General features: G+C 38.4%; 82 protein-coding genes, 1 tRNA gene and 3 rRNA genes. 8 read left to right on the top strand and 78 right to left on the bottom strand.

The features are described from left to right. From M3189_RS23465 to metG, 44 genes are all read right to left on the bottom strand, one after another. Positions 1–88: ribosomal RNA gene (locus M3189_RS23465) — 16S ribosomal RNA — on the bottom strand; the annotation flags it as partial. Positions 89–436: 348 nt separating this feature from the next. Beyond that, complete coding sequence (gene lysS / locus M3189_RS23460) at positions 437–1921, bottom strand: lysine--tRNA ligase (RefSeq protein WP_251638621.1); 1485 nt, start codon at positions 1919–1921, stop codon at positions 437–439. 206 nt (positions 1922–2127) lie between these two features. Beyond that, a complete protein-coding gene (dusB, locus tag M3189_RS23455) occupies positions 2128–3126 on the bottom strand; it encodes a tRNA dihydrouridine synthase DusB (RefSeq protein ID WP_251638619.1) in 999 nt (332 codons plus the stop codon). Positions 3127–3144: 18 nt separating this feature from the next. Continuing rightward, positions 3145–3351 (bottom strand): helix-turn-helix domain-containing protein, encoded by a 207-nt coding sequence (locus tag M3189_RS23450; RefSeq protein ID WP_251638617.1) that lies wholly within the window; start codon positions 3349–3351, stop codon positions 3145–3147. After that, positions 3303–3830, bottom strand: coding sequence for a 2-amino-4-hydroxy-6-hydroxymethyldihydropteridine diphosphokinase (gene folK / locus M3189_RS23445; protein ID WP_251638615.1), 528 nt, complete (start codon positions 3828–3830; stop codon positions 3303–3305). Before folK ends, M3189_RS23450 begins: the two co-directional genes overlap by 49 nt. A gap of 2 nt (positions 3831–3832) precedes the next feature. Beyond that, a complete protein-coding gene (gene folB / locus M3189_RS23440; RefSeq protein ID WP_251638613.1) occupies positions 3833–4192 on the bottom strand; it encodes a dihydroneopterin aldolase in 360 nt (119 codons plus the stop codon). Then, on the bottom strand, positions 4185–5033 hold the full coding sequence (folP, locus tag M3189_RS23435) for a dihydropteroate synthase (protein WP_251638611.1): 849 nt from the start codon (positions 5031–5033) through the stop codon (positions 4185–4187). Before folP ends, folB begins: the two co-directional genes overlap by 8 nt. 107 nt (positions 5034–5140) lie before the next feature. Next, positions 5141–6067, bottom strand: coding sequence for a cysteine synthase A (cysK, locus tag M3189_RS23430; protein ID WP_251638609.1), 927 nt, complete (start codon positions 6065–6067; stop codon positions 5141–5143). Positions 6068–6220: 153 nt separating this feature from the next. Then, positions 6221–7096 carry a peptidyl-prolyl cis-trans isomerase gene (locus M3189_RS23425; RefSeq protein WP_251638607.1) on the bottom strand — a complete coding sequence of 292 codons (876 nt, stop codon included), beginning with the start codon at positions 7094–7096 and terminating at the stop codon, positions 6221–6223. A gap of 21 nt (positions 7097–7117) precedes the next feature. Further along, positions 7118–7996 carry an Hsp33 family molecular chaperone HslO gene (gene hslO, locus M3189_RS23420; protein ID WP_251638604.1) on the bottom strand — a complete coding sequence of 293 codons (879 nt, stop codon included), beginning with the start codon at positions 7994–7996 and terminating at the stop codon, positions 7118–7120. A gap of 14 nt (positions 7997–8010) precedes the next feature. Further along, a complete protein-coding gene (locus M3189_RS23415) occupies positions 8011–8796 on the bottom strand; it encodes a type III pantothenate kinase (protein ID WP_251638602.1) in 786 nt (261 codons plus the stop codon). Positions 8797–8909: 113 nt separating this feature from the next. Further along, the gene (gene ftsH, locus M3189_RS23410; RefSeq protein WP_251638601.1) at positions 8910–10856 is read right to left on the bottom strand and encodes an ATP-dependent zinc metalloprotease FtsH; all 1947 of its coding nucleotides are present in this window, start codon (positions 10854–10856) and stop codon (positions 8910–8912) included. Between the two features lie 88 nt (positions 10857–10944). Beyond that, entirely contained in the window at positions 10945–11493 is a 549-nt protein-coding gene (gene hpt / locus M3189_RS23405) for a hypoxanthine phosphoribosyltransferase (protein ID WP_133372053.1), read from the bottom strand. Between the two features lie 23 nt (positions 11494–11516). Next, positions 11517–12908, bottom strand: coding sequence for a tRNA lysidine(34) synthetase TilS (tilS, locus tag M3189_RS23400; protein ID WP_251638598.1), 1392 nt, complete (start codon positions 12906–12908; stop codon positions 11517–11519). 155 nt (positions 12909–13063) lie between these two features. After that, entirely contained in the window at positions 13064–14074 is a 1011-nt protein-coding gene (locus M3189_RS23395; protein WP_251638629.1) for a protein kinase domain-containing protein, read from the bottom strand. Next, complete coding sequence (locus M3189_RS23390; RefSeq protein ID WP_251638628.1) at positions 14043–14780, bottom strand: vWA domain-containing protein; 738 nt, start codon at positions 14778–14780, stop codon at positions 14043–14045. The genes M3189_RS23395 and M3189_RS23390 overlap by 32 nt, the downstream gene beginning before the upstream one ends. 95 nt (positions 14781–14875) lie before the next feature. Then, complete coding sequence (gene spoIIE, locus M3189_RS23385) at positions 14876–17356, bottom strand: stage II sporulation protein E (protein ID WP_251638591.1); 2481 nt, start codon at positions 17354–17356, stop codon at positions 14876–14878. A 252-nt stretch (positions 17357–17608) separates the two neighbouring features. Beyond that, positions 17609–17682 (bottom strand) — tRNA-Met (locus M3189_RS23380). Positions 17683–17808: 126 nt separating this feature from the next. Further along, complete coding sequence (locus M3189_RS23375; RefSeq protein ID WP_251638589.1) at positions 17809–18252, bottom strand: S1 domain-containing RNA-binding protein; 444 nt, start codon at positions 18250–18252, stop codon at positions 17809–17811. Between the two features lie 88 nt (positions 18253–18340). Continuing rightward, entirely contained in the window at positions 18341–18733 is a 393-nt protein-coding gene (locus tag M3189_RS23370) for an FtsB family cell division protein (RefSeq protein ID WP_251638587.1), read from the bottom strand. A 13-nt stretch (positions 18734–18746) separates the two neighbouring features. Continuing rightward, positions 18747–19379, bottom strand: coding sequence for a spore cortex biosynthesis protein YabQ (gene yabQ / locus M3189_RS23365; protein WP_251638585.1), 633 nt, complete (start codon positions 19377–19379; stop codon positions 18747–18749). After that, positions 19376–19678: a sporulation protein YabP gene (gene yabP, locus M3189_RS23360; RefSeq protein ID WP_095250671.1), complete on the bottom strand. Its 303-nt coding sequence runs from the start codon at positions 19676–19678 to the stop codon at positions 19376–19378. Before yabP ends, yabQ begins: the two co-directional genes overlap by 4 nt. A gap of 90 nt (positions 19679–19768) precedes the next feature. Next, positions 19769–20038: an RNA-binding S4 domain-containing protein gene (locus M3189_RS23355; RefSeq protein WP_090767940.1), complete on the bottom strand. Its 270-nt coding sequence runs from the start codon at positions 20036–20038 to the stop codon at positions 19769–19771. 17 nt (positions 20039–20055) lie between these two features. Beyond that, positions 20056–21516 carry a nucleoside triphosphate pyrophosphohydrolase gene (gene mazG, locus M3189_RS23350; RefSeq protein WP_251638582.1) on the bottom strand — a complete coding sequence of 487 codons (1461 nt, stop codon included), beginning with the start codon at positions 21514–21516 and terminating at the stop codon, positions 20056–20058. 6 nt (positions 21517–21522) lie between these two features. Beyond that, entirely contained in the window at positions 21523–23145 is a 1623-nt protein-coding gene (locus M3189_RS23345) for a putative polysaccharide biosynthesis protein (RefSeq protein ID WP_251638580.1), read from the bottom strand. 102 nt (positions 23146–23247) lie between these two features. Continuing rightward, the gene (gene spoVT, locus M3189_RS23340) at positions 23248–23784 is read right to left on the bottom strand and encodes a stage V sporulation protein T (protein WP_095250673.1); all 537 of its coding nucleotides are present in this window, start codon (positions 23782–23784) and stop codon (positions 23248–23250) included. Between the two features lie 173 nt (positions 23785–23957). Next, positions 23958–27491 carry a transcription-repair coupling factor gene (gene mfd, locus M3189_RS23335; protein WP_251638576.1) on the bottom strand — a complete coding sequence of 1178 codons (3534 nt, stop codon included), beginning with the start codon at positions 27489–27491 and terminating at the stop codon, positions 23958–23960. Positions 27492–27602: 111 nt separating this feature from the next. Continuing rightward, the gene (locus tag M3189_RS23330) at positions 27603–27833 is read right to left on the bottom strand and encodes an anti-sigma-F factor Fin family protein (protein WP_095250675.1); all 231 of its coding nucleotides are present in this window, start codon (positions 27831–27833) and stop codon (positions 27603–27605) included. A gap of 130 nt (positions 27834–27963) precedes the next feature. Then, a complete protein-coding gene (gene pth, locus M3189_RS23325; RefSeq protein ID WP_251638626.1) occupies positions 27964–28524 on the bottom strand; it encodes an aminoacyl-tRNA hydrolase in 561 nt (186 codons plus the stop codon). Positions 28525–28660: 136 nt separating this feature from the next. After that, positions 28661–29296, bottom strand: coding sequence for a 50S ribosomal protein L25/general stress protein Ctc (locus tag M3189_RS23320; protein WP_251638574.1), 636 nt, complete (start codon positions 29294–29296; stop codon positions 28661–28663). A 99-nt stretch (positions 29297–29395) separates the two neighbouring features. Next, positions 29396–30352: a ribose-phosphate diphosphokinase gene (locus tag M3189_RS23315; protein ID WP_251638572.1), complete on the bottom strand. Its 957-nt coding sequence runs from the start codon at positions 30350–30352 to the stop codon at positions 29396–29398. 20 nt (positions 30353–30372) lie between these two features. After that, positions 30373–31746 carry a bifunctional UDP-N-acetylglucosamine diphosphorylase/glucosamine-1-phosphate N-acetyltransferase GlmU gene (gene glmU / locus M3189_RS23310; RefSeq protein WP_251638570.1) on the bottom strand — a complete coding sequence of 458 codons (1374 nt, stop codon included), beginning with the start codon at positions 31744–31746 and terminating at the stop codon, positions 30373–30375. 191 nt (positions 31747–31937) lie between these two features. Then, the gene (gene spoVG / locus M3189_RS23305) at positions 31938–32228 is read right to left on the bottom strand and encodes a septation regulator SpoVG (RefSeq protein ID WP_003347151.1); all 291 of its coding nucleotides are present in this window, start codon (positions 32226–32228) and stop codon (positions 31938–31940) included. 178 nt (positions 32229–32406) lie between these two features. Further along, complete coding sequence (gene ridA / locus M3189_RS23300) at positions 32407–32781, bottom strand: 2-iminobutanoate/2-iminopropanoate deaminase (protein ID WP_251638568.1); 375 nt, start codon at positions 32779–32781, stop codon at positions 32407–32409. Between the two features lies 1 nt (position 32782). Next, entirely contained in the window at positions 32783–33613 is an 831-nt protein-coding gene (purR, locus tag M3189_RS23295; protein ID WP_251638565.1) for a pur operon repressor, read from the bottom strand. Positions 33614–33668: 55 nt separating this feature from the next. Beyond that, the gene (gene ispE, locus M3189_RS23290) at positions 33669–34538 is read right to left on the bottom strand and encodes a 4-(cytidine 5'-diphospho)-2-C-methyl-D-erythritol kinase (protein ID WP_251638563.1); all 870 of its coding nucleotides are present in this window, start codon (positions 34536–34538) and stop codon (positions 33669–33671) included. A 196-nt stretch (positions 34539–34734) separates the two neighbouring features. After that, on the bottom strand, positions 34735–34920 hold the full coding sequence (locus M3189_RS23285; protein WP_251638553.1) for a small, acid-soluble spore protein, alpha/beta type: 186 nt from the start codon (positions 34918–34920) through the stop codon (positions 34735–34737). A 132-nt stretch (positions 34921–35052) separates the two neighbouring features. Continuing rightward, positions 35053–35316: a biofilm formation stimulator Veg gene (veg, locus tag M3189_RS23280; RefSeq protein ID WP_045515579.1), complete on the bottom strand. Its 264-nt coding sequence runs from the start codon at positions 35314–35316 to the stop codon at positions 35053–35055. A 282-nt stretch (positions 35317–35598) separates the two neighbouring features. Further along, positions 35599–36483 (bottom strand): sporulation peptidase YabG, encoded by an 885-nt coding sequence (yabG, locus tag M3189_RS23275; protein ID WP_251638625.1) that lies wholly within the window; start codon positions 36481–36483, stop codon positions 35599–35601. Positions 36484–36824: 341 nt separating this feature from the next. Beyond that, positions 36825–37703, bottom strand: a complete 879-nt coding sequence (gene rsmA / locus M3189_RS23270) for a 16S rRNA (adenine(1518)-N(6)/adenine(1519)-N(6))-dimethyltransferase RsmA (protein WP_251638551.1) — start codon at positions 37701–37703, stop codon at positions 36825–36827. After that, the gene (rnmV, locus tag M3189_RS23265; protein ID WP_251638549.1) at positions 37696–38256 is read right to left on the bottom strand and encodes a ribonuclease M5; all 561 of its coding nucleotides are present in this window, start codon (positions 38254–38256) and stop codon (positions 37696–37698) included. Before rnmV ends, rsmA begins: the two co-directional genes overlap by 8 nt. 196 nt (positions 38257–38452) lie before the next feature. Further along, complete coding sequence (locus tag M3189_RS23260) at positions 38453–39631, bottom strand: G5 and 3D domain-containing protein (RefSeq protein WP_251638546.1); 1179 nt, start codon at positions 39629–39631, stop codon at positions 38453–38455. A 237-nt stretch (positions 39632–39868) separates the two neighbouring features. Beyond that, entirely contained in the window at positions 39869–40636 is a 768-nt protein-coding gene (locus M3189_RS23255; protein WP_251638544.1) for a TatD family hydrolase, read from the bottom strand. A 265-nt stretch (positions 40637–40901) separates the two neighbouring features. Next, a complete protein-coding gene (metG, locus tag M3189_RS23250) occupies positions 40902–42869 on the bottom strand; it encodes a methionine--tRNA ligase (protein ID WP_251638542.1) in 1968 nt (655 codons plus the stop codon). Positions 42870–43341: 472 nt separating this feature from the next. Between metG and M3189_RS23245 the strand changes: the two genes are divergently transcribed. Next, positions 43342–43626 carry an AbrB/MazE/SpoVT family DNA-binding domain-containing protein gene (locus tag M3189_RS23245; protein WP_045515586.1) on the top strand — a complete coding sequence of 95 codons (285 nt, stop codon included), beginning with the start codon at positions 43342–43344 and terminating at the stop codon, positions 43624–43626. A gap of 46 nt (positions 43627–43672) precedes the next feature. On the opposite strand, the gene rsmI is transcribed toward M3189_RS23245, so the two are convergent. The 6 genes from rsmI to M3189_RS23215 all read right to left on the bottom strand — a co-directional run bounded on the left by rsmI (position 43673) and on the right by M3189_RS23215 (position 47943). Beyond that, entirely contained in the window at positions 43673–44551 is an 879-nt protein-coding gene (gene rsmI, locus M3189_RS23240; protein WP_251638541.1) for a 16S rRNA (cytidine(1402)-2'-O)-methyltransferase, read from the bottom strand. An 18-nt stretch (positions 44552–44569) separates the two neighbouring features. Beyond that, the gene (locus M3189_RS23235; protein WP_251638540.1) at positions 44570–45310 is read right to left on the bottom strand and encodes a tRNA1(Val) (adenine(37)-N6)-methyltransferase; all 741 of its coding nucleotides are present in this window, start codon (positions 45308–45310) and stop codon (positions 44570–44572) included. 61 nt (positions 45311–45371) lie between these two features. Beyond that, complete coding sequence (gene yabA / locus M3189_RS23230; RefSeq protein ID WP_251638539.1) at positions 45372–45743, bottom strand: DNA replication initiation control protein YabA; 372 nt, start codon at positions 45741–45743, stop codon at positions 45372–45374. A gap of 12 nt (positions 45744–45755) precedes the next feature. Next, positions 45756–46583, bottom strand: a complete 828-nt coding sequence (locus M3189_RS23225) for a PSP1 domain-containing protein (RefSeq protein WP_251638537.1) — start codon at positions 46581–46583, stop codon at positions 45756–45758. Next, entirely contained in the window at positions 46576–47583 is a 1008-nt protein-coding gene (gene holB, locus M3189_RS23220) for a DNA polymerase III subunit delta' (protein WP_251638535.1), read from the bottom strand. The genes M3189_RS23225 and holB overlap by 8 nt, the downstream gene beginning before the upstream one ends. 30 nt (positions 47584–47613) lie before the next feature. Next, on the bottom strand, positions 47614–47943 hold the full coding sequence (locus M3189_RS23215; RefSeq protein WP_090767872.1) for a cyclic-di-AMP receptor: 330 nt from the start codon (positions 47941–47943) through the stop codon (positions 47614–47616). A 207-nt stretch (positions 47944–48150) separates the two neighbouring features. On the opposite strand from M3189_RS23215, the gene M3189_RS23210 reads away from it, so the two are divergent. The 5 genes from M3189_RS23210 to M3189_RS23190 all read left to right on the top strand — a co-directional run bounded on the left by M3189_RS23210 (position 48151) and on the right by M3189_RS23190 (position 53956). Then, positions 48151–49893 carry a sensor histidine kinase gene (locus tag M3189_RS23210; RefSeq protein WP_251638533.1) on the top strand — a complete coding sequence of 581 codons (1743 nt, stop codon included), beginning with the start codon at positions 48151–48153 and terminating at the stop codon, positions 49891–49893. Position 49894: 1 nt separating this feature from the next. Then, positions 49895–50680, top strand: a complete 786-nt coding sequence (locus tag M3189_RS23205; protein WP_251638531.1) for a response regulator transcription factor — start codon at positions 49895–49897, stop codon at positions 50678–50680. Between the two features lie 111 nt (positions 50681–50791). Further along, positions 50792–52096, top strand: coding sequence for an extracellular solute-binding protein (locus tag M3189_RS23200; protein ID WP_251638529.1), 1305 nt, complete (start codon positions 50792–50794; stop codon positions 52094–52096). 71 nt (positions 52097–52167) lie between these two features. After that, a complete protein-coding gene (locus tag M3189_RS23195) occupies positions 52168–53046 on the top strand; it encodes a carbohydrate ABC transporter permease (protein ID WP_251638527.1) in 879 nt (292 codons plus the stop codon). Positions 53047–53062: 16 nt separating this feature from the next. Beyond that, the gene (locus M3189_RS23190; protein ID WP_251638525.1) at positions 53063–53956 is read left to right on the top strand and encodes a carbohydrate ABC transporter permease; all 894 of its coding nucleotides are present in this window, start codon (positions 53063–53065) and stop codon (positions 53954–53956) included. Positions 53957–54060: 104 nt separating this feature from the next. On the opposite strand, the gene M3189_RS23185 is transcribed toward M3189_RS23190, so the two are convergent. From M3189_RS23185 to M3189_RS23075, 23 genes are all read right to left on the bottom strand, one after another. After that, positions 54061–54687: a YesL family protein gene (locus tag M3189_RS23185; RefSeq protein ID WP_251638523.1), complete on the bottom strand. Its 627-nt coding sequence runs from the start codon at positions 54685–54687 to the stop codon at positions 54061–54063. A gap of 103 nt (positions 54688–54790) precedes the next feature. After that, on the bottom strand, positions 54791–55387 hold the full coding sequence (locus tag M3189_RS23180; RefSeq protein WP_251638521.1) for a polysaccharide deacetylase family protein: 597 nt from the start codon (positions 55385–55387) through the stop codon (positions 54791–54793). 14 nt (positions 55388–55401) lie between these two features. Next, positions 55402–56385: an aldo/keto reductase gene (locus tag M3189_RS23175; protein ID WP_251638519.1), complete on the bottom strand. Its 984-nt coding sequence runs from the start codon at positions 56383–56385 to the stop codon at positions 55402–55404. A gap of 36 nt (positions 56386–56421) precedes the next feature. Continuing rightward, a complete protein-coding gene (locus tag M3189_RS23170; RefSeq protein WP_251638517.1) occupies positions 56422–57474 on the bottom strand; it encodes an aldose epimerase family protein in 1053 nt (350 codons plus the stop codon). A gap of 30 nt (positions 57475–57504) precedes the next feature. Then, a complete protein-coding gene (locus tag M3189_RS23165; RefSeq protein WP_251638515.1) occupies positions 57505–60921 on the bottom strand; it encodes a glycoside hydrolase family 2 TIM barrel-domain containing protein in 3417 nt (1138 codons plus the stop codon). Positions 60922–60936: 15 nt separating this feature from the next. Further along, positions 60937–61602: an SGNH/GDSL hydrolase family protein gene (locus M3189_RS23160; protein WP_251638513.1), complete on the bottom strand. Its 666-nt coding sequence runs from the start codon at positions 61600–61602 to the stop codon at positions 60937–60939. A 97-nt stretch (positions 61603–61699) separates the two neighbouring features. Beyond that, positions 61700–62767 carry an NAD(P)-dependent alcohol dehydrogenase gene (locus M3189_RS23155; RefSeq protein ID WP_251638511.1) on the bottom strand — a complete coding sequence of 356 codons (1068 nt, stop codon included), beginning with the start codon at positions 62765–62767 and terminating at the stop codon, positions 61700–61702. A gap of 19 nt (positions 62768–62786) precedes the next feature. Further along, positions 62787–64391 carry a glycoside hydrolase family 43 protein gene (locus M3189_RS23150; protein ID WP_285889791.1) on the bottom strand — a complete coding sequence of 535 codons (1605 nt, stop codon included), beginning with the start codon at positions 64389–64391 and terminating at the stop codon, positions 62787–62789. 38 nt (positions 64392–64429) lie between these two features. Then, complete coding sequence (locus M3189_RS23145) at positions 64430–65800, bottom strand: MATE family efflux transporter (RefSeq protein ID WP_251638509.1); 1371 nt, start codon at positions 65798–65800, stop codon at positions 64430–64432. Between the two features lie 51 nt (positions 65801–65851). Continuing rightward, positions 65852–67951 carry an alpha-glucuronidase family glycosyl hydrolase gene (locus M3189_RS23140; protein WP_251638507.1) on the bottom strand — a complete coding sequence of 700 codons (2100 nt, stop codon included), beginning with the start codon at positions 67949–67951 and terminating at the stop codon, positions 65852–65854. Positions 67952–67997: 46 nt separating this feature from the next. Then, the gene (gene uxuA / locus M3189_RS23135; RefSeq protein ID WP_251638505.1) at positions 67998–69053 is read right to left on the bottom strand and encodes a mannonate dehydratase; all 1056 of its coding nucleotides are present in this window, start codon (positions 69051–69053) and stop codon (positions 67998–68000) included. A gap of 109 nt (positions 69054–69162) precedes the next feature. Next, entirely contained in the window at positions 69163–69861 is a 699-nt protein-coding gene (locus M3189_RS23130; RefSeq protein WP_251638473.1) for a YesL family protein, read from the bottom strand. A 226-nt stretch (positions 69862–70087) separates the two neighbouring features. Then, positions 70088–71716, bottom strand: coding sequence for an ABC transporter substrate-binding protein (locus M3189_RS23125; protein ID WP_251638471.1), 1629 nt, complete (start codon positions 71714–71716; stop codon positions 70088–70090). A 70-nt stretch (positions 71717–71786) separates the two neighbouring features. Next, a complete protein-coding gene (locus tag M3189_RS23120; protein WP_251638469.1) occupies positions 71787–72659 on the bottom strand; it encodes a carbohydrate ABC transporter permease in 873 nt (290 codons plus the stop codon). Positions 72660–72672: 13 nt separating this feature from the next. After that, positions 72673–73644, bottom strand: coding sequence for an ABC transporter permease (locus M3189_RS23115; protein WP_251638467.1), 972 nt, complete (start codon positions 73642–73644; stop codon positions 72673–72675). A gap of 147 nt (positions 73645–73791) precedes the next feature. Further along, positions 73792–74586, bottom strand: a complete 795-nt coding sequence (locus M3189_RS23110) for a Nif3-like dinuclear metal center hexameric protein (protein ID WP_251638465.1) — start codon at positions 74584–74586, stop codon at positions 73792–73794. Between the two features lie 51 nt (positions 74587–74637). Then, positions 74638–75282, bottom strand: a complete 645-nt coding sequence (locus M3189_RS23105; RefSeq protein WP_251638463.1) for a bifunctional 4-hydroxy-2-oxoglutarate aldolase/2-dehydro-3-deoxy-phosphogluconate aldolase — start codon at positions 75280–75282, stop codon at positions 74638–74640. Positions 75283–75296: 14 nt separating this feature from the next. Then, positions 75297–76250 carry a sugar kinase gene (locus M3189_RS23100; RefSeq protein ID WP_251638461.1) on the bottom strand — a complete coding sequence of 318 codons (954 nt, stop codon included), beginning with the start codon at positions 76248–76250 and terminating at the stop codon, positions 75297–75299. 40 nt (positions 76251–76290) lie between these two features. Beyond that, positions 76291–77136: an SDR family oxidoreductase gene (locus tag M3189_RS23095; RefSeq protein ID WP_251638459.1), complete on the bottom strand. Its 846-nt coding sequence runs from the start codon at positions 77134–77136 to the stop codon at positions 76291–76293. Positions 77137–77223: 87 nt separating this feature from the next. Further along, the gene (locus M3189_RS23090; RefSeq protein WP_251638458.1) at positions 77224–78231 is read right to left on the bottom strand and encodes an endo-1,4-beta-xylanase; all 1008 of its coding nucleotides are present in this window, start codon (positions 78229–78231) and stop codon (positions 77224–77226) included. Positions 78232–78373: 142 nt separating this feature from the next. Beyond that, positions 78374–79873 (bottom strand): xylulokinase, encoded by a 1500-nt coding sequence (xylB, locus tag M3189_RS23085; RefSeq protein WP_251638456.1) that lies wholly within the window; start codon positions 79871–79873, stop codon positions 78374–78376. 82 nt (positions 79874–79955) lie between these two features. After that, the gene (gene xylA / locus M3189_RS23080) at positions 79956–81272 is read right to left on the bottom strand and encodes a xylose isomerase (protein WP_251638454.1); all 1317 of its coding nucleotides are present in this window, start codon (positions 81270–81272) and stop codon (positions 79956–79958) included. Positions 81273–81430: 158 nt separating this feature from the next. Next, on the bottom strand, positions 81431–82420 hold the full coding sequence (locus tag M3189_RS23075) for a Gfo/Idh/MocA family protein (RefSeq protein WP_251638452.1): 990 nt from the start codon (positions 82418–82420) through the stop codon (positions 81431–81433). 147 nt (positions 82421–82567) lie between these two features. On the opposite strand from M3189_RS23075, the gene M3189_RS23070 reads away from it, so the two are divergent. After that, positions 82568–83722: an ROK family transcriptional regulator gene (locus tag M3189_RS23070; protein WP_251638450.1), complete on the top strand. Its 1155-nt coding sequence runs from the start codon at positions 82568–82570 to the stop codon at positions 83720–83722. A gap of 147 nt (positions 83723–83869) precedes the next feature. Then, positions 83870–84856, top strand: a complete 987-nt coding sequence (locus M3189_RS23065; RefSeq protein ID WP_251638448.1) for a glycoside hydrolase family 43 protein — start codon at positions 83870–83872, stop codon at positions 84854–84856. Between the two features lie 55 nt (positions 84857–84911). On the opposite strand, the gene tmk is transcribed toward M3189_RS23065, so the two are convergent. The 5 genes from tmk to M3189_RS23040 all read right to left on the bottom strand — a co-directional run. Next, the gene (gene tmk / locus M3189_RS23060) at positions 84912–85535 is read right to left on the bottom strand and encodes a dTMP kinase (protein ID WP_251638446.1); all 624 of its coding nucleotides are present in this window, start codon (positions 85533–85535) and stop codon (positions 84912–84914) included. Positions 85536–85562: 27 nt separating this feature from the next. Then, entirely contained in the window at positions 85563–87005 is a 1443-nt protein-coding gene (locus M3189_RS23055) for an aminotransferase class I/II-fold pyridoxal phosphate-dependent enzyme (protein ID WP_251638444.1), read from the bottom strand. 92 nt (positions 87006–87097) lie between these two features. Continuing rightward, positions 87098–87313, bottom strand: coding sequence for a sigma factor G inhibitor Gin (locus tag M3189_RS23050; RefSeq protein ID WP_251638442.1), 216 nt, complete (start codon positions 87311–87313; stop codon positions 87098–87100). A gap of 355 nt (positions 87314–87668) precedes the next feature. Beyond that, positions 87669–87784, bottom strand: a 5S ribosomal RNA gene (rrf, locus tag M3189_RS23045). A gap of 79 nt (positions 87785–87863) precedes the next feature. After that, positions 87864–87964 (bottom strand): 23S ribosomal RNA (locus M3189_RS23040); the annotation flags it as partial.

Here is an 87964-nt window from a genome sequence, read left to right as displayed (position 1 = left end):
GGTGCAAGCACCTCTTGGTTCGCTCGACTTGCATGTATTAGGCACGCCGCCAGCGTTCGTCCTGAGCCAGGATCAAACTCTCCAAGAAAGTTGATATAGCTCATTTGTTACGTTGGCTTAGCTTTTATAAAAAGCTAAAAAATTGTTTGTTGACGTTCTTGTTTGTTTAGTTTTCAAAGAGCAATTATTTGTTTCGCCAAAAGCGACTTTATCATCTTACCAAGTTATCAACTAGATGTCAATAACTTTTTTCAACTTCTTTATAAGAAGTTTGTTTGTTTCGCAACAACAGATATTAATATACCATCATTGTTGAACCTGTGCAATAGCTTTTCCACGATATTTATCTTATATATTAAAATAATAATTTTCAAACTTCTTATCCTTATAAAACAACAAAGCACCAGTCCCCTGGTGCTTTGTGAGCTAATTCATTTTAGCGGTGTCGCATTAACGGGAATAATAATACATCACGAATAGATGGAGAATTTGTTAATAACATAACAATACGGTCAATTCCGATTCCTAAACCGCCAGTAGGTGGCATTCCGTATTCTAAAGCCTCTACAAAGTCCTCGTCCATTTCATGCGCTTCATCATTACCCTGCTCACGCTCTTTTAATTGCGCTTCAAAACGTTCTCTTTGATCAATTGGGTCATTTAACTCAGTAAATGCATTTGCATGCTCACGAGCAACGATAAATAACTCGAACCGATCAGTAAATCTTGAATCTTCTTCGTTCTTTTTAGCAAGTGGTGAGATTTCAACTGGATGACCATAAATGAAAGTAGGCTGGATTAACTTCTCTTCAACCCTTTGCTCAAAGAATTCGTTAACAATATGACCATATAGCATATGTTCTGTAATTTCTACTCCATGTTCCTTAGCAAGTTCTCGAGCTTCTTCTACACTCATTTGTTTCCAGAAGTCTACACCTGTAAATTCTTTTATCGCATCAACCATGTGTAATCTTTTCCACTCTGGTTCAAGGTTCACTTCATACTCCCCGTATTGGACAGTAGTTGTTCCCAATACTTCTTTAGCAATATGGGCAATTAGATTTTCAGTCAAACTCATAATGTCCTGGTAATCGGCATATGCCTCATATAGCTCAATCATCGTAAATTCTGGATTGTGACGAGTAGAAACACCTTCGTTACGGAAGACACGGCCAATTTCGTATACTTTTTCAAGTCCTCCAACGATCAGACGCTTGAGGTGTAGTTCAATGGCAATCCGCATATAAAGTTCCATATCAAGTGCATTATGGTGAGTAATAAACGGCCTTGCTGACGCACCACCTGCAATAGAGTGCATCATTGGTGTTTCCACCTCTAAGTAACCATGGCTATCTAGATAACGACGCATCGATTGAATAATCTTGCTTCGTGTAATAAACGTAGATCTACTATCCTGGCTCATAATGAGGTCAAGGTAACGTTGACGGTAACGCTGTTCTACATCCTTAAGCCCGTGGAATTTATCCGGAAGGGGACGAAGAGCCTTTGTCAAAAACTCAAACTCTTGAACCTTTACAGATAGTTCACCGACCTTTGTTTTAAATAAAGTACCCTTTACACCAATGATATCTCCCAAATCAGAGGAATCAAATACTTCATAAGCTTCCGCACCAATCGCATCAACTCGAACATATACTTGAATCTGTCCTGTGAGATCTTGAATATTAGCAAATCCAGCTTTCCCCTTACCACGTTTCGTCATGATCCTGCCTGCAAGAGTAACAGAAACATCCTTCGCTTCAAGGTCTTCTTTTTCTAATTCTGCATATTGCTCTACTAATTCTTTAATAGTATGAGAACGGTCATAACGCTTCCCAAAAGGATCTAGCCCTCTTTCACGCATAGCGTTCATTTTATCACGTCTGACCTGCAGCTGGTCATTTAATTCTTCTTGACTCATACCCAATCAACTCCAATTACTTTCTTTTTATGTAAACCTCTGGTACATGCTATACACATTCACTTTTCTACATACTTTATTATTTTACACAAACTTGCTAATTCAGACATCAAAAAAACCATTATAAATAAAAACTGCCAGTACTTCACTGGCAGTCATGCGTTTAAACAAGGTTATTATAGAAAAAGAGTAGTATTATGTCAACTTTAGCCAACTATTACTCGGCTTTCCTTTTCTTCTATCTCAGCGACCATATCATATAACAAGGTAACCACCTGATTACGGGTATTACATTCATTTATCGCATTTCTTACTTTTGCATTGCCTTTTACACCTTTTAAATACCAAGCTGCATGTTTACGCATTTCTCTTACCGCTATATGCTCATTTTTCAAAGCAATTAGACGGTCTAAGTGTAAAATACATACATCCATTTTTTCACGAACGGAAGGCTCCCCCATTAGTTTACCTGTTTCTAGGAATTGAACCGTACGATAAATCATCCATGGATTTCCTAAAGCTGCTCTCCCAATCATAACCCCATCACAACCAGTTTCATCAAGCATTCTTTTTGCATCCTGCGGGGATTGGACATCACCATTCCCAATGAGCGGGATATTGATGGATTGCTTTACCTCTTTGATGATATCCCAGTTCGCTTGACCTTCATACATCTGAACGCGCGTACGCCCATGAAGAGCAACCGCCTGACCGCCCGCTCTTTCTACAGCCTGTGCATTCTTGACAGCAAAAATATGGTCCTCATCCCAGCCCATACGCATTTTAACCGTTACTGGTTTTTCAACAACTTCAACGACAGCTGAAACCATTTCATAAATTTTATCCGGGTCTAACAGCCACTTTGCCCCTGCATCACACTTTGTAATTTTCGGAACAGGACAGCCCATATTGATATCAATAATATCTGCATTTGTATTTTTATCTACAAATTGTGCGGCTTCCACAAGTGTTTTCCGTTCACCGCCGAAGATTTGCAAGCTTAGTGGTTTTTCTCGTTCATCAATGTAAAGCATATTCATCGTTTTTTCATTCTTCAAAACGATTCCCTTATCACTAACCATTTCCGCACAAACTAAACCAGCACCAAACTCTTTTACCGTTAGACGGAAGGCAGAATTACAGACACCAGCCATCGGTGCTAAAACGACTTGATTTTTTAATTCAATATTCCCGATTTTTAACAAGCACTATTACCTCCCATTCTATTCATTAGGTGATAATTCCTCTATTGTAATATTTAAGGTTTGACCAATTTTCTTTAGTAACTCACCTGTAGGCAGGCGGTTGCCTCTTTCGATTTCTCCAATAATTGATACTGATATACTAAGTTCCTTCGCGAAGCTTTCCTGTGTGTAACCCTTTAGCTTCCGATAGGCTCGAATACGTCTTCCCCATTTTTCCGCTTCCATACTCGGACTCCTTCTTTGTTAGGTAATTCTTTGATCAATGCTTCAAGTGGTTTCTCTGTATTTGGAATAATGATGCTAGGTTTAATCTCCGATAAAGGAATCATGACAAAATTCCGCTCTAGCATCCGTGGATGTGGAATTATTAGTTTCTCTGTTTCAATATTTTCTTGGTTATAGAGAAGAATGTCAAGGTCAATTGTTCTTGGCCCCCATACAACTTCCCTTTTCCTTCCAAGTTCTAATTCAAGTTTCAAGCATACATCTAGTAACTCATGGGCACGGAGTGAGGTCGTTACCTCCATCACCATATTTAAAAATAAATCTTGATCTTCGTAACCTACAGGATCCGTCTCATAGATTGAGGAGATATTTACCATATTAATTTCAGGATGAACTGTGAGTTGCTCAATTGCTTTCGTCAAATAATCATACCTGTTTCCGATGTTAGATCCAAGGGCAATAAATGCTGTATTTCCCATTTTTATCTTCTCCTTGTAATTTCAACTGCAACAGAACGATAATGTCCAGGTATCGGCGGATCAGGTTTAATAACCTTTACAGTTGCTTCAGAAACAAGAGGGAATTGCTTCAAAAGTGTTTGTGCAATTCTTTCCGCTACGGCTTCAACAAGCTTATACGGTTTCCCCTCCACTATTTCTTTACACACCTGAAATAATTCGCCATAGTTCACCGAATACTCTAGCTCATCACTTTCACCAGCTTTTTTCAAATCTACTAACACCATTAAATCTACAATAAAGCGCTGGCCAAGTTTTGTTTCCTCAGGAAAGACACCATGATACCCGTAGAATTCCATTTGGTTTACAAATATTTTATCCAAAGCTGACACCCTTCCCCATTAGAACGTCCATCATTTTTGCCATTCTGCTCATTTCCTTAACATCATGTATACGGATAATCTGACATCCCTTTTGAATTCCATAACAAACTGTTGCCCCAGTCCCTTCCATCCTTTCCTTTACGGGAAGATCAAGCGCTTGTCCAATCATTGATTTTTTTGATGTTCCTAAAAGGACAGGGTAGCCGAGGGCTGTAAGTGTATCTAGGTTTTGCATCATTAAAATGTTCTCATTAAAGTCTTTAGCAAACCCGATGCCTGGGTCTAGTATAATCTGATCATCTCGTACCCCTGCTTTTTTTACGATGGTAATACTCTCGTACAGATCATTTAACACGTCTCTTATGAATAAGGAATAGTCTCGATCATTTCGATTATGCATAAGGATAATGGGGACATTGTATTTTGCAGCGACTGCCGGCATTCCTTCATCTGCCTTTGCACCCCAAATATCATTAATAATATGGGCCCCTGCTTCAATTGCACTTTGAGCAACTTTTGCTTTATATGTATCAATCGAGATAGGCACACCCACATGTTTAGTTATGGCTTCTATGACTGGAACTACACGCTCAATTTCTTCCTCCTCAGAAATAACAGTATATCCTGGGCGGGTAGATTCACCGCCGATATCAATGATATCCGCTCCATTTTCAACCATTTCTTTGGCACGCTCAACCGCTTGTTCTATATTATTGTATTTTCCCCCATCCGAGAATGAATCAGGAGTTGCATTTAGAATCCCCATAATATAGGTTTTTTTACCGAAGTCTAACTGATATGGCCCGCATTTAATACTGTAATCCCCAGATGTATGCACCATCAATACCTCCACTAGTTTTTTTACTTCTTACATCATACAAGAAAAATGTTTTTTAAAGCAAAAAAAAGAGGTTTAGCTCTTCGCTAAAACCTCTCTTATGTTATGAATTAGTCCTCATATTGGTAAAGAGGTGTACTTAAATAACGTTCTCCATTATCAGGTATAATCGCTAGTACTTTTTTACCTTTTCCTAATTCTTTTGCTACTTTTAATGCTGCAGAGATAGCTGCACCCGAAGAAATCCCTCCAAGAATTCCTTCCTCTCTAGCTGCACGGCGTGATGCTTCAAATGCTTCATCTGCAGTAATTTGAATAACTTCATCATAGATATCTGTATTTAGAGTAGCTGGAATAAAACCTGCTCCAAGCCCTTGAAGCTTATGTGGACCCGGTTTTCCTCCTGACAATACAGGTGAATCTGTTGGTTCAACCGCATAAATTTTAACATTTGGAATTTGTTCTTTTAAAACACTTCCAGCTCCTGAAATAGTACCGCCAGTACCGATACCTGAAACAAAAGCGTCTAGGTCTGGCATTTGCTCAACAATTTCCTTACCGGTTGTTCTTCTATGAACTTCAGGATTTGCTTCATTTTCAAATTGCTGAGGCACAAAGTATCCATGCTCAGCAGCAAGTGCGTTCGCTTTTGCAATTGCACCTTTCATTCCTTCAGGTCCAGGCGTAAGAACTAACTCTGCACCATAAGCACGAAGCAGGTTTCTTCTTTCTAAACTCATCGTTTCAGGCATAACAAAAACTGCCTTGTATCCTTTTGCTGCTGCAATCATAGCCAGACCGATACCTGTGTTTCCACTTGTAGGTTCAATAATTGTATCGACCCCAGGCTTAATTAAGCCCTTTTCCTCAGCAGCTTCAATCATCGCTAAACCAATCCGATCTTTTACACTGCTTCCAGGGTTGAAATACTCAAGCTTTAAAAAAACCTCTGCACTGTTTTCATCTACTAATCTGTTTAACTTAACAATAGGAGTTTGACCAACTAAATCTGCAATTGAATTTGCTACACGTACCATTAGAGCACCTCTTTCTTTAATCCGAGTATTTTTATTGGTATTATAGTAAATTTATCAGTTTCCTACTAGTTTTGTCAATACTTTTGCTGTGTAAAAACCCCAAAGATATAAATGAAAACACAGAAAAATATTTCTGTGCTTTTCTTAGTTTGCTCATCTTTTCCCGTAAAACCATTCCACCTTTGTTTCTTCCCAAAAGGTTGTGGTTGAGGCTGAAGTTTTCATTTGTTCAAGCGCAATTTCTCTGCGTATTTGCTGCTTAACATCCTTATAAGAATACTGCCTACCCTTCATTTCCCCTTCAAGCTTTACAATGGCATAGCCTTGTTCCACTTTAATCGGCTCACTCCAGGCACCTTTTTTCAACTTTTTCGCTGCATGAAGGTATTCAGAAGGATACCTTTCCTCGCCATCCATAATATAGCCGATGTCTCCGCCTTCATTAGCAGAGAATTCTTCAATGGACCTTTCCATTGCTAGCGCAGAAAAACTCGATCCTTGAGACAGTTCCTTGATAGCCTTCTCAGCTTCATCACTTGACTTCACAATAATATGTGATAAATGATAGGCGTTCGGAATGGTAAAAAGCTCCTTATTTTGTTCAAAATAATCCTTCATTTCCTTTTCAGAAACCTTTACATCTCTCGTTAGGATTTCTTCCTGAAGAAGACTATTACGAATTTGCTCTTTCCACTTTTTCTCCGTGGTCTTTTTGTTTTCACTTGGCGAACTGTATGTAGTTTGAAGGATTCTATATTCGCGTTCTACATCATCCTCTGAGACCTTAATTTTATACTTGGCTGCCATTTCATTAATTACTTTTTGATCAATCATGTCTCTAAGTACATCTTTTCCATATCGAGACTCTAATTCATTAAGCCACTCTTGCCTTGTAATTTCACCTTTCCCCACGGTTGCAACGACCTCGTCATTAATTGTTTCTTTCCCTTTTGTGAGGAAAAAGACAATCGTTAGACAATTCAATAAAATAAGCGCCGCAATAACGGTCCATAGCTTCTTTCGTCTCAAAACCTCCTCCCCCTGCGCTCTTTATTTTGCCTCACTCTTTAGTTCTTCAAGTTCTTCTTTCGTGAAGAGATATTTTTCATTACAAAAGTGGCAATGAGCCTCTGCCTGTCCATCTTCAACTATCATATCCTCAATTTCACCTTTACCTAGTCCGACAATCGCATCTGCAAATCGATTCTTTGAACAAACGCACTGAAATTGAACAGGCATTGTTTCAAGTACATTTACCTGATCTTTTCCAAACAACTCCTCCAAAATTTCTTCTGGAGTAAGTCCTTGTTTTACTAATGTTGAAATCGGAGGAATCGTTTTTAAGCGCTCTTCAACCATTGTAATGGTTTCATCCTTTATTCCCGGCATTAATTGAAAGATAAATCCGCCTGCTGCTAGGATGGTATCATCCGGATTTACCAAGACACCTACTCCAACTGAGGAAGGCACCTGTTCCGAAGTAGCAAAGTAATAGGTAAAGTCCTCTCCTAATTCTCCTGAAACGATGGGCACTAAACCGGAGAAGAAATCACGAAGCCCCGTATCCTTTACAACTGAAAGTGTACCCTCAGTGCCAACCGCACGGCGAACATCTAACTTCCCATGCTCATTCGCTTCAAAGTCCACTTGGGGATTTGAAACATAGCCGCGGACATCCCCTTTTGCATTACTATCGACTAAGATGACACCAATTGGCCCGCCTCCGTCAATTTTGATGGTTAATTTGTCTTCACCCTTCAACATTGCACCCATCATAACTCCGGCTGTTAGGGAGCGCCCTAGGGCAGCTGAGGCTGTCCTCCATGTTTGATGCCGGCGCTGTGCTTCAGAAACCACTTCCGTTGTACGTACCGCATATGCTCTAATTTGACCGTTATAAGCCAAAGCTTTAACTAAGTAATCTGTCATTATGTAACTCCTTTCTAGTTGCTTCCTTTTATGTTATCCATATTTCTCTTGTAGATTAGCTGTAATCCTTTTAAAGTTAAAAATGGATCAACAATATCAATAATCTTGGATTCTTGGGCAATTAACGCGGATAATCCTCCCGTTGCGATGACTGTCGGCTTTTGTTCACTTTGATCCGTCATTCTTCTAACGATTCCCTCAACTTGGCCTACATAACCATAAACAATTCCTGCCTGCATGGCCGCTACTGTATTTTTTCCAATTACACCTTCAGGACGGGAAATATCAATTCTAGGGAGTTTTGCCGCCTTTGAATATAGCGCTTCCGTTGAAATGCCAATCCCTGGTGCAATGGCACCGCCCATATATTGACGCTGTTCATTGATGTAGCAATAGGTTGTTGCCGTTCCAAAGTCAACAATAATCAACGGGCTGCCATATTCATGAATAGCAGCAACGGCATTAACGATGCGGTCAGCCCCTACCTCTCTGGGATTTTCATATTTAATATTAAGTCCCGTTTTGATTCCTGGTCCGACCACTAACGGACTGAGTTGGAAGTATTTTTTACACATTCTTTCCAGAGCAAACATAATTGGCGGGACAACGGAAGAAATGATAATTCCATCTATTTGTGAAAACGAAAGACCAGAAGCATCAAAAAGGGATTTAATAATCATCCCAAATTCATCCTCTGTTCGGTTTCGGTTTGTTTCAACACGCCAATGATACTTAAGTTCTTCCCCGTTATATACACCTAAAACAGTATTGGTATTACCTACATCAAATACGAAAATCAAAAGAATCACTCACTTTTCTGATTTTTCTTATGTCATTCTGCAAACATCATATCATAATTACTTTTATCATGAAAAAAAAGAGTGCTTATTTGTAAGCACTCTTTTTAAAAACATTACTTATCCTCTGTTTCAGATGGCTGGCTGGTTGGATTTTCATCCTTTTTTGTATTGATATTTACCTTTACGTCATCTGATTTTTTCATATCAACTTGAACACTTTCTAGTTCAGCTGCAGATTCTGGCATACGGCCATTTTTAATTAAATATTCGATTTGTTCTGCATTGAGTGTTTCGACTTCAAGAAGAGTCTTAGCAATCAGGTCAAGTTTATCACGATTCTCTGTAAGAATCGTTTTCGCTCTTTCATAACATTCTTTAAGAATGCGTTGAATTTCAAGGTCAATTTCAAAGGCGATGGCATCGGAATAGTTTTGCTCATTATGAATGTCACGACCTAAGAATACCTGACCGCCGGAGGCCTGACCGAATTGTCCTACTCCAAGCTTATCACTCATACCAAATTCAGTAACCATTTTACGAGCAATTCCTGTCGCACGTTGGAAGTCATTATGAGCTCCAGTACTTACCTCACCAAAGACAATCTCTTCTGCCACACGTCCACCCAATAAACCAACAATTTTATCAAGTAATTCTGGCTTTGTCATAAAGTAACGGTCTTCCCTTGGAAGCATAACAGCGTATCCGCCTGCTTGACCGCGAGGAACGATTGTAACCTTATGAACCATATCTGCCTCATTAAGGATTAAACCAATTACTGTATGCCCGCCTTCATGGAAAGCAACAATATTGCGTTCTTTCTTAGAGATAACACGAGTCTTCTTAGCAGGACCCGCAATGACCCTGTCCGTTGCTTCATCAATATCTTCCATGTCGACCTTTTTCTTATTCTGACGAGCGGCAACTAAGGCTGCTTCATTTAATAAGTTTTCTAAGTCTGCACCCGAAAAACCTGGTGTACGCATAGCGATATTTTTTAAGTTAACTGATTCATCTAATGGTTTGTTCTTTGCATGTACTTTAAGGACTGCTTCACGGCCATTTACATCTGGGCGATCAACAGTAATCTGACGGTCAAAACGTCCTGGACGCAATAACGCAGGGTCAAGGATATCTGGACGGTTTGTAGCAGCAATAATGATAATTCCTTCATTTGCCCCGAATCCATCCATTTCAACTAGTAATTGGTTTAAGGTTTGCTCACGCTCATCGTGACCCCCACCTAAACCAGCACCACGTTGACGGCCGACTGCGTCAATTTCATCGATAAAAATAATACATGGAGCATTTTTCTTTGCATTTTCAAATAAATCACGTACACGGGATGCACCGACCCCAACAAACATTTCAACGAAGTCAGAACCACTAATAGAGAAGAATGGAACACCAGCTTCACCTGCTACTGCACGTGCAAGTAACGTTTTACCTGTACCCGGAGGACCCACAAGGAGTACTCCTTTTGGAATACGGGCACCAAGTTCCGCAAACTTCCTAGGATCCTTAAGGAATTCAACCACTTCGACTAATTCTTGTTTTTCTTCATCTGCTCCAGCGACATCCTTAAATCGAGCCTTCTTCTTGTCATCGTTGTAAAGCTTGGCTTTACTCTTACCAAAGTTCATAACGCGGCTTCCGCCACCTTGAGCTTGATTTAATAAGAAGAAGAATAAGATAAAGATAATCACAAATGGAATAATGGAGGTAAAGAATGTCACCCAGCCGCTTGTTTCCTTTGCAGGCATTACTTCTACCTTAGAACCGGCTGCATCAATACGCTCTAGAATTTTCTCACTGTTTGGTACATACGTTAAGAAGTTCTTACCGCTTTTTATTTCTTTTTCAAACTTCCCCCGAACTTCAAATACCCCACGTTCAGGCTGCATAGAAAATTCGTCTACTTCATTCTTTTCTAAATGTGCTACGAACTCATTGTAAGAAATGTTATCCGTAGGTTCATTGCTTCCATTGAAGAAGCTTACCACGCCAATTATGACTAAAAATATCAATAAATAAAAGATGGTATTACGGAAAATCCGATTCATCTCTTACCTCCTCCCGCGATAAAAACTTTTTTAGATAGTATCATAGAAAATCATTCCAATTCTGAAATTACTCTGTTTTTAGTTTCACTTAAAGATTATCGCTATATACTTCCGGTTTTAAAACTCCAATATATGGAAGATTTCGGTATTTTTCGAGATAATCTAGACCGTATCCAACCACAAATTCATCTGGGACAATAAAACCTACATAATCTGCTTTTATTGCACTCTTCCTTCCTGTTGGTTTGTCAAGTAAGGTAACAATTTTAATTGATTTTGCCTTGCGGTATCGGAATAAATCATAGAGATAGCTTAATGTTAAGCCACTATCGATGATATCCTCAATAATTAAAATGTCTCTTCCTTCTACTGAAGTATCTAAATCCTTTAGGATTTTCACTTCTCCTGAAGAAACAAAACCAGAACCATAGCTTGAAACATCCATAAAATCCATTTCTAGATAACAATCCATTCGTTTTAGTAAATCAGCCATAAATGGCATTGCACCCTTTAAAACACAGATAGCAAGAGGAACAGTATCTTTATATTCCTCTGTTAATTCAGCAGCTAATACTTTAATTTTTTCCTGAATTTCTTCTTCAGAAACTAACACCTTTTCAATATCCTGATTCATCATAAATTGTGCCTCCTAGAAGATCATTACTTATTATATGTGAGTAGTATATACTGACTTGTTGAATGATTATTAATGCCTTCGATAGCAGATTTTTTTATTCCAGGAAGCCATAGAATCCATCCACTTTTGTCAGTAATTACTGGCCATGAATCTCGATCCTGAATAGGAACTTTACTATCGATAAAAATATCTTTTAGCTTTTTAGTTCCCGTCATTCCCTTCGGGTTCATGCGGTCCCCTATTTTTCTTGTCCGAATCTCGATGGGCAGCTTAATCTTGTCAGCAGGAAATAGTGCAAAATATCCTTTTGTTTCAATAGTATCTTTATCATCAATTACATCCATTCTAATACTTGCCCCATTAGGTAAATTAATCACACCAGGTTCACGTAATTCAAAGGAATAAGGTGTACTCGCTTTCAGTTCAAATTGGAAAGAAAGCTGTGAATAAGAACGAATCACTTTTAGTCCATTGGGAAGATCAAGTGTTCCAGAAGGATGATGATGTCGAATTAAAGATAGAATATCATCAATATGTAAAGCAGAAAGTGACACTGGTATTACTTTGTAAAGATAGTTTAATATTAGTTGAATACCTCTTCTTTGTAAAGGAATTGGCACTTCTAGAAAAGGGATTATGTCAATGGTAATTTTATTTCCATTGCCCATTTTCATTACTTTATTCATTCTTTGGACAGTTAATTCCTGTAGAAGTATTTCATCATTCCGAATATCTTCACTAAAACGTTGAAAATGTTCATGGACATGTTGATTTTCTGCCTTTAAAAAGGGAAGAATTTCATTTCGAAATCGATTTCTGCTATAAATATTTTTTTTATTGCTTGGGTCTATTCTAGGTACTAAATTTTGCTTCTGACAATATTCTGCAATCTCTGCCTTCGTTAAAGAAAGAAAAGGGCGAAAAATAAATCCATTCCCAAAAGGTCTCGTAAATGGAATCCCTGCTCTTGCAGCACCAGCGCTCCCCCTTGTCAATCGCATTAAAATAGTCTCAACTTGGTCGTCACCATGATGACCAAGAGCTAAAAAGTCATAATTGTACTTTTTCATTACCTCTTCAAAAAACTCATATCTTGCTTGTCTTGATGCCACTTGCGAGTTTTTCTTTGTCTTCTTAATGATCTCAGGAACATTTATTCGTTCCATTTCAAAAGGAATTTCCCTTTGTTCACAATATGCCTTCACGAATAAAGCATCTTCAAGTGATTCTTGGCCACGGAACATATGATCTACGTGGGCTGCTACAATGGAAAGGTTTTTCTTTTCCCTTTGCATCCACAAGAAGTGAAGCAATGCCAGTGAATCTGGTCCGCCCGAAACTCCAACCACCATTTTTTTATTTTCTATCTGAAAGGAGAGGCGATTGAGTAGTGCAGCTACCTTTGCTTCTAACATTTTGCATTCTTCCTTATAAAGATTCTGTAAAAATTATTTTGAATAACACTAGCTTACCACTTTTATGACAAAAGTATCAAAAACAAAGACCTAATTGATTAGGTCTTTTTTTCCTTCCCTTTTATACGAAATGTTGAACCATTAGTTTCAAAAAATCATAAAAGTTTTTGAAAAATATACAATACGTATAAAAGTGCAATGAAGATTGTAATACTGATTGTTTCAAACCAGCGGCTTTTTTTCTTCCTTCTACGGTAAGTCTGCCTGCTCCTAGGCTGTTTTACTGGCTGGTTTACCTTTTGTGTTTGATGGGAACCTTTAGTCCTGGTTACGGGTGGTTTATTTTCAGGATGTATATTTTTATTATCCATTACCAGCGATAATAATTCTGTTCTCATTTGGAGTGCATTTGAGTATTGTCCATGTAGTGCTTTCACAATGACCTTTTCTAGTGGAAGTAGATCCTTTTGTTTTCGAATGGCTTCTCTAAGCTGGAGGATTCCACCCGTTGTTTTATTAAAACGTTTTGGGTAGGCCGTATTAATCATAATCATTGCAACTGCAAATAAATCATAAGCGCGATCGGCTTTTCTTGATCCTAATCCCCAGTACCCTCTATCATAAAACTCAGTAAACTCCTTAATAGCTCTTCCTTGAAGAGTTGTTCCACCGACATCAATGCATCTAATCTTAGGGGTTGGTCCAGTAACAATCAGGTTTTCTGGCTTTAAATCCCCAAATACCCAGCCATTTTCATGCAATTTATTTAAGTCATTTAACAATTGTAAAAAAAGAACCGTGGACCACGACTTTCCTTTTCTTTGAATAAAGGTTAGCAAATCAGGTCCTTGTATATATTCCATGGCATAGAATGAAATTTGCCCCTGTTTACTATTCCAATCATCTACATCAAGCAAAGAAGGTCCGAGGGTTGACCCTTGGACCTTCGCAAACGATCTTAATACATTTACCTCTGAGGTAATCGACATCCCGTTATCGCTCATCTTTAACGCCACTTGCGTATTTTTAAACTTAGCAAGGTAGACAATGCCGTTTGCTCCAAATCCGAGTTCCTTTAAAACTGTATATTTGTTTGAATGCCATTTTCCAGTAATTATACTGCCAGGTGATACCTTACATCGACTCTTCAAGGAATGATTCATCATCACCGGTCAAAAGACTCCTTAATGAACGTTTTGAATTAAATGAAGTTAGAGCTGTACGAATTGCAGGGCCCGTTGGAGTAATTCCTCCTGTTGTAAGCTGGGAGAAGATGCTTGTCAAAGATTGTAGCTTTGGTGTCCAATCTAGAATTTTTTCGACATCATTCTTTTTCCCGGGAAATACAAAAACGGCAAACTGATTATCACCTGTACGTGCGTTCAAGCTTAGTGAAAGGTCAAGCAGTGCCTCTTTTACGGTAGGAAGCTTGTGTTTCATACTTGCACTGGTGTCGACAAGAATCAACACCTCTAATTCGACAGTTTCCCCAAGTTCATCCACGACTTCCATTACTTCTCCTCTTTTCTCAGGAGGAAGATCTTCAATGGTCTGTGAGCGACCAAGAATTTGCTGTAATTCCCGGTTTACTACACCTTGGATTGTCTGGGTCATTGCTTTCCTGGTAACCATTTGGACCGTTTGTGAGAGTTGCTGAGCATAAACAATTTGACTGACTCCGCCACCTGACATGGCTATTCCTTCAATTTCTGTCATTCCCTTTTCATCAATTACATCCTGCTCCATAACACCGATAACATTTACAGAAATACCTTGTTCTTTTGCCAGTGCCGCCATCGCAATAGGATCTTCCCCTTGATTTGAACAGCCGTCGGTTATTAATAGAATCTGACGAATTTTCCCTGTATACATACTCATTCTCCCTCCACTTTTCGAGTTACTTCCATTTTCGACACGGTGGAGGGGATTTATACATAATCAAAGGATAAACAGCATAAAATAGTTGATTACGCCTGTTTCTTCATTTTCGTAACAGGAATACTAGCCCATTTCGGCGTATTGTGTTTTATTTTTGCCACAGCAATGGTCATATCATCTCCAATTGAGTTATCCCGAGCACGAATTACTTCTTCTAATATTAAGTCAGAGATTTCCTGTGGATCATCTGTTTGTAATTCTTGTATTTTACGTTTCATCCATAAGTCGTAGTTTTCAACATGTTTAGGGCCCTCAAATATTCCATCACTCATCATGATGAGTAAGTCTCCTGCCTTTAATTGCTCACTAACCACATCTACTTCAAATTCTTCTAGCATCCCGATTGGCAGATTACTAGCCTGGATTTTTATTACCTTATTTCCCCTTTTAATAAAACTAGGAGTGGAACCAATTTTTAAGAACCTGGCTGAAGCGTTTTGCAGGTCAATCATGGCTAAGTCTAAGGTTGAAAAAATTTCATCTGTTGTTCGAAGGGAAAGGATTGAATTCACTGACTTAATGGCAACTCTTTCTTCTATTCCAGATTGCAGTATTTTTTGTAAAAGCTTTAGTGTCTCTTTGCTTTCATAATGAGCTCTTTCCCCATTCCCCATACCATCACTTATTGCAATTGCAAACTTCCCAAGCCCCAATTCCATAGTGGAATAGCTGTCACCTGATACAAATCCACCATCCATGGCAGCGTGAGCCATTCCTGTTTCAACGGTATAGGCTTTTGATGACCGGAAAATTACATGGCAGAAACCATTCGGGTATGCAGCGCATTCTTCAGAGCTAACGATAATTTGCTCCCCGAGTATATCTGAAAGCATCGGTGCAATTAACTTCTCACACTCCCCATGTCCATTACAGAAAGGAACAGACATTTCGATATCCACATTTCCCGACTCTAGACTATAAATCTCGACATGTTCAACATGAACACCAAATGCCTGAATCGCCTCCATAATTTGTTCCTCTTGTTTGTGATGGTTTTCTCTTTCGCGCTGAATTTCCTTTGCGAAGTTATCCATTACTTCGGATACACCAAGTAATTGATCCGCAACAAGCTTCCTACTTTCCTGTACCTGTTTCTTTAGCTTTTGGTTTGCCTGATAAAAGGTCAACTCCTGCCCGACTGCTTCATATACTCTTTTTGAACGGGTACAGTGCTTTTCCCACTCACGAGATAATTTAGGTGAAACGACGCCATCATTTTGATCCATTTCATGAATAATTTCTTCCAAGTATCCATAGGTAGTATTAAAATTCTTCGCCCAACACTGCTCCTTCTTAAAGCAGGTGTTGCAGGTTTTTTCCGTTACATGACTCATAAAGAAATCCATTTCACGCGCATCTTCGTCCTCACTCGGCTTTACTTCCATTTGTGAAAAACTCTTTGAAAGTGCATGGAAAACATTAGAGAACTGTGCAACCCGCTGTGCCGTCACATCACGCATTTTCCTCATATATTTTTGTTGTTCGGTTGTGTACTCTGGTGTACCTGGTATATATTTAGCAAGCTTTGAAGTAAATATCTGGGGTGTTAAAAGGAATAGTAAAATAGCTGCACCGGACTCCATTAGTGTAATGGATAAGGAAACAGTACCGCCCTCCTGACCATACATTCCAATTAACAGTGTTGCAATAAACAAGCCAATGGCAACCCCTATTTTTTTCCCCTCTTTTAATAAGCCGCCCAATACCCCTGAAAAAGCAAGTAAACTCATATGATAGAAACTTGTAACACTTGCAAGGCTAAAGATTAAACCGGTAACGACCCCGACCGTCGAACCAACCGTCGCTCCAGCAATAAAGGAAAATACTAAAACTAGGTAGCGTGACATAATATGCTCAAGTGATAAATCGTAAATCTTCCAGCCTATCGTTCCCGTCATAATAGAAGCTAGCATAATAATTAAGCAGACAATCTCCTCTGTTTTTAATAACTGCCTGCGTTTGTTTAAAATTAATAAGGGAATGCTCTGTAAAAAGATAAGCGTTAAGATAAAGGCAAGACTTGCTTGAACTCCAACCATCATAGCGTCATATAATGCTAGCTGCTTAGAGATAATAAAAGCTTCGGCTAATTTTCCTGTCCCTAGAATAATGGCCACAATAAATGGGACTATTCTCATCTCATTTTTAATCCATCTTTCACTAATTCGGTAAATGACTAGAAAAAGGATGGACACTAAAAAGGTAAAAGCAGCATTTTTTAAGGAGACTGTTGCGGCACCTGCAACCAACCCTACTAAGGCAAGCGGAGACCGATCTCTTTTTATCAGAAAGACTGCAGCGAAAAACGGCAGACTAAAGGGAGCAAGCGTGGACAATATCAAAGCTCTTCCTAGTAAAAAACCTACTATAAGTAAAAGGTAACCCTTTACAAGGAAGAAGGATTCAACTTTTAACTGGAATTTTTTCAAGACGCTGTCCCAAGACCATTTAGAGGATTTAAAGTTAACCTCTCCGACCGGTTCTAGTAAACTCCGTTCTAGCTTTTCCATAACTCACACTCCTCTATTAATTCTCGTTAAAAACTATTATAAGATTAATAGATTCAGAATTTTGTCAAATCAGTGAACGTATGCAAAGTTTCGTTCGACGGTTTCCACTATATTTATTCAATTAATGTTGACAAGTTGAAAGGATGTCGGAATAAGGAGTATTTTTACAAAAAAAAGAAGCACCGATTTCAGAATCAGTACTTCTTTTCATTATGTCTAGCTGCAGCGCCTAGGCGCTTTCGCTTTTTGTTATAGCGGCGGAGGGGATCGAACCCCCGACCTTACGGGTATGAACCGTACGCTCTAGCCAGCTGAGCTACACCGCCAAGTATTTAAGGCACAAACTATATAATACATAGTGAGAAATTAGATGTCAATAAAAATTTACAAAACAAAAAAGACAAGCCGCTAGACCTGTCTTTCTAAATTAATATTTTAATATAAGCAACAAGTTAACCTCTTTTAGCTCCTCTTCCGCCACGCTTAGATTCTGTATGACGTTTTAAAGAAGTTAAACGGTCCTCACTATCTTTTAAAAACTTCGCCATTTTTGACTCAAATGTCTCTACTTTAGGAGCATTTCGATCATTTGACTTATTTTGACGAGGGCGTTGTGAATGTGAGCTCGAGTGTGAACGGGATCTTTGGGGTGCCTCTGGCTTATCTATTGCTTTTTTTATAGAAAGTCCAATTTTCCCATCTTTTTCAACATTCATGACTTTAACTTCTACTTGGTCACCAACTTTAAGATGGTCATTGATATCTTTCACATAACTGTCTGCAACCTCACTGATGTGTACGAGTCCAGTTGAGCCATCAGGCAGCTCCACAAAAGCTCCGAATTTTGTAATCCCTGTGACCTTCCCTTGTAACTTGCTGCCTACTTCGATTGACATAAAAAGAATTTTCCTCCTTAAGAAAATAAAAAAATCATACTTACTTTATATTATACAAAATGGGAAAAATAAGTGTCAATAAGACTAGTTATTGGTTGTTTTTACCTTTACTTTCCTCCGGAATATTAAAGATAATTTCGCCGTTTTCGGAGAAGAAATATTCTTTTCTAGCAAGCTTAGCAAGATAATCATCATCATTTAGCTTAACGATATCTTCTTTCAGGATTTCCTGTTGTTTTTTTAATTGAATCATCTGTTGCTCCAGCTGTTTCTTTTGTGCCACTTTTTTATCTAATGTGGAGGACTGGGAAATAAAGCTCGTAATCATTAAATAGGACATCAAGGCGGCAAAAACTAAGAACAAGGATAGTCTTCTGAAAAGGAGCTTTCTTTTCCTGGCTGAAGCAATTTCTGCGATTTCTTGTTGGTGGACATAAGTAGTTTGTATTTTTGCTATATTCTTATCTCCTATTGAGCTCATTTCCCTTCCCCCCTTATTTTTTTGGTTTTTTCCACTTTTTTATTAGCTTTAGTAAATAGTTCTTGATTTCCATAAAAATTCCTGCCGTTTTATTATATAACTTCTCGACGGATTTTTTAATAGTTTTCGGCAAAAGTTTCCAAAGAAGCAACACTATTTTTTCAATTGGCACCCATATTACCTTAAGAACAACCCATAAAATCTTTAAAACAAATTTGACAAGGGAATAGAGCCCCCTGCCAAGTAAGATGATAATGGAAATAACCAACTGGATGAGACCAAGTACAGGTTTATAGATAAGTAGTTGAAACGTTCTTCTCAAAAAATTGTAAATGGCAATTACCGTTTTAATTATGAATTCAAGCAGTCTCAGATAAATACCTTTAAATAAACTTTGATAGGCAGCAAAACCACAAAGGAGGGCAACAAAAATGTAGAAACGCAATTCTCCATTGTTCACAAGGAATAAGATATAGAAGATAATCAGTGCTTGTATGACCCAGAATAACAAGTCATTAAAAAAAACAATCCATGACTTTCGATTAGGGCGGTCTAAGAAACGCTGGTAGGTATCAAACATTACACCAAACAGCGACCCCATCATAATCATCGAAAGCATGGTGAGAAATTGAGTGGAGAGGGTCATCGGAATAACTTACTAAAGAACCCTTTAGCTTTCTCCCCATGCTGTTCGTCTAAGTAAACTAAATCAAATATCTTTCCCTTAATGGAGACAATTCCTTTTTCTACGTCCAAGTTCTTCATTTGAAGATTTTGCCCTTTGATTGCTAAAAAACCCATAGAGGTTTCTAATAAGAACTCCTCATTATCAAAGCTCTCTACTTGTTTAACACCTGTTATATCGAGAAGTTTCCTACCTCTCATGATGACGTCGTGCTCTGGAACTGTGCTTTTGACAGGGTTTGTTTCATAATATTGGCTCATTATTCATCCCTCACAATCATTTGTACAACCTTTATTACATTTTTATGTAAAGGGCAAATGAATTAGAACAAGCCATTATAGTTGTTACAATTAGAACTGTGATTCTCCGATTCTTTCGTCTTTAATAATCGTGTACATCTCAGCTGCAGCTTCTTTTCGAGTGGTATCTTGAATCTGGTCGATTCTTGCTGTAACCAGTCTTTGTCCAAGACGGATTGTCAGCTCATCACCAACCTTAACTGTTGAACTGGCTTTTGCTTCTTTCCCATTTATGAGAATTCTTCCTTGATCGGATACTTCTTTTGCCAAAGTTCTTCTTTTGATTAATCTTGACACCTTTAAATACTTATCTAGTCTCATTTACGAATCCCCCAATTCTATAATCCCTTTGATTTTGCTTCATCCCAAAACCGATCGAGTTCCTCTAAAGAATGTTCCTCTATCGGCTTTTCGTTATTCTTTACTTTTTCTTCAATATATCGAAACCTTCTCATAAACTTTTCATTGGTTTCAAATAATGCTTCTTCAGGATGGATTTTTAAAAATCTTGCTACATTAACAAAGGCAAACAAGATATCGCCAAATTCTTTTTTTGCATCTATAAGACTCTCTGTCTTTATCTCATTCTCAAATTCCGCTAGCTCTTCTTTCACTTTCTCCAAAGCCGGCGTTATTTCCTGCCAATCAAAGCCAACTTTTGCGGCTTTCTTCTGAATTTCGTAGGCTCTTACTAAATTAGGCATGGACATGGATATCCCATCAAGTAGTGAGACTTCTGTTTCACCTTTTTCCTGCTTCTTAATTTCCTGCCAGTTTTGAAGGACTTCTTCTGAGTTCTCAACTACTCTATTTCCAAAGACATGTGGGTGTCTGCGAATCATTTTTGAAGAAAGCACCTCAATTACATCTTCGATAGCAAAATAACCTTCATCCTCCCCAATCTGGGCGTGAAGCATCACTTGGAGCAAGACATCCCCAAGCTCTTCGACTAAATGATCAATATCTCCGCTATCGATTGCCTCAATTACTTCATACGTTTCTTCTATCAGGTATTTCTTCAAGGATTCATGTGTTTGTTCCTTATCCCAAGGACAGCCATTTGGACCTCTTAATACAGCAATAATCTCTCTAAGCTTGGAGAAATTCTTCATCATAATCTGTTCGTCCTGTACAGGAGGAACATAGACAGAGGTTAGGTTATCAAGAGTTACTCTCCTATCCAGCTCATACAAAGGTACCTTCTCCATACGTTCATTATTACTTCCTGCTGCAGAAACAATGACCACTTCATAATCATCAGGAAGTCTTTCCATAAGAGTCAGCTTAATATTAGATGCTACAAATGGGTCATAAACCTGACTGATAAACATATGCTGGTCGATTTGCAGATGGTTGGAATGAAGAGCGGTTCCATCAAGAAGTTGAAAACCGTCCACTGGATCTATTTTTAACGATTGAAAGAGGGCATCAACAAAGCTTTGACCTCCGCCTATTAGGATATCGATATCGTCTTTAGGTCCGTACTCCAAGAGTAACTGTACCGTACGCTCTGCAACAAGAGGATGGCCAGGAACTGCATAGATCACATTTTCCTTGTTTGCCTTTTGTAGTAAGGTTTGGACAATCTCCTGATATACCTCCTCAAATTGGTCATGCTTTTCATAGATGGAATCAAAGGATGTATAGTTTAGTCCTTCTTGAACTAATTCATCTACTACAGGGTGTTCTTTCGTCCTTAAAAAAACATGATTGGTACTCTTTAATTTTTTGTAAACACCAAAGGGGAGCTGATCAAGGTCGCCTGCCCCCAAACCGAGAATTTCAATTGATTTGCCCATAATCTATTAACTCCTATTCTTCTTAGATAATAAAAGGCTTAATTTGCTGCCGAAAGGAAATAGTGATAGTTCCTTTTCTAAAAATACGCCTCCTCTAATAATGATAAATAGAAACAGGAAGCCTCCCGACATAGCACAACCTAAAGCCTGTATAGATGCCATTAATCTTTCGGTACCAGCCGGTATTGTAATCATATTAGTTAACGCCAGGCAGCCTTTTAATAGTAACACCATCATTAACGCTGCTGTCAAAACTGTTCCTAGGAAGTGCACAGACAGCACCGTACTGGTCTGCATCTTTTTAAATTTTACATATAATAGAAAACAAACCGTCGCCAATGTGATTAAGGTAGCGATTGCTGCCCCCATTGTTCCAAATACAGGAACGAATAAAGCATTAAGAATATATTTTAAAGGAAAGGTTGCTAGAACAGCTGCTGCTGGATAAAGTAATGACCCCAGCCCCTGCATAATAGCAATAATCGTTGTAATGATAGAGCTAAGGAGAATCACAAAACTTAATACTCCTAATACAGACGAACCTGTTTTATCTTCAAATAACATGATATTAGCTGGTTCAATTATTGCCCAAAGACCTACAGATGCTCCCACCCCAATGACGATACTAATCCGAATGGCAAGCTGAATTTTTTCTTCTAGGAAAGAAGTATCCTTTTTTATTCTTGCACTTGTGATAAGTGGCACTAGAGATAACGACATCGAAGCAGCAATAATGGTTCCTAATTGAATTAATGGCTGCCCGCGGTCAAATACCCCTTTTACTGCCTTTGCCATATCCTTTTCAATTCCGTTTTCTGTAAGTAATGAGTATAGGTTCAAGGCATCTGCCATTTGGATAAAGATCATTAGCATTCCACTAATACAGATTGTTAAGCCTTGGAAGGTAAGGGCATTAATGATTTTTTTAACCTCTTCATAATCACTTAGCAGCAACCCTTTTCTCGGAGTTATTATCCTCCATTCTTTACGTATCCAAAGGAATGTAAACAAGATAATCGCCGAGACCATAATTCCTGTAATCGACCCAAACATGGCACCGCCGCCGATAAGGTACAGTGAATATCCTAACTTCGTAAGACTATAGGCCAAAAGGAGAATCGTAAAGGCTCTTATTAATTGTTCACCTACCTGTGAAAGTGCAGTGGGCAGCATATCTCCTTTGCCTTGATAATAGCCTCTCAAGATAGAAACAATCGGAAATAATAAAAAGACAATGGAAACAACTCTTAATAAGATGGCTAACTTCTCATCATTCATCCAGTTTGCAATAGAACCAGCACCAAAATAAAGGATAAGAAAACATAAAATTCCAAAAAACTGCAGGATGATAAATGAGACGAATAGAAGTCTTCTTGTTATATCAGGATTTCCTTTATCCCTTTGCTCAGCATACAGCTTAGAGATGACAACCGGAAAACCTGTTGTTGCAAGCACAACGGCTAGCCCATAAAACGGGTAAACCTGCTGATATATGTAAAAGCCAACATCCCCGACAATATTTTGAAAGGGTATTCGATAAACAGCACTTAGGATTTTTGTTATCAGTGCTGCAAGTGCCAAAATAAAAGCCCCTCTAAAAAGAGCTTTCGATTGATTTACGGGCTTCATTTCCTATCTCCTAACTGCCTAAACTAGAGAGTATTATATCATAGGAAACAAATAAAAAAGACAGCTTCTGCTGTCTCTTTTATTTGTGGAATATGATTAGTTCTAGGATTCCATTTGTCTTGCTAAAAATCCAGCAGCGGTTTCAACAGCTTTTTTCTCGACTTCACCAAGTGTACCTTCTTTAGCATAAATAATAACGGCTCCAATTGGGTCACCATTTGCAATGATTGGACCAATTGTATAAGATGAGATGGTTTCATCATTCCCATCCGCTAATGCAATATCACCTTGCTGTGTAACTAAAACTGAATTACGGTCTTCCATTGTTTTTTCCACTAAATCGCTTATATTTTTATTTAAATAATCTTTTTTTGAACTTCCTGCTAGAGCAATATAACTGTCTCTATCACAAATTAAAACCGGGTTTCCGAGGCTGTCAAAAAGGGCTTCTGCATATTCTTTGGCAAAATCGCTTAACTCGCTGATTGGTGAATACTTCTTTAAAATAACTTCTCCATCTCGATCTACAAAGATCTCTAACGGATCCCCTTCACGGATACGCAGCGTTCTGCGTATTTCTTTGGGAATGACAACACGACCCAAATCATCGATTCGACGAACTATTCCAGTTGCTTTCATCCAATGTTGCCTCACTTTCATCTGATGATTTAACTAACTTGGTAATGACAATTTTTCCTTTTGTAGGAATCATCACCAACTTTGAACTTAGTATCTTTCATCTGGAAAGTTCTATACACATTCGTAAGATTTTTTCGTTAATGGGAAAATTGTCCTATTTCAGTAAATAAATATTAAACTGGGTTTTTTTGACCCTTTTTCGCCGCTTGGAGACCTTTAATCATTTCAAATGCTATATTCATCCAATATGCCGGCTCTTGCCCTTTAATCTGGAGGGTCATTTTAAGCCTCTGACCTTCCATTCCTAACCCAATCATTCTTGGATATTTACTACTGATAGCAAATACCTTCTGTCCGTCAATCGTACTGCTAGCTCGTTCATTTACGAGAATGGTTACTTCTTGTTTTGCTTGCTTTATCATGTCAACACCCGCAAGCAGTGCATAAATTTTCATTTCTGCCACTTGGAATAAATAATCAACTTCTTCAGGATATTCTCCAAAGCGATCGAGCATTTCTGCTTGAAGTTCCTCAATATCCTCTAATGTTTGTACTCCTCTAAAACGCTTATACATTTCAATCTTTTGATGGCCATCTTTAATGTAGGTATCAGGAATATAGGCGTCAATTTCTAAATCAATTTCCACAGTAGCCTTTTGCTCTGCTTTCAAATCACCTTTTCTTTCTTCAATCGCTTCTTTTAGCATTTGCGAATAAAGGTCAAATCCTACAGAGTCAATAAATCCATGCTGCTGCGCACCTAGCAAATTACCAGCACCCCTAATAGATAAGTCACGCATGGCAATTTTAAAGCCAGAGCCGAGCTCAGTAAATTCTTTAATAGCCTGCAGACGCTTTTCTGCCACTTCTGTTAATACTTTATCCTTTCGGTGGGTGAAATAAGCATACGCAACACGATTTGACCGTCCAACACGTCCACGCAGCTGATAAAGCTGAGAAAGTCCCATTCTATCTGCATCATAGACAATCAGCGTGTTAACATTCGGTATGTCTACCCCTGTTTCAATGATTGTCGTGCTGACCAAAACATCAAACTCTCCGGATAGGAAGCTGAGCATGACTGATTCTAATTCATTCTCTGACATCTGCCCATGTGCGAAAGTCACTCGTGCATCCGGAACAAGCATGGATATTTCTTCTGCCTTCCGTTCAATATCCTCTACTCTGTTATATAAAAAGTAAACTTGTCCCGCGCGTGCCAACTCCCTTTCAATCGACTCTCTGACAAGCGATCCATTGTATTCCATTACATATGTTTGTACAGGGAAACGGTTCTCTGGCGGAGTCTCAATAACCGATAAATCGCGAACGCCCAGCATGGACATATGCAGCGTTCTCGGGATTGGTGTTGCTGTCAATGTTAAAACATCAATATTTGTTTTTAATCTTTTAATTTTTTCTTTATGGGTAACCCCAAATCTTTGCTCTTCATCGATAATCAATAAACCTAAATCACGATAAACAATATCTTTTGAAAGAATACGGTGCGTACCAATCACTACATCGACCGTACCTGCTTTTAATCCCTTAATGGTTTCAGTTTGTTGCTTTTTTGAACGGAAGCGACTTAATAGACCAATATTGATTGGGTAATCTTGAAATCTTTCTCTCATCGTTTCATAATGCTGCTGTGCTAATATCGTTGTTGGCACAAGAAGTGCGACTTGCTTGCCATCTGCAATCGCTTTAAATGCAGCTCGAATGGCTACCTCCGTTTTTCCATAACCTACATCACCACAAAGCAAGCGATCCATTGGTCTGGCTTTCTCCATATCCTGCTTAATTTCATGGATAGAGCGAAGCTGGTCTTCCGTTTCTTGGTAAGCAAAGGCGGTTTCAAACTCCCTTTGCATGTCCCCATCCGGTGAAAAGGCATAACCGACAGCTGCTTCACGTTCTGCATATAGCTTGATTAGATCATCTGCAATGTCTTGAACCGAGGATTGAACTTTCTTTTTTACCTTTTTCCAATCACTGCCGCCAAGTTTATAAATTTTCGGCTCTTTTCCTTCGGAGGCCACATACTTCTGAACAAGATCTATTTGTTCAACTGGAACATAAAGCTTATCTGTTCCATGATAGCGGAGGTGAAGATAATCCTTATGAACACCGTTAATAACGAGTGTTTCAATTCCTAAATATTTTCCTATTCCGTGATTAACATGAACAACATAGTCGCCAACTTTAAGTTCCGAATAACTCTTAATCCTTTCGGCATTTGAGAGCTTTTGTCTGTTGGCAGACTTTTTGACACGTTTAGTAAACAGTTCTTCCTCGGTTATGACAGCTATCTTCTGAATGGAAAGCTCAAATCCAGTTTGCAGGTTCCCCTTCATAATCTGTACTTTTCCAGGTAAAAGCTGATGATTGCTGCGTGTAATAGAGGCTTCGATTTCATAATCCTCTAAAACTCGTTCTAGCTTTTTTACTCGCTCATCATCTGGGGCTAAAAAGAGGATGGAGTAATTCCCCTTTTTCCACCGATCAACTTCTGATTTCAATAAATGCATTTGGCCATGGAAATTCTGCATTTGTTTACAAGAAACATTAATAATATTTTGCGGACTCGTATTTGCTACATGGCGTAAAAACAAACTCATATAAAGAATTGGAAACTCATTTTTATGAAGTAAATTCGGCAGGTCATGGGAAATAGTCAAATCATGAATAATTTGACCCTCACCTAGCAGTGCAGTATACCATTCCGCCTCTTCCTTAATTAATGAGTCATTCATTTCTTGAACCCGGCTTATTTCATCAATAAATACCATTCCATCGCGCGGTAGATAGTCTAGTAAACTACTATCGCCCTCATATGCTAGTGAAAGATATTTAAATACATGGTCTGGTTTGTGGCCATTTTTTAGCTGTTCGAGCTCAAAACTTATATTCTGAGAGAGCTGTATCTTTGCTTTATCGTCTTTTAATTTTCTAAGACTTTTTGCCAGCCCATCCTCTAGCTTTCCAATTAGCCTGCTATAATCCTCTGCTCCCAAAAGGACTTCCGTTGCAGGACCAATCAAAACCTCAGTGGTTTTCTCGATAGAACGTTGGTCTTCTAGGGAAAAGTAGCGGATGGAATCAATCTCAGTATCAAATAATTCAATTCTTATTGGATTCGTGACTGTGAGCGGATAAATATCAATAATCCCGCCCCTTATACTAAACTCTCCTGGTGTAGACACCATTTCCGACCGAACATAACCCGTCTTAACAAAAGTATTAAGTACCTTTGTAATATCTAAATCATCGCCTACTTTAAACGACAGCTGATACTGTTTCCACAGAGATTTTGGCGGAATGACTTTTCTTAGCCCAGCAGCAGGAACGATAATAATTCCTTTATCCCTTTTACTTAAATGATTTAAGGCCTCAATTCTTTGTGCCTTTAACTCTGGACTGGCAATACTCATCTCAGCCGCAATTAATTCATTGGCTGGAAATAGAAAGACTTCATCCTCACTTAATAGATTTACAATATCATCATAGAGTTTTTGTGCTTGCAATAGATTATGGGTGATAAAGAGAATGGGTCTTTTCATCTGCTCATAAATTGCAGCCGTTAGTACCGTTCTTGATGAACCCGATAACCCAGCAATTAGCTGTTCCTTCAAGCCTCCCTGAACTCCAGATATAATGGAGTGGACATCTTCCTGATCTAGAAATAATGATTTTAAACCTTTCATAAGCTCGTTCCTCCTCTCTTTGAATCTTTTTTTCGTATACCGACTATATTAACTATATTTTTAGTGTTTATAAAAAATAGAAAAATGCTTTGGAGTGCTTTCCAAAGCTGGTTAATGAATGAGGAAATCATATTGGTGATAATCTGGATTTCTTTCTAACGCTTCCTGACAATCCTCACAAATGGCCGTAATATGAATATTTCCAGTCACGTCATATGCAACCATCTCTTGTCTTTCCTGCTCCGTTAATTTATGAAGGCCGAGTGCTTCACTGTGTATCGAAGACTGTTCAATGGAACCTAAATTTGTACCGCAATGCCGGCAATGGTAATGAATGGCCACCTAGGTACCCTCCCTATTTTACTATTGTTACTAGTATTTACGTTGGAAGGGCAAGTTATTCATTGGAATTCACTGTGTAAAAAAGAGAATTGCTTTATTTTATGAAAGGAAAGGTTATCCCATGAACCTTTTACTGATTAAATTCGTTCATCACCTGTAAAAAGGGCTTTTCTAACCATTTTATACAGGCGTCAGCGCTCTTTTGTACAGACTCTTTTGTTAATTCCCATTCATCTTCATGGAAGCGTCCCAACACATAATCGGGAACCTTCATCCCATTCTTTGGCCGATCAATTCCGATTCTGATCCTGTTAAATTCTTGCGTTCCTAGATGTGCTACTGTGGACTTTATTCCATTATGGCCGCCGGCACTTCCTTTTTGACGGAGCCTGATTTTCCCTACAGGCAAATCTAGATCATCATAGATGATGACCAAATCCTCTAAATCAATTTCATAATAGTCCATTATCGCTCTGATTGATTCTCCAGACAGATTCATGTATGTCAGTGGTTTTAGTAAAATTACCTTTTTACCATTATGGAATCCCATCCCAAACTGCCCTTTAAATTTTGATTGATTTAATGGAATGGATAATTTATCTGCAAGCTCATCAATGACTTCAAATCCAATATTATGTCTCGTTTTTTCATATTGTTTTCCAGGGTTTCCCAAACCAACGATTAATTTCATTTTTTCCCTCTCTTTCGGCTTAGTCCACCTGTTAAATAATTCCCTAAGCATCCTATTCTCTCCCACTTAATAATACGTCTTTTTTATGACAAATGCGACAAAAGACGTAACCTGAGTATAGGTTACGTCTGTACTATTATTCTCCCACCGGGTCCGTTTCTCTGCCTTCTTCATTAACAGGATGGCCGCCTTCTTGCTGCTCTCCTGAATTAATTTCCTCTTCTTGTCGAGGAGGAAGGATACTTGCGATTACTTCATCTTCCTCATGATTGATGGTAAACGATCCCTGATAGAGGATATCGGAAACCTTCATGGTTTCACCAACCTGGAGGTTCGTTACATCCACTTCAATTTGCTGTGGTATCTCATCAGGAGTGGAAGTAATCGATAATTCATGGACAGGCTGCTGCAGGACCCCGCCATCCTTAACTCCAGCTGCTTCACCCGTTAGGACGAGTCTGACCGTTACGTTAATTTTAGAGGATTTATCAACGGCAAGAAAATCAACATGAATGATTTCCTTTTTAATAAAATCCTCTTGGTAATCAGATAAAACAACATCTTGCCTGCTGCCGTCAACATCAAGAGATATAACGCCATTCCTGCCGACTAATCGGATGGTTTTTGTTAAATCCGCTGAGCTGACAGAAACCGGTTTGCTTTCAATCTTTCTGCCATAAATGACAGCAGGAATATTTCCCGTTTCTCTAATTTTCCTTAATTCCGAACTGCGAAGTTCCTTACGTTCCTTTGCCTGTAAAACCGTGCTCATGAGTTTAGTCACCTTCCTAGTTTTGTTCTTAACAGTCTCTATAAAAATTCCCCAAAACAGGAAGGTCTAAACATATTTTTGTAAAAGGATTCTAGTTGATCAATCGAATAAAGTACTTACAGATTGTTCTTCGTGGACACGGATAATGGCTTCACCAAGTAAAGGTGCTACAGAAAGTTGAATAATCTTATCCGTCTTTTTCTCTTCTGGCATAGAAATAGAATTTGTGATAACTAATTCCTTAATTTTTGAATTTTGAATTCTATCCATCGCCGGTCCAGATAAAACAGGGTGTGTACAGCAAGCGTAGACTTCTGAAGCGCCATTTTCGACTAAAGCGTTGGCAGCTAGCGTGATAGTTCCTGCTGTATCGATAATATCATCAATTAGGATGGCAATTTTACCTTCAATGTTACCAACAATATTCATTACCTCAGCAACATTAGGTCTTGGACGACGTTTGTCAATAATCGCAATCGGGGCTTTTAAACGCTCTGCTAATTTTCTAGCCCGCGTTACTCCACCATGGTCAGGAGAAACAATGACAATATCCCCTTCAAAATTTCTCTTTTGGAAATAATCGGCTAAAATAGGTACACCCATTAAGTGATCTGTCGGAATTTCAAAGAAACCTTGAATCTGTGGTGCGTGCAAGTCTAAACAGATAACACGGGTTGCCCCTGCTGTTTCAAGGAGGTTTGCCACTAATTTAGCTGTAATCGGCTCACGTGCACGTGCTTTACGGTCCTGGCGGGCGTAGCCATAGTATGGCATAACAATATTAATTGTTTTAGCAGAGGCCCTTTTTAGAGCATCAATCATGATTAGTACTTCCATAATATTTTCATTAACTGGAGAACTAGTCGATTGAATAACATACACATCACAGCCGCGGATACTTTCTTCGATATTGATTTGGATTTCTCCATCACTAAATCTTGTTACCGAGGTTTTTCCTAGTTCCACACCAATCACTTTGGCAATCTCTCTTGCTAACGGGAGATTTGAATTTAGACTGAATACCTTTAAGTTTGGATCCAAGTATTGATTCGACATAATGCCCTCCAATATTCTACCTATTTTTTCACATTAAGCTTATCGACATAATTTTCTTTGTTTACCTGCTGTGAACGTGCAATGGATAATGCATTTCCAGGTACGTTTTTTGTTATTGTTGAACCGGCAGCTACATAAGCTCCTTTTCCAACAGTAACAGGAGCAACTAAGTTAGAATTACAGCCTATAAAGACTCCATCTTCAATCTTTGTTAAGAATTTATTTTTACCATCATAGTTAACCGTTATAGAGCCGCAGCCTATATTTACATCACTTCCAACCTCAGCATCACCAATATAGCTTAGATGCGAAGCTTTGCTTCCCTTGCCGAAAACAGCCTTCTTGATTTCAACAAAGTTTCCAATTTTCACTTCATCACTTATCGCTGAATCTGGTCTAATATGGGCAAAGGGACCAATATTAACGAGAGAGCCAATACTACTGTTGTAAGCCGCTGATTGACGGATTACCGTTTCATTTCCAACCTCACAAGTATTAATTTCTGAGTTTGGACCAATTTGGCATTCTGCTCCAATCACTGTCCTGCCTTTTATTATCGTTCCTGGAAGGATTATCGTATCCTGCCCAATTACAACATCTGCTTCGATGTATGTATTTGCAGGGTCAATAATGGTAACTCCATTTCGCATATGACTTTCATTTATGCGGCTGCGCATAATTCTTTCTGCTTCAGCCAAAGCAACTCTGTCGTTTACACCAAGAGTCTCTTCTAAATCATTTGTTTGGAAAGCCGTAACCACTTCTCCCTGATTTTTCAGGATTTCTACGACATCCGGCAGATAATATTCACCTTGAACATTATCATTTGAAACCTTATTTAATGCTTCAAACAATGCAGCATTATCAAAGCAATAGGTTCCTGTATTGATTTCATTTATTTCTCGCTCTGCCTCTGTTGCGTCTTTATGTTCAACGATTTTTTCAACGAGTCCCTTTTCATTTCGAATAATTCGACCATATCCTGTCGGGTCATCAATTCTTGCTGTAAGAATTGTTGCTTTCGCCGAATGTTCTTTATGATGTTTAAATAATGACTCCATCGTTTCTGCCTTAATTAGAGGAGTGTCACCACAGACTACAATGGTAATCCCATCTTTGCCTTCGAGCATCTCTTGTGCCTGCATTACGGCATGTGCAGTCCCTAGCTGTTCTTCTTGAAGCGCATAATGGCTTTCTTCCCCTAATTGTCCTTTTACCTTTTCAGCTCCATGGCCAATTACGGTAACCATTTCTTGAATGTTTAGCTTCTTCACTTGGTCCACTACATGTTGAACCATCGGCTTGCCGCATACTGGGTGCAACACTTTATAAAGCTTTGATTTCATCCGGGTACCTTGTCCTGCGGCCAAAATCACAGCATAACGATTATGCATGTTCAAGTCCTCCAATTTAACCTTTTTATCCACTAAAAATATTAACGTAATTAGTCAGTCATTTCAAGGAATGTAAGAAAAGTGTTCGAATTTGTTATTTTGAAAAAATTAGGGAGGAATGAAAGAGGAGATAGGGAGGAATAAAAAAAGAGCACTACTTATGTAGTAGGCTCTAGGCTGTTTAATTCTTTCTAGGAAGCTCCGGCTTCTTCAAATTCCACTTCTAATTCACCTAAACGATGATATTCAGCCAAAACAGCTTCTTGAATTTTACCGCGCGTTCCAGAATTGATAGGATGCGCAATGTCACGAAATTCTCCATCTGGAGTACGCTTACTTGGCATTGCGACAAATAAACCATTGTTTCCATCAATAACGCGAATGTCATGAACAACGAATTCGTTATCTAATGTAATTGATGCAATCGCTCTCATTCTACCATCCGTGTTAACACGGCGTAATCTTACGTCTGTTACTTCCATGTGCTCACACCCTTTTCTTATGTTAAAAAGCTAGTGTTATTAATTCAACATGGACTCTAGTAAATCCTTCTTTTATATTTATTTTTTTAAAAATATTTTAGGCAAAATAGTGAACATTTTTAAAAGTCAGATATATTAATATTATTCATAGTGCTAATATACAAAAAAACGCTCATGATTACTTCACGAGCGCAATTACTTCGATTTCAACTAATGCATCTTTAGGTAACCGCGCTACCTCAACACAGGAACGCGCCGGTTTATTCGTTGAAAAATATTCACCATATACTTCGTTAATTGAGGCAAAGTCATCCATACTTTTAATAAAGACTGTCGCCTTAACAACGGTATCAAAAGACGCCCCTGCAGCTGAAAGTACTGCTCCCAAATTTTTAAAAACTTGGTGAGTCTGTTCTTTTATTCCGCCGAGAGTCATTTCTCCCTCAGCTGTTAATGGGATTTGCCCTGAGCTATAAAATAGATTGTTAACAATGATTCCTTGCGAATAAGGTCCAATCGCTGCAGGTGCTTGGTTGGTTTGAACAACTTTCATATTATTCCTCCGTTCTGCGCTTAAAATAGTTTCCTTCTGTAACCTGAATCCTTTTTTCCTTTACATCAACGTCAGTCAATTTAACAAGCGATTTGTATTCATCGACGAGACGTTCTTCAATTTTTTCAGCTTCTACCAAAACAGCAATTCCAGCTACTTGAGCATTAAATTCCTCTAGCAAGCTGATCATTCCCATTACAGTTCCACCAGCCTTCATAAAGTCATCGACAACTAAGACCTTTGAGCCTTGTGCCAAGCTCCTCTTTGAGAGCAACATGGTTTGGATTCTCTTTGCCGATCCAGAAACATAGTTGATACTAACTGTTGGACCTTCTGTGACTTTACTATCTCTCCTCACAATAACAACAGGAGTATTTAACTGACTCGCGACAGCATACGCAAGCGGAATTCCCTTTGTTGCAACCGTCATGACTACATCAATCTTTGTATTCACATAGGCAGATGCAATAATCCGACCGGCCTTTTGAACAATGTTTGGATCACCTAAAATATCAGTTAAATATAAATATCCTCCAGGCAAAAGGCGATCTGGGTGTGCAATCAACGAACATAATTCATTTACAAATGGTCTTGCTTCATCATCGCTGACATTTACAAAAAATTTAACTCCACCCGCTGCACCTGGCACTGTTTGTAAAGTCCCAATACCTCTTTGTTCGAAGGTCTCTTTCACGATTGCTAAGTCTTCACTGATAGAAGATTTCGCAGAAGAGTAACGTTCAGCAAAAAAGGTGAGCGGTACAAGCTGGCGGGGATGGTCAAGTAAATAGCTCGTCATATCAATCAATCGTTCACTGCGGCGAAACTTCATAACAATCCTCCAAAAGACGAATATTCTATTAATAGAATATCACTATTGTCCGTTTTTAATCAAGGGTGTGTCGTTCTCCAAGCATTCGGACAGCAAAAACTTGGTCACAAAAGCCTCTTAGTCCATTATATATCCGATGCATTCTAGAATCGTGCTGAACAATTCCAAAAACAGTTGGACCGCTTCCGCTCATTAAAACAGCATCTGCACCAAAACGCTTCATTTGCTCCTTGATTTGTGCTACCTCAGGGTGAAGCTTTAACGTTACATCCTCCAAGACATTTCCGACATTATCACATACGCTTTGATAATCATTGTTTTCAATAGCTTTAACCATTTCGCTAATATTTGGATGCTCCATTCCGTTTATATCTAATCGTCGATAAACCTCTGCGGTAGAAACACCAATAAATGGTTTCGCTAGAATGACCCAGCATGTTGGCGGAGCAGGGAGGTCTGTAATCCTTTCTCCTCTGCCTCTGGCTAAAGCAGTCCCGCCATACACACAAAATGATACATCTGAACCTATTTCAGAACCTAGATCGGCTAACTCGTCCAACGTTAAACCGAGATTCCAAAGTTTATTAAGTCCCCTTAAGGTTGCAGCAGCATCACTGCTTCCTCCAGCCAGCCCAGCCGCAACAGGGATGGTTTTTTCAATGGTTATTTTAACACCCTTTTTTACTTGATATCGGTCTTTCAACAATTGAGCTGCTTGAAAGGCCAGGTTCCGTTGATCGTCAGGAACATAGCGATTATGGGAAAGAATATGTATTTTGTCCTGTTCTAACAATGTCAACTCAACTCGGTCCGCCAAATCAATCGTCGTCATGATCATTTCAACCTCATGAAAACCATCAGGACGCTTATACAAAACATCCAAGGATAAATTAATTTTGGCTGGTGCTTTTACCAAAAGCTTCACTACGCCCACCTACACTTCTATATCGATCATATATTTTTTCCTATTTTACCACAAAACTTCAAATAGGAAAAAAGTCAAGCGATAATAATTAAAGGCCAGGGGCTTTTTTCCCCTGGCCTTACCGTGGTGTCTGATTTGTTTAAACATTGAGAAGCAAGTGTGGCATAACAAATTGTAATACTGTGAACTACATCTTTTACGTATCCCTGTTGTTTTTCATTAGCTGCTCAGAAGCAAGTTCGACTGCTCTTTTCACCATATTTCCTGCATCCTTTGCTCGAATGCCGCCCCAACCCTCTTTTTGGACGACATCATAGAATCCAAGTTCTTTCGCAAGTTCTTCTTTAAATTGTGTAGACATAACACCTCTTCTTCTTGCCATCTAAACAACCCCTTTTATCCACTCACGGCATTATTAGTATGGTATTTAGAAAGTATTTCATTAATTTATATTCGATAAAAAGCAAAAGGCAGAAAATCGGATGATTTTCTGCCTAAAAAATTGCCCTATATTCTAACTTAAAGCTATGTTTCCTGCTGCGTCTTCATAGAAGGTGATTTGAACTGTTTCGGTAAGTACATCAGCGTAGCTGTAAGAAACTCGTTCAAATGCATTTTCTTCTTGATCTAACTCGATTACAAAAACCGAAGGGTACGTTTCGGCCAATACGCCGGATCGTTCGATTGTCTTTCTACGTCCTCCGTTTGCCTTCAGCAACAATCTTTTCCCTAAATTCGAATCAAGAGCCTTTTTAATATCGGCTAAGGTTTTTGGCATTCGGTCCACCTCACTGTGTAAAGTATATCACACTGACATAGTCCTTGTCAAATAAAAACATAAAATTATATCAGTCCGACAAAAAGATTGTCAATATTTTTTCTTCTACTTTTTCTCCCAAATTTCAACAATCATTATGTTTACCTTAATAAGGGAGGATTATGTGTATAAAAAAAATAAGTCCAGAAAAGTTTGAGCTGGTTGTCTCTAGAAAAACTGGCCAGCTCCAGGCGCCATTGGCTAAGGACCATAGATAGGCGCCTACCACTTTTCCAAAAGGACTTATGATTCTTCTTCCTGGACAGGATTGTAGGGCATTCCTGTTCGTAAGACCCCTTTTGTTTCAATTCCTCCGAGTCCCTTTTCTCCGGTTAGGGTATTCCGTAAAACATCCCAAACATTGATACTCTCCATAAACGGCGTAAAACTGATTTTTGCAACTATATATACAGGGTCTAATGCATGTATATTAATTCGTGATGGGGAGCTTGCAAAATTTGCACCTGCATGTATCAAGGATTCAAAATGAGATTGGCAGGCACCTGCAAAGATTACAAGTTGATCTAAATGAGGAATCTTTCTTCGTGCCTCCTTAACGGTTTGGACAAAGTGCTTTGAGTGGCGGTATGCATTAATGTCTGATATCTTTCCCTTTGCCTTTGAATAGGCATCATGGCCGGTAATGACTAAAATATCAGGACGAAATTGATCAATTAAGCCACCAATTTTTTTGGGCATCTCCTTCTCGTTACAATGTATCCCGTATACAGGAATACCAATTTTCTCATATAAAGTCATACATTTTTGTAAGTAATCCTGGTCCCCATCTAAGTGAAGAACCTTTCCGGGAATTTGAAAATAATTGGCAGGCTGTACATAGCCGCCTGTCGCTTCATAATCCTGCCTCTGCTTGATTAACTCAACATCCTGTGCAAATAGGCGGAAGGATTGCTCTTCTAGGGCTTTGTATTCCTGTATTATCTTAGACCTTACATTTTTGTTAATCACCACTAAATCTTCGTAAGGAGCATCTGCCACTAAGCGAATATCTTCACCGTATAGGACTGCAAATCTCTGGCCATTTAGTATTTGAATATCAATAACCCGGAATAGAATATCACAGTTATAGGACCGTCTGCCGACAATATCCATCATCTTTATATCCACTGCCGTCACTCCAATTAGACCAGCATATAGGCCTTCCAAATAAAGTTTCTCTTTGATAGGCTATGCAACTACAAAAGTGAATGTGAATGGACGAGTTGTTAATAATATGAATTTTAGTTTTGGCTGTGTTAGACTAGGCTGTTGATTTGCGCTCCAGGGCGCTATGCTTTCCGCGGGCTCGCCCGTGAGCCTCCTCGCAGCTTCGCTCCTGCGGGGTCTCACTCAGCTCGTTCATCCCGCAGGAGTCAAGCGCCCTTCCGCTCCAATCAACAGTTTCTAAAAATCAACAGTCCCCTTTAACACAGCCAAGTTAAAAAAAAAAAAAATAGACCTAGAAAGGTCTATTGAAAGTAGGTATATAGCTCATCACTCAATTTTCCAAATTCCTCAACGGAAAGAGTTTCCCCTCTTCTCGTCGGCTCAATTCCAGCTGCATTTAATGCACGAATAATTTCTTCCTTCTTTTCCTTCCCATCCTGAAGCTGACTGGTTAAATTATTTAGTATTGTTTTTCTTCTTTGCGCAAAACTTGCCCGTGTTACTTGGAAAAAGAATTTTTCATCTTTTACGATTACCGCTGGCTTTTCTCTTCTTGTTAAGCGGATTACAGCTGAATCTACATTTGGCTGAGGGACGAATACTGTTTTAGGGACTATCATGACTGTCTCGGCCTTTGTATAGTACTGTACAGCGATGGAAAGAGATCCGTATTCCTTTGTCCCTGGACTAGCTGAAATGCGGTCTGCGACCTCTTTTTGAAGCATACAAACGATACCACGTATTGGAATCTGTTCCTCAAGCAGCTTCATGATAATCGGTGTCGTCACGTAGTACGGGAGATTGGCAACAACCATAAGATCATCAACATTCGTGAATTCTGTATCTATGACTTCCTGAACATCTGCTTCTAGAATATCTTTATGGATGACTTTTACATTTTCATATGGTGAAAGAGTATCTGATAATATCGGCAGTAATCTTTGATCAATTTCAAAGGCAACCACTTTTTTACTTCTGCGGGCAAGCTGTTCTGTCAGCGCACCAATACCAGGACCAATTTCAATCGCACCAGTGTTTTCACCCATTTCTGCAAAATCAACAATTCTATGTAAGATATTTGTATCAATTAAAAAGTTTTGGCCCAAACTTTTCTTAAAAGAAAATCCATATTTCTCAAGAATGGCTCGTGTTCGAATCGGTGTAGCAATGTCCTTATTCATTTTTTTCCTCCTGTATCACAACTGCAAGTGCCTCTGCAAATTCCTGCCTGCTGATTTGAAACATCATCAACCTTTTATAAAGCTGCTTTCCATTGGTATATCCGATTTTCAAAATTTTTCCCAACATGGTCCTTCTCTCTTTCGAACCTGCTCCTCCAATGAGTCCTGCTGTAATTAAATCCTCTTGTGTGATTTCCTCTTTGATGGTATCTGACATGATTTGTGCATCTCTTAATGCATTTCTAATTGCCTCTAAAGAGGCATGTTCAACACCCAGGCCTTTTCCATTTTTAGCGATGGCGACTTCCTTCGGTAAAAAGGCATGTTTTGCACCTGGTACTTTTTCAGCAATCGTTTTCCTGATTTTCTCACCTGGGTAGTCGGGGTCTGTAAAAATAATCACCCCTCTAGTTTCTTGTGCTCTTTTAATTCTTTCAATGGTTTCTTCATTAATTGCAGAACCATTGGTTTCAATCGTATCTGCATCAACGGCTCGTTTAATCGTGGTGGTATCGTCTTTCCCCTCCACCACAATGAATTCTTTAATCTTCATTATTTCCTCCGTACGTGAATGATAAAAAATATAAAAAATCGAAAAATAATTGAAACATTTTTGTAATGTCCATCGTCTATATTAACAAATGTCTTCATATTATGAAGTAAATACCTTAATGTATTCGTTGTAAGTATAATGAATATTAGAGAAAAAGCAAAATGCAGAGGCTATGATAACCTCTGCACCGTTAAACTTATTGTAATATTTTGATTTTTACCTTCCTAACACCCCAGCGGAAAGCCTCCGCTTTCGTTGGAAAGAAAACATCAATCTTATGTCCCTTTATCGCTCCACCTGTATCAGATGCTACAGCATAGCCATAACCTTCTACATAAACCTTTGTTCCCAGCGGAATCACACGAGGATCCACAGCAATTATTTTTGCATTTGGATTATTACGCAAATCAAATCCTGTTGCTGTTACCCCTGAACAGCCATTGCAATAAGCTGTATAGGCAGTAGTATTAACATAAAACTCAGTTCCAGTTTCTGCTCCACGGGAAACCTGAATATCTAATTCCTTCGTTCCAACAGCCACAACTTTATCGAGTTTCTCTCTAAGACTCTGCTCACTAATTAATTTTCTTGAAACTTCTTTACCGTTTTCCAAGATGACTTCATATTCTCTTGAAATAAGCCCCTGTCTGCCATCTTTAACAGTTACTTGTTTTCCTTTTTCTAAGCTCTCATCTTTCTTGGTGATCACGGCAAAGTGAACTGGTTCTTCCACTACATCGGTGACTTTTTCTACGCGTATGACGTTAATAACGCCATCCCTTTTCACTGTCTCTGATAATGACGGTTCAACTCGGTCAAATTCATTAAGTTTAATTCCCTGTTGTGTTAAAAAGTCAGCGACCGTAGCCGAAGTGGACCATACTTGCTGTTCTTTTCCGCCGTCAACTAGTGTAAGATGAAGAGCTAATTTAATGCGAATATCCATCTTGCTATTGATTGTTTCCTGCGGCTTGGGTGAAATTTCATCTTGTTCGTTCAATACAATTTTCTGCTCTTTTAGTAGCTCAGCGACCGTACCTGCTGTTGTCCATATCGTTTTTTTCTCGTTGTCTTGGACAATTTTAACCTGCTTTGCTTGTTTCCAGACAATCTCTTGATTGTCTTTCACCTTAGCATCAGCTGAAGGTGACAAGTAGTCTTTTGAGTTGAGTGGTATTTCAAGTTGAGCGAATACATCCTTAACTGTATTGGCATGCGTTTTTACTACTTTTTGCTGTCCGTTAAGAGTCAATGCAACTGTATACTTAGATCCTTCATAGTATGAAAAACCAAGAAGTGCTGCTAAAACTACAAAACTAGCAAAAGTGATCGCCAACCTTTTTCTACTCAAAGACTTGGAAAACAGGTTTTTCATGTTTTTGAATACGATGAAAAACGCCTCCTTCTCTCAGAGAGATTATTGAGAAACATGCTGCCGGCTGTCAACCCTTGCATTTGTTGTGAACGTATTTCCTATTATGCATATAGTTGGGAAATTTGCAAAGGGAAACTTATCGACACGGTTATCCTATGAGGAAAAGGAGGCATGTAGAACTTTAAGTTATATTAAAAAGTTTGGACAAGCTTCTATTAACTTCGACAAGCTTGTCTATCAGTTTATGTCGAATAATTTTTTCGCATTGGCAGTCGTGGCGATGGCCACTTCTTCAAGTGATATACCTTTAATTTCTGCTATTTGCTCTGCAACTAACTTTACATATCCTGGTTCATTACGTTTTCCACGATAAGGATGCGGAGCTAAATATGGGCAATCTGTTTCAATCAGCAGTTTTTCTAACGGAACGACAGCTGCCACTTCTTTGGGTTTTTTGGCATTTTTGAACGTAATCGGACCTCCTAAAGAGATAAGAAAATTCATTTTTAGACATTCTAAAGCAACCTCAGGACTTCCGCTAAAGCAATGCATGATTCCTCCAACTTCAGCAGCATCCTCCTCTTGTAGTATTTCTACAATATCAGCTGTTGCCTCCCGATTATGAATCACAATCGGAAGCTTCACTTTTTTAGCCAAGCGGATTTGCTTCCGAAACACTTCTTTTTGGATGTCTTTTGGAGACTTGTCCCAATGGTAATCCAACCCCATTTCCCCTATCGCCACTACCTTTGAGTGAGAGGCTAACTCTTCTATCCAGAGTAAATCATCATCACTCATATCAATCGCATCCACAGGGTGCCAGCCCACACAGGCATAGATAAAGTCGTAACTTTCAGCAAGCTCCATTGCCCTTTTGATCGTTGGTCTGTCAAAACCCACACAAACCATTTTCGAAACTCCGGACTCTTGTGCCCTAGAAATTACTTCTTCTAAGTCTTCCTCAAATTGTTCTGCATTTAAATGAACATGTGTATCAAATAGCATAAGTCAAACTCCTTTGTTGAATTTCATCACTATTTCTTGTCGAACATATAAAGAAAAAATGGAAATGCCACGAAATTTGTTTCACGTGGAACAATTTAAAAGCGGAAGCGCCTTGAACAGGGGCGACCGGCATAAGACGAGCCGGCGAGAAGGTTGCTCTTTAACCTTCTTGACGGATTGGCTTATGACCCCGAGCCCCTAGGCGCTGTAGCTAGACATCTCTCAAATTAAAAGAGCCTATAAAGGCTCTTTTCTGAATGTTTATCTACTTTACTTTAGAACCATTAGGCAATGATTGATCAACTGTGGCTAATGATAGGGATCCATCTTTTGAACCTGCCAATATCATCCCTTGTGATAATTCACCACGTAGTTTCACCGGCTTTAGATTTGTAATACAAATTACTTTTCTTCCAACTAAATCCTCAGGCTTATAATATTGGGCAATACCAGAGACTACTTGACGTTTTTCATAGCCTAAATCCAACTGAAGCTTTAGAAGCTTATCTGCCTTTTTAATGGGTTCGGCCTGTATAACCTCTGCTACTCTCAAATCAATTTTCATAAAGTCATCGATCGAAATTTCATCGATTTCCTCAGGCTTTTCTTCTTGTTTTTCAACTTGTTTTTCCTCAAGCATTGGAGCTGAACCTCCCATTTTAGTACGGATAAATTCAACTTCTTCTGCAATTTCAAGGCGTGGGAACAACGGATTTCCTTTCGAAACCTTTGTTCCACTTGGAATTCCACCAAAGGTATCTAGGCTTTCCCAAGCTTTAAGTTCCACATCGGTAACACCAAGCTGTTGGAAAATTCCATTAGGTGTCACCGTTAAGAAAGGCTGGAGAAGAATCGCTGTTCTCCTTAAGGTTTCAGCTAAATGAACCATTACACTTGCAAGTTCATCTTTACGTTCTTCTGACTTTGCTAATGTCCACGGCTGTGTTTCATCTATATATTTATTACTTCTGCTTACTAATTGCCAAATGGATGTTAGCGCAACTGAAAATTCCATTTTCTCCATGGCTTCCTCATATTTAATAACGGTTTCACGATTAACTTGAAGCAGTGCTTCATCAAATTCACCTGTTGAATCTGTATAAGCAGGAATGACACCATCAAAATATTTCTCAATCATCGCCACTGTTCGGTTTAATAGGTTGCCAAGGTCATTCGCTAAATCAAAATTAATTCTTTCTACAAATCCCTCTGGTGTAAAAACACCATCAGCCCCAAATGGTACTTCTCTTAACAAATAATAGCGAAGGGCATCGAGACCATAGCGGTCAATCAATGTGACAGGATCTACTACATTTCCTTTTGATTTAGACATCTTACCGTCTTTCATTAATAACCAGCCATGTGCAAACACCTTTTTAGGAAGTGGCAGGTCAAGCGCCATCAACATGATAGGCCAATAAATCGTATGAAAACGAACAATTTCTTTTCCAACAAGATGAACATCAGCTGGCCAATAATTCAAGTATTTACTATCGTTATCTGTACCATAACCGAGAGCTGTGATATAGTTCGATAAAGCATCAATCCATACATAAATAACGTGTTTGGGATCTCCCGGCACCTTAACTCCCCAATCAAAGGTCGTTCTAGAAACGGCTAAATCCTCTAAACCAGGCTTAATAAAATTATTTATCATCTCGTTTTTACGTGATTCCGGCTGGATAAACTCTGGATTTTCTTCATAGTATTGCAATAATCGATCAACATACTTACTCATTTTGAAAAAGTAAGATTCCTCTTTAACAATTTCTACTCCCCTGCCGCAATCAGGACAATTTCCTTCCACTAACTGGCGGTCCGTATAAAAGGATTCACACGGTGTACAATACCATCCTTCATACTTGTCCAGGTAAATATCTCCCTGTTCCAGCAGTCTAGCGAAAATCCCTTCGACAATTTGTTTATGTCTCTCATCCGTAGTTCGAATAAAATCATCATAGGAGATATCGAGCTTTTTCCATAAATCCTTAATCCCATCCACAATTTCATCAACATACTGCTGCGGGGAAATCCCCTTTTCCGCAGCGACGCGCTGGATTTTTTGTCCGTGCTCATCGGTTCCTGTTAAATACATAACATCAAAGCCGCGCATCCTTTTATAGCGTGCCATTGCGTCTCCAGCTACTGTTGTATACGCATGGCCAATATGTAAATTTCCACTTGGATAATAAATCGGAGTAGTAAGATAAAACGTTTTTAATTTTCCTTGCATTTGATATCCTCCTAATAGGGACTTTTCTATTAAATCATTATAGCCCTTTTTCACTCTCTTATATCATCAAAATATACCCAAAAATCAATAAATGTGCAATAAACGCAAATATAAGCAAAGATTTATTTTATATTTTTCTCTGCTCCCCCCATAAAACTATATATCCCTGTCGAAAATTATACTAACGGAATAGATAATATTGTAGTTTTTTGTCGAAATTAAAATTTTATTTTAAAAAACAATATTAATCTAACAATAGTATTAAAATTCTATTTCAATTGAATGGTCATTCATTATTTATTGATATATCAACATTCTTGTAAACTGATAATATTTGCCATTACTTTTTATTATAAAGTAATTGACGGAAATGGGAATGGCTGGTATTATTAATTTATAAAAATAATGTCGAATAATGACGAATAGATAGAGAAATAAATTAATAGGTTTATTATGAGAGGAGCTAGTAAATATGAAATCTACAGGTATTGTCCGTAAAGTTGATGAATTGGGTCGTGTAGTTATTCCAATCGAATTAAGAAGAACACTTGGTATTGCTGAAAAAGATGCACTGGAAATTTATGTTGATGATGAGCGCATTATTTTAAAGAAATACAAGCCAAATATGACTTGCCAAGTAACAGGTGAAGTTTCTGATGACAACCTAGCACTTGCTGGCGGAAAACTCATCCTAAGCCGTGAGGGCGCAGAGCAGTTAGTAAATGAAATCAAAAGCCAATTTGAATTAGTAAAATAATATACAGTAAGCTTCTCCTTAAAAGGGAGAAGCTTTTTTTTGGGTACTAGTTAATATGATAGGCCTGGTACACCTCACGCTTGCTTATCCCCCGGTCCATTGCCGTTTGTTTAATAGCATCTTTTGAGGGAACTTCCTTAAGACTTATGTAGTGATTAACATGTTCTTCTATCGACAAGGTTTCCCACCATGTTATTTCTTCTTGCTTTAATTTACTTTCATCTGCACCTTCAACAATTAAACAAAATTCACCACGAATCTCATCCTGATTTGCCCACCCTATTATCTCCTCTAAGGTTCCTCTAATAAATTCCTCAAACTTTTTGGTTAACTCCCGGCAAATAGCTACTTTACGATTACCAAGGACATCGTGCATACTCGTTAAGGTTTCTTTAAGTCGATGCGGCGACTCATAAAATACAAGAGTTCCTGTCTGTTTCTTTAAGGTCTCTAACTCGGCTTTCTTTTCTTTTTTACTTCGGCTTAAGAAACCATAAAAATAGAAGGGCTGACATGTAAGCCCTGAGGCAATTAATGCTGGGAGTGCTGCGTTAGCTCCTGGTAAAGGCACTACAGTTACCTTCTCACTTATTGCTGCCTCTACAAGTTCATATCCTGGGTCTGAAATAGCCGGCATACCCGCATCACTTACTAAAGCAATCTTCAGGCCTTCCTTAATCTTGTGAATGAGCTTCTCTCCGCTTGATTCTTTATTATGTTCATGATAGCTGACAACTGGTGTTTGAATCTCAAAGTAATTGCATAGCTTTTTTGTATTTCTTGTATCCTCTGCAGCTATTAAATCTGCTTCCTTTAAAATTCTTACAGCACGAAAACTCATATCTTCAAGATTGCCAATTGGAGTCGGAACAAGATAAAGGATTCCTTTTTGCGCCTCGTTCTCAAAACTTTTTTGCTGCCACACTTTGACCACCCGTTTCTTTTATTCTCCATATAAAATCTTTCTGACTTCCACCGTGTATTCCCCCTCTTCATTATAAACAAATAAGGGAGGAAGTATTTTTAAATCAGGACTGCCATCTTTTATTGCTTCAATTAACAGAGTGTTGGCCTCCTTCCCCTGCTTTGGGTACACAAACTGAATACGCTTTGGTTCAAGGCGATACTGGCGCAAGGCCGAAATGATATCCATTAAACGTCCTGGACGATGAACAAACGCCACCTTTCCCCCCTGCCTGACCAATTGACTTGAAGCCTTTACAGCATCCTCTAGTGTACATAGTATCTCATGGCGGGCAATGGCAAGGTGCTCATTCGGATTCATTTCTTCTTTGGAGGGAGTTGGAAAATAGGGAGGGTTACAGGTAACCACATCAAATTTCCCATGTCCTAGCTGTTTAGGGATCTCTTTTATATCACCGTGAATCATCTGAAGGCGGTCCCCAAGATTATTATATTCAATACTCCTTATGGCCATATCATATAAGCGCTCTTGTATCTCTACACCGGTAATCTTCCCTTTCGTTCGAGCACTTAAAAACAATGGTATAACTCCATTTCCACTGCATAAATCAATGATGTTTCCCTTTTGAATGGGAACATAGACAAATCGAGCTAATAAGACAGCATCAAGTGAGAAAGCAAAAACAGATGGACTTTGAATGATCCTTAAATTTTCTGCTAGTAAATAATCCAGCCGCTCATCATCTTTTAAATTAACCACTTCTATCCACCTCAAAATTATTGTAAAAAAATGAGGCTGACCTGGGTCAACCTCTAGTAAGTTATTTCTTATTAAGAAAGGAGAGACAAAATAAGCAATCGCCTTCCTTGCGTAAGCTCCCAAAATGTAGATTACAAATGTGAAATCCTTCTTGGTACAGACGAGCAAGGTTGTCATAGCCTTCACCAATGTCCAGCGTTCGATCTCCAGCAGACAAGGTGGAGGTTGTCCCCTTTTTAACCTTCTCATCCTTCTTGTCTTTTTCCGCTGTTACATCTAAACGGCGTCTTAGATGTTCATTTTCAAGCTTTAAATAATGATTCTCTTCTAGTATTTCGGCTAAATGCTGCTTTAATTCCCCGAGTTGTTGGTAAAGATGGCCAATTTGTGTTTCCATATTACTAACTGATTCAAATATCTCTTTTTTATCCACGTCGCACACCTCTTAATCTGTGGATTGTATAGAAAAGGCACCTTCTTTATTGATTTCATCCAATGTATACTCCAGAACTCGATCCTGTTCCTTTAGTTCCACCTGAAGTAGCCGCTCTAATATATTTAATCCTACTACTTTTCCTCGACCTTGAGGAGTTTCAATCATTTCCCCTATATCAGGCAGCTGTGCTTTTGCTGCTTCATATTCATCATTTTCATATTTCAAACAACACATAAGCCTGCCGCATAATCCGGATATTTTAGTAGGGTTCAATGAAAGATTTTGATCCTTTGCCATTTTAATGGATACAGGGTCAAAGTCACCTAAAAATGTGGAACAGCATAGCATTCTTCCACATGGGCCAATTCCTCCGAGCATTTTCGCTTCGTCCCTAACACCGATTTGGCGCAGTTCAATTCTTGTCCGAAAAATAGCTGCTAAATCTTTTACTAACTCACGGAAATCAACTCTACCGTCAGCTGTAAAATAGAAAATCACTTTATTTCGGTCAAATGTATATTCAACATCGACTAATTTCATATCTAGTTGATGCCCATTTACTTTTTCATTACAAACATCATATGCTTCCTGGGCAGCTTGTTTATTTTCTTCTACAATCATTCGATCCTTATGATCTGCAATTCTTACTACCTTTTTTAAAGGCAGAACAACATCGTGCTCCTCAACCTGTTTACGCGGAACAACAGCCTTACCGTATTCAACCCCGCGAACCGTTTCGACTATCACGAAATCATCCTTTTGAATTGAGAGATCTCCTGGATCAAAATAATAGATTTTCCCCGCCTTTTTAAAGCGTACTCCTACAACATCATACAAATGAAGATCCCTCCTGCAAATTTAACACAAGCTCTTCCATCATTAGCTGTGGGTTCATATTGGCCTGCAGCTTCCTTTTTGCCTCGAGAATAGCCGACATTTGATCCGATAACCGCCGTCCGGATGTTTCAAGAGCATACTGCCTTAACACTTCACTTTCAGCTTTAAAGACGATTTGCTCCTGTTTATCTAATTGTATATATAATAAATCCTTAAAAATAAGAAGTAAAAGATCTAAACCACGATTAATCTGTTCTTTCTCTTTAAAGTGTGAGAACCAATCTCCTTGAAGTGTTACCATTGCTTCTAAGGGATTTTTTTTCAACACCTCATATAATTTTAACACTATTTTTTGAGCTTGTGCAAACCAATCATCGACATTTAATTCATATGCTTCATCAAGACTATTCGTCAACTGAGCTAATAACGGTGCCTTTATTGGATTTACGCCATTTTCAGTTAATTGATTAATCATAGATTGTGGAGATAATGGTTTAAATGATAATATTTGGCACCGTGAAAGAATGGTCGGCAGCAACTGCTGAAGCTGCTCTGTTAATAAAAAGGCAGTGGTTTGTGAATTTGGCTCTTCTAGAAACTTAAGCAAACTATTGGCTGCACTTACACTCATTTTGTCAGCATCGCTAATCATATAAACTTTTCTAGACGATTCTACCCCTTTTTTGGAGAACTCCTCTTGGAGGGCTTGGATTTGCTGCTTTTTTATCGATAATCCATCAGGCTCCAACTTATGAACATCAGGATGATTACCGCTGTTAATTCGCCGGCAATTATGACATATCTCACAAGGTTTATAGCCTTCTAGTACGGAATCGCAAAATAAAGCTTTTGTGATCAATAAAGCGATTTCTTTTTTCCCAGTCCCTCTGATTCCCTCAAGTAAATAGGCATGGGCCACACGATTCTTCAACAAACTGTTCTTTAGCATTTTTAGCACGGCAGGCTGCAGCTCTTCTAATTGATCCCATGTTTTTACCAAGTTTATCACTCTCTTACAAATAGTAATGTTTTAAAAATGCATATATTGTTCAATTGGCAGAACGAAAACCGTAGCACCGCCAACCTCAACTTCAACAGGATATGGAACAAAAGAGTCTGCATTTCCACCCATAGGTGAAACAGGTGCCACTAATTGGTCGCGTGATTTACAGTTATCTTTAATGATTTGCAAGGCACGATCCACACGAATATCCTCTGTCCCAATCATAAAGGTGGTATTGCCAGATTTCAAAAAGCCGCCTGTAGTTGCCAGCTTCGTTGCTCTAAAATTATGATCAACCAGTGCTTTTGATAATCTGTTGCTATCCTGATCTTGTACAACAGCAATGATAAGTTTCATCTCTACCAACCCCTCCAAAAACATTTTCATTTATCTTTCCTACATTATAACAGGTATTTGTCCTTGACACATTCATATTCGACAGCTTACTGTTGTGAAAGTTGTCTGAAAATAGATTTTCAGATAACTCTAATTGACAATGATTTCAAAAAACAAGGTAATATTATATAATAAGATATTATTTTTCCCTAGAAAGGCGAACAATCAATGCTGAATCAACTAAAAAAATGGAATACCTTACGAAACCAAATTTTGTTTATTTTCCTACTAGTTATGATTATTGTTCTCTTGATTGTCAGTCTTCTTACCTTGAGACATGTTTCCTCATTATTGAAAAATAATGCAGAAAAGCAAATCCAACAAGTAGCCATTGAAGCAAACGGTCGAATTGAATCGCTTTATGAGCAAATAAACATGTCCTCAAAGCTTGTGATAACGGATGAACAGGTTCAACAGATTTTAACGGATGTCGATCAGAGAGAAGAAGTAACCTTTAGTGACCGTCAACTTTTAATGGCGAAGGTTAACAGAATTATAGGAAATACAGATGGAATCTTTTCCGTTCAGCTCTTTGCAGGCAAACAGCAGCGCATTCTCCCCCTTGATGAAGACTCATTATTGAATAAAATTGATAGAAAGTGGATTAATGAGGCAAATACTGCTAAGGGAAAACTCGTTTGGATTGGTGAGGATCCAATGGATAAAAACTATTTTCTTGCCATTCGCAGTGTGAATTTAATAGAAAAACAATATAAGAATGGCGGTTATCTTTTAATTAGTATAAATCGTAATCATTTTACATTTGCAAATGAAACATACGAAAACGAACAGTACTCCATTCTTTTAGACCAAGACCAAAAGCCAATCATCCAAAATTATCGTGGAGACACCACCAGCATTACTGAAAGTGATGATAATATCGTTCAACTAAATCAACAAGATTATATGGTAACAAGGCATACATCCAATCTCACAGGGTGGACCGTGCTTATTTTAACCCCTGTAAGTGAACTTACAGAAGGAATGTCAAGGATTCGGACAGGAATTATTTTATCTGGGATAGTTGGCGTATTTATTTTTACAATAAGCTCCTTTTTCCTTTCAACAATCATTACAAGACCCATTATAAAATTAACAAAGACCATGCAGCATGCAGGAGAAGGTTCATTAACACTGAATCCAAGTGTTTCTTCTGTAAATGAAATTAACGAATTAAACAGTACATATAATCAGCTTGTAAAAGAAACCAATCACTTAATTCAGATGGTGTATCAAAAGGAGCTTTTACGGAGCCGTAGTGAATTAAAAGCCCTTCAAGCACAAATTAATCCGCATTTTCTCTTCAATACATTGGATGCCCTTCATTGGTCACTTGAAGAAAAAGATGAAGAAGAATTATCTGAGCTTGTCCTGTCTATGTCCAATTTATTTCGTTATACCATTACAAAAGAAACCGATGATGACTGGGTATTTTTAAAAGATGAAATCAAGCATATAGGCGACTATATGGAAATTATGAAAATGCGTTTTGGTGATAGATTACAATGGCAGGTACTACTTCCCTTAGAGTATGAGCTTGTAAGAATACCCAAATTGATTATTCAACCTTTGGTAGAAAACGCCATCTTACACGGAGCAGGGAACAAGGTCGGAGATTGTTTGGTTTCCATAAATGTTATACCGGTTAAGCGGGAAGACAAAGAATATATTTGCATCTCTATTCAAGATAATGGTCCCGGTATGGACAAGGACCGTCTGGAGTGGATTATTCAATCAATGAAAACGGGTGGTACTTCCTCAGTAAATGGAAAAGGAATGGCCATTTCCAATGTCTACAAGCGCCTAAAATTATATTACCAAGAAATTTCACATTCAGACATTTTAATTGAGAGTGAAGTAAACATCGGAACAAGGATTTCGTTTGAAATACCGATTGATGGAGGGGAATAAAATGGTTACCAAAAACATCCTAATTGTTGATGATGAGCCAAAAACTAGACAAGGCTTACAGAGAACGTTGGAAAATTGGAATAATGGGGAATTTACTATCCTCACCGCCCAGAGTGGTGAGGAAGTTATGAGGATTGCAGAAAGTATGAAGATTCATATTTTGCTTTCTGATATCCGCATGCCTGAAATGTCAGGATTGCAGCTGCTAAAAAACATGAAAGAAAAAGGATTCTCTCCCGTAGTGATTGTTATCTCTGCTTACTCTGAGTTTAAATATGCTCAGGAAGCGTTAAGACTCGGTGTAGTGAATTATCTTTTAAAGCCGATTGGGAAAACAAAGCTAATTGAAGCAGTAGAAGAAGCTGTTAAGGTTATGGAGAAGCAAGTACGAACAGGACTGATTGAAAAAGTGGTGGATGAAAAAATAGTCGATACCAACAACAAAATGGACTCAACGAAGGATTCCATTCGTAAAGCCATAGCCTATATTGATCAGCATCTAAAGGATGAATTGACCCTAAAGGACGTAGCTTCTCATGTTCATTTGAATCCAAGTTATTTAAGCGTGTTGTTCAAGGAGCAAGCGAATCTAAACTTTAGTGAATATGTAACAAGAAGAAGAATTCAGCGGGCAAAGGAATTAGTGATTTCAACCAGTCTGCCGATAAATGAAATTGCTGATGAAGTCGGCTATAAAACCTCTAAATACTTTATAAAAATCTTCAAGGAAATTGAAGGTATCACTCCAAGTACTTATCGGAAAGCGAACAATGAGAGCGTTTTCTAAAAATGGTGGTACTTTTCCTAATCTTAGTTCCCTTTTTTGATTATTCCTTAGGTGGTAGACTTAAAGAAGAGTTAGGTAGTAATCAAAATACAAAAAGGGGGCTTTAATTTAATGAAAAAGAAAGCGTTTACCACTCTATTATCTTTGGCATTAATGGGCGGTTTGGTTTTAGGCGGCTGTTCATCTTCAGGTAAATCTGAGGATTCAAGCAAATCGAACAGTGACAAAACAGTTGTTAAAATGATGCATTTATGGCCTGAGGGAAGTGCAAAAGCTCAGTATACAATTGTGGATGACATTATTAAAACGTATGAAAAAGAACATCCCGATATCGATATTCAAACAGAAATACTAGCAAATGAACAATACAAAGAAAAAATCAAGGTATTATCTGCTTCAAATGAGCTTCCGGACATTGGGATTACTTGGGCTGCTGGATATATGAAACCTTTCGTTGAAGGAAATATGTTTACACCATTAGATGATATTGCCCAAGAGGATAAATTCGTTGCTGGTACACTTGATGCATTTTCAGTTGATGAAAAGCCATACGCTTTACCGCTTGAATTAAACATTGCCCCCGTGTATTACAACAAAGAAATTTTCAAAAAGTATGACTTAGAAGTTCCAAAAACATATGATGAGTTTTTAAAAGTTGTTAAAACACTTGCAGATAAAGGGGTTACCCCAATCACTTTAGGAAACAAAGATCGCTGGACTGGCTCTATGTGGTATATGTACCTTGCAGACCGCATCGGAGGTCCTGAAACATTAAATAAAGCAATCAATCGTACCGGCAGTTTTGAAGATCCAGCTTTAGTTAAAGCAGCGGAAGAAATTTCAAAACTTGTTGATATGGATGCCTTTGTTAAAGGATTTAACGGACTTTCAAACGATGAGGCAAAAGGTTACTTTATGAATGAGCAAGCTGCCATGTACATTATGGGTACCTGGGAGTTACCAAACTATACTACTAGCCCAGATGTTGACCAGAAATTTAAAGACAAAGTTGGTTACTTCAAGTTTCCTACTTATGAAGGCGGAAAAGGCAACATTGATAGCTTTGTAGGAGGACCTGGAGTTGCTTTATTCGTATCTGAACAATCTAAAGTAAAAGATGAAGCGAAGGAATTTGTTTCATACTTAGTTGAAGAATGGGGCAAACGTTCCGTTGTTGAAGCTGGTGTTATTCCAGCAACAACTGTTGATACAACCGGCAGCGATCTTGCACAAATGTACATTGACATTCTGAATGATTTAGGAAAGGCTACTAATATTACACTTTATGCGGATGTTCAAATGTCTGCTGGCGTTGCTGATGTGCACTTAAATCAGATTCAAGCATTATTTGGCGGACAATCATCACCTAAAGAGTTTACAAAAAAACAAGAAGAGGCTCTTGCTTCTGAGAAATAAATTCTTTGCAAGAGGGCATATTGTTGAAAAATATGTCCTCTTTTCTATAGAAAGGTAGGGGACGAACCAACATGAAAAATGTTATGTCGAATAAATTCGTTATCACCCTTTATACTCTCCCGGCTTTACTTCTCATTTTAGTCCTTATCTATATACCTATTACATTATCAGGTTATTACGGTCTCATGGATTGGGACGGAATTGGAGAGATGAAGTTTATTGGGTTAGAAAATTATGTCACCCTCGTTCAGGATAAGGTTTTCTGGACAAGTACCTGGCATTCTTTTCAATTAGCCATTTTCTCTGCGGCTAGTTTACTGCTATACTTAGGGATTTCACTTGTTCTAGCCAGCAAAATTAAGGGCTCGGATTTACTACGTAAGATTTATTTAATTCCAATGCTCTTATCATCTGTTGCGATTGCCCAGCTTTGGATGAAGATTTTTGACCCAAATAACGGAATGGCCAACAAATTGCTTGAAATGTTTGGCATGGAAAATACACCATTATGGTTAGCGGATCCAAATATTGCCCTTTATTCTATTTTCATCCCAGTTATCTGGCAGTATGCAGGATTTTATATTCTTATTTATTACGCAGCATTAAAAAATGTACCTGACGAAGTAATCGAAGCAGCGAAAATTGATGGAGCTAACGCATTACAAATCGCTTTTAGAATTAAATTACCACTCATTTCTGGCGTATTTAAAGTAACGATTATGCTGGCAGTAGTTGGATCATTGAAATATTTTGACCTGATTTATGTAATGACTGGTGGAGGACCTAACGGAGCAAGTGAAGTAATGGCCTCATATATGTACAAGGAAGCATTTAAATTAAATAACTTCGGTTACGGTAGTGCAATCGGTTTTGGACTATTAGTAATCTGTCTGGTTATGACTTGGCTAACTTCGAAACTAACGAAATCTAATGATGATGTTCAATTTTAAGGGGGAGTGAAACAAGATGAGTAAGGTTAGTACACAACTAGTAACAACAAACCATTCCGTACCCGAAACTACAAAGAAATCTTACTTGAACAAAATCGGATTTGGATTTCTTTATCTAATATTAGGGTTATTTGCTATTATTCAGATCTACCCATTGATTTGGCTGGTTTTCTTTTCACTGAAAAACAATCAAGAAGTATTTGGTATGTCTCCTTTCTCTCTACCACAAAATCCACATTGGGAGAACTATACAAGAGCATGGACTTCAGGGAATATTGGAGTATACTTTTTCAACAGTGTCTGGATTACGATATTATCAGTCGCCCTTACCACCATCCTTGCTAGTTTCGTAACGTTTGCTGTAACACGGATGTATTGGAAACTAAGTGGTCTAGTGCTTGGATTATTTTTAGTCGCTTACATGATACCGTTGCATTCAACAATCATTCCTTTGTTTAACATGTATAACAATGTCAATTTAATTGATAGTCCAGTATCGATTGTATTGTCGTACACAACCTTTAACTTACCATTAACGATTATGATCCTGCTTGGTTTTTATAGAACGTTCCCACGTGAAATTGAGGAAGCTGCAGTTATGGATGGATGCTCGGTGCACCGAATCTTCTTCCAAATTACTCTGCCAATGACCGTGCCCGTACTATCGACCACTGCGATCATTAACATGATTTATAACTGGAATGAATTCGTCTTTGTAAACACATTCATTAGTTCTGATAAATGGAAAACACTAACTGTTGGTATCAACAACTTCGTTGGACAATATTTAACGGATTGGGGTGCCATTGGTGCCACTCTTGTCATCAGTATTGTACCAATCCTGCTAACCTTCTTATTTTTAAGCAATAAGATTGTTGAAGGTATGGCAGCCGGATCAGTAAAAGGCTGATTAGTAAGGAATTATTTCCACAAATACAGAAGACAGATAGAAAGGTTTCTTCTTTTACAAGAAACTCTTTCTATCTGTCTTTTTAGTTGAACAATAATTATGAATTAGGTCATCTGTTTCTTTTTGTCTACTTTATTAAAAGCAAGATACCCTGATGCCATTATTATTGCTGCAGAGAGGCTGCCACCGAAGAAGAAGCCTAAGCCTGGGATGAATTTTATCACAAAGAACATAGCAGCTATCCCAGCAATCATTACTAGATTTTCAAGAGGGTTTATGAGCATCATTAAGAATGAATTTTTAATGATTTGTACCAGTTTTAATTCATAATGAACGTAAACCGGAAACAGGTAGAACATAGTCATGACTACAGCAAACATAAACATATAAATAGGGATTTGGATGGCATTCGTAAAACCGTTCCCCAAATTCCTCATGAAAACTAAATCTAAAACAATAAGCCCGCTTACAATCGCAACGAGTAAGCCTAGCATATTACTACGAAGAAACTCCGATTTATAGGTTGTCCAAAAGGTTCGAAAAATCGGTATGTCCCCTTCTCCCATTATCCATTTCCGAATTACTGTGAACATCGAAATCGTTGCAGGAAAAAAACCAAGAAGTATTAGACCCACCAGAGAAAATCCAATCCACAATAAATTTATATAAGCAAATTTGGCAATCCATTCAGTCGCTGAATAGATTCGATTTACTGATTTAGTTCCATTCAATCTAGTCCCTCCAAACAAGCAAAATAATTTAAAAAGATATCTAAAAAACCAAAGGAAGCACAGTATGATTCAATGTGCTTCCTCTAATATACTATTATTCAGATCATTTTAATAGTTCACTGACGGTAACAAGCTGATAGTCTTGTGAAGTTAATTCAGAAACAAGCATTCGAACTGCTTCTATAGTTTGTGAACGGTCACCAAAGCCATCATGGAAAATGAAGATACCTCCATTTTTTACAACGGCCCTCGACTTTTTCAAGATATGTTCCACGCCGGGCTGTTCCCAGTCCTGTGCTTCTAAGTTTAGCGCACCAATCATAGAATATCCCTTCTGCTGCACTATCGAAACTGTATCCTGGTTATAGTCTAGGTATGGAGGACGAAAAACGACAGGTTTCTGCCCAGTCATATTCTCTATTAATTTTTCTGTTTGGTCAATTTCCTCTCGACAATCTTCTAGGCTTAATTGGGATAGCTTTGGATGGGTGAAAGTATGATTTCCAATTTCATGTCCCTGTTCTGCAACTTGTTTGACAACCTCAGGATGATTTCTCATTTGTTCACCTATCATAAAGAAAGTTGCCTTTCCCTTTGCTTCCGCAAAAATGTCTAAAATTTGTTGAGTGTAAACCGGATTTGGACCATCATCAAATGTAATGGCAACTACCCTCTGCGATATATTAATTTCATTAATCATACGTGCACACTCCCTTAATAAGGGCCTCTAATAAAGTCCTGTACCTTTTCCTGATAGAAACGTTGTATCTCTTGCTTTTCTTCTGCTGAGAATGGCATAGTATCCAAAGCAGAGAGATTGTCCTCGACTTGTTTGACATTTTTAAATCCAGGAATGATACATGTAATTTCTTTTTGATCTAGAATCCAGCGCAGTGCTGCACTAGCCATTGATTTACGGCCTTCTGCAATCCACTTTAACTCAGAGGCTAATTCAACTCCCTTTCTGAAACCAAGACCAGCAAAGGTTTCCCCTACATTAAAAGCCTCTCCATTTTCATTAAAGCGGCGATGATCATCCGCTTCAAAAACATGATCAGAAGTAAATTTACCAGTCAGTAGTCCACTTGCAAGCGGTAATCGAACGAGAAGTCCTACCCCTTTTTGATAAGCCTCAGGCAGCAGCTTTTCTAATGGCTTTTGACGGAACATATTAAAAATAACCTGCAGGCTTTTAACATTAGGATATTCTAAACAAATAAGTCCCTCTTCTACGGTTTCAACACTAACTCCATAATGACGGATCTTACCTTCCTTCTTCAGGCGATCTAGTACTTCAAAGACACTGCCATCTTTCAAAATCTCTGTTGCAGGGCAATGAATTTGATACAAATCAATGGCTTCCCTGTTTAAACGGCGGAGGCTGTCTTCACAATAGGAGCTTACTTTTTCATAGCTATAATTCTGCGGATCAAAAATATCACCCTGACGGCAGAACTTGGTTGCCACATGTATCTGATCTTCCCTGCCCTTTGTGGCCTTGGCCAATAGTTCTTCACTATGACCGTCCCCGTATACATCTGCTGTATCGAAAAAGTTCACACCTTGGTCAATCGCATATTCTAAGGATTTCAGGGCCTCCATATCACTCGTCCTGCCCCATGAACCTCCTATCGCCCATGTTCCGAAGCTAACTTCACTGATCTTTATTCCTGTATTACCTAATTCACGATAATTCATTGTGACAACTCCTTATTATTCATTTCTAGATTTCTTCTACAGTTCAGTAACTCCAAACCTATATTTGGTTATCGAATTATATTGTTGACCCTTTTCCAATATTGTAGAAGGAAAATTTGGGTGATGTATTGCATCAGGCAGTCCTTGTGTTTCCAAGCATATTCCAAGATGTTTTCTAGATTGAGTTCCTCGAATTACACCATCTGTACTTAAAGAGTTTCCTGAATATAATACTACTCCAACCTCATCTGTTTCGATGGTTAAGGTTCGACCACTTTCAGGGTCTTTTAGCACGATTTCATTGTCATGATTTTTATTTAATAGAAATGGATGGTCATATCCATTCCCTGCCAGAAGGTTTTGTGGATGGCCAGATACTACCCCAGTTTCTATAATCCTTTCCTCCCTAAAATCAAAAGGAGTATTTTCTACATCTTTAAAAATTCCTGTTGGTAGAAGATCCTCACCTAACTCAAGGAATCTATCGCTTTTTATTTTTAAGGAATGACTTAAAATGTCTCTTTTTAGGTCGCCGCTTAAATTAAAATACGAATGATTGGTTACATTTAGCAATGTTTTCTGATCTGTATGACTCGAATAATGTATAGAAAGCTCATTCTCATTATTAAGCATATAGGCAACTTTAATCGTTAAATTACCTGGATACCCTTCTTCCCCATCGGGACTTACGTAAGAAAACTGTACTCCAACTTCATGGTCGTTTTCAATGATTTCTGCATCCCAAACTACTTTATCGAATCCTTTACTCCCGCCATGGAGATGGTTGCCATTGTCATTTTTAACTAAAGAATACTCCTGGCCATCAAGCTCAAATACCCCTCCTTTTATCCTCCCTGCCACACGGCCGCAAACCGCTCCAAAAAAGGAAGGATTTTTTTCATATTCAGCAAAGGAGTCATATCCAAGAACGATATTTTCATAATTCCCTACTTTATCGGGAGTAATAATTTTAGTAATAATACATCCATAGTTCATCGCAGTAATCTCGACCCCATGATCATTGACTAATGTATAGGAATGAATGGTTTTATTCTCCATTTGACCAAAATTTTCATAACTGACCTTCATCTTTATCTTCCTTTCTACTTTTACCTTCTTTTACCGTTCAAAGCGGAACCAGCCAAAGTCAAAGTTAGAACCTGGCAGGAATATGAAGGTTACTTTTTGTACTTCGGTTATTCTTTCTAATTCAAATACTCGTTCTTCGTATTCATCTGATTGAGTGAATTCAACTACTTGATTGCTTTCGCCATCCTGATTGGCTAGTCGGATATGAATTGTATTTTTATCAATCGGCGATCTACCAAATAGGACAATTTTCGTAGCACCTTTACTTGTAAAATCCAACTCATCAAATTCTAGAGAGACATTATTGCCTATACCTTCCACGTAATGGTCTCTCAGAACATATGTATCACCATAGATGTGATCACATTCAGCTGCATTATTTTGGTTAAAGGCACGATTCTGTTTTTCGAAGGAAAATCCTTTTAGATGCACCTTCTTTTGAAGAACAAAACAAATCGAAGTAATGCCGCAGAGTCTCTTTGACAAACGATAGGTTTCTGTTTGATATACATTCCACTTTGATTCTTTTTGATAGATGACGTCGGCTACTAATTCACTTCCATCCTCATCAGGCATTCCCTCCCATATTTGTAGGGAATATTCTTCACTTGATAAAGCAAAAATCGGAAGTGTGATGGTGTCAGAGCCATAGTGGCCAAAGTCAATGTCATGAAAACCTACCTGGGTCTCACCATCCCGACTTGTCGCTACTCCTCTTTCGTTTCCGTTTCCTACTTCCCCTTTGCTATAATCATATAGCCCTGCTGAGATAAAACCATATGGATCTTTATAGGCTGTTCCTAGACCCTCTGCGATGAATTCCAATTGGGATATAAGCTTTGTCTTGTCCGTACCATTCTTGCTCGTACAACGCACTCTAAAGTCACCATCACCTAAAGAGGTAATTTTTGCTTCATGACCAAAAGCCTCTACCCTAGCAATATTTGATACGATTCCTGCTTCATTCACAACGCTCCACTCAACATCCTGATAAATTGTATCCGCTGGGTGTAATTTTGCCCGAACCACCATTTCCTTCTTTGTTTCATCAAACAATTGTCCAGCATCGCTGATAATTTCAATCTTGCGAACCGGTATTTCCTCAGCACTTCCCATCACGACAGGTGCGTCACGATTGTACATATGCGCAGAGATTCCCTTTACGGCTTCACCAGTAGGAAGAGACTCAAATTCTACTAATTGGGTTTTAAAACCATTAGAGGATACTTCCATCTGAACCTTTCCCGGCTCCAAGCTTGCACCGATGATGGCCATTAACTTCCCGCTGAATAATCGTCTGCTTTTCCCTTTATACTGGTCATAATCTGTACTATCCCCATTATCCAGCCCAAGCAAACGACCTGCCCCAGTAACCTCGACATTTACCCGGTTAGTAGCATTCTCTACTGGATTGCCATTTTCATCTTCCATACTGATTTCGACAAAGATTAAATCCGTTCCATCTGCACTAAGTTCATTTTTATCGGCTTGCAGGCATATCTCCTTTGCATTTCCAAAGGATCTTTTTACATCCGTTGCAATTACTTTTCCTGTTTCATCAAAGGCAAATGCCCTTAATTCTCCCTCTTGATAAGGGAGCTTCCACCATCCAACCAGGTCTGTCCCATGTTCATGGTCAATATCATGGGTACCAACTGTAACACCATTGAATTGCAGTTCAATTTTAGGTGCATTCGAGCATACCCTTACATCGATGGTTTGACCATTATTAAAATCCCAATATGGAAAAATGTGCACCATCGGGCTTGTCTTGTAATCTGTCCATTCTGCTTGGTAAATGTAATAGGAATCCTTTTTAAAAGTTGCCGTATCAATTTGCCCTAGGTAGGAGTTCTTCGTATGATATGGCGTTGGTTCACCGATATAGTCAAATCCTGTCCAAATAAATTGACCGAGCGAGAAAGGTGTGTCTCGATCTGCTATTATACAAGCTTCGGTTGACTTTGCTCCCCAGCTTGTAGAACTATTTCCAAGTGCAGAACATTGCTCATCATCGTCTGCCAGTATGGATTTCTCAAAAGGGAAGTGATAGATTCCTCTGCTTTGGACGACAGACGCAGTTTCACTGCCATAGATAATCCAATCCGGATGCTCTTCATGATGTTTTTGATAATACTTTTCTGCATAGTTATAGCCTGCTACCTTGACGATGTCCGCACATTTTTGAGCATTCTCCCACGGCATAAAATTAGATCCAATGGTCACAATTGCATTTTCCTTCGGGTCATATTTTCGTACTTCTTCCAAAAGCATTTTTGTTATTTCTTGCCCTCTTTGATCGGCATGGGTATCATAAATTTCATTTCCTATGCTCCACATCATCAGGCTAGGATGATTCCGGTCCCTTATTACCCAGCTTTTGACATCTAATGGAGCCCATTCCTTAAAAAATCTTGCGTAATCATAAGGAGTTTTTGAACGTTCCCACATATCAAATGCTTCTGAAACTACTAGCATGCCCATCTCATCCGCTAAGTCCATCAATTCTTTTGCAGGCATATTGTGAGCTGTCCGGATGGCGTTAACACCCATCTCCTTCAATATGTTAAACCTTCTTTTTAGAGCTGTTTTATTGAATGCGGCTCCTAGGGCTCCCAAATCATGATGTTCACAAACACCATTTAATTTCATCCTTTTCCCATTTAAGAGAAAACCTTGCTGGTGATCAAGGTTAATGGTTCGAAATCCAATATTCTGGGATATCGATTCAATATTCTGGACCTTTCCAACCGGCTGTAGATGAGTTGTGAGCTGATAAAGATTCGGTTCATCCGGGCTCCAAACATCCGGATCTTTGACCATTAGCCTTTGCCGGTTCTGTTTATTAGAATAAATGCCTGCTAAGACGATTTCCGAAGTAGACGCAATTAGTTGATTCTTATAGAAAATCGTATGGAAGAGCTGTACATCCTCATTGATGTTTAAGTCTGTATCAACTTCTACCTCCCAGCCATCCTCTTTCAGTCTCGTGGTTATGTAAATCCCATCACTTTCAATATAGGTATTAGCCCTGGTCTTTAGCCATACATTGCGATAGATGCCCGCACCCGAGTACCATCGGCTATTTGGGCTCTGGTGTACGACCTTGACTAGGATTTCATTTTCCCCCTCGATGAGCTTCTCTGTGACCTCGTGTTCAAATGAGGAATAACCGTATTTCCATTCACCAATAAACTGCTGATTCACATATAGGGAAGAATCCATATAAACACCATCAAAACATAAAAGAACCTGCGCTTCCTCTTTCGTATATGTAAATGTTTTACGATACCAGCCGATACTGTTTTCATAAAGATCCAATGTATTATAGATAAGCCAATCATGTGGCAAGTCGACTGGTTCAAATTTCAACGTTGCGCTATCTGTAATCTCCAGGCTGCTTTTGGCAAATTCCCAGCCATCATTAAAAAGGGTTTTCTGGTTCATGTTGGTGTACTCCTTTTAATCTAGTTTCGACCGGTCCCACTTAAAACCGATTTCCTTTAAGAAAGCTTTGGCCAATACGATATGGCCAGCAGGTGATGGATGGACACGATCCCAAGCCAATGCTGCCGGATATAAGTTCTTTAACACTTCATTAAATGCAGCTTGTGAATCCACGAATAAACAACCATACTCTTCTGCTATTTTTTTGACCACTTGTCCGTATTTATCCATGGTCTTCCGCATTTGATCCTGTTCATTGGTTTCTAAATAAAATGGGGTCATTAGTACAAGCCCCTTAACTTTTGGCTTCGTCTCAATCACGAGTTTTCGCAGCGTTTCCTCATATTCTTCTATATAAACATGCTTTTCTTTAATAAAAGGGACATCATATTGACGCCAAACATCATTAATACCAATCATAATGGCTAACCAGTCGGGTTCCTGTTCCATTACATCATCCTGCCATCTGTTCTTTAAATCACGAACCGTATTCCCACTGATTCCCTTATTCACCACGCGAATTCCCAGTTCAGGATAAACTGCTAACAAGAGCGCATTTACATACGAAACATAGCCATTCCCAAGAGCACCGAACAATCCCTCGCCCTCTGGCTTGGCACGGTCGCAATCGGTTATGGAATCACCGATAATTAATAGTTTTTGACCTTTTTCGATTTTCAATTTACTATTCCTCCTAATTACACGGATTCTACTAATCTTTCTGAAAAAACCTTCTAAAAAGAGAGCTGGCTCTTTCTCCCAACTCTCAAGTTTATTATTATTTTTTGATATTTTCTTTATCTGGATAAATCATGATTTTGATACTTGTATCCTTTTGGGTTCTCGCCATTTCAACTGCTTCCTTAATTTCACTTAAGGCATACTTGTGAGTAATTACTTTCTCAATATCAACTCCAGAGCCGCTAAGTGCTTGAATGGCTGCAGGGTATGTGTTAGCGTAACGGAAAATTCCATAAATATCGATTTCCCCATCGATAATCTGGTTCACATCAAGGGGAATTTCATTCACTGCCGGCATTCCGACAAACACAATTCTTCCACCACGATTCACCACTTTGACAGCGTCGGCTATCGCCCTTTGATTACCGGAAGATTCGATTACAACCGTCACACCTTTTCCATCGGTTAATTCTTCAATTCTGTCCTTTGCATTCTCACTTAACGGATCAATGACTTCCGTTACCCCCATTTCAAGACCCAGCTGTCTCCGGTAAGGGACAACATCACTAGCATAAATTTCAGAAACCCCAAACATTTTAGCTGCTTGTACAGCTAAAAGCCCGATTGGCCCAAGTCCGCTTACAAAAATTCGGTCAGCAGGTGTAACCTTACCGCGATTCATCGCATGAAAGCCTACTGATAGTGGCTCCAGTAAAGCACCTTCCTCAAAGCTCATACTGTCTGGCAGCTTGAAAAGAAAATCACTGCGGATTGTTACATATTCTGCCCATGCACCATCAACTGGCGGTGTTGCCATAAATACGACATCAGGGCATAAGTTGTAACGCCCAGACTTACAATATTCACATCGGCCACAGGTTACACCAGGTTCTACTGCTACCCTGTCACCAACACATACATTGGTAACATCTGAACCGACCTTTACAACCTCTCCAGCTAATTCATGTCCTAAAATAATCGGCTCCTTCACTACGTAACGACCAATCTTTCCATGTTCATAATAATGAACATCTGATCCACATACACCGATACAATAAACTTTAAGAAGGGCCTCGTCTGCTTTTGGTTCCGGAATACTTACCTTTTTTATTTCAATATCCAACGGCTTATTCATTACTGCTGCGTCCATTAGTGCTGTTGTCATCAATCATCCTTCTTTCTATTTATTCACGCTCACGATAAGTAAAGTAATCGAAATCTGCGTATTTTCCCTGACCGCTAAGATCCTGCGTACATACGCCAACAAATGCACCTGTAAAACCTTGGTCAAGTAAAATGCCGTCTGCTTTTAGTTCCACATTATCATCAGAAATTTTGCTGGCATCTAATGCAGGGCCGATGGCAGTCCAAGTCTCTCCATCTTTTGAAAAATAGAATTGCAGGTTTGCATATTGGATGTCTGCTCTTAAATATACTCGCTCCCAGCCTTCGATTGACACTGGGGTTTCTAATGGCTCATTGTATAAACCACGGTCACTAGACATGATACCTAAGGATTTGCCCTGCTCCTCATCGTGACTGATCCGGAGATAATAGAAATTTTTAGTATTGTAATAATAAATTAAACCAGCTAAGTGCTGATAGGTTTCTGGCTCAAATTCCACTACCGTTTCAGCAATGATTGAAAAAGCCTGCTGCCTGCGTGCAACTAAACTTTGCCTATGGTTAGAACTAAGCGACTCTCTGCCTTTTAATCTAAGAAAACCAGGCCTCTCCTTAGTCGTCCCCCACTCCTCACTAAGCGGTTCACGAAGGGTATTGAAATGAATACTTATATTTTCATGCTCAAAGTGCTCGGTTTCAGGTTCTGGCTCAAATGGATATTCTGGTAATTCTGGTCCCTCTACCAAAAGATGCGGACTTGTATCACCATCGGAAAGCCTTAGCCAGCCATCTTCCGTCCAAGTTGCTTTTTGAATAGCTGTTTCTCTGCCGAGATTACAATTCATTGAAGGTTTTAACGGGCGTCCTGTTAAATGAGCTAAATAAAGTTCATTGTTCTGTGTATGTACAATACTTGCATGTCCTGCCTTTTGAAGCTCTAGTTCAGGTTTTCCAGATGAAGTAAGAATCGGACCAATCGGGTCTACCTCATAAGGACCAAAAATGGTCTTTGAGCGCGCAACAGTTACAGCATGTTCATATCTTGTTCCACCTTCAGCAGTCATTAAATAATAGAAGTCATGATTTTTGTAAATATGCGGTGCTTCCGTTAAACCAAGGTTGGTACCTCTGAAAATATTATGAATCGGTCCTATTAATTTTTTTTCTTCTGTAGAGTACTCCTGAAGCAAAATACCACCAAACGAATTTTTATTTTTTCGATGATCCCACACCATATTAACTAACCATTTTCTACCATCGTCATCATGGAATAGTGATGGATCAAAACCGCTGCTGTTTAAATAAATGGGGTCTGACCAAGGGCCCGTTATGTTCTGAGCTGTTACAAGGTAATTATGAGTATCCTTAAACGGGCCGATATGACTTTTAACATCTGTAAAAATCAAATAATAGATTCCTTCATGATAGCTTAAGCATGGAGCCCAAATCCCGCCTGAATCAGGGTTCCCAATCATATCAAGCTGGCTCTCCCGTGTTAATGGATGACCTAGTAACTTCCAATTCTTTAAATCTCTAGAATGGTGGATTTGAACCCCGGGAAACCATTCAAAGGTAGATGTTGCAATATAAAAGTCATCACCAACTCTGATTATAGAAGGATCAGGGTTAAACCCAGGTAATATTGGATTAACAATCATTGACAAAGTAACTCCTCCTTATCCTTTTTCTTAGTCTTATACGGCTAAATAGAAGCAGAAGATTTATGATGAACCAAAACTTTCTTCTCCCAAACACGACTCTTCCATCTAAAATACATCGTAATTCCTCTAAACCACTCATCGATAATAAACGCAATCCAAATACCAGGAAGACCAAGCCCCTGATGAATACCTAAAAAATAGGCAAGCGGGACACAAATCCCCCACATAGAAACGACTCCGACTATGACTGAAATCGTAGCATCACCTGTGGCCCGTAATGAACTGATTACAACTAAATTAAAAGTCCTGCCAGGCTCAAGAAGTAAACACAATAATAGTAATGTACTGCCCATGCTGATGATTTCGTTATCATCTGTAAAAATTCCTAACATGGGTTCCCTAATGATCGCGATAACGACAGCCATGACAATCGTGATAGCAAAACTGTATTTTAAGCTCTTTAATAACTGACGATACGCACCATCGAAATTTCCTGCCCCAACCATATGGCCAATTAAAATCTGTGTTCCCTGCCCCATTGCAAGACCAAATAGCATAATATATGACATGAGGTTTTGCGTATAGACACGAGTTGTTAGGGAAGAAGCACCTAGAATCGCAATAATAGCCGTTATGGCTAACTGGCTTGTATTGTAGCAGACCTGTTCGCCAGCTGCTGGAAGACCAATCTTAAAAATCCTTTTGATATAAGGAATTTCAAGGCTAAAGTAATCTTTCATTTGAAGGTTCAATCCGATACGTACATACATCAGCCTGAATATCACAATCATTGCTAATAATCTACTGATTGCAGTTGAAATCGCAGCACCCTGCACACCAAGCTCAGGAGCTCCTAATAATCCATAAATAAAGATACTATTTCCAATTAGATGAACGACATTCATAAAGATTGAAACAAACATCGCATCTCTTGAAAAACCATAAACTCTTAAAATAGAAGAAACAGTTTGCAGCAGGGCCTGAATAAAGAGGGTTCCTCCAACAATCACCAGGTACTGTTCTCCTAAGACTCCGATGTGCTCTGGAAGGCTAAAAATCTTTAAAAATGGTTCTTTAAATATAACCATTATGATACTAATCAATAAACCTAGAAATAGATTAAGAGTAATGGAAATAGCAGTTACCTTTTTGGCCTCAGCCTTTAAACGAGCCCCTAAATACTGTGAAAGGACAACAGCAGTACCTGTCGCCACAAAGTTAAATATTAGAATGGTAAAGAAAATCAACTGGTTGGCAACCCCAACCGCTGCCACAGCATCATCCGAAATATGGGACAGCATGACCGTATCCGTGCTGCCCATAATAATTTGTAAAAATAATTCTATAAAGATTGGCCATGTAATAGTAAATAAATTTAAGTTAAGAGAAAGTTTATTATTGGATATTCCCATGAAGGTCCACCTATTGATCAAACACAGACTTACTGACCAACCTATTTTTGATTAATAGATCTTTCTGTTTTGCTCATCCTTTATTCCTGATTTCCTATTAAAATAGGTATTAATAATATCGCGCCATTTCATTGAATGGTTGGCTTGTTCTTGTAATCTAGCTAGAACATCTTCATAACGCTCCGAGTCAATCTTATCCTTAAGTTGTGACCAAGCTTCAATCAATCCCTGAGCCTCTTCCACCCCTTCAAAATGAGTGTTGTAAATATGCTGAATGACAGTGACACCTGATTTCAACGTATGTGTGTATGGAACATGGTGGAAAAATAACAGCAATTCATCTGGACAGGTTTCTAGGTTTTCATACATATCAGCATTTTCTTTAAAATACTGCGAAGAATAGCCCGTACCTGTTTTTACTGTCCGGTCGACCCCAATTCCCTTCCAATCTGCAAAGTGGTATGTTCCCCAAACGTCATATTCATAGCCATCCACATTTGGCCCATAATGATGATGTGGATTTACCATCCAGCCAACACCAAGAGGTGACGTGTATTTTTCATAAATACTCCAAGACTCTAACAACATTTTGCTAACCAGTTCATTGATCAGTTCATCTTGTCCGAAGGTTTGTGCTATCCACTCATCTGTAATGGTTTCAGCAGAAAGATCCGGGTTCCATGTCAAGCGTCCAAAACCGTAAAGATTAGCTTGTGCTAGTGTATGCCCGGTCCAATTATAATCATTTCCAATATTTGATACCGCTGTAATGCCGCTATACTTGTATTGGAACAGTGAGCCATCTACAACCTTTTTGACTTCTGAACCTTTTCCTTTTGCATACGTATCAAAATCAAGGATTTCCTTCCATTGTGGGACAAGGTAGCAAAGATGTCTTTGTTGTCCTGTATATTCTTGGGTGACTTGGAATTCCAACATTTGATTGGTGTTTTCCATTGCTCCGAATAACGGAGAAACACCTTCACGTACTTGGAAGTCCATTGGACCATTCTTAATTTGTAATATTACATTGGAATGGAACTGCCCATCTAATGGTTTAAAATGATCGTACGCAGCCCTTGCTCTATCTGTGGAACGGTCACGCCAATCCTGTAAGCAGTTATAAACGAAACATCTCCAAAGAACAATTCCGTTAAATGGCTGTAATGCTTCTGCAAGCATGTTTGCCCCCTCCGCATGATTTCGGCCATATGTAAATGGTCCAGGGCGATGTTCTGAATCGGCTTTAACGAGGAATCCACCGAAGTCAGGAATATAGCTATAAATCTCTTCAGCCTTATCTTTCCACCATTGTTTAACTTCAGGATCTAGTGGGTCTGCTGTTGATAGATTCCCAATTTGAATAGTGCTTGCATAGTTTACGCTAAGGAAGGTGGTAATACCATATGCCCTAAAAATGCCTGCAACCTCAGCCACTTTAGGCAACAAGTCACTTGTAATTAAATTTGTCTCAACCTGGTGAACATTAACGTTATTGATCGAAATTCCATTAATTCCAACCGAAGAAAGTAATCTTGCATAATCTTCAATTCTATTAAGCTCATCAGAGAATTGATTATCTTTATAGAAAATGGAGTTTCCAGCATAGCCTCTTTCAATACCGCCATCCATGTTATCCCATTGGTTAAGCATTCGTAGTTGATTTTTAGGGTTTTCAACTATGTCTAATTTTTGTAAATTCTTCCCTTCCTGCAGTAAGCGTAATAAATGGAAGGCAGCATATAAGACCCCTGATTCTGTCTTCCCTACAAGGAAAATTCTATTACTTTCATCTGTTGTAACAGTTTTGATGATATATCCATCCTCATTTAGTTGACCAAAGTCGGCATCTACTAAATTATCAATAGAATTACCAGCGGCTAACACAAGACCTGACTGTTTTGGTTCAGAATTTAATTCAGGCTGAATTCCTAACATCGAAGAAATACCAAGTGATAGTTCCTTCTTAGCAGATTCAATCACTAAAGAATTTCCTAATACATTAAGGCTGCTGCACCATTGCTTATATTCATTTGCTAATTCATTATTCTCTATATTTTTGTATTGCAGCCAAGCGGCATAACTTTCTTTATGTTCTTCCTTATAGATATCTGTAATATTCTTTGAGATATTTTCAATCGAACTTACCATTAATCTGTCCCCCTAGTGTAATTGAGTGTTAAGCAGGTATTTAGATTTAACTCTCCAATGAATCCCAAATACCCAAAAGATACATAATGCCAAGGGCCCGATCGTATAAGCCATAGCCTGGGCGACATTTTTCGTCCCAAATATGTCTTCCATGATCTGGTCTAATATATCCATTAAATCCACTTTCATGATAAGCCTTCATAATACCAACGATATCAACGGTTCCATCCTGCCCGCGATGAGAGGTTTCAATAAAATCACCATTTTCATAGACCTTTACATTACGAACATGGGCAAATGGAATTCGATCAGCAAATTCTCTAACCATAGAAACGATATCGTTACTAGGATTGGAACCTAAAGAACCACTACAAAGCGTTACCCCATTATAAGGATTGTCAACAAGCTTTAGCACTCGTCTAATGTTCTCTTGATTGGTAATAATGCGAGGCAATCCGAAAATTGGCCATGGTGGATCGTCAGGATGTATCGCCATTTTGATGTCATTCTCTTCACAAACTGGAATAATTGCTTCTAAGAAATACTGCAAATGATTAAATAAATCCTCTTCATTTACGTCCTTATATTCTTCAAATAGCTTCATAAGATTTTCTAAGCGCTCTGGCTCCCAGCCTGGTATTGTATAGTCAGGATTATTTCCGATTTTATTGACTAATTCCATTGGATCAATGTCATTTACCTTTGATGCTTCATAAAACAAGGCAGTAGATCCATCTTCATGTTCTTTAAATAAATCAGTCCTAATCCAGTCAAACACAGGCATAAAGTTATAGCAGATAACTTTTACCCCAACTTTCGCCAGTTTCTTAATTGTTTTTTTATAGTTTTCTATATATACATCTCTTGAAGGAAGACCAAGTTTAATGTCTTCGTGGACATTTACACTTTCAACCACATCGATATTAAATCCATATAGGTCAGCTTGCCGCTTAACTTCAAGGATTTTTTCCATCGGCCATTCTTCCCCGGCCTGCATATCATGAAGGGCCCAGACAATTGTTTTGACACCTGGAATTTGTTTGATCTGCTTTAGACTAACAGAGTCATTTCCTTCTCCATACCACCTAAATCCTATTTGCATCCTACACACACCCATTTCAAATTTAAATAACACACCAAAAAGTTGGTTTATTGAATCAACAAATTGGTCATTAATAATCAAATACTTTCCTTTTTACCTCAATTAGCTTTTAACTCACTGTTTCTTGTGGTGATTCAATAAATTTTATCTTAATATCATCAACAACATCTTTACTATTTAGCATGAATAAATAACATACGAGGCTTGCTGTAAAAACGATTAAGAAATCAGAAATTAAAGATGACAAGAATAAAAGAATGATGATAATCCCAATATTGCCAAAAGTAATTTTCAACTTCATAAAGCTATAATACACGGATAATTTCCAGATATCTTTTAATCTGAAGGTAAAACCCGCATTTATCAGAAATACATACATAACGAAAATGATCATTAATATCATGGCAATTGAAAAGAGTACTGATAATATATTGTTGATCGTAGTAGCGTTTGAATTGAAATATTGCAAATCCACAAAAAGGATATAGAGCACTACTAGCAGTGGCAGCCAAAATTTCATGGTATCTATAAAATTTATTTTATATCCATGGAAAAAGTCCCTTAATGGAGAAAGATCCTTTTCACGAATTAATTTTCCAATTGAATAAAACAAGGCTGAAATTGAAGGTCCTGTCGGAATAAGCGCTAAAAAGTATATAGTAATATTTGAAAAACTAGGCTCTAAAGTCATAAAAAAGAATAGAAATAGTACATTACACAATATGAAATAAATATTTGTCATGATTAGCCAGTAAATATGACTTGTTAAGGAAAATAAGAGTCCTTCTCCAAATTGTCTTTTTTTCATAAAATATTCTCCCCATCATCATTATTTAGTAAATAGGCTTCGCTTTCTAGGGATTTGTCGTCGCACAAAATGGGCAATAATAAAAAATGGCTGTGAACGTGAGAAGTCACCTTTCTCTCCACAACCAAAAATATAGAATCTTTAAATTCATACGATAAATGAGGCTGCCTGCAATTACTTGCGTAATATTACAGGCAGTTACTCATCATTCTTTTACTCTATTGTTTTATTTGCTTTTCTTCTTGAATTCTTTGTAAGATTTGTTTACTAAATCTAAATACTTATCCATACCTTTTGCTTTTAACTCTTCCACATGCTTATTCCACTCAGAAATTGGGCGTGTACCAGAGATAAATTGTAATGTATTTTGGTCTGTAAGGTCTTTTAATGGTGTGCTTAAAAGTGTTGCTTGCTCACGATCAATCGCACTTAATGGATATGGAGGTTCAGCCTTCACTGGCTTTTTTACTTCTGCCATAGACTTTTGGAATGCTAGTTCTTCTTCACTAAACATGGAATGAACTAATTCTGTTGGTCCACCGTAAGAGAATACGCCGCCGGAGAATCCGAAATCTACGTTAAGAGCTTTTGTAGCAGATGGATTTAATCCAACATAGTTCACATCTTCAGTTAGTGTACGCTTACCATTTGCATCCTTCGTATAAGTTACGCCTTCAACACCCCATTTTGTAAATTCCTTACCTTCTGGGCTGTACCATAACCAATCAATAAATTGCAGCATTGCTTCAAAGTTTGGATCTTCTTTCGCCTTAGCTGAAATCATCATACCGTTTTCTAATCTTGAACCAGCCATTAATTGGCCCTTAGGTCCACCAGGAACTGTGATTTTTTGGATTTTGAAATTATCTGCACCTAAGTTTGTGTCCATTGTTTTACGCATGCTGATAACTTCTTGTGCATTTGTTCCAATTACAAATGATTTACCAGTAACGAACTTTGTAATGGCTTGTTGATCATCTTGTGTAAGACTCTCTTTATCTAGTAAACCTTCTTCTACTAATTCGCTAAAGTAGGTAACCAAATCTTTGTACCCATCCGTAGATCCAGTATAAACAAATTCATCCTTCTTCTCATCGAACGTTACACCGTTATAACCCCATCCTGCTTTGGTTCCAAATCCTGCTGCTAAGAAATTCATTGTAGCTTTCATCTGCCAACGGTCAGAGTAAGGAGTAATATCTGGGTAGATTTCTTTTAGTTTCTTTAGTGCATCTTTAAATTCTACTAAAGTTGTTGGAATGGCAATGTTATTTTTTTCAAAAATATCCGTACGAATAGCAAAAGAGTAATCCGGCCAAATATTTTCATGCAAACCTGGAAGTACATAGTACTTGCCATCTTCTTGTCTTAAAGTGTCTAAGTCTGGTTGTAATTTATTTTTTTCAACAAAGTCTTTGAAGTGTGGCATATAATCAATGTAATCACTTACAGGAAGAATGACACCTGAAGAAACAAATGCTGATTCTTGACCTGGATAAGTCTTAGGAATGATAAGTGGAGCATTACCAGAGCTCATTAACAAGCTTCTTTTTTGCTCATAGTCACTCATAGGTACAATAGTTGGTTCTAAAGTAACATTTGTTCTTTTCTTAATTTCTTCAAATAATAGCCAATCTTTTTTCAAAGGGTAGTTTGGGTGATCACTGTAAAGAAACGAGAATGATAGTGGTTCTTTTGCTTTAAATGTAGATCCAACTTTATATTCATCCACCGCAGCTTTGCTCTTAGGAACCTCTTTTGATGTTTCCTTCGAACCACTGCATGCTGCTAGCAGCGAACCAAGCATTGTAATGATCGCTATTAACAAGAAAAGCTTTTTGTTGCCTTTTGTCATTTGATTGTCCTCCCTTTTGTCTTTGCAACTTTTTATAATGAACTTATTTATTCAATAAGTGTCACCCAATTTATTGTTTTACTGAACCTAACATGATACCGCTAACAAAATACTTTTGAATGAACGGATACACCATAATGATTGGTAAAACAGTTAATACCATGGTAACTGATTTAATATTTGCGGCTATTTGTGTTAAGTTGTCTGCACTTGTTGCTCCTGTCGATAATCCAGCGGTTGCCCCTTTAATTAAGTTTCTTAAATAGAGGGTCACAGGGAATAATTCTTTTTTATCAAAATACAGGAATGCACCAAACCAAGAGTTCCAGTTACCTACCGCATAGAACAAGATCATGGTTGCTAAGATAGGCTTAGAAAGAGGTAAGATAATTCTAAAGAGAGTACCATACGTACTTGAACCATCAATAGAAGCAGCTTCTTCCAATTCTTCCGGAATGTTCTCAAAGAAGGATTTCATAATCAACATGTTAAATACACTGATTGCTCCAGGAACAACTACTGCCCAAATGGTGTTTCCCCAGCCAAGCTGTTGAATGAGGATATAGTTTGGGATAAGTCCCCCCGAGAAAAACATAGTGAAAACGGCGAATTTTGTAAAAAACTGACGTCCAGCAAGACGTTTTTTTGATAGTGCATAAGCAAACATAGTGGTCATCACCATTGAAATGGTGGTTGCAACTACGGTATAAAGGACAGTATTTTTATAGCTGACCCAGAATTGTGTGTCTTTCAAAACAGTTTGATATGTTCCAACATTAAATCCCTGTGGTATAAGGCCTACTTTACCTGCATTAATTTGAGCTTCACCACTAAAGGACTGTGCGACAACGTTTAAGAATGGAAATAAGGTCACATAGACAACAAGTAACAGTATAAGCACGTTAAACACTTTAAAAATTTTATATTGTACGGATTCCTTCATTGCTGCCCCCCCTTTACCACAAACTGCTATCAGTAAGTTTTCTAGAAATGGCATTAGCTGATAAAACCAACGTTAGACCAATCAATGCTTCGAATAATCCGATTGCGGTTGCATAGCTAAAGTTACTAGATTCCAAACCGATACGATATAGATAAGTAGAAATTACGTCAGCTGTTTCATAGTTTAATGGATTGTATAAAAGTAATACTTTTTCAAATCCAACAGCCATTAAAGAACCAATATTTAGTACAAGCAATGTAACAATTGTTGGAAGAATACCAGGAATCGTAATATGGATGGTCTGCTTCCATCTGTTTGCTCCATCAATTTTTGCTGCTTCATACAAAGATTCATCGATATTGGTTAAGGCTGCAAGATAAAGAATTGCTCCCCATCCCATTCCCTGCCACATCTCTGATGTAACATAGATACCTCTAAACCAACTAGCCTCCTGGATAAAGTAGATTGGCTCTCCACCTAGTGATGTGATAAGAGCGTTAATTGGTCCGTTTCCAGCTGTAATTTGTAGAACCATTCCTGCGATGATAACCATTGACAAGAAATGAGGTAAATAAGAAACTGTTTGTACAAATTTTTTAAATTTCTTTGATGTTAATTCATTTAATAACAATGCAAAGATTATTGGTGCCGGAAAACAGAAGAGTAATGTCAAACTACTAATTGTAAGAGTATTTCTAAATACATGCCAAAAGGTTGGGTCATTAATAAACATTTGAATGTATTGTATTCCTACCCATTCCTCTCCAAAAATACTTCCCCCTGGTATGAATCTTCTAAAGGCAATAATATTTCCAAGCATTGGGAGATATTTAAAGACTAGTAGGTAAATGACTGGTAAAACAAGTAAGGAATAAAGCTGCCAATCTTTTTTAAGTACTGTGAGAATTTTAGTTCGCGTTTTGACGTTGAGGTCCGGCAGCACGATATTTTGTGCTGTTTTCTGTACCTGAACCGCTGGTTTCATACGATTCCCCCCTAGAAGTTTCAATTATAATATTAATTTTGTATACTGGTAAATCTTAGTTTGTTAACTGAATAAACTAAGTTTAAATAAATTCTATCACATATTTCGCTCTTTGCAAACGGTTCCAGATAAATAAAAATTTTTTTCTTATAGAACCTTTAATGCTTGCTCTACCTTTATAAAATGGGTTGGAATACTAGGAAAGATTGTTCTTATCCATTCTGCTAGATAGTTCATTCCAGGTTCTTCACTTTCTGCATGTCCAAGAACAATAAGGTTCTTTTGCCTCCCCTGATAATTAGCATCCCTTACATATTCAGGTGTTTCCCATTCTGGTCCTTCACCGTAAATAATCAAATCTAAATCTTCCTTTTCATAAAGTGGGATACATAAACCTCCCCCGCCTCTATAACCAGCTAAGAGCCCGATACGTGTACAATTCATCGATAAATCTCCTGAGAACCGTAAATACTGAATTCCTAACAATTTCTTTATATATGCAGATATTTCGCCTACTGTCATTTGTGGAATACTTAGAATGGTGGCTGCTGGCTGATTTTCTACAACGTACGATTGCCAATTCAGTTCTTGAATCAAACCAGCCATAATGCCATCTGGTTTACACTTGTGCCAATGATCATGAAAACGGAAGATTGCAAGACCAGAATCGTTAATTAGCCTGCTTTTATCATTATATATCGGATCATTCTCCAAGGATTTTTCATTGTCATGATGGCTAAAGTATATCCCTTCATGGGTTATCAACAAGTTCGCACCCAAGGCTATCGCTTGTTCAATTACCTGCTGTGTTGCCATAAATGCAGTGGCTATCCCCTTTACTTCTAGTGCTGGATTACCAGACAAAAGGGTATCGACAGTATTCTGAATACTGTCGATTGGTTCCAATAATTTATCGATGACATTTTGAACCGTTATTGGCATGCTGTTCACCCTTTCACAGTAGCATCATTTTCCCCTTTTACCTTACTGGGATCAATCAGCTTTTCTAGCAAGCTGTACTTGCTCAACAAACCTAATTGCCTTTTCCCTTAAGTTATTGAAATATGCATCCGTCATTTCTTCCTTTGTATTCACAAGCGTGCTGCCAACCCCAACTGCAACTGCACCTGCTCTTATGTAGCTTGCAGTATTTTCGATATCGATCCCACCTGTAGGCATTAACGGTATTTGTGGAAGCGGACCATGGACATCTTTTAAATAATTAGGGCCCAGAATATTGGCTGGAAAGACCTTAATGACATCTGCACCATTCTCATATCCTGATAAAATCTCAGTTGGAGTCATTGCTCCCGGTACACTAATGACACCATATCTTTTTGTCATTTTAATTGTTTCGATATTAATAGTTGGAGAAAATATAAATTTTGCACCATGCATAATAGCAATTCTAGCCGTCTCTGGATCGAGAACAGTCCCTGCTCCGGCAATTACCTTATCTCCAAATGCCACGGAAACCTTTTCAATTAGTTGTAAGGCACCTGGCGTTTCAGCAGTAATTTCAAGGGCATTTACACCACCTGCAAGTAATGATTCAGCAATTGGGATAATACTATCCGACTTCGCACCACGAATCACCGCAACAACTCCACTATCGATTATTTCTTGTAAAAGACTCATACGTATCTTCCTCTCTATCTAATTACATCCTCTGTATCAGAAGCCTGCATAAAGGCATAAAGCTCCTCACTATCTGGTAATCCTTCAAAATCACCAGGTATCATTGTCACCATAGCCCCAACTCCGTTTGCTTTGTCTACAGCCTTATCAAGTTGTAGTCCATTTAGTAAACCAGAAAGAAACCCTGCAGCAAAAGCATCTCCAGCACCGACTGGGTCGACAACTTTATCGACTGGATACCCAGGTATCATTTTCCGTTCAGATTGAGTGAAATAAAAAGCACCCTCTGCCCCGAGTTTAAGGACAACCACTGACGAACCATTTTGTAAAAATAGCTCCCCTAATGTTTCAGGGTCTTCCACACCAAACAAAAAGAAACCTTCATCCTTTCCAGGAAGAACAATATCGCTTAAGGAGGCAATTTCTAATAAAACCTTTCTCGCCTGATCCTCTGACCAAAGTTTCCTTCGTAAATTTGGATCAAAAACAACCTTTACGCCATTTTTTTTAGCGATGGAAATTGCCTTTAATACAGTTTGATAACAAGATTCACTTAGAGCCGGTGTAATGCCGGTCACATGTAAGTATTTTGCATTCGCTATATATTTTTCGTCTAAATCTAAAGGGTCTAACATACTTGCTGCTGAACCCTTTCGATAGTATTGAACACGGACTTGGTTGCTGCTTCTAATCTCTTTAAAGTACATCCCAGTTGGTGCATCGGCATCCACTTTGACTTGACTAATGTCTACACCTTCTCCACGTATAAAGGCAAGCATTGCACGCCCGAATTCATCATTTCCTACTTTACTAATCCACCCTGCTTGGTGACCCAATCTAGTTAATCCTATGGCAACGTTTGTTTCAGCACCACCGAAATGTTTTGAAAATGTTTCAGCATACCTCATGAGGGGCGAAGACTGTGGAGTGAAAAGAACCATTGTTTCTCCAATTGTCACAACATCCATGTATACTCTCCTCCAAATTTCTTACAAGGAATTCTTACTTTTATACTCCTGAATAAGCCATAAATCCGCCATCCACTGGGACACTTATTCCAGTGACAAAACCGCTAGACTCTTTGTCAACAAGCCATAATAAAGTACCGAGTAAATCTTCTGGTTTTCCTAATCTTCTCATTGGAGTACCTGCTAGAATTTTGTTGGTTCTTTCTGTATTGGTTCCATCTGGATTTGTCAAAAGCGCACGATTTTGTTCTGTTAAGAAGAAACCAGGTGCAATCGCATTTACGCGTAGACCAGCTTCAGCAAAATGAACCGATAGCCATTTTGTAAAATTCTCAATCGCTGACTTCGCTGCACTATAAGCCGGTACCTTTGTCATTGGACTTGGGGCACTCATCGATGAGATATTAATGATAGTCCCTTGGTTTTCAATCATGTTTTTCGCAAATACTTGTGTAGGAATAAGTGTTCCAATAAAATTTAAATTGAAGACAAATCCAAATCCCTCCGGCGTCATATCAAAAAAGGTTGTTAACTCAGCAGTGTTAAGGTCACCTTTTTCAAAGATTTCCTTTGTTGTGATTCCATTAGGATGATTCCCGCCAGCACCATTAATTAAGACATCACAGCTGCCATATTCTGCTGAAACGATTTCCTCCGCTCGTTTCACACTTTCAACACTTAATACATCACATTCAATTGCAAGTGCCTCTCCGCCTGCTGCCTTGATTTCATCTACAACCTTTACAGCTTTCTCAAAGGTACGGTTTAAAATAGCCACTTTCATACCCTGTCTTCCGAGTTCTTTGGCCATACAGCCGCATAAAACTCCACCGCCACCTGTAACAACAGCCACTTTACCCTTTAAATTTTGATTCAATGGTAACATTCTGTTATTCTCCCTTCTCGTTCTCTTACTTGATTTTTCAGAGAAACCAGCATAACACTGTTATCTCCTCACTATAATCTACGGTTACTAAAATTGGACAACCTTCCAGAAGGAGTCTTTAGGTTGATGTTTTTCGTCAAAGAGAAATGGCCAATTTTTTCTTCCTTTAACAGGAAAATCACTTAACCACGTATAATCATCAGCCGCTCCCCAAAAGGTTACAGAAGTGATAGAGTCCTGATATTCTCTAAGCAAATGAAAGACTTGATGATATCTTTCAGCCTGTAAATCTAGCATTTCGGAAGTTGGCTCCGTTAGGTCAGTCCGCTTATCTTCATGGTTAAAAACAGACACATCTAGCTCTGTAAGATGGAGCTTTAGACCTAGAGATGCATAGCGTTCAATTGCTGTACGAATTTCTTCTAGACTTGGATTTACTAATTTCCAATGAGCTTGGAGCCCTACGCCGTGAACCGGAACACCCTTATCAACTAATGATTTAACAAGCTTATAGATTTTTTCACGTTTTTGTGGATCGGACTCATTATAATCATTGTAAAAAAGTAGAGCCTCAGGGTCTGCTTCATGGGCAAATTCAAATGCCTTTTCAATATAATCCTCACCGATAATTTCTAACCACTTTGTCGATCTATACAATTCAGGTCCTTCATCGGTTACTGCCTCATTTACAACATCCCAGCAGTAAATGGTTCCCTTATATCTTTCCATTACGACATTAATATGATTTTTCAACCGCTGTAACAGGGTTTCTCTATCAACCTGTTTACCATTAGCATCTTGAAAGACCCAATCAGGAGTCTGATTATGCCATACCAATGTATGTCCGCGCATCCTCATTCCATTTTTCTTTGCAAATGCCGCCAATTCGTCAGCTCTTTCAAAGGTAAATTGACCTTCAAGTGGCTGTATGTTTTCAAATTTCATATCATTCTCTGCAGTAATACTATTAAAGTGCTGAGCTAATAAAGGTTGTTGTGTCACTATTGTATGGAGGTTAACAGCTGCACCAATGTCAAAATAATTTTCATATACTTTCTTCAAGGAAGGAACTTTCACACTTGTTTGAGTTGTCATTTATACATCTCCTTATAATTGAATAATTAAAGTAGTTTATAAAAAAAATACCCCTTGAGCCCAAAAATCTTTCTAAGGGGTTAAAATACTTCTATTTTTCTATCATTTTTCCGGCGTCCATACCGTAAGATAATCCCGCCTGTTACTTTCTAAATTCCTTTAATTGGTCATTCAACACCTTTGTTTGTGTGTATACTTGTTGATAAACATTAAAAAGCTTTGTATACGTTTCGACGTTTTCTTTAATTGGATAATAGACTTTGGCAGTCTGAATAAAGTGTTCTGCACATTCTTTTAAAGAAGGATACCAACCGCAGCCATACGCCGCTAGCATCGCCGCACCCATTCCTGGACCTTGCTCACTTGTAAGTTTTTCAATTTTCGCATTAAAAATATCCGCTTGCATTTGCAGCCAAGTGTCGTTTTTCGCACCGCCACCGATTGAGATAATGGAATCAATCTTCTTGCCGCTGCTTCTAAAAATCTCAATTGATTCATTTAAAGAGAACGTAATTCCTTCAAGGACCGCACGAGCAAAGTGCTTCCGCTCATGAGATGCATCCACACCAATAAAGCTAGCGCGAATATTAGAATCTGCATGCGGTGTTCTTTCGCCTACCATATATGGCGTAAATAATAAGCCGTTGCTGCCTGCAGGTACTTCTTCCACTCCTGCTAAAAATTGATCAAACGCTTCTTCCTTTGCAAACGTATCTTTAAACCAACTTAAACTGTAGCCGGCAGCTAAGGTTACACCCATTGTATAGTAAGCATTTTCCTCACCATGGTTAAAGTAATGTACCTTTCCTTCAAAATCAAGGTCATTTCTTTCTTCATAAGAAAGAACAACACCAGAGGTACCGATACTTGCTAACGTTTTTCCTTCTACTAAAATACCGGATCCAATCGCACCACAAGCATTGTCCGCGCCTCCAGCAAATACCTTGGTAGCTTCTGATAATCCTGATTCTCGGGCGAATTCAGCTGTAACCGTTCCCACTAATGCATGTGATTCTACTAATGGCGGGCAGAAATCAGCGGAAAGACCGAACGCCTCTAAAATTTCTCCGCTCCATTCACGTTCTGCAACGTTTAACAAAAGTGTTCCTGCCGCATCGGAGTACTCCATATGGATGTTTCCTGTAAGTCGATAGCGCAAATAATCCTTTGGAAGCATAAACACGCTAGCACGTTTGAAAAGTTCTGGCTCGTTTTCTTTTACCCAAAGAATTTTTGGTAAAGTAAATCCCTCTAACGCAGGGTTTTTCGTTACCTCTAATAAACGCTCTCTGCCAACAACATCATAGATTTCCTGACACTGCTTTGTGGTTCTGGTATCATTCCATAAAATGGCATTTCTAACTACTTTGTTATTTTCATCTAATAGAACTAAGCCGTGCATTTGGCCAGAAAAGCTGATGCCCTCAATATCGTTTACATCCCCATTGAACTGCTGAATCAGTTCCGCTAGTCCCGCCTTCGTTTTTTCAACCCATTCTTCTGGATTTTGTTCACTATAGCTAGATTTTTCAATAATAAGCGGATATGATTTTGATACTTCATGGCAAACTTCACCATTCTGATTGACAAGCAATATTTTTACAGCACTCGTACCGAGGTCAACACCAATTACGTATTTCATCTCTATCATCCTTTTTTCAAAAAAAGCGCTGGAGTAATAGCCGCCAGCACTTTTTTTAGTTTATAGATTATACTATTACAATTTAAAGTGTTTGTAATAGATACTGATTAATTGTAGCTTTCAGGCGTTCTGTTCTGCCTGATGTGTTCTTGATTTCTGTTAATTGAAGAGCATATTTCTCTAATTCATGGAAGTTTGTTTTGCCTTCAACAATATCTAGGCCGATTCCATTAGTATAGCTGCTATAGCGTTCTTCAACAAAACTATCTAAAGCTTTATCCTCAATAAGCTTGTTCGCAACCTTTAATCCGATGGCAAATGCATCCATACCAGCAATGTGTGCATGGAATAGATCTTCTGCTTCGAATGAACCTCTTCTTACTTTTGAGTCGAAGTTCAAGCCGCCTTTTCCTAGACCGCCATTTTTCAGAATTTCATACATAGCTAATGTGTTAGAGTAAAGGTCAGTCGGGAACTCATCTGTATCCCAGCCAAGTAATGTATCACCTTGGTTAGCATCAACAGATCCTAACATTCCGTTAATACGAGCAGTTCTTAACTCGTGCTCGAATGTGTGACCAGCTAAAGTAGCATGGTTTGCTTCAATATTGAATTTGAAGTAGTCTGTTAAATTGTATTTTTGTAAGAATGCTAGACCAGTAGCCACATCGAAATCATATTGATGCTTTGTAGGCTCTTTTGGTTTTGGCTCGATTAAGAATGGAACATTTAAGCCAATTTCTTTAGCATAATCTACTGCCATATGGAAGAAACGTGCTAAATTGTCTTGTTCAAGCTTCATGTCTGTATTTAGTAGTGTTTCGTACCCTTCACGACCGCCCCAGAATACATAGTTTTCTGCGCCAAGTTCTTTTGCTACTTCTAATGCTTTTTTAACCTTTGCTGCAGAATAAGCAAACACATCTGCATTTGGAGAAGTCGCCGCACCGTGAACATAGCGTGGGTTAGAGAACATGTTAGCTGTGTTCCAAAGTAATTTTGTCTTGCTTGTTTTCATGTAATCTTTAATCATTGATACGATAACATCTTGATTTTCGTTTGATTCTGCTAAAGTACTTCCTTCTGGAGCAATATCAACGTCATGGAAAGCGAAGAAAGGAACATTTAGTTTCTCAAAAAGTTCAAACGCTGCTTCAACACGCGCTTTTGCTAAATCTAAACCTGAAAAGCGATCCCATGAACGTTGAGCTGTACCTACACCAAATGGATCTGTTCCATCAGCATTAAATGTGTGCCAGTAAGCAACAGAGAAACGAAGAAGTTCCTCCATTGTTTTTCCATTGATAACTTCCTCAGGATTATAGTACTTAAATGCAAAAGGATTTGTTGATGAAGCACCCTCAAATTGAATTTTATTTACGTTTTCGAAATAAGCCATGTGGTTATTCCTCCTATAAGATTAATGGTTTTTAGTTTAATAATGTAAATGCTTACAAAAGACTAATAATCTTTTGAACTAAAACTCTTGCTTAAGTAGATTATAGCACCGCGAACTTTGTTTGTCTATTCAATAAACAAAGATTTTTTTATAAATTTTTAAACCCCTATTGCCCGTCTATTTTCTATTGATTTGTAACAGGCGTCAATAACACGCATATTTTTAAGCGTATTTTCTGCTGTATAAACGGGTTGAAAGTCTTCTTTAATCGCTTGTGAAAAATGATCAATTTGTAATTTATATTGATCACCGTCAACAATTTCAGTCCGCTGCCCCTGCTCTGACTGTATGAGAATCACTCCCTCATTACCAATGACATCAGGACGATAAGCACCCGGTACAGTAATCCTGCCCTTTGATCCAATAATTTCATATTCTTGTCTAAAACACATATCAAAACTGCAATCAAATACACAGCTGACTCCATTTTCCATTTTCATATAGACAATGGAAGATAAATCGATACCAGACTCCGGATCTAGTTCTGCAAATGCTTCAACCTGAACGGGCTCAGACCCAGTAATGTTACGAATAGCATGTATACAGTAACTGCCTATATCGTATATACTACCTCCTCCCATTTCCTTGTTCATCCTGATATTCTCTTTCCTATCTTCTAAAAGGAAAGAAAAACATGCCCGCAAGAATTTAACTTCTCCAATCTCTCCAGATGCAATGATTTCTTTGACCTGCTTATGTTGTGGATGGAATTGATACATAAAAGCTTCCATAAATTTAACGTTATTACTGTCACAAACGTCAATAATTTCCTCTGTTTCTTCTGATGTTAAGGCAATTGGTTTTTCAATAAGGATGTGTTTTCCACACTTTGCTGCTTCAATTGCCCATTCCTTATGTATATGATTCGGAAGCGGTATGTATACAGCATCAATCTCTTGGTTTCTAAGAAGATCCCCATAGGATTCATAATAATAAGGAATAGAAAAAACCTCTGCAACATCCCTTGCTTTCTCTCCCCTGCTGGCAATCCCAATAAGTTCTGCATAATCTGAACGTAAAATTGCCGGAATTACCTGTGTTTGAGCAATTCCTGCTGTACTCAAAACTCCCCATCGGACCTTTTCCATATCCATCTTTCCTTCCATAATGTATGTATAATTAATGCATTAATAAGGACAAACCAAATATAGTATATCACTATGCTTGTATCTTTGTATATCCAACAAACAAAGATTATGATAAGATAATTGTACTACCAAATAAGGAGTCTACTAATGGAAACCATGTCATGGAACCAACAAATAGTTAAAAAAAATAATAAAGCCCTCGTATTACAGTTAATTATGGAAAAAGAACCAATCTCAAGGGCAGATATAGCTCAAGTATCTGGTTTGCATAAGGCAACTGTTTCTTCTTTAGTAAATGAATTATTAGAAGAAGATCTTATTTATGAATCAGGACCAGGGGAATCAAGTGGTGGACGTCGCCCTGTAATCCTTCATTTCAATAAAGTTGCGGGATATGCTGTTGGAATTGACATCGGGGTAAACTATGTTTTATGTATTTTGACTGATTTAAAGGGCAATATTCTAATTGAAAAAAACCAATCAGTAAAACGCACCCCTTATCCTACAATCATGACCATCATACAGAGTATGATTCAATCGATTATCGCTGAAATGCCTGCTAGCCGGTATGGAATAGTCGGTATAGGAGTAGGTGTCCCAGGGATTGTCAACAAACAGGGTTCTATCCTTCTTGCTCCAAACTTAGGATGGACCAACATTCAGTTAAAAAAAGACCTTGAGGATTTATTCAATCTACCTGTCATTATTGAAAATGAGGCAAATGCTGGGGCATTTGGTGAACAACAATTCGGTGCAGGTCAAGACTTCCAAAACATTCTTTATATCAGTGCTGGAATTGGTATAGGTGTCGGGATTATTTTAAACAAGGAATTATTTCAAGGTAAAAATGGCTTTTCAGGTGAAATGGGACATATGATTATTGATATCAATGGAAAGCCTTGCAGTTGTGGCAGCAGAGGATGTTGGGAAGCATATGCTTCTGAAAACGCACTGTTAGAGTTGGCTAACAGTGATTCACTCGAGTTATTAATCGAGTTAGCAGAAAACCATGATGAAACCGCTCAGAGGCTTTTTAGAGAAATTGGAACTTACCTAGGGTATGGGATAAATAACATTATTAACACCTTTAACCCTGATCAGGTAATCTTGGGTAACCGGTTAGCTTTAGCAAGACAATGGATTGAGCAGCCAATTCGAACTACGATTGAAAACCATACACTCGCGCACCACCAAAAAGAAATGCATTTGGACTTTCCAAAACTCGGGAAATACTCAACATCATTAGGTGTATCGGCCTTTGTTGTGGAGAAGTTCATCAAAGAAGAAGTAAAATCCTCCTAAATACTACACCCTTGCTAAGAAAGCAGGGGTGTTTATTTTTCAATATTAGAGCGTCCTATAAAAAATGTTAGTTGATTGGATATACAAAGTAATCAACTTCAGTTATAATAAAACCGAAAGTATCAAACTAGCTATTGGAGAGATATGATGATGAAAAATTCAAAACCTAATGAACCTTTAGTTACTCATATTTATACAGCAGATCCTTCTGCACATGTCTTTGAAGGAAAGCTTTATATCTATCCTTCACACGACCTTGATCATGATGAGCCTTCTAATGATAATGGTGACCAGTATAAGATGGAAGACTATCATGTCCTATCTATGGATGATGCTAACTCTCCTGTTGTCGACCACGGGGAAGCGCTTCACGTAAAAGATGTTCCATGGGCATCTAAACAAATGTGGGCACCGGATGCTGCCTACAAAAACAACATGTATTACTTATACTTCCCAGCAAGAGACCATGATGGTATTTTCCGAATTGGTGTCGCAACAAGTTCAAATCCTGCAGGACCTTTTACACCAGAGGAAAATTACATTCCAGGGAGCTTTAGCATTGACCCTGCTGTGTTAGTGGATAATGATGAAAGAGCTTATATGTATTTTGGCGGTCTTTGGGGAGGTCAACTGGAAAAATGGCAGACTAGAACCTTTATTCCAGATGCTGAAGGTCCAGCACCATCAGCTCCTGCTTTAGGGCCCATCGTAGCTGAATTAAGCGACGATATGCTTACATTTAAGAGTGAACCAAAGGAAATTTCCATCGTAGATGAAGACGGCAATCCGATTCTAGCAGCTGATGAGGATCGCAGATATTTTGAAGGCCCATGGGTTCATAAATACAATGGTCTTTACTATCTATCTTACTCAACTGGTACAACGCATAAAATTGTTTATGCTGTTAGTGAAAATCCACAAGGTCCTTTTACATTCAAAGGTACAATTCTTACCCCTGTAATCGGCTGGACTACACATCATTCAATTGTTGAGTTTAACGATAAGTGGTACCTGTTCTATCACGATTGCTCATTATCAGATGGTGTCAACCATAAGCGCTCTGTTAAGTATACTGAACTCAAATATAACGAAGATGGAACGATTCAAACGATTGATCCATACGAAGATAAATAAACATTAAAAAGGCAGGCTCATTTTTGAAGCCTGCCTTTTACTATATATGAGACTGCTATTTCAGTCTCTCTACTAATACCTCATTGATATCGGCCATAACCTTTCCAATGTCTTGATTTGCATCTATTCTAACCATTCTTTCTGGGAACATCTTCAATACTTCTTCATAGCCTTCCCGGACTTTAACATGAAAATCTATTTCCTCTAAATCTAATCTGTTTATTTCTCGCCCTTTATTTTTTGCAATTCGATTTAATCCAATTTGAGGATCTAAATCTAAGTACAAAGTTAAATCAGGCAATAAATCTTCAATGGCAAATTTATTTATGGAATAGACCTCATTGATACCTAACCCTCTTGCATATCCCTGATAAGCTAGGCTGCTATCGAGAAATCGATCACATAATACAATATAGCCTTCATGAAGTGATGGTATTACCTTTTCTACTAAATGCTGTCTTCTTGCAGCAGCATAAAGCAGGGCTTCTGTTCTGCCATCCATTTTAGTATTCTTTTTATCTAAAATAACTGAACGAATCTGTTCAGCTATATCAATACCTCCTGGCTCTCTTGTGACAACTACCTTTTTTCCATTGCTTTCAATAGAATCTCGGATGAAATTCATTAAGGTTGACTTGCCGGACCCTTCGACACCTTCGAGGGTAATGAAGTAACTCATGTAAATTGCTCCAATCATTTTTTCGATTTAGCTGCTTGTTTTAACCACATTAATCAACCTTTTATCAAGGAGGGCTCCTCCTTGAAATCTTGCTCCCATTTCCGTAAGTTGGATAAGCTGATTGATTTTTTCCACTGTAATGAACTCCCCCATTAATAATAAGGGAATACCAGGCGGATAGGGTGTAATTGTCTCAGCGCAAACATGCCCTGCCGCTTCTGTAATAGATATTGCCTCCTTTTGAATACTGGATAGCCTTTCATAAGGAATTGTCAATTCTGAAATATTGCCAGAGCTAATGAGAAATTCCTCTTTTACTGGGCGATAGGGTATATTTTCTAACAGCTCTTTCATTCTCCAGCACACATCTACAAGTGGATAGTCTTGATTCTTCTTCAATAATGGAAGAATCAATAACACATTATAAGCATCGGCCAGTTCTGTATAAATGCCTATCTCTTCTAGTTTTTTTTGAAGATCAAATCCGCTTAACTTTGACCTTGACTGTATGGTTACCTTTAATGTGTCCCCTTTTGAGTCTGGATAATCCAATACCTTTATACATTGAATCGTAGACAGCTCTTTTTTAAAGTGTGATATTTCATTTTGCAGGTATTTCAAATCGCTAGACTGATAGGTTGCTAAATAATTTCTCGCTAGGTCAAGTGAAGCCATAATAACGTATGATGGACTGCTTGACTGTAGCATTTGCAAGTACTCTTTCACTATCTCACTGTTAATGCGTTTGCTGTTTATATGTAAATATGAACCCATTGTCATGGCAGGAAGGGTTTTATGTGCTGATTGGACAACCATATCAGCCCCTAATTGAATAGCAGAGGCTGGGAATGGCTCTCCAATAATAAAATGAGGACCATGTGCTTCATCTGCCAAAACAGGAATATTATGAGCATGTGCTAGCTCTATAACACTTTTTAAATCATACACCATTCCATAGTAATTCGGGTAGGTTAGGACAATTGCCTTTGCTTCTGGATAAAGAGAAATAGCCCTTTCAACTGTTTCCTTGGACACACCTGTTGCACTCTTCCACTCTAGATTATATTCTGGTTCTAAGAACACTGGGCGGGCTTTTGCTAGTTTTAGAGCATTTAAAACCGATTTATGGCAATTTCTTTGTACGAGAACGACATCATCTTTTTTACAAACTGACAAAATCATGGCTAGATTGCCCACGGTTGATCCATTGACTAAGAAAAAGCTCTCCTCTACCTGATAAAGTGCTGCTAAGAGCTCCTGTGCCTCTTTTATTGCACCTTCAGGGGAGTGTAAATCATCTAAACACGATAATTCTGTGGCATCAAATTTTAATAGTTTCTGAAATGAGTCTTGTGAGTGCTGATGAAGAATAGCTCCAGCTTTATGCCCAGGAACATGTAATGAAATAGGATTATTACTTTTATGTTTATGAAGTGCTTCGTATAAAGGAATTTTAGTTTGTTTATTCATCGTTTTGCTCCTTAAAAGAGTCCTATTCATTTTAACAAAAAACGCCGTTTCCTACCCCTTTTTAGGCAAAAAAATAAAGTCCGGATGGACTTTTATGAAAAGATTTCAGGTGTTGTAATTTTTTTAAGTTGTTTTAGATAGTATTTATATTTTGGATCATGTGTTTCTGTTTGAATTAAGTCTTCTTCGCAGTCTGTACATATAAATGAAGTATATAGATGTATCCCTTTTGGTTTTTGATTTTCACAAATAACGCACGTTTCCTGGTAATGACTATGTGCTAATGAACTCAACCACACCACCTCCATACACCTATTCTTCCCGATATTTTGTAATTGTATACAAAATTTAGAATTATCTCCATCAGGGTATCCCTCGTTATATCCTATGTTGGTAATTGCATTTGGGTGTATGTCTAGTAACGATTTATTGTAAAACACTTCGTACTTTTTTTATTAGGGGTTTCGCAAAACGTTTTCTTGCGTTACTTTTGATTTTGTTAATTCTTGATAGTATTGTCCCCTCACTTTGTAAAATCGCCATTAAAGGGGCACGATTCATCGGGTATCGTTACCTTATTTATTAAAACAACCACTGCGAGGGCATGATTGTCCTCACGGACAACACAAAAAAGCACAACCCTTATTAGATTGTGCTTCGTTTGCCTGGCAACGTCCTACTCTCACAGGGACAAAGTCCCAACTACCATCGGCGCTGAGAAGCTTAACTTCCGTGTTCGGTATGGGAACGGGTGTGACCTTCTCGCCATTATTACCAGACTCTTAAAGAGTTGAGGTTTCATTCCCTCAAAACTAGATAATTTCAGAAGAAGTTGTAAAACGAGTTTGCCTTTAAAAATTGGTTAAGTCCTCGAACGATTAGTATCAGTCAGCTCCACATGTTACCACGCTTCCACCTCTGACCTATCAACCTGATCATCTTTCAGGGTTCTTACTAGC

The sequence above is a fragment of the Neobacillus niacini genome, assembly GCF_023715415.1.
GTDB classification, from domain to species: Bacteria; Bacillota; Bacilli; order Bacillales; family Cytobacillaceae; genus Neobacillus; species Neobacillus niacini_C.
Note: the sequence above shows the minus strand (reverse complement) of the source record. Positions and strands in the feature narration are given on the sequence as shown.

Excerpts from the sequence above, each read along its gene's own strand:
- M3189_RS23210 (WP_251638533.1), top strand. The coding sequence starts at position 48,151 with ATGCTGAATCAACTAAAAAAATGGAATACCTTACGAAACCAAATTTTG.
- yabP (WP_095250671.1), bottom strand. The coding sequence starts at position 19,678 with ATGAGCCAATATTATGAAACAAACCCTGTCAAAAGCACAGTTCCAGAG.
- xylB (WP_251638456.1), bottom strand. The coding sequence starts at position 79,873 with ATGAAATACGTAATTGGTGTTGACCTCGGTACGAGTGCTGTAAAAATA.
- tilS (WP_251638598.1), bottom strand. The coding sequence starts at position 12,908 with ATGTTAGAAGCAAAGGTAGCTGCACTACTCAATCGCCTCTCCTTTCAG.
- mfd (WP_251638576.1), bottom strand. The coding sequence starts at position 27,491 with ATGAAAGGTTTAAAATCATTATTTCTAGATCAGGAAGATGTCCACTCC.
- M3189_RS23125 (WP_251638471.1), bottom strand. The coding sequence starts at position 71,716 with ATGACAAAAGGCAACAAAAAGCTTTTCTTGTTAATAGCGATCATTACA.
- M3189_RS23320 (WP_251638574.1), bottom strand. The coding sequence starts at position 29,296 with ATGAGCACGGTTTTACAGGCAAAGGAACGTAAGGAACTTCGCAGTTCG.
- M3189_RS23175 (WP_251638519.1), bottom strand. The coding sequence starts at position 56,385 with ATGAATTATCGTGAATTAGGTAATACAGGAATAAAGATCAGTGAAGTT.
- M3189_RS23075 (WP_251638452.1), bottom strand. The coding sequence starts at position 82,420 with ATGGAAAAGGTCCGATGGGGAGTTTTGAGTACAGCAGGAATTGCTCAA.
- rnmV (WP_251638549.1), bottom strand. The coding sequence starts at position 38,256 with ATGAAGATTAAAGAATTCATTGTGGTGGAGGGGAAAGACGATACCACC.
- M3189_RS23205 (WP_251638531.1), top strand. The coding sequence starts at position 49,895 with ATGGTTACCAAAAACATCCTAATTGTTGATGATGAGCCAAAAACTAGA.
- M3189_RS23050 (WP_251638442.1), bottom strand. The coding sequence starts at position 87,313 with ATGGAGGTGGTGTGGTTGAGTTCATTAGCACATAGTCATTACCAGGAA.
- tmk (WP_251638446.1), bottom strand. The coding sequence starts at position 85,535 with ATGAGTTACTTCATTACCCTCGAAGGTGTCGAAGGGTCCGGCAAGTCA.
- M3189_RS23055 (WP_251638444.1), bottom strand. The coding sequence starts at position 87,005 with ATGAATAAACAAACTAAAATTCCTTTATACGAAGCACTTCATAAACAT.
- xylA (WP_251638454.1), bottom strand. The coding sequence starts at position 81,272 with ATGGCTTATTTCGAAAACGTAAATAAAATTCAATTTGAGGGTGCTTCA.
- M3189_RS23115 (WP_251638467.1), bottom strand. The coding sequence starts at position 73,644 with ATGAAACCAGCGGTTCAGGTACAGAAAACAGCACAAAATATCGTGCTG.
- M3189_RS23355 (WP_090767940.1), bottom strand. The coding sequence starts at position 20,038 with ATGAGACTAGATAAGTATTTAAAGGTGTCAAGATTAATCAAAAGAAGA.
- yabQ (WP_251638585.1), bottom strand. The coding sequence starts at position 19,379 with ATGACCCTCTCCACTCAATTTCTCACCATGCTTTCGATGATTATGATG.
- M3189_RS23145 (WP_251638509.1), bottom strand. The coding sequence starts at position 65,800 with ATGGGAATATCCAATAATAAACTTTCTCTTAACTTAAATTTATTTACT.
- M3189_RS23110 (WP_251638465.1), bottom strand. The coding sequence starts at position 74,586 with ATGCCAATAACGGTTCAAAATGTCATCGATAAATTATTGGAACCAATC.
- M3189_RS23155 (WP_251638511.1), bottom strand. The coding sequence starts at position 62,767 with ATGACAACAGCACTAATGGACGCAGCAGTAATGAATAAGCCGTTGGAT.
- pth (WP_251638626.1), bottom strand. The coding sequence starts at position 28,524 with ATGAAATTAATCGTTGGTTTGGGAAACCCTGGAAAACAATATGAAAAA.
- rsmA (WP_251638551.1), bottom strand. The coding sequence starts at position 37,703 with ATGAATAAGGACATTGCTACACCGATTCGAACACGAGCCATTCTTGAG.
- veg (WP_045515579.1), bottom strand. The coding sequence starts at position 35,316 with ATGCCAAAAACCTTAGCCGATATTAAAAAGGCTCTTGATTCGAATTTA.
- mazG (WP_251638582.1), bottom strand. The coding sequence starts at position 21,516 with ATGGGCAAATCAATTGAAATTCTCGGTTTGGGGGCAGGCGACCTTGAT.
- M3189_RS23090 (WP_251638458.1), bottom strand. The coding sequence starts at position 78,231 with ATGACAACTCAAACAAGTGTGAAAGTTCCTTCCTTGAAGAAAGTATAT.
- M3189_RS23100 (WP_251638461.1), bottom strand. The coding sequence starts at position 76,250 with ATGGATGTTGTGACAATTGGAGAAACAATGGTTCTTTTCACTCCACAG.
- M3189_RS23345 (WP_251638580.1), bottom strand. The coding sequence starts at position 23,145 with ATGAAGCCCGTAAATCAATCGAAAGCTCTTTTTAGAGGGGCTTTTATT.
- M3189_RS23165 (WP_251638515.1), bottom strand. The coding sequence starts at position 60,921 with ATGAACCAGAAAACCCTTTTTAATGATGGCTGGGAATTTGCCAAAAGC.
- ftsH (WP_251638601.1), bottom strand. The coding sequence starts at position 10,856 with ATGAATCGGATTTTCCGTAATACCATCTTTTATTTATTGATATTTTTA.
- M3189_RS23200 (WP_251638529.1), top strand. The coding sequence starts at position 50,792 with ATGAAAAAGAAAGCGTTTACCACTCTATTATCTTTGGCATTAATGGGC.
- M3189_RS23395 (WP_251638629.1), bottom strand. The coding sequence starts at position 14,074 with ATGATGAATCATTCCTTGAAGAGTCGATGTAAGGTATCACCTGGCAGT.
- folP (WP_251638611.1), bottom strand. The coding sequence starts at position 5,033 with ATGGTGCATACATCTGGGGATTACAGTATTAAATGCGGGCCATATCAG.
- M3189_RS23140 (WP_251638507.1), bottom strand. The coding sequence starts at position 67,951 with ATGGTAAGTTCGATTGAAAATATCTCAAAGAATATTACAGATATCTAT.
- folK (WP_251638615.1), bottom strand. The coding sequence starts at position 3,830 with ATGGGAAATACAGCATTTATTGCCCTTGGATCTAACATCGGAAACAGG.
- cysK (WP_251638609.1), bottom strand. The coding sequence starts at position 6,067 with ATGGTACGTGTAGCAAATTCAATTGCAGATTTAGTTGGTCAAACTCCT.
- M3189_RS23190 (WP_251638525.1), top strand. The coding sequence starts at position 53,063 with ATGAGTAAGGTTAGTACACAACTAGTAACAACAAACCATTCCGTACCC.
- M3189_RS23070 (WP_251638450.1), top strand. The coding sequence starts at position 82,568 with ATGGAAACCATGTCATGGAACCAACAAATAGTTAAAAAAAATAATAAA.
- M3189_RS23450 (WP_251638617.1), bottom strand. The coding sequence starts at position 3,351 with ATGGAAGCGGAAAAATGGGGAAGACGTATTCGAGCCTATCGGAAGCTA.
- M3189_RS23375 (WP_251638589.1), bottom strand. The coding sequence starts at position 18,252 with ATGTCAATCGAAGTAGGCAGCAAGTTACAAGGGAAGGTCACAGGGATT.
- M3189_RS23370 (WP_251638587.1), bottom strand. The coding sequence starts at position 18,733 with ATGAGCTCAATAGGAGATAAGAATATAGCAAAAATACAAACTACTTAT.
- M3189_RS23390 (WP_251638628.1), bottom strand. The coding sequence starts at position 14,780 with ATGTATACAGGGAAAATTCGTCAGATTCTATTAATAACCGACGGCTGT.
- M3189_RS23180 (WP_251638521.1), bottom strand. The coding sequence starts at position 55,387 with ATGATTAATGAAATTAATATATCGCAGAGGGTAGTTGCCATTACATTT.
- M3189_RS23095 (WP_251638459.1), bottom strand. The coding sequence starts at position 77,136 with ATGTTACCATTGAATCAAAATTTAAAGGGTAAAGTGGCTGTTGTTACA.
- metG (WP_251638542.1), bottom strand. The coding sequence starts at position 42,869 with ATGCAAGGAAAATTAAAAACGTTTTATCTTACTACTCCGATTTATTAT.
- hslO (WP_251638604.1), bottom strand. The coding sequence starts at position 7,996 with ATGACAGATTACTTAGTTAAAGCTTTGGCTTATAACGGTCAAATTAGA.
- glmU (WP_251638570.1), bottom strand. The coding sequence starts at position 31,746 with ATGCATAATCGTTATGCTGTGATTTTGGCCGCAGGACAAGGTACCCGG.
- M3189_RS23315 (WP_251638572.1), bottom strand. The coding sequence starts at position 30,352 with ATGTCGAATCAATACTTGGATCCAAACTTAAAGGTATTCAGTCTAAAT.
- hpt (WP_133372053.1), bottom strand. The coding sequence starts at position 11,493 with ATGATGAATCAGGATATTGAAAAGGTGTTAGTTTCTGAAGAAGAAATT.
- M3189_RS23120 (WP_251638469.1), bottom strand. The coding sequence starts at position 72,659 with ATGAAGGAATCCGTACAATATAAAATTTTTAAAGTGTTTAACGTGCTT.
- M3189_RS23170 (WP_251638517.1), bottom strand. The coding sequence starts at position 57,474 with ATGAAGGTCAGTTATGAAAATTTTGGTCAAATGGAGAATAAAACCATT.
- M3189_RS23130 (WP_251638473.1), bottom strand. The coding sequence starts at position 69,861 with ATGAAAAAAAGACAATTTGGAGAAGGACTCTTATTTTCCTTAACAAGT.
- M3189_RS23255 (WP_251638544.1), bottom strand. The coding sequence starts at position 40,636 with ATGCTATTTGATACACATGTTCATTTAAATGCAGAACAATTTGAGGAA.
- M3189_RS23105 (WP_251638463.1), bottom strand. The coding sequence starts at position 75,282 with ATGAGTCTTTTACAAGAAATAATCGATAGTGGAGTTGTTGCGGTGATT.
- M3189_RS23195 (WP_251638527.1), top strand. The coding sequence starts at position 52,168 with ATGAAAAATGTTATGTCGAATAAATTCGTTATCACCCTTTATACTCTC.
- uxuA (WP_251638505.1), bottom strand. The coding sequence starts at position 69,053 with ATGCAAATAGGATTTAGGTGGTATGGAGAAGGAAATGACTCTGTTAGT.
- M3189_RS23285 (WP_251638553.1), bottom strand. The coding sequence starts at position 34,920 with ATGGCAAGAAGAAGAGGTGTTATGTCTACACAATTTAAAGAAGAACTT.
- spoVG (WP_003347151.1), bottom strand. The coding sequence starts at position 32,228 with ATGGAAGTAACAGACGTAAGATTACGCCGTGTTAACACGGATGGTAGA.
- ridA (WP_251638568.1), bottom strand. The coding sequence starts at position 32,781 with ATGAAAGTTGTTCAAACCAACCAAGCACCTGCAGCGATTGGACCTTAT.
- M3189_RS23215 (WP_090767872.1), bottom strand. The coding sequence starts at position 47,943 with ATGAAACTTATCATTGCTGTTGTACAAGATCAGGATAGCAACAGATTA.
- M3189_RS23065 (WP_251638448.1), top strand. The coding sequence starts at position 83,870 with ATGATGAAAAATTCAAAACCTAATGAACCTTTAGTTACTCATATTTAT.
- M3189_RS23245 (WP_045515586.1), top strand. The coding sequence starts at position 43,342 with ATGAAATCTACAGGTATTGTCCGTAAAGTTGATGAATTGGGTCGTGTA.
- lysS (WP_251638621.1), bottom strand. The coding sequence starts at position 1,921 with ATGAGTCAAGAAGAATTAAATGACCAGCTGCAGGTCAGACGTGATAAA.
- spoVT (WP_095250673.1), bottom strand. The coding sequence starts at position 23,784 with ATGAAAGCAACTGGAATAGTTCGTCGAATCGATGATTTGGGTCGTGTT.
- spoIIE (WP_251638591.1), bottom strand. The coding sequence starts at position 17,356 with ATGGAAAAGCTAGAACGGAGTTTACTAGAACCGGTCGGAGAGGTTAAC.
- M3189_RS23260 (WP_251638546.1), bottom strand. The coding sequence starts at position 39,631 with ATGAAAAACCTGTTTTCCAAGTCTTTGAGTAGAAAAAGGTTGGCGATC.
- purR (WP_251638565.1), bottom strand. The coding sequence starts at position 33,613 with ATGAAGTTTCGCCGCAGTGAACGATTGATTGATATGACGAGCTATTTA.